This is a genomic window from Pseudomonas sp. CG7 (genome assembly GCF_023701885.1).
Lineage (GTDB): Bacteria > Pseudomonadota > Gammaproteobacteria > Pseudomonadales > Pseudomonadaceae > Aquipseudomonas > Aquipseudomonas zanjanensis.
Genome location: NZ_JABAEE010000001.1, coordinates 1 through 113,870 on the forward strand (window position 1 = coordinate 1; position 113,870 = coordinate 113,870).

The window sequence follows — 113,870 nt, forward strand, 5'->3', positions numbered from 1 at the left end:
GATCTCCGTGGTTCGGGACTCGATCACTTTCTCCGACCCTGAATTCCACAAGCGCGAAGCCACGCTGATGGGCAGCCGCAACGCCACCCAGGAAGACTTCCGGTGCGTCGAGCAATGCCTGCGCGACGGCTTGATTCCGGATGCAGCCCTGAACACCCACCGATTGACGCTGGGTGACGTGCCCCAATCGTTCGCTACCTTGCTCGACCCCAAGCAAGGTGTCGTCAAGGCAATCATCGAGTGCTAGGAATCGGAGGACGCCCCATGAACCCGCCTTCTGCTTTGCTTGTTTTGACACCCGGTGATGATGTCGCGGTGGCCCGAGGCGATATCCTCGAGGGCCAGCCGGTGAGTGCCGACGGCCTCACCCTGATCGCCCGGCAAACGATTCCGTCCGGCCACAAGATCGCCTTGCGCAGGGTGCTGGTCGGCCAGCGGGTGCTCAAGTACGGGCAGACCATCGGCCAGGCCACCCAGACCATCGAGCCCGGCGATCACGTCCACGTGCACAACCTGGACATGCCCGCCGCCACTGCCGAACACAGCGTACGGAACGTTTATGTCCCCACGTCGTTGAGCGACAACCCCGCGACCTTCGAAGGTTACGTCCGCGAGGATGGACGCGTCGGCACGCGCAATTACATCGGGGTCATTTCCAGCGTCAACTGCTCGGCAACCGTCTGCAAGCAGATTGCCAACGCTTTTTCTGCCGAGCGCTTGAAAGACTTCCCCGACGTCGACGGTGTCGTTGCGATCACCCATGGCAGTGGCTGTGGCATGGGTGCCAAGGGCGAAGGCATCGATATTCTCCAGCGAACCTTGCGCGGCTATGCCGATCACGCCAATTTCGCCGGTGTGCTGTTGATCGGCCTGGGTTGCGAGGTCAATCAACTTACCCCGTTGATGAATGAACTGGGGGATCGCCCCGCGGCGCTCAAGGCCAGCCTGGTCATCCAGGACGAAGGCGGTACTCGCGACGCCGTGCGACGTGGCATCGCCCTCATTGAAGCGATGCTGCCCCTCATCGACCAATGCCAGCGGACGACCGATGCCGCCAGCCACTTTTGCGTCGGCTTGCAATGCGGGGGTTCGGACGGCTACTCCGGCATCACGGCCAATCCGGCACTCGGCGCGGCGGTGGACTTGCTGGTGCAACAGGGCGGCACGGCGATCCTTTCGGAGACACCGGAAATCTATGGGGCCGAACACTTGCTGCCGGCCCGCGCCGCGGCGACCGACATCGCCGAAAAATTGATGGCGCGAATCCATTGGTGGGAAGCCTACGTCCGCCACAACGACGGTGACATGAACAACAATCCTTCGCCGGGCAACAAGGCCGGGGGCATCACCACCATCCTGGAGAAATCCCTGGGCGCCGTGGCGAAAGCCGGTGCGAGCGGGCTGATGGGCGTCTACCCATACGCTGACACGATCGATGCCCGTGGCCTGGTGTTCATGGATACACCCGGCTACGACCCGGTGTCGGCGACCGGCCAGGTGGCGGGCGGCGCGAACCTGATCTGCTTCACCACGGGCCGCGGCTCGACCTATGGGTGCAAGCCCACGCCCTCCTTGAAAATCGCCACCAACACCCAGCTGTTCCAGCGCATGGAGCTGGACATGGACTTCAACGCCGGCGGCATCGTCGATGGCCTGGAATCGGTCGCACAGGCGGGCGAGCGGTTGTTCCGACTGATGCTGGCGACCGCGTCCGGGCACCGCACCTGCAGCGAGGAAAATGGCGTGGGCGATAACGAGTTCCTTCCCTGGCAGATCGGTGCGGTGATGTGACTGACGGAGTCATAGCCACCCTTTCCCTGTGAGAGCGCGCATGCTCGCGAAAGCGGCAATACATTCAGCATTGATGCAAACAGGCCCACCGCCTTCGCGAGCAAGCTCGCTCCCACCATAAAGCGCCTATGGTAGCCTTTGCCGACTCTCCGATGGACGCTCACCCCATGGTCTCGCCGATCAACGCCGCCGAACGCAAGCCGTATCAGAAAATCGCCGATCAACTGCGCAGCTACATCGCCCAGGGGGATTTCAAACCAGGCGCTCGGCTTCCTCCCGAGCGTGATTTGACCCAACTGTTGGGAGTCTCCAGGCCGTCGCTTCGCGAGGCCCTGATCGCCCTGGAAATAGATGGCGACATTGAGATCAAGATGGGCTCCGGCGTCTACGTGCGCGCCATCTCCAAGGAGGCAAAGCACCCGAGCATGACCTTGGGCGAGAGCCCTTCGGAACTGATGCAGGCGCGGGCGTTGATCGAAGGTGAGTCAGTGATCCTGGCGTGTCTGCATGGCAAGAAAAGTGACTACCGCTATCTGCAGGACTGCATCGACGCCATGCGCGCAAGCATCGCCAACGGCCTGCCACCGTTGGAGGATGACCGTAAATTCCATCAGCGCCTGGCCAAGATGAGCGGCAACTCTGCCCTGGTGCGGATCATCACGGCCCTGTTCGATGAACGACACAACCCGATTTCGGCGCACCTGAGCAAGCATGCGGAAAATGCCCTGACGTGGGAAGCTGCGGTCGTCGAGCATGAGGCGATCCTGCACGCCGTGGCCCACAAGGATGTACTCGGTGCCCAAACCTCGATGCGCCAGCATCTGAGCCGTTCGGAGAACCGCTGGCTGAAAGCGCTGGAACCGGAAGACTCGGGCGACTAGTCCGGCGGTTTTGGGATCGTGGTTGACGGGTCAAATGCCATCGCGAGCAAGCTCGCTCCCACAGTTGATCGGTGGTGTACTTCGATGTTGCGGCCACCCAAGCCACTTGTGGGAGCGAGCTTGCTCGCGATGGCGGCGGCACAGTCGCCACCGCTTTCACAAGCAAGTTCACACCCCCGCTTGCCAAACCCAACGGCGTGCCGATATTGTCAGCACCATGAATCTCCCAAAGATCACCTCGACTACCACGACCACGACCGCCCAGGCGGGTCGTGAGGTGTCGTGAGCGAATAACACACGTATCTCAAAGGCCCGCCAGTCGATGGTAAGGGCCTTTTCTTTGCCCTTGCGTCGCTGGCCCAAACGCAAGGAAAGCACGATGCACGCACTGTTGATTCTCGATATGCAAGTTGGGTTGTTTCACGGCCCGGATAAACCTTGGGCAGGTGAAGCGCTGCTGGATACGTTAAATGCCCTGTTGACCAAGGCTCGCACCGCCGGCGCCCCTGTCTTCCTGGCTCGCCATGTCGGTCCGCCTGGCTCGCCTATCGAGCCGGGAAGTCCACTGACGCAACTGCTGCCGCAATTGCGGCTGGCAGGCCACGAGGTGATCTTCGAAAAAACCCGTCCCAATGCCTTTGCCATGACCGGTCTGGCCGAGCAGTTGACGGCCTGTGGCGCAGAAGGCGTGGTGATTGCAGGCATGAAAACCCAGTATTGTGTCGACAGCACGTGCCGTGCCGCCCGGGACCTGGGCTTCGATGCCGTGCTGATCGCCAATGGTCACACGTGTACCGACACGCTGGACGTGAAGGCGCCAGTGATCATCGCCCATCACAACACAACGCTGGCCGGGCCCTTTTGCCGGGTCATCAGCGCCGAGGACTGGGATTTTTAACCCCACGTCAGAACATCGGCCCAGGCTGGGACGATCCTGCTCAAACCAAAGGAGTGATCCACATGGAAGTCTGCAATCGGCTACAGCCCTCGGAATGCGTCAACATGGAGGAAATCCGAGGCGAAATCGATGCCCTCGATCAGGCCGTCATCAAACTGCTGGGCAAACGTGTTCAATACGTACTCGCGGCCTCGAAGTTCAAGACGTCGGCGACATCGGTACGGGCGCCGGAGCGTTTCAAGGCGATGCTGGCGACACGGCGGGAATGGGCCGAGGCCGAGGGCCTGAGTCCGGACGCCATCGAGAAGATGTACAGCGATCTGGTGAGCCTCTTCATTGCCGAAGAAATGAAACACTGGGCGGCCCAGCAACCCGACACCTGATCGTCACTTCCCGGCGGGGTCGCGAAGCGGCCCCAAACCAATCCCCCGCTTCGCCAGACACACCCCATGCTTTTTACAGCTTTACCGCATAGGCCGTATCTATGCCTACAGTGTCTTGGACACTTTCTTGAACACCTCCTCAGGCACCCAACCCTTCCAATCAGCCGTATGGTTACGCAAGTAGTAACGCGCCGTTTGCTCGGGGGTTTCCTTGTGGGTGACCATTCGTGTTGCCAGCGTCCGGATGGTATCGGTTCCAACGAACATCGACTTCAAGAAAGGGATAACTGCCTGATGTTCTTTGGCGAATTGAGCCGACGTATATTTATTGAGGGAAATATCTGCGTATGCGCACGCTTGTCGACTCCCGACGCCCTCCTTGAACTGGGCGAGGCTAGCTTTGATGGCGTCCCAGCAGGCTTCGCTGTAGGGCGGTTCCTCAAGGCGTGTAAGGGCCAGTTCACCCATCAGCGGGCTAGGGTCCCAGTAATAGGTCATGAAGGGCTGGCCCTTCTCGTAAGCTGAAATAATCGCGGCGTTGAGCGCTGACTCAGACTTGAGTTCCACTGGCGTAAAAGAGCGATCCACCCCGTAAGTGGCCATTTTAATCAGGTTGATTTCCCGGCACGCCCAACTACTGATGCAGTTTAACCAAGTGGCCTTGCCCGATCCCGATGCGCGCTTGAATACCTCGGCATACTTGGGAAGGTCTTCGACACGTTTCAGATCAGGGGTCACAGGTTTGATTCCACGCTTGGCATCGCCCTTGATCATGTAGGTGGGCACGTAGAACGCCTGCGTGAGACGCTCATAAGTGGGACCGAAATCGAGGATGGCTTTCTTTGCCCGCTGATCCTCGACCCACTGAGGCATCAGCGACGTAAACATCTCCATATTGATATCGATGTCGCCCGTTTCCATCGCTTTTTGCATTTGCGCGATATCAAGACTGACCGACTCTACGTTCATACCGTATCCATGCTTGAGGATGTACATGGCGATATGATTGTCAATCTGGATATTTTCCCAGCCACCATCGTAGAACCGGATCGAGCGAGCGTCGGATGACGCGAAAGCCAAGTGAGGGGTCAGGCTTAGAACGAAGCACAGCGCAGTACGCAGGAAAAATGAAGGCATTGGAACTCTCCTATTGCTGGACGGTTTCTGCTGAGCGGCTGATGGTTGAAGGGGCGGAACTGGCGAGGGTTTCCACCACGAGACTGGCGATCAGGTCGCGCTGCCCTTCCACGAAGTAATGGTCTCCTGCACAGAACACCGATTTGAACGCATGAGTCGTATGCTCACGCCAGCCGGTGATGTGCACGCCCGTTGCGTACGGGTCGATACGCCCTCCAATCGAGGTAATGGGGACCTCGAGACGGGGGCTGGGCTCGTACAGATAGGTGTTATTGATTTCATAGTCAGCCTTGATGATGGGAAGCATCAAGTCACGCATTTCAGCGTCATCGAACAGCGCTTGATTATTGGCAAAATTCATTTCCTTGAGCATTGCAATGAGCTCGCCATCATCGCTCGCCGCCGGCTCACGATCCGACTCGTAATTGAACTGCAATACATCGGAAGCAAATTGATGCTCGTTGTAAAAGTGCGGTGCCCGACTCCCTGCGAAAATCAAATGCGTCGGGTGCAGGTTATGGACATTGACCAGGCGTTGAGCCACCTCGAATGCCTGTACACCGCCCAAGCACAGGCCAAAGAATGCGAACGGCCGATCCAGATAGGGAATCAGGTCAGGGGTCAGTTTTTTCACCAACTCTTCCATGCGGGTGTACGACTTTTCCCTCAGTCGTGCATTACGACCAGGCAGTTGCAGTAAGCAAAGCTCGATATGATCGGGCAACCGGTCCGCCCAACCCTTGAATACCGCAGGTCCGCCGCCTGCATAGGGAAAGCAGAACAAGCGCAGCGTTGCTTCTGGTCTAGGGAGTGGAATAACCACGCAGTCCGGCGTCTGCACCTCTTGCGACTCAGCAGGGTGACTGTCTGCTTGCTCGGCTGGGCTGCCTTGACGGACCGCCTCAAGGTGTTCAAGGACGAAGTCGTTGATATCGCTGAGGGTGGCACCGACGATAAGCCTGTCCAGGGGAAAGTTAATACCGAGCTTTTTCAGACTGTTGCGAAATTCGACAGTCATCAACGAATCAAACCCCATCATTGTGAGCGACTTGTCCACTGGACTTGCGTCGGCATCGAGATTGCCTGCCACCCGGGCCGCAACGGACATCAACTTGCTCCGGATGAATGCCTGACGTTGCTCGTCATCCAGCAACGACACCGCCTCGAGAAAGGGGACGGTGTCGCGCTCCACGATTGTGTGGTCCGCTGAGTGTTGCGCATCAATAAGCGATAGGTATGGCCAGTCGCTGGATTGTAGATGCGCCTTGTAAGGCGCCCAGTCGATCGGTGCGATACCGACGACACCTTGCGCACTCAGGTTGTCCCACAACTTTTGCAGGCCGACTTTCGCAGGAATGTAATTGATGCCTAACGTTGACAGGCGCTTCTGGAACACCCTATCGACCCGACTGGCCATGCCCTCGGATGACCATGGTCCCCATGCGATGCTTAAACCAGGCAACCCCGAACTGGCGCGGTTTTCCATGATGGCGTCCATTGCACTGTTGGCCGCAACATAGTTCGCCTGGCCCTTGAACCCCAGCGACGCGCTAATGGACGAGAAGCCTACGAAAAAATCCAGCGACTGGGCGCGGGTGACATGGTCCAGCACCTGAGTGCCCTGCAGCTTCGGCGCCAAGACATGCCGCAGAGAGGATGTGTTCAATGTCGAGAGGACCGCATCTTGCACAGTCCCCGCCAACTGCAGCACGCCGCGTAACGGCCATTGCAGGGCATCTATGTACGCCACCAACGGCTCAACAGCCTCAGGGGATGCGATATCCAGAGTGAGGTAGTCGATATCCACACCCTGGCGTCTAAACGCATCCAACATGGTCGAGCCAGTCGCTTCCAGCGGTTTGCGTCCGACCACCGCCAAATGACGGGCACCCTTTTCCACTAACCCTGCAAGGACCTCGCGCCCTAGCCCACCCAGCCCACCGGCGACCAGATAGGTCGCCTCTGGACTGATCGCCACAGGCCTCGAGGGTGCGGGCGACACCGCTACGAGTCGGGGCACATGAACGCGGGAATGACGAATAGCAAATTGATCTTCCTGCCCGTTTGCAAGCATCAATTGCGCTGCCAGGAGCAGATCGGCCTCGGCACTCTCGATGCTCGCAGGCAAGTCGATGAAACCGCCCCAGACAGCCGGCTCCTCCTGCGCGATCACTTTGGACAGCCCCCAGAGCGTGGCTTGCGAAACGTTGATCGACGAAGCAGCGGAACGCACGTTGACCGCTGCGCGCGTCACGACCCAAAGCCTGGCGGTCTCTGTCCCGGAGCTGGTCGTCAGCGCTTGCAACGTGGCCAACACGCTGTAGAGACCGGCATTCAGGGCACCCAGATCTGCGTTGCCTGAAGGATGGTTATCTGCAGACAATGGCTCGGTCCCACCGAGGTGAACAACGCCCCTGAGCGGGTTCCGCGCTGAAATGGGCAGTGTTCGAAACACCTCGTCGATATCTGAGGGGAAGTCCGACCTGATGTGCCAGGCAGTGGCGCTGACCCGACGGCAATCGGTGGCAAATATCGCGCGAACCCAGTGCTCGTCACAAATTGACAGGCCGTTGCGGATACCCTCGACGAGTTCGCTCGTCCCTCCAATGAACAGCCAGACCCCTGGGACGTTCTGATCGTCATGGGTGACTTGCGCTTGGGTGGGTTGCTGCACCCAGTCCACGGCCGTCATCCACTGAGGCTGTGGCGCAATGCGAGGGCCTATCCAATGAGGCACCCGCTGGAATGGGTAGCTGGGTGTGTCTATGCGTGTCGCCGTCGAGCCCTCTAAAAGGACCTCCCAGTCAAGTTCAATCCCGGCCTCGAACAAGCGCCCCGCGCTTTCCAGTATTTGTTCGCGATCAACGACCTTGCTGCTCAGACTCGTTATCCAGGTGGTCTGGTCGGCGTCATCAGGTTGCAGGCAGGCCGCTCCAATCGTCGACAACACCGCCTTCGGCCCGATCTCCAGGAACGTCCGGCCACCTTTTTTGAATGCTTCCCGGATGCAGTCCATGAAGCGTACTGGCTGGCGAACATGGTCAAGCCAATGCTCTGACGTCATCAGACGCTCTTTGGCTATTTCCCCGCTGACGTTGCTGATCAGTGGATAGCGCGGTGCCGACATGTCGATGCGCCCCAGAACGCGGGCAAAGGGCTTGAGCATCGGTTCCATCAGTTCGGAATGAAACGCATGGGAGACATTCAGGCGCGTGTACTTGATCTCCAGGGAGTCGAGCATGGGGTAGAGCCTGCTCAACTCGCTCAGGGCCCCGGAACCCACCACGCTGCCAGGGGCGTTGACGGCTGCGATGCTCAGATCAATGGCCTGCCGGGCCAGCAACTTGCGCACCTCGTCGTAGTTCAGCGAGACGGCTGACATGCCGCCATCCAGCGGGAGCGCCTGCATGAGGCGCCCCCGCTCGGCGACCAGGGTCATGCCATCTTCAAGACTGAACACGCCCGCCACACAAGCTGCCGAAAACTCACCGAGACTGTGCCCAAGCAAAATATCGGGGACAACACCAACGCTCAGCCAAACCTGAGCAAGGGAATACTCCAGCGCAAACAAGGCAGGTTGCGCATAGCGCGTCTGATCTATAAGCCCGGCGTCATCGCCTGGCGCAGGAAAAAGGATCGTGCGCAGGGACATTCCTATGCAGGTTCGCGCAATAGCATCACAACGATCAATAGACGCTCGAAACACCTCGTTATGCTGGTAGAGGTCTTTGCCCATGTCTGGAAACTGGGCACCCTGACCTGTGAACACGAAAACCAGCCCGGTCTCCTTGGCAGGGTCGACCCAATGAATATCTTTGTCTTCTTGTTGGAGTTTTGTCAGAAGGGTTTCTGGGTGGAGGGCCGACACGGTGTACCGAAAAGGGAACTCAGTCCGGCCGGCACGGGCGCTGTAACAGATATCGCGCAGCGACGGCACAGCCGGGCGTTCGAGCAATTCGCGATACTGGTTGATGAGGTCCGCCAGGGCGCCTCGTTCCTTGGCGCAAAGAGCCAGCAGGTAGGGACCATCGGACTCATTCTGCGAAGAAACCGATGTCAGGGGAGCCTCCTCGAGAATGACATGGGCATTCGTACCGCCCACGCCAAAGGAGCTCACGCCTGCGCGGCGGGGTGAATCGGTGGTCGGCCAGGGCAGCGTTTTGGCGCTGATGAAGAACGGACTGCCGTCCAGATGGATGTCCTTATTGGCGCTCTTGAAGTGCAGTGTGGCGGGAATTGTCCGGTGCTTGAGTGCCAACACCGTCTTGATAAAACCCGCCACGCCAGCCGCCGCGATGAGATGGCCGATGTTGGTTTTCACCGAACCCAATGCACAGGTATTTTCCTGGGCGCCGTGCTGTGCAAACACATCCATCAGCGCTTTGAACTCTATCGGATCGCCTAATGGGGTACCTGTACCATGGGCCTCAACAAAGCCGAGAGTCGCGGCGCTCACCTCCGCATTCTCAAGTGCCCGTTCAATGACTTGGGCTTGCCCTTGGGAACTGGGGGCGGCAAAGCTGACTTTATTGGAACCGTCATTATTGATGGCCGATCCCTTGATAACAGCCTGAATGGGATCACCCGCCTCCAGTGCATCGCTAAGCCTCTTGAGGGTGACCAGTGCCGCGCCACTTCCAAAGACCGTGCCCCGCGCGGCGGAATCGAATGCCCGACAGTGCCCATCTGGCGACTGGATCATCCCCTCTTGGTAGACATAACCCTGGGCATGGGGCACCAGGACGGTCACGCCCCCGGCCAATGCAACGTCGCACTCGCCCAGGAGCAGGCTCTGGCACGCCATATGAATCGAGACCAACGAGGTCGAGCACGCCGTCTGGATGTTCAGGCCGGGGCCCCGCAACCCCAATTTATAAGCGATCCGCGTCGACAGATAATCCTTATCGTTCCCCAGCAGATTCATGAAACCGGCGCTGCTGTCCAGAAAGCCGGTTTCGCTGATGTCCTCCTCCCCCATGACATTGGTGTGAAGGTAATCGTTGTTGCCTGCACCTGCGAACACGCCAATGTTCAAGGCCTCACGGTCCTTGCTGAATCCCGCAGCATCCAACGCCTCCCAGGCACACTCGAGTAACAGTCGATGCTGGGGGTCGGTAATCGCTGCCTCGCGTGCTGACATGTCGAAAAATCCAGCGTCGAACCGGTCGACATTGTTCAGACGGGCCGCCATGGCAACGTAGTCTTCCCGGTTAACCCGTTCAGCCGGCACCCCCGCTTCCAGCAAGGCGCCCAGAGAAATAGCCTCGATGGACTCGTGGCCCGATGTCAGGTTTTCCCAGAATTGCTCGATAGAGTCGGCACCCGGGAAGCGGCAAGCCATGGAAATAACGGCAATCTCATTTCCGTGATATCTGATGTCGCTCATCCTGTTCTCTCCGAAATTGAGGGTGACTTAGCCATGCGGCGCCTATAGCTGCTTCTGGCGTTTACGAGCTGCTGATTTAATGGCAGCGCTCCTGCGGCTATTACTGGAAGGAGTCACCAATTTCACGGGCGAGGCGTCATCCAATCCCAGCTTTCTGCTGATCAAGCGCGTTTGCGCGTCGATGCTGTTTTCTTCAAAAAGCTCGGTGACTTGAAGGTTCAAGCCAAAGGCATCGTTCAATGTCCTGGTCAGGTTTACGATGAGCAGAGAGGAGCCTCCCTGGGCAAAAAAACTCCGCCTGGGATGTACCGCAGGGGTCATCAGGATGTCGGTCCATATGCGCGTCAGGCGCTGTTTTACCGACAACGGTTGATCGTCTGCTGGCGGTGGCCCGGGTTGGACGTGAGGCGCCAGCCGCTCAAGCGCCGCGACATCCAGCTTTCCGTTGAACGTGAGGGGGAAACGTTCCAGGAAAACAAAATGGGCGGGGATCATGTATGAGGGAACATGGGTTCGCAGGGAATCCTTGAGTTTCTCGATAACGTCTTGCCGGATGGCGAGATCGTCGCCCCCCTTTGCAAAGACTGGCTCGACCGGCGCACTGCCCACCGTGGGGCGAGGCTCAAAAAGGGGATCCCGGCTGTCAGGTGGCCCCACGAATACGTCCATCGTCCCCGCGGGAAGACTATCGCTCCAACGTACCCTGGCTTGACGATGCCGGTTAAAGGCCCAGCGGCGAATGTATTCGGGGTCGCAAGCTTCGTCTGGGATGATTGAGGGCGCGTTTCTGGAAAGCTGGACGTCCAAGCTGATCCTGGCGTTTGGAACACCTGTGAGCACAAACGCCGAAGGGGCGGATGCCAACCATTGACTCAGGTCCTGCTCGTATAGACGCTCCTGTTGATACGCATAGCGTGGGACCGGTTCCAGGGTCGTTCGGTCATCGGAGTCGAGCCTTATGATGACGTCGTAACGATAACGCGTCATTTCATCGCTGCCTTGCCCTGCTCGCAACTCGGTCTCTACGTTGACGATTCGCTCAAGCGTGTAGGCCACTTGCTTGATCTGCAAAGGATCGAGCCACAACTCCCCTTCTCCGATCACGGGAAGCGCACGCTGCAACTTTTTGCGGGTACGACTCGCGGCAGCGGACAAGATATGTTTCAACGATGCGTAGGGAACATCGCCGATCACAATCACGCCGCCTGCTTTGCACAACGCGGATGCTTTCTGAAGCACATCGACGAGGTAATCAATGCCTGGGAAGTACTGGATGACGGAATTCAGAAGCACGACGTCGAAAGGTGCCTCACCCAGCGTATCAAGTTCATGGGCCGCCATTCTTACCAGCGCAAATGAGGCTGTACTGTTATCGGCTGCCTCCAGCCGTCGTCGCGCTGACTCAATCGCCGCTTCAGAAGCATCGCAACCCACATAACGCCGGACACCTCTTTCCAACAGCACGGCGCCAGTCATCCCGATACCACAACCTACATCCAGTACTGAATGGTCTGAGAAAGCCAGGACACGAGAAGCTGTCGCCTGCACCCATTCACGCAAATCGCTGTCCGGGATCGGCTCGCCGGAGAAACTTGAGGTGTAGCCACTTTCGGCGCTGGCGATCTCATTTTTCTGCGCCGTCAGATAAGCCGCCTCCCACACGTCGAGCCACACCCCGGCATCCGCATCGCGCTGCTGCCCCAACGCTTTGTTATCCAGCACGACATAGGCGGCCAGCCTGTGGTCATCCTGAGTGTGTTCCACAAGCGTGACGACCGCCTGGCTGACGAGGTCGCACCTATGGAGGGCGGATTCGACCTCGCCCGGCTCGATGCGGTAACCGTTCAACTTCAGTTGTCGGTCTTTACGTCCAATGAAAACCAAGGAGTTATCGGGCTGCCGTCGAACCCGATCGCCGGTGTAGTAAGCCACTGAGGTACTGCTCGTTGCTTCAGTTGTCTTGAATTTCTCCAGCGTCAGATCGTCCCGATTGAAATAACCGGCACTGACCCCAGGCCCCTCGATCACCAGTTCGAACTCCAAAGGGTCATCTGAGGGACACAACTGAAAATGAGTACCCGGCAATGGCTGGCCTATGGGGACACTTGTGGAAGAACCGGTAAAGTCGTTGGCCTGTAATCTGTGACAGAAAGACCAAATCGTCGTTTCTGTCGGCCCATAAAGGGTCCATGCCGCCCGTGCCCACTGAAAAATTTTCTTGCCCAGCTCGACGGGCAATGTTTCACCGCCACACACCGCTCCGACGGCGCAGGTGCGGGGCCACCCCGCTGCTATCAGCAGTCTCCAGGTAGCTGGGGTGGCTTGAAGCAGCGCACGGTCACATTGGTCGAGTAATTTCGCGATCGCCTGTCCGTCCCTGGCCTGTTGCTCGCTGGCCAGGTACAGCGTTCCGCCTTGAGCCAAGGGCAGGAAAAATTCCAGGATGGAAATATCAAAGCCGTAGGTCGTCGTGGAAACCAGCGCGCCCCATGCCGAAAAATTGATCACCTCATTAATCGCAGATAAAAAATAGGCAAGATTTTCCCGACGGACCATCACCCCCTTGGGAAGACCCGTCGAGCCTGAAGTGAACAACATGTAGGCAAGCGAAACATCGTCGATAGCGGGTTCAAGGGGGAATATCGAATCGCTCCAATCGACGTCCTCGATATCTAAAAAAGCGCCCACCGGCCATCGTGAAAGATCAACGGGTTGGGATTTGATTACGGCATCGAGGTTGGCGAGCGTGGCGATAAGCTCATTACGCTGTAATGGCGAGTCAGGAGGGAGAGGAACAAAGATGGCCCCTATCGACAGGACCGCGGTCAGCGCGACGATCAGGTCAGGTTCCCGGGGCAGGTAGATCCCAATCTTGCTCCCCAATCCAAAGCCTTCGCGGACAAGGTGCTTGGCGAGCGCCTTTCTTCGGCTTGACAGTTCAGCGTAGGTCATCGGCTGCCCACGAGACATGATCGCGATTTTCTCGGGGTACTGATTCGCCCATGTATCGATTCTAGCGACAAGGTCCAGTGAAACGGATGAGTATTTGACGGGGTTTATTGGCGGCTGCATCATTCCAAGAACTCCTTCTACCGTGATCGGTACATAGAACTTAAATGGGTCATGCGCGCAGTACTAAATGACCAGTTGATGCATTTAGCACAACAGTAATAGTCACCCCTTAAAGCGAAGAGTGCCAACTGGACAAATATCGATTACTTGTAACTTAATAAAAACACGCCAACAAGAACAGTGCCAATCCCAACCTTCTGCACCACCGTTGTTATCTCCCTGTAAATCGCGATAGCTAACAACACAGTCACACCGGAGTACACCGAACTGATGGGCGTCACCAGCGATAGATCCCCCATCTTGGAAGCGAATATATAAAACACCCAGCCCGCATTGACCAACAATGAGTGCGCAAAGAAAATCCATCCGCGCCGCTGAGTCACGTCCCCTTTTTCCAGCTTGCCATTCCTGATCAATGCCAACGAAGTAAAAAGAACAGCCTGGGTTAATGCCGAGTAAAAGAAGGCATTCGTGACATCAAGTGTTTTTGCGGAAAAACCAAGTATAAAAAAGGCCACGCCAAAACCGGCCATGGCCAAGATAGCCTGAAGGAAGCCTTGCGAGCCGCCACGCAGTGATCGGAAGATATTGCCGGAGGTCATGACAATACCAACGAAAATAATAGATACGGCAATCCAGGCAGCCGGGGCCAACCTTTCTTGTAGGAAAACGATAGAAAAAAGGATAGTGACCAAGCTATAGGTAGAAGCAATCGGAGAAACCAAGGACAGGTTTCCGACTTCACACCCTCGCATGTAGAAATAATACCCTGATACGTAGGCGGCAGAGCTGCAGGTGATGATCAACACGGCATGGGTGTCGAACCTGAGCTGGCCTGAAATGATCAAATAGCCCCCCAGGAGAGAGGCCACCACAAAGGTAAATAGATTGCGAACCAGCATTGTTTTTGCGGTACCTAACTGGCGAATCATCAGGCTTTGAATAAAGTCTGAAATCCCCCAGCACAACATGACCATCAGCCCGCCAAAAACTCCGCTATCCATGCCGAATAAACTCCATCTCCATCAGACTTGCTGTGTTAACCAAGCCTTGTATTCATCGATTGCTGTTTCATCTCTCGAGTAAAATGCCCATTTGCCAATTTTGTTCACGCGCAAAAAGCCTGCTTGCTTCAATAGATCCAAGTGCCTGCTCACCGTTGGCTGACTCATGCCGAGCTTTTCAGTTATCAGTGTTACGCACACACCGATCAACGCGGGATCACCCGTCACTTGATGAGAGAAGTGCGCGCGGGGCTCCTTAAGCCATTGAAGGATTAGGATTCGAGGTTCACCCGCAAACGCTTTGGATTGTTCTATGTATTTATCGTGTGGATTCATCCTATCCTCATATAGCTAAATGTCAATGCGTTTTTTGGGATTGATTTGAATCATTCGCAATCACCTTATAACTTTAATTCGAGAATTTTCGTTATCACCTGCGGCCGCTGTTATATCGTCCAGCTTATGACGACTTGTCTCACATTCTGCACACCGGGACAGTGTGTCGCTTTTTCGAGTGTTACAAAAGGCATACAGAGATGAATGAGGAAGATCGTGGTGATTCATCAGCAAAGTGCCATCATGCCCTGCAGGCGCTTTAACGCCAAGGAGTGATGAGGTTGTGACGCTTGGATAGTCTGCATGAGCGGTGGGTTATGAACACTTCCCTTGCCACTGCCCTGTTCGTCGGTGAGATCGGAAGCAATCGCCAACAACATCCGTGCGCCTTTGGCTACTGATTCCCCCAGTGAACCGCTCAAAACCTAATGAGTGATCGACCACGCCAGAGGTAAATCAATGCCTTGGTTGTGTTGCGCTTCGTTCTGCTTCGCCAGCGCCAAGAATTCGAAATTTGACACTACAAAGCCATCACCTATCGTTCCTCTCGAGACCGCACCCAAGGACCGGGTGGCCCGGACGCCTTTGCAGGCGCGGTCGTCACTGTCATTACCTCAAGGAGCAACAACATGTCTGGAGCGACCCAAACCATTGATGTGCTCGTCAACGTCGATGCCGATTACCTGCTAGCCCACCCCAACGACGTAGGCGGTGCGATTGCCATGCTGGTAACCCGCAGCGCCGTCGACAGCCATGCCAACATCACCAGTGGCGAAGGCGAAGGCGGTAACGAGTTGTGGTTCGACGTAAAACCCGGCGACATCATTCGCTGGCGCGCAACCACGCTGTCGCGCAACTTCGACCGCATCGCATTGATCAAAAACGTCGTGATCGGCGACCCTCATCAGGGCGGTGATTACAAGGGCACCATCTCGACCCCGCAAACTTTCAATATCCCCGGCATTCCAGTGCCCTATCTGGACAATGGCGCCCCCGGAGGCATCGCCAAGACCGATGTGACCTATACCGTCTGGCAGTCCACTGCACTGAGCCCGGGAAAGCTCTGGTACCAGATCGTCTTCGTTCTGCTGGACCGTAACCTGAACCAGATCGGCCCGAACAACACCTGGGATCCCTACATCACCGTCAATAATCAATAACTGAAATGCACACAGCCCCGGTCGGTTCCCTTCGTCGTTAACGATGGCGCCGGCCGGGGCTGTGTGCAGGTTCTACAGCATTTCCTTTCTAGGCCGCTTCTGCAAACTCCATCAATGCCGCCAATACCAACGGGTGCAGGACAGCGTCGGGATGTTTCGTTTGCCAGGCCATCAAGTCGCGACACATGGTCGGCGTCCAGAAGCTCTTGATGTGCTGGTATACACCCCGCACCGCCACCGCGTGGTCCGGCTCACTGGCAAAATACTGACCGATCTGGTTGGCCATCTTGATCAGGCTTTCAGAGCTCATCGACGCACCTCCGCTTTCTCGGCATGACGACGGTCCCTCAGCAGGCGCCCTTGTTCATCACTGAACGCCTGGTAACGCTTCTGCCATTCCGAAGGCTGGCTGACCCGCACGATCTCCCCCGCCGTGACCTTGTATTCCGGGCAGTTGGTGGCCCAGTCGGAGTTGTCGGTGGTGATCACGTGGGCGCCCGATTCCGGGAAGTGGAACGTGGTGTAGACCACGCCCGGTGCCACGCGCTCGGTCACCCTCGCGCGCAGTACCGTTTGCCCGGCACGGCTGCCGATGCCGACCCAGTCTTCGTCGACGATCCCGCGGTTCTCGGCATCGGTTGGATGGATTTCCAGACGGTCCTCCTCGTGCCAGGCGACGTTTTCGGTGCGCCGGGTCTGGGCGCCGACGTTGTATTGGCTGAGGATGCGGCCGGTGGTCAGCAGCAGCGGATAACGGTTGTTGACCTTCTCCTCGGTGGGCACGTAGCCGGTGAGCATGAAGCGGCCCTTGCCACGCACGAACTGCTCGATGTGCATGGTCGGCGTGCCGTCCGGCGCGGCATCGTTGCACGGCCATTGCAGGCTGCCGTGGCGCTCCAGTTCGGCGTAGCTGACGCGGGTGAACGTCGGCGTCAGGCGGGCGATTTCATCCATGATTTCCGAAGGATGGTTGTAGTGCATCTTGTAGCCCAGGGCGTCGGCCAGGGCGATGGTGGCTTCCCAGTCGGCCTTGCCGGCCAACGGGTCCATCACCTTGCGAACGCGGGAGATGCGGCGTTCGGCGTTGGTAAAGGTGCCGTCCTTCTCGAGGAACGAGCTGCCCGGCAGGAACACGTGGGCGAACTTGGCCGTCTCGTTGAGGAAGATGTCCTGGACGATCACGCATTCCAACGCGGACAGCGCGGCCGTCACATGCTGGGTGTTGGGGTCGCTCTGGGCGATGTCTTCACCTTGGCAATAAAGCGCCTTGAAGGTGCCGTCCAGCGCCGCCTCGAACATGTTCGGGATACGCAGGCCCGGGTCGGGTTGCAAGGTCACGTTCCAGGCTTGCTCGAACTCGGCGCGCACCGCGTCGTTGGAGATGTGCCGATAGCCGGGCAGTTCGTGAGGGAACGAACCCATGTCGCAGGAGCCCTGGACGTTGTTCTGCCCACGCAGCGGGTTCACCCCGACACCTTCGCGACCGATGTTGCCGGTGGCCATGGCCAGGTTGGCAATGCCCATGACCGAGGTACTGCCCTGGCTATGCTCGGTAACGCCGAGGCCGTAATAGATGGCCGCGTTGCCGCCAGTGGCGTAGAGCCGTGCGGCGGCGCGGATCTGCTCGGCAGGCACGCCACACACCGGGCCCAGGACCTCGGGCGAGTTTTCCGGCAGGCTGACGAAATCGCGCCAGCGGGCGAAGTCCGTCGCCTCGCAGCGAGCCTCGACAAAAGGCTGGTCTATCAAGCCTTCAGTGGCAATCACATGGGCCAGCGCGTTGAGCATCGCCACGTTGGTACCCGGACGCAGTTGCAAGTGCAGCTCGGCGCGGGCGTGGGGCGAATCCACCAGGTCGATGCGCCGTGGGTCGATGACGATCAGTCGTGCGCCCGGGCGCAAGCGGCGCTTGAGCTGGGAGCCGAACACCGGGTGCGCATCGGTGGGGTTGGCGCCCATCACCATGATCACGTCGGCCTTCATCACCGAGTCGAAGTTCTGCGTGCCGGCGGACTCGCCCAGGGTCTGCTTGAGGCCGTAACCGGTAGGCGAATGGCAGACACGGGCACAGGTGTCGACGTTGTTGTTGCCGAACGCAGTGCGCACCAGTTTCTGCACCAGGTAGGTTTCTTCGTTGGTGCAGCGGCTGGAGGTGATGCCGCCGATGGAATCGCGCCCGTACTTGAGCTGGATCCGGCGCAGTTCGCTGGCGGCGTAAGTGACCGCCTCGTCCCAGCTGACTTCCTGCCATGGGTCGTTGATGTGCTTGCGGATCATCGGGTTGGTGATGCGATCCGGGTGCGTGGCGTAGCCCCACGCGAAGCGGCCCTTGACGCAGGAATGGCCGTGGTTGGCCTGGCCGTTCTTGTCCGGGACCATGCGCACCAGTTGTTCGCCTTTCATCTCGGCGCGGAACGAACAGCCTACGCCGCAATAGGCGCAGGTGGTAATGACGCTGCGCTCCGGCTGGCCAATCTCCACGACGCTCTTGTCGATCAGGGTCGCCGTCGGACACGCCTGCACGCAGGCGCCACAGGACACGCATTCGGAATCGAGGAAATTGTCACCGCCGGCCGCTTCCACCCGGGAGTCGAAACCGCGCCCGGTGATCGTCAGGGCGAAGGTGCCCTGGATTTCCTCACAGGCGCGTACGCAGCGGCTGCAGACGATGCACTTGCTCGGGTCGTAGTCGAAATACGGGTTGGAAACATCCTTGGCCTCGGCCAAGTGGTTGGCGCCTTCGTAGCCGTAGCGCACTTCGCGCAGGCCCACCTGCCCCGCCACGGTCTGCAACTCGCAGTTGCCATTGGCCGAACAGGTCAGGCAATCCAGCGGGTGGTCGGAAATGTACAACTCCATCACGTTGCGCCGCAGTGTGGCGAGCTTGGAGGTTTGCGTGCGCACCACCATGCCCTCCGTTACCGGCGTGGTGCAGGACGCGGGATAGCCGCGCATGCCGTCGATTTCCACCAGGCACATGCGGCAGGAGCCGAAGGCTTCCAGGCTGTCGGTGGCGCAGAGCTTGGGAATGGTGGTGCCGAGCATGGCTGCGGCGCGCATGACCGAGGTGCCGGCGGCGACGCTGATTTCGCGTCCGTCGATGGTCAGGCTGACCTGCACGTCGCTGTCACGCGCCGGGGTGCCCAGGTCGATATCGGTGCTGGGATCGAAAATGGTGATCATTGGTCAGCCTCCGTGGTCGCCAGACCGAAGTCGGCGGGGAAATGCTTGAGGGCGCTGGCGACAGGGTAGGACGTCATCCCACCGAGGGCACAGAGCGAACCGTATTGCAGGGTGTCGCACAGGTCATGCAACAGCAGGGCCTGTTCCTGGCGGTCACCGACTTCGGTGCTGGCGATCAAGCGGTCCACCACTTCCACCCCACGGGTGGAGCCGATCCGGCACGGCGTGCACTTGCCGCAGGATTCCTCGGCGCAGAACTGCAAGGCGAACCGGGCCATCTGGGCCATGTCCAGGCTGTCGTCGGCGACCACCACACCACCGTGGCCGAGCATCGCGCCCATGGCGGCGAAGGCTTCGTAGTCCAGCGGCGTATCGAATTGCGAAGGCGGCACCCAGGCGCCCAACGGCCCGCCCACTTGCGCGGCCTTCAGCGGACGACCGCTGGCGGTACCGCCGCCATAACCTTCCACCAACTCCCGCAGGCTCAGGCCGAAAGCCCGCTCCACCAAGCCGCCATGACGGACGTTGCCGGCCAGTTGGAACGGCATCGTGCCCAGGGAACGGCCCATGCCGAAGTCGCGATAGAACTGCGCGCCTTTCTCCAGGATGATCGGCACCGAGGTCAGGGTCAGTACGTTATGCACCAGCGTCGGCAAACCGAACAGACCTTGCAGCGCCGGCAGCGGCGGCTTGGCGCGCACCGTGCCGCGCTTGCCTTCGAGGGATTCCAGCAGCGCGGTTTCCTCGCCACAGATATAGGCGCCGGCGCCGACCCGCACTTCCAGCTCAAAGGCGCGACCGCTGCCGCTCACGTTCGCGCCCAGGTAACCGGCCTCGCGAGCGATGTGCAGCGCGTCGTTCAGCGTACTGACGGCGTCCGGGTATTCCGAACGCACGTAGATGTAGCCCATGGTCGCGCCCACGGCGATGCCGGCGATGATCATGCCTTCGATCAGCAGGAAGGGGTCGCCTTCCATCAGCATGCGGTCGGCAAACGTGCCGGAGTCGCCTTCGTCGGCATTGCAGACCACGTACTTCTGCGGCCCCTGCGCGTCACGCACGGTGCGCCACTTGATGCCCGCCGGGAACGCCGCGCCGCCGCGACCGCGCAGGCCGGAATCCAGCACGCTGGCGACCACCTCGGCGCCATCCATCTGGATCGCCCGGGCCAGGCCGAGAAATCCGCCTTGGGCACGATAGTCATCGAGGGACAAGGGCTGGGTGATGCCAGCACGGGCAAACAACAGGCGCTGCTGGCTTTTCAGATAAGGAATGTTCTCCACCAGTCCCAGGGCAGCGGGATGGCTGCCCGGATCATGGGCCAGCGCATCGAGCAGGGCCGGCACGTCTTGGGCCGTGACCGGGCCAAACCCCAAGCGCCCTTCAGGCGTCTCCAACTCAACCAGCGGCTCCAACCAATAGAGGCCACGGGAACTGGTCCGCAACACCTGCAACGGCAACTGCCGACGGTCAGCCTCAAAGGTCAACGCAGCCGCGACCTTGTCCGCGCCCACCGCACGGGCCACCGAATCGCGGGGGATACAGAGCGTCAGCATGCGCCCTCCTCCCTGCAGTCATTCACCAACTGACGCAGGCGCTCGGGCGTGATCCGCGCATGCAACTCCCCGTCCAGTTCCAGGGCCGGCGAGCAGACGCAGGCGCCCAGGCAGTAGACCGGCCGCAGGCTGATACTGCCGTCGGCGCTGGTGCCGTGATCGTCCAGCGCCAGTTGCTCGCGCAACTGCGCAGCCAGGGCTTCGGCGCCCATGCTCTTGCAGGACTCGGCCCGGCACAGGCGCAGGGTATGGCGCGCCGGCGGCGTGGTGCGGAAATCGTGGTAGAAACTGATGACCCCGCGCACTTCAGCCAGGCTGAGGTTCAGGGCGTGGGCGATCTCCGGGACGGCGCTGTCGGGGACATACCCGCAGCCTGCCTGGATGGCATGGAGAATGGGCAGCAAGGCACCGGGGGTGTCCTTTTCGCGCGCAAGCACGCTGTGGATCAAAGGCAGGTGAAGCGTCTCATCGGGCATAAACGTACCTCGGCATCTCGAACGACACCGCCGCATAGCGGCAGCCGTCCGGAGTCTTGGCTGGGGCGTGCGGCCCACGTCACGGTAGCGTGGCACATCCGATCGCCATTCTCGCTCTCCGGCCAGGTGTCTTTGGCGCACCTGGTCCGGGGCATCCTCACAGCTTGCCACTCCCGGGGGTTGGCGATTGCACATGGACGACGAAACGTGTTCTGAAAGCGACTAGACGTGAAAGTTGTCCTACGCCAGCGGGAGGTCAAATACACGAGTGATTGTAGGCGACGCGCAGCGATCGGTGGCTATTGGCCGTTTTCCTGACTGCCAGCGTGGCGAGTGCTTTGCTGGATCACAACACAAGGTTACAAACACAATATATATGTATCGTTTTACAGCGTTCCATCTCGCCATCATCCAGGAGGACAACAACCTGACACCAGAAGGAACTCTGGAATGCTATGCAAACAGCTTTTTACGTACTCATTACTGCTTTTATCACTTGCAGCAAACCTCCAAGCGTTGGCAGAAGAATACTATTGGACGATTCAGCAATTCCCGGCACATCTTCAAAAACGACAGCCCTCACCCGAATTGGCTTGTAGATGGCTATATGAAGAGTACGAAGAAATCTGGAATTACACACCAGCGGTGGCAACGGAGGAGGATCACATCTGGCATTGCCACATGATATATGGCAAGGACCCCTTAAACGACTCTTATGGCGCTGTATCCATTCTCCGCAGCGGCAACACATGCACCGAAAACCAACAATTCAATAAGTCCTCAGGCCAATGCGAGACTCAAGGCCTCGACAGTGGCTGCCCCTTGAGCCTGGCGGGAAACCCAATAAATTTCGCGACAGGCTACAAAATACAAACGGAAAACGATTACTCAACTGCGCATTCACACCCAAGTGCAAATCCACTTGACTTCTCAAGATTCTACAGAAGCGTTGATGGAGCATGGCGGCACAGTTATTCATCCAGGCTCAGCTTCGAAGAAAACTTGATCACGCTTATTCACCTTGATGGAAGTCGATCGTTTTTTGAAAAGAATGGAACGTCTTATGAGGCGAGGCCACCCGAAACAGGAACACTCGTTTATCAGTCGGACCGTTGGAGCTATCACGCCCGCAATAATCGCTCACTTGAATTTGATAGCAACGGAAGGTTAACTGCGCTTATTAAAGCAGGTAGCGCGCTAAGCATTACCTATCTAGACAATATTGCGACCGTCACTGATGGCTTTGGCAACACTTTAAAGTTTACCGAGGACACGTCAAAACAACCTCTTACCGTTATTGCGGGTGACGTAAGCATTAGCTACACCTATAACAATTACAAACAGCTAACCTCCATGACCAAAACCTATCCGACCCATACGGAGAATAAACAATACATCTACGAAGACCCGAAAGACAGCAGACTGCTGACCGGCATTATTGATGAGCGCGGGGTACGTTATGCCACATGGACTTATGATGATCAAGGGCGTGCCATTACGAGTGAACACGCGGCCGGTATGGAAAAAATCTCAGTCAACTACAACCCTGATGGATCATCAACGGTAATCAACGCACTGGGTAAGAAAATCCGATATCAATTTGAATTGATTCAAGGCGTCAAACGCATCAAGTCCATTGCGGGTCTTCCATCGGCCAACTGCCCCGATAGCAACTCAAGTTTCACCTACGACACCCGCGGTCTGCTGACAACAAAGACCGACAACAACGGCAATATAACCACCTATTTCTACAACGACCGTGGCCTGGAAACCTCTCGCACGGAAGCGAGCGGTACTTCTCAAACGAGAACAATCACCACCGAATGGCACCCGACGCTGTATTCCCCAGTGCGAATCAACGAACCGGATCGTTCCATTCACTACACCTACGACACTCAAGGGCGCCAGCTCAGTAAAACAATCATTTCACGTTAATTCAGAAGGATCTGAATATGAACACATTGACATGCAAGGTTGCTCTGCTCGCCCTCGCTTTGGGCGGAGCCATTACCACCCTTACTCTTTGCCAAGCTGCCGAACGTGGCTGGTCGTTCACCTACAATACCCAGGGGCAGCTGGAGTCGTCAGATGGGCCGCGAACAGATGTCAGTGACATTACCCGCTACGCTTACGATGCCAAAGGACACCTGGCACGCATTATCAACGCGCTCGGACACACCACCACATTTTCCAACTTTGACGCCGCCGGCAGCCCTAAGACAGTGGTCGATTCCAATGGTGTTATTACAAACCTGACCTATGCACCACAAGGCTGGGTGAGGTCGTTGAGTACCGCTACCGGCACTGTTCGCCTTGAGCATAATGCCGTGGGCGACATCATCAAGATCATTCGTGCAGACAATAGCTGGTCGACTTACACATGGGACGACGCAAGGCGGCTCATCCGAGTGACCAATAACGCAGGGGAACAGATCGAATTTGATCTCGACCCGATGGGGAACCGGACCGCGGTACGGATCAAGGACAAGACCGGTAAGCTGACCAAACAACATCAATGGGTGTACGACGAACTGGGTCGTTTGCTGCGCTCAGTGGGTGCGGCCGGCCAGACAAGCCAGACACAGTACGACCTCAACGATAATCCGATCGCGCTGACCAATCCCCGCAATCACAGTCACCAACGGGCCTTTGATTCACTGAACCGATGGGTGACGCATACTGACCCGCTTAATGGCATCACTCAACTTGAGTACGACGTTCAAGATAACCTCACCCACGTCCGCGACCCACGGGGTGTAACCACCCAATATCAATACGACGGCCTGGGGAACCTGACGCGGTTGAACAGCCCTGACAGCGGCGCCACTGACTATCAGTACGATGCCGCAGGCAACGTAACGCAACAGGTGGACGCGCGTGGTGTGGTCACGACTTTTACCTACGACGCGCTCAATCGCCTGACCGCCCGCCGCTATCCGACGAACCCGGCACTGGACGTTCAGTTCCACTACGATTCGATTGCCGCCGGTAACAAAGGCATCGGCCGACTGACAGCCGTGGAGGACGTCAACGGGGTGCTGAATTACACCTACGACGCCCAAGGCAACGTTACAACCCAGCGGCAAACAGCGCCCGCAAACACAGCGACTCAGCCAGAACAGATCGGCTATGGATACGATGTCGCCAATCGGTTGAGCAGGATCGATTATCCAACAGGTTTCAGCATCGTCTACTCGCGCAACACCACAGGACAAATCAGCCATGTGCAGGTCCGGCGCGGCACGGGGCAGCCGACCGCGTTCGCCAGCAATATCACGTATCAACCTTTCGGTCCGCTTAAAAGCCTGACCTGGGCCAACGGGACTACGCTTCAACGTACCTACGATCTGGACTACCGGCTGACCGCTCAAACCGTTGCAGGCCAGAGCAAGACCTACACCTATGATGCCCATGGAAATATCACCCAAATGCAGCGCAGTTCACTTGGCAACCTTGATTACAGCTATGACGCGCTGGATCGCCTGACAGAAGAAACCACCCCTTCCCAACGGCAGACCTATGTTTATGACGCGGCAGGCAACCGCACCCACAAAGCGCTCGATTTCCTGGTGGATGGCGAGGTGTATGCCACCGCAAATACATTTTATCAGTATGGCGCCAGCAGCAATCGGTCGATGCAAATAGGCCTTCATTCGGTGGACACCGATGCGGCGGGCAACCTGATCGAAGAGCGCACCAATGGTGCCAGCCGGCAGTTTTCGTATGACGAACACAACCGCTTGAGCAACGTGAAAATCGATGGGGTCATCAAGGCTCAGTTCCGCTACAACGCTTTCGGCCAGCGCACGCAGAAAATTACACCGCAACGCACCACGACGTTCGTGTATGGGCTGAGTGGAGAGCTAATAGGCGAAACGCTGTTTGATAACCAAGGCAAGAAACTGACGAGTCAGTTTTACATCTGGCTCGAAGGGATGCCCTTGGGTGGAATCAGTGTGACCTACAGCGCAAACGGCGCACCTGCAAATAGTACCGTGTTCTATCTCCATAGCGATCACCTCAATACACCGCGCAGCGCAACGAACGCGGCACGGGAAAAGATATGGGGGTGGGATTCCCCCGCGTTCGGTACGAGTGAAGCAAGCGGCCCGTTGACAATCAACCTGCGCTTTCCCGGGCAGTACTACGATGTTGAGACTGGATTTCACTACAACTATTTTCGGGATTACGACCCGGAGACTGGTCGCTATGTGCAGAGTGATCCGATTGGGCTCAATGGTGGCCTTAATACCTATGGGTACGTAGGGGGAAACCCAATTTCTAAGTTTGACTTCTGGGGGTTAGCCGCTACCTTTCCTGGAGTTGGCGGCATGAATGGAGTTCAGCTTGGTCAATACGCCCAAGCACAAGCAGCAATAAATTCTCCAGCAGTCTTGGCAGCTCTTCTTAGGCCAACTTCGGATCCTATTATATACGTCTGGGGGGCAGCAGGAGCAGTTGGTGACTTTGGTCGAAACTACAACGACATGAGGGATGCGAACACTATAGGTGCAGATAAATACTTCCACTGCAAAGCAAACTGCGAAGCAGGCCAGCGAGGTCAAGGGGGATCGAACATGGCATGCTTTATAAGTAATGCACGGGAGTGGACAGATCAGAACATAAAAGGCGATCCTGCAACTGCATCCGCAGCCGATCAAATTGCCAACAAACACGGAAGAACAAGAGGACTCTATAATCCCGCACAAAGCTGCGGTGCTTTATGCTCCCTTTTCAGACCCGGCGGACTTGAGGATAGATATTAAACAGATGAAAAAACTCATATTACTTCTCCTACTTATTACTCAAACAGGTTGCGAGCAGATTGAAATAGACAGATGTTTGGATGGAGGCGGCCGTTGGAACCATGAAAAAAGCCGCTGCGAGCACAAGTAACAATTAAAACTAGTGATCGAGCTCAACAGCGCTTACAACCCCATGTGTTACGGTTTAAACAATCCGTAACACACCCTCACAACCAATATGAAATACCTTATCTGCCAGAACAAATTGCGGACCTGATTGAAAAAAATCATCTTCCGGATAGTAAAGCCGTATGTCCCATACGCGCTCAAGAGCAACAACCCCCTGAAAACCGTCCCTAAAACTGCATGACCTTTCTTAACAATAGAATTTTAAGGACAGAGGCAAGCTCTGACGATGCATACTATTAACGCCATTCTCAAACTGCCGAAAACATCAGCAACACTAATTGCTCTGATGTCTGTGGCTTCTGCTGCCATCGTGCTCAGATACCAAGAACCTGTGAGTATTGAACGTATTTGCGAGGAGTCGCCACCCCTGCTAATAAATAATTTCAACAGCTGCGGCCATATTGATCAGACCTTGAGCTCCCTTGAGGCGCAAGGCTACAAGCCTACAACTTTAGAAAGCTTAGAAAAAAACAGTGGTCTTCTGCGGAAAAAATTCTCCTTAAACATATTTGAAGTACCCTACTACAAAATAGACAGCAACACCGACACTGCGCAATTCGGCTTTATAAATGGACGATTATTTTCCATATCCTACTTTCCGAAAGCATCAGACACCGTATTCGAAAAACACCCAGCAAATAAATCCGGGACACTGACTGTAAAACACCTGAGCAGTCACCAAGGTTTGAAATACATATCATGGTCAAATAATTACCTTGAAACCTATATCACTTGGTGGATATCGAGATTCTCATAAGGGCTAGCATATGAGTTACTAAACGTTACGACTATGACTACTTGAAAGTCGTATCCGCGAATCAACGTTTGCCTGAACTAGTAGACATGCGTTGGATCCGCTTATTTGAACCGTCGCTCGCCCTTAATCGGCTTGGTGCAACGCATTGGCAACCAATGTAAACGCAGGCGAAGGTTGCCGCCGGCTGGGGTAGTACAAATAGTAGCCTGAAAACGGCGGACACCAGTCTTCCAGCACGCGCGCCAACCGCCCCTCTTGAAGGTGGGGTTCAAACTCCTCTTCTGGCAGATAGGCTATGCCCAGTCCAGCGACTGCCGCCTGCACGATATGAGTCGACGTGTTGAAAATGAGTTGGCCATCTACTCGCACGTTCACCTGCTTGCCGCGTCGCTCGAAATCCCAGACATAGAGCCCGCCCGATGTAGGCATGCGCTGATTGACGCAACGATGATTCAGCAGGTCGCGCGCATGCCCGGGAACGGCACGATTGGCAAAGTCCGCTGGCGAAGCCACGGCAGCCATCCGCAACGCAGGGCCGATCGGGACCGCGATCATGTCCTTGTCGATGGTATCGCCCAGGCGCACGCCCGCATCAAAACGATCCGCCACGATGTCCCGAAATCCGTAGCAGACGTCGCACTCGACATTGATATCCGGGTAATCGTGCAGCAGCCCGGTCAGTTTGGGCAGCAAGGGCGTGCGCAGGACATGATCGCCGCAGGTAATGCGCACAGTGCCTGCGGGCTTGTCGCGCATTTCCGTGAGCCTATCCAGCTCGGCTTCTATTTCATCGAAGCGATTACCGATGGCGTGCAACAGCCGTTCGCCCGCAAGGGTCGGCGAAACGCTGCGGGTGGTCCGCGTCAGCAAGCGGATCTGCAAGCGTGCTTCCAGCCCACTGATCGCCTGGCTCAGCGCCGATTGGGTGACGCCCAGCGCCCCGGCAGCTCGTGTGAAGCTGCCTTCGCGCGCCACCGTGACGAAAGACAGCAAATCGTTGAGATTTCTTTTGACCATGGCAGCAGCACTTCAAGCAGATTGATTAGCCATGCTTATAGCCTTGTTAAGCATTCATTAGCTAGTCGCATCACTGCTCTCAAGTCACCATGAACCCATGAACAGACACCCATGCACAACTGCGATGCGATCGGCCCGGCGTGGTTTGCTGGCGGTAATGCTCGTGTTTGGCAGCTACGCAACGATGAGTGGTGCCGCGTCGGCGCCCTCGAAAACGGAGAACAGGGTGATGTGGATGACCGTCGGCGAACACCGCTTCGCCATCACCTTGGCCGACAACGCGGCCACCCGCGCGTTTGTCACGTTGTTGCCGCTGACGGTGGCGATGAGCGATCTCAACCGTAACGAGAAATACGCCACCCTTCCCCAAGCGCTACCTGCCGAAGCCAGCAAGCCGGGAACGATCCGCAACGGCGACTTGATGCTGTATGGCACAGACCCCCTGGTCGTCTTTTATACGAACTTCGACTCGGCCTACGCCTACACCCGCCTTGGGCAAGTGGACGACACCGCGAAGTTGGCTCAAGCGCTGGGCCGACGAGATGTGCAAGTGACCTTTTCCCAACACTGATGTCTCCCCATCGACAGGATCCCCAATGAAAAAGATCATCGTTTTACTCACCCTTCTTGTCACTTCGCTCACAGCCATAGGAGCCGATATGTCCAACGGCGCAGATAACTTTTATACCAGCGACGATGTGACCGTACAGAAGGTCAACTTCAAGAACCAATATCAAATGACCGTGGCAGGTAACCTGTTCATGCCGAAAAAACTCAATGGCAAGACCCGAAGTCCGGCGATTGTCGTCGGCCACCCGATGGGCGCGGTCAAGGAGCAGAGCGCCAACCTCTATGCCACGAAAATGGCGGAAAAAGGCTTCGTGACCCTTTCCCTGGACTTGTCGTTCTGGGGCGAAAGCGAGGGGCGGCCGCGTAATGCCGTCTCGCCAGATATCTATGCCGAGGACTTCAGCGCCGCGGTGGACTTTCTCAGCGCCCAGCCTTTCGTCGACAAGGAGCGGATTGGCGCGATCGGCATCTGTGGCAGTGGCAGCTTCGTGATCAGCGCAGCCAAGATCGACCCGCGCATGAAAGCCATCGCTACGGTGAGCATGTACGACATGGGTGGCGTCAATCGCAACGGGTTGAAGCATTCCCAAACGCTCGAACAGCGCCGGGCGATCATCGCCCAAGCCACCCAGCAGCGTAACGTCGAGTTTGCCGGCGGTGAAACGCTCTACACCCGCGGTACGGTGCACCAGTTGGACGCCAACACTCATCCCATCCAACGTGAATTCTATGACTTCTACCGCACCCCCCGCGGCGAGGGCACGCCATCCGGCTCGTCGAAAGACCTGACCACGCACCCGACGCTGACCAGCAATATCAAGTTCATGAACTTCTACCCGCTCAATGACATCGAGACCATTTCACCGCATCCGATGTTGTTCATCGCAGGGGCCGATGCGCACTCCCGGGAATTCAGCGAGCAAGCGTATAAGCTCGCCGGTCAGCCCAAGGAACTGGTCCTCATTCCCGGAGCTGGCCATGTCGATCTTTATGATCGGGTCGACCTCATTCCGTTCGATAAGCTGACAACCTTCTTCCAGAGCAATCTGAAGTAATATCTGGCCCAGTCGAGAGACCTATCGATCTACCCCCGCTTAAGCTTCCTGAACGCCTGCGGCTCCCAAACTCGCATCGCCAGCAACAGCGCAGTCCCACGTTTCTCTGACAGCGGCGCGGCCAACGATTCGTTGTGAAGCGCCGCCAGTTTGCTGCGCAACTTGTGGATGTCGACTTGCAACTGGGCGTAAGCGGGCTTCGTCAACATGCCATGGGCAAAGTGCAGGGTTTCATCGGGGACGTCGAATCGGCTCGCCATGAAATCCGGCAAACCCTGCCGCAGGAAAAACCCTCGGATAGGACCGTCCGGCAGCCAATCGAAATCCCGCGCGACCAGCAACCTGATGCGATTTCCCGGTTTCAGATCCGCCAGGCCCATCCGTTCCAACACCAACAAATGCTTGATGCACTCGGCTTTTGACACGCAGTAGGCGGACACGATGTCTTCCAGCGACCAGTGATTCAGCGCACACACCGCCACCAGCAACAACTTTTCGTCTGAGACCAGTTGCGTTTCCTGTTCAAGCGTCAACATGTGCAGGCGTGGGGTCGTTCGCTCTGCCTCCTGAAGCAATTCCGCCATCGTCAGGCCCAGCAACTCACAAAACTGTGCAAGGCGTTCGATCGTCAGGCGACCGCTGGCCAGCAGGCGCTTTACGCTGGGCTCCGACAGGTCGAGCGCTTGAGCAACATCGCGATAGGTCATGCCAGCGGCCTTGAGATGCTGTTTCAGGGTGGCGATGAGTTGGGCAATCTGGGTCATAAGTATTGATATCCGATACTGTTGGTATCAGCTTAGCGAATTATCCACGAATAAGTTGCGAGTTCCGCCACCCTCTCCCCATGCTTGAAACTCAAAAAAGCCGAGAGGTCAGCATGTTCAGCAAAAACGCAGCGCACGTTTCTCCAACATCAGGCGCGCCCTCCATGGGCGACCTGCAGATTGGCGATATGGTGTTCATCCGGGTCACCGCGCGGCCCTTCCTGGAAGTCGCCAACGCGACGAATGCGTGGACGAATCATGTGGGCGTGGTGGTCGACAACCGCGGCGATGAGCCGGTGATCGCGGAAAGCACGTTTCCGTTTTCACGCACCACCTCGCTCAGCCGATTTCTCAAGCGCTCCGAGCATGAATGCTGCACAGTGGCGAGGCTCACGCGACCTCTCACCGACACGCAACGCGCGGCACTTCAGAACGCCGCGGATCATCGGCTGGGTACGCTCTATGACACGGGCTTCAATATAAGCTCGCGGCGCCAGTTCTGCTCTCGTTTCGTTCGTGAGGTCATCGATGAAGCAACTAATGTTCAGCTCGGTGAAGTGGAGACGTTCGCGACCTTGCTGCAAGATAATGCCAATCCGAACCTGGCGTTCTGGCGGCTGTGGTATTTCGGCCGAATTCCTTGGCAACGTCGTACCGTCACACCGGCCAGTCTGCTTCGAAGTCCGGACGTGCGGGTCATTTTCGATTCCCAACTGAGTGACACCGCATGACCAACGATGTGCAAGCGCTTCCCCCTTCAAGATCGTTGCCCTGCCTCACCCGGCGCAGCGTGCTTCAGGCTGGCACGGCCGGGATTGCCTTCGGCGTGCTGTCCCCCTGGTCGTGCTGGGCAGCCTCTTCGGGCGTCCTGGTTAACGACGTGACACTGCTCAACCCAGTCTGGGTGAATCGTCTGCTGGCGCCGCGCACCACCGATGAGATCCGCCAGGCGCTTGCCCAGTGGACAGGCCCTGTAAGCATCGGGGGTGGCCGCTATAGCATGGGCGGACAGATTGCCAGCGAAGACAGCCTGCACCTCGATATGCGTCAGTTCAATCAGGTCATCCACTATTCGCCTGAGAACAAGGTCATACGCGTGCAATCAGGGATGCGCTGGCGCGACCTCCAGACCGTCATCGACCCGGACGATCTGTCGGTGAAGATCATGCAGAGCTATGCCAACTTCACCGTCGGCGGTGCGCTGTCAGTCAATGCTCATGGGCGTTACGTCGGCGCCGGGCCGATGAGCAACTCGGTACGCGCCCTGCAACTGGTGCTCGCCGACGGTTCCGTCATGGAAGCGTCCCGCACCGTGAATACCGATCTGTTTCACGCGGCCATCGGTGGTTATGGCGCGCTGGGGGTCATTACCGAGATCGAACTGGACCTGGCAACAAACGTCACGATGGAACGCCAGGTCCACCACATGCCGATTGCCGATTACCCCCAGTTCTTCAATGACCAGATCCGCGGAAACGACCAGGCGATCCTGCACAATGCCGATCTGGCGCCGCCCCACTTTGACCAAGCCACCGCCATCACCTGGAGCACCACGAAAAAAGCACTGACCGTCGAGGAACGGCTGGTCGCACCGGGGCAATCGTACACGCTCGATCAGACCATCATGTGGGGCGTGGCCAGACTCCCCGGCGGCCCGTTGATTCGCAAGGATGTGGTCGATCCATTGCGCTACCTCAGCCACCCGGTGGTACGCCGCAACTACGAGGCCAGCAGGGACGTCGCCGCCCTCGGACCGATTGCTACCCGAAACAGCACCTACGCCTTGCAGGAATATTTCGTACCGGTAGCTCACCTCAACGCGTTTGTAATGAAGATGGCCGATCTACTGAAGGCCCATGACGTCGATGCCGTGAACATCTCCATCCGCCACGCGCCACCCGCACCTGACTCGTGTCTGCCCTGGGCCCGGAAGGAAGTCTTTTCATTCGTGCTTTATTACTGGCAATACGTTGGCGTGGCCGACCGCGAAAAGGTCGGCGTATGGACGCGCGAACTGATCGAACTTGCGCTGGCGTTTGGGGGCACCTATTACCTGCCTTATCAGCTGCATGCGACGCGACAACAGTTCGCAAGTGCCTATCCCGGCGCGCAACGGCTGTTCGCACTCAAGGCGCGGTTCGATCCGCAGAAGCGATTCCGGAACAAGCTTTGGGATAAGTATTACGTGGGATAGCGCGGACGACGGGGCCAGTCCACTGAAAATACGCACCGCGAAAACGGCAATCCGCTTGGAGATCCCGGATGACTCGATCATTGTCGAGCGTCGCGTAAAGCCCGTTGCCAACGTCAGGAAAAATCCTGAGAAAACGCAAAGCTGATACCATCCAAACATCGACACGCCGAGCAGAACAACATGAATCGCCGCAAGAAAATAAACCAGTTGTTAAAGGCTAACGCCAAGAAAGCCAGTGCCAAGTTGGCGCCCAAAAACAAAAATCAATACATCAGCAAAGCCGACCGATTGAAATTGGAGGCTGAAGCCAGTGACGCCCCCATTATTTCCTCGGAAGGCTGAGCCACGTCATTGCCCCCTGAAGCCCTGCGCCCGAACCGCCGCGCCTCGCGGCTTATCTCTGGCATCCTGTAGGGCAACGATGGCCAACGACGCAACCCAGACCACCGAAACCCCGTAGTTGAGCCGCTGGTACAGGCCAAACAAGTGCCCGTCGGCCATTGCCGTCGCCATCAGCATCACCGTTACGATGGCGAGGATTACGCAGATCGCAGAGAACATGGCGAACCTGGACGACAAAAGCAACGACTTGCCAAGGAACGCCCACAGCGCCCCTGCCAGGGTAAGCGAGATGAACATCACCAGCCCCGCAAGGTTGTGGCTCTGTTGCGAGATCGACGGTTCAATCGGCGCACAACCTTGGTCACAGGAAAAATAGCCGGCCGCGAAACTTGCCAAGCCATGGACGAATATCAGTGCCGCACTCAGCAAGGCCATCCGCGATGCCTTGAACCGTCTCGCCACGCCTGTTGCGAAAAGCACGAACATCACACCCAGCGGAAAGTTGTTCACCCAGGCAGAGAAGCCGTGGGTTGGTGCTCCAACAGCGCCTAGTTGGCTCATGGCTTGATCCAGATGGCTGTAGCCTGGATAGCTTTGCGCAGTCAGTGCGACACCCAAAAGCAGCCAGAACGGAATCAGTATTCCGAAGCCTAGCAAAGCACGATCGATGGTTTTCATGAGATGACATTCCTTGTCGTTGTGATGTGATGTGATGTGATGATCAATATTGCATTGATCCAAGCGTCCAACCGCTCAATCAAGAACCGGGTGCAGGAAACTGCGAAGGGTCAATAACGTACCGGACATGGCAAGTGATTGCAGGCTCAATCCTTTGAATTCTGGAGAAAACGGATTCTACACAGAATACGCAGTCAATCATTAATCGGGATCGAAACACCATGGATGAACGCCAAACAATCATCAAGAACAAGATCCGCACCATGGTGATCGGTGGCGAATCTGACGAGATCACCTATCGATCAGAGTGGCTCGGTTACCTGCCCTTCCCGGTTTCTCATTGGATTGAACACCAGGGCGAAAGCTTTTCCAGCGACTTACCGTTTGATTGGACCCTCGAAGATCTGGTGAGCCTTGAGCGAATGGGCTTCTTGGAAACACTAGAAGCCTACGAAAACCCGGAGGACCCTTTTGATCGGGATATCCGGTATCGCGTTCATGTGGGATACGTATAACAGTAGACTGGAGAAGATCGACAACCCAAGGAACGGAAAGAAAATGGGCATTCTTGATCGCTTGTTCGGCGGCCGCTTTACCCTGCCGCCACCAGAGGAAACGACTCTCAGCGACGCGGCGATCATGCGGGAGCTGCATCCTTATCGCGCCGAACTGAAGGCGTTTACCCAAGCCCTACTGGCCCGTATACCAGACGCCGAAGGTGCCAGGCTGGTCAGGCGCGTGCTGCGCATTTACGGTTCGGGCCAGGAACCGGCCACCGCGCTGGTGGAAGGCTTGCTGGATGCAGACAGAGGCCAGAAGCTCGAACTCTTGGCGTTGCTAGGCGTCGACTGGAAAGGCTTTGATGGTTTCGAGTATCTGGTGCCCTATCTGGTCAGCGCCAGCGGGGTAAAAGAAACTTACCCCTACCGCTATGAGGGCACGCTGCCGATGTCGGAGACGCTGGCCAATTTCGACCGATGGCTCGTGGCATTCGACAAACGCTACCTGCACCTTGACGCTGGTGGCGACGAATATGTCGGGTTCATTGCCGATGTCGACCAGGTCGAAGCCATGATCGAACTCGCACGGCAAGCAGGTGTTGCAGTGCGCCTCGAAAGCTTTTGAACCGGAATGGGTATTCGCTGAATCTCGTTATCCCGCTGAACGAAGCAAGCCGCATCACAGTCGGAGCAACAAGACCCTCGGCAAAGAAGCCTGGCCCCATGCTCCTACGATCCATTGCTCTCGCTGCACTGTTCACCTTGGCTACCGGCACGGCGAGCGCTGCGCCGGAACCGCTGCGCCTGGAAAGCCTGAAACGCTGCGGCGACCTGCTGCAAAGCCAGCATCAGGAGTGGTGCCTGACAGCACGCGGGCTGGGTGATGCAACGCCGCAACTGAAGTTGGGAGCAAAGGCGATACCCGCAGACGCGGTCCAGCGCGAAGGGAACAACCTGCGCGTGCGCCTGGATGCCGCCGATTACCAAAGCGGCCCGCTCTGGCTGGAAGACGGCTCACGCACCAGTAATGCCGCCTGGCTGACCTTGCGCAACAGTCACGTGCTGGCCGCCGGGCCGGACGCAGTGGCGAAGAACATGGACGGCCTGACCACTTATGTCGACCTGGTCAGCGTGCTGATCGAGGAAGACCGCGATGGCCGCCAGGAAGCCGAGCGCCTGGCCCACAAGTACGGCGCGAAGGTGGTCGGCAGCATCGCGCCGCTGAACCTGTATCAACTTCGCTTGCCCGCCAAGGACCTGGTGCAGCGCGATGCACTGGTGCTGCGCCTGGGCAGCGAGACCAGCGTGGATGCCGTGGTGATCGAGGAGTCCTCCGCCGAAGAAACCGAGCAGGCCCCAGCCCATCCTGAAGAACCGAAGAAACCCGCCCTGGACTCCGACGAATGGGCCGCGAATCGCTTTCTCGACGCGGTGAACTATTACCAACGGCGAATCCCCGGGCGTCAGCCACCCATCCAGCCGCAACCGGTGCGCATTGGCCTGAGCGAGCGGGATGTGGACTTCGACACGACGGATTTCGCGGACGACCTCGGCGCCTGCTCGCCGCCGCGCACTTGCGTCTACGCCCGCGATGCAGACAAACCGGACAACCACGGCACGACCGTCGCCGGCATCCTCGCCGCACGTTGGGATGACAGCGGCAACACCGGTTTTCTCCGTGGGCTGGACAAGGCCAGCGGTGGCTTCGAGGTCATTGTCGAACGTAACTCCGATGCCGGCATCACCGCCAACATCGCCGCCTCGGTCAACCTCGTGGAAGACGGCGTGCGTGTGCTCAATTGGAGCTGGGGCATCCACCGCGTCGGCGCCAAAGACATCAAGGGCGATGACGTCGACTCGCTGCTGCGCTCGGGCCTCGCCATGGGCGGCTACGAAGAACTGCTGGAAGAGTTTTTCCTTTGGCTGCGCAAGGCGCATCCTGACGTGATCGTGGTGAACTCCGCTGGCAATGGTTCTTCCTTCTCGGGCAGCGACGAATATCGCCTGCCCTCCTCCTTCATCACCGAGCAATTGCTGGTGGTCGGCGGTCACCAGCGCAGCGAGCACGCTGGCGTTGCCGTCGACGACCCGGCCTATGCGGTCAAGCGCAGCTCCTCGAACATCGACATGCGCGTCGACATCACCGCCGCCGCTTGCGCCCACGCCTCGACGACCCGCGCCGGCCAGGACAGCGCCGTGCATTGCGGCACGTCCTACGCCACGCCGATGGTCGCGGGCTTGCTGGCGGCGATGCTGTCCATCAACCCGCAACTGCAACCCGAGCAATTGCGCATGCTATTACGCCGCAGCGCCATGACCATCGGCGAAAACCACGACTTCGAACAGATGGACGGCGAAGACCTCACCGCGCCCATCCTGCCGTCGGAACGCCGCTACCAACTCAACGACAAGGACGTCGGCCGCTCGGCACGGCTGGACATGCAAAAGGCCCTGGATTTGGCGGCGCAAAGCCGTGATCGTGTGCGTTGAACCGACGAGTCATGGGGCCAATCGGTAAGTGGATTGCACCAAGCCCGACGCAAAGCTGCGGCTGGATACGAGTTTCAAATCCACATCCTGCCCAAGCCCGCCAAACAACGGCCGCCCCGAGCCAATCAACACCGGAACGGTGGTAATCACCATATCGGTCACCAAGCCCTCGCGCAGGAACGACTGCACCACCCGCCCGCCATCCACATAGACGCGCTGCACGCCTTGGCTTGCCAGCTCCGTCATCAACGTCTTGGGTGCCAGGTTGGAGAAACGCAGCTTATTCTTCAACGCCTCGGGCACCGGCGAATCGGCCAACTGTTTGGACAGCACCACCACGGGCCGGTCGTAGAACCAGGTGTCGAAGGTCCGGACCTTTTCATAGCTCCCGCGCCCCATCACGATGACATCCTTGTCGGTGATGAAGTCTTGATAGCCGTGGTCCTCGGATGGGTCGTCGCGTTGCAAGAGCCAGTCGATGTCACCGTCGGGCCGAGAAATGAAACCATCCAGGCTGGTGGCGATGAAGACGTGAGCGGTAGGCATTTGAGGCTCCTTTGTTGTGGTGTGTGTCTGATACGCCGCACTTGGCAGGTTTTGGGGCCGCTTCGCGGCCCAGCGGGAGCAAGCTCCCTCGCCACGGGTTTGTCGATTGGCTTAAGTGAACAGCATTGGGCTTACACGCCTGCCTACCAGTTGTAACTGACTTTGGCGGTAATCTCGCGCCCCGGGTTGTAGAAGTTCGCTGTGCCGGAACCGACCACGTGCTGCTCATCCAGCAGGTTGCTGACGTTCACCGCAAGGTCGGTGCCCTTGGCGATCTCGTAGTTGAAGGCGGCGTCGAACAGCGTGGTGCCATCGCTTTTGCCGGAGTTGGCTGCATCGAAGTAATAAGAGCCGACGTAGCGCGCCCCCAAGCCAACGCTGACATCCGTGCCGGGCACGTCGTAATAACTCCAGAGCGAAGCGGAATGCTTGGGTGCCGTGGAGAACTCATTACCCTTCAGGGAGCTGCCGTCGTACAACGAACCGCGCAGTACCTCGGACTCCATATAGGAGTAGCCACCAATCAGGCTGAGGTTCTGCGTCACCTGCGCCTTGGCCTCCAGGTCGAGGCCACGGGCCCGCGATTCGCCCACCGTCTGTTGCTCAATGATGCCGCTCGGCAGCACCACGGCGATGGTGACGTTTTCCTGGGTCAGGTCATAAACGGCTGCGGAGAACAGTGCGTCCATCCCCATCGGCGCATACTTCACGCCCACTTCGTACTGCGTGCCCGTCTGCGGTGTTACGCCAACCTGAGGCGGCGAGACGGATTCCACCATGCTCACATAGGTGGACACCTCATCGTTGACGATATAGGTCAACGCACCTCGGTAGGAGGTTTCGGAGAAGTTGTCTTTCTCCGTGGATATCAAGCCTTTGCTGGTAAGGTCCATCGAGTCGTTGCGCATACCCGCGGTGACGATGAAACGCTCATAGAACGATAGGTTCTGCTGAAGAAACACAGCCTTGGTGGTCGCGTCTCGCTTGTTGACGGCATACGGCGTGATTGAGCGTGGAACGCCAGTAAACACGGGATTTGCAATGTCAATCGGGGTGGTCAGGGCGTAGACCGAGCTTTCCTTGGTGGTCGAATCGAGATACTCCACGCCCACCAGGCTGCTGCTGTCGATGTTCTCGAAGCGGGCATCGTATTGCAGCATCAGATTGCCGTTGAACTGGTCGGCCTCACTGTCCGTTCCAAACAGATACCGGTCAACGGTAGTACCGACACGTGCGGCGCTGTCGCTGAGGTAAACGTAGCCAAAATCATCGGTCAATTTGCTGTAGCGCAGATTGCTGCGCAGTACAAAGCCGTTGTCGAAGTCATGGGTGACGTTACCGCTGAGGCTGGTGCGCTCGACATCGTGGAAGTTGTAGCTGGGCTCACCATAGAACTTGCTGCGGTCGTATTCCTTGTCCAGCGGATAGCCGCCACTGTTGGGCGAACTTTCAGTTTTCAGATAGTCCAGAATCACGGTGGCTGACGTGTAATCCGTGGGTGCCCAGGTGAGGCCACCCATCACCAACCGGTTGTCGTCCTGTGAGTGATCGTACTCGCGGTCGCTGTTCTGGCCTTTGGCAGTAAAGCGGCCAGCCAAGGTTTTCTCGTCGTTCAGCGCATCCCCCACATCGATGCCTGTCTCGACATGGTCAAACGACCCGTAGGTCACATAGCCTTGGCCAAACTGCTCGAAGCGCGGTTGTTTGGTCACGAAGTTCACCGAGCCACCCGGGTCCGCGGGGCCAAACAGCGTGGAGTTGGCGCCACGCAAAATCTCGATGCGCTCATAGGCGAATGGATCTTCGCGTACGCCGCGCATCGAACTCAGGGTCAAGCCGTCACGGTAGGTGGTGGCCTGGAAGCCCCGGATCTGGAAATAGTCGTTGCGGTCATCCGTACCATAGAAGTCACTGACCACGCCCGGCGTGTATTGCAGCGCCTCTTCCGTGGTGCTGACGCTGCGTTGCTCCATTTCCTTGTTGGTCACCACCGACACCGATGCCGGTGTATTGAGAATGCTGGTTGCCACCTTGCCGCCAACCCAGAGCTCCTGGGCGACCACCGAGTTGGCGTCGTCGTCGGCACTGACCCTGACCTTGGCGTTGATGATGAGGGGTGCAAGGCGGTAGTCCTCGACGTCCGTTGCGCCGAGCTCCAGCGGGCCGGCGGGCTTTGGTCGAGGGGACAGTAGATAGGCATTCGGGCCTTGCTGTTCGATTTGCAATTCGCTCCCCTGCAGCAACGATGACAGCGCTGTCGATGTATCGAGCGTGCCATTCACGCCAGCAGTGGTGCGGTTCACGACACTCGACGCGTCGAAGGAAAGACTGATGCCAGCCTCCCGCGCAAAACGGTCAAGCGCCGGCGCCAGTGGGCCGGCAGCGATGTTCCACTGCTTGACTTGATTGCTGTGGTCAGCGTTCGAGGTTTGCGCCAGCGATGGCAATGCGTAGCTGCTCACGATCAAACCCAAAATCGCACCGTGCAAGGCACGATTTAATGGATGGCGCTGTGAAACCGGGGACGAACTCATTTTCTCGCTCCAAGAAAGGACATTGGCAGACTGGCCTGTATTCCGGCCTTCCTTAGAGGTCGAACGAGAATGAGAAAGCACCTCATTCTTTTTCAGGTAGCGCAAAGTTCCGATGGGCTCAGGTGGCAGCGGTCACGGTCACCCAATAGCGGGTCCGATAATCAATGTGCAAGCGCAGTGATTGCGCGATCAATGCCAGGACCTGATCGTTGTCGGCGAGCTGGAAGGTGCCGGAAACGCGACGATCCGCGATCTCTTCGGCGCAGCGCAGTACCCCGGGGCGATAACGCGACAGCTCCACGATGAAATCATTGAGGCGCATATTGCTTGCACTGATCACCCCGTCACCCCAGCTCCATAGATCAAGGCCATTGCCTTTGAACGTTCGGGCGCCACTTGATGTGAACAGCAACTGATTGCCTGCCTGGACGCTACGGCTCGCAGGCGTTTGACTGGAGCCAGGGAAAACCGTGACTGATCCTTCCTGAGCCGCGACCAGAGTGCCATCGCCAAGCTCGCGTGCCAGAAAGCGGGAACTCTGGGCGCGCATGATTCCGTCACGGGATTGCACCCAGAACGGTCTCGCTCGAGGCGAGTGTCGATCCGCACCGACATTCACGATGATTTCACCCCGTCGCAGGATGATCAGGCGTCGCTGGGCGTCGAAATCGCTGTCGACGGCACTATCACTATTGAGCTGGATAAGGCTGCCATCATCGAGTTGGAAGCGTCGTTGCTCGCCGGTGTTGCTGTGTTGCTGCGCAAGCATCGCGGGTACGGGTGTGTAGTCCCGACCGAGCCAGGCTGCCGTGCTGACAGTCGCCAACAGGCCCAGTAGCTTCAGGCTTTCGCGCCGCCGCATTCCATGATGGGTGCCATTAAGGGTTTGTCGCGCCAGTTGAGCGGGCACGCCGGCGAATTCATCCCCAAGCGTTTCCACACGCTGCCACGCCAACACATGCTCCGGGCGCTGCCGGAGCCAGTGCTCAAAAGTGCGCTGTGTCTGTTCATCGGCTTGATTGAAGCGAAGGCGCACCAGCCATTGGATCGCCTGCTCGACAATGGCCGGATCCAGCGCCTGCGGCTCACGACTCGACATAACGCAAGCGATAGCAGTGTTGCAGGGCCGTGGCCAGGTCGCGTTCCACCGTCGCGCGGGAAACACCCTGCTTTTCGGCTATTTGCGCGCACGTCAGACCGTCGAGTCGGGCCAATAAAAATGCCTGGCGAACTCTCGGTTTGAGCATACCGAGCATGCGGTCTATGCGCTCGAGCGCATCAAGAATCATCAGCCGGCTTTCTTCCGAGGGCACCTCGTGTTGAGGTAGCAACGCGATGCTTTCCAAGTAGGCACGTTCGAGTTCGCGACGACGATACTGATCAATCATCAGTCCGCGGGCGATACTACTCAAATAGGCGCGGGGTTCGCGCAAGGGGCTGGACTGACGGGACTTGAGCAGGCGTACGAAGGTGTCCTGCGCCAAATCTGCTGCGTTATCGCGACATCCAATGCGTCGGATTAGCCAGCCGTATAACCACGAGTGATGGGTTCGATAGAGCAGCCCTAGATCTGCAGTACCTAGTGTTTCATCGCTGCGCATCGGAATCCCGGCAAGTACATGATTGATAATTAATCGCATTCTACTCAGGCGATAGGCCTTAGGCAAATACGTGGCGCTCAGTGTCCGCTTCTGGGCGAACGCTTCTCCACCCAACCTCGATACTGGCGGGTGCGAAATGCCAGGGCGAGCTGTTGCAGGATCAGCGCGCGCAACGGCGACACGCTCGGGTCGGGCTTTTTAGCCCGACTCAGTTTGTGCAATTGAAACTTCACGACCGCCACGGCGCCCCAATCAACTGTGGGAGCGAGCTTGCTCGCGATGGCGTCGGTACATTCAACATTGATGCACGCGGCCCCACCGCGATCGCGACCCAGCATGCCCCTCTACCGGTTTGCGGGCAAATGGGCGGACTGCCTGGAAACCCGATTCATCGCACAACCCGGTTCATTGCATCAATGAGGTCTGCCTTGCCGCCAGCAAGCGAAGGCGCTGAAGCAGCCACCTTATCGTGTGGGAACCCAAGGGGCATGGCGCTGGCAGCGTCCAGCTGTGCCAGTTGATCCGCCGTCAGCTGAACTTCGACTGACGCCAGGTTATCGGCCATCTGCTCCGGCGTGCGTGGACCGATGATCGGGAGTGTTCCCTTGGCCAGCACCCAGGCGATTGCGATCTGGCCCGGCGTGTGGCCGGTCTCTTCGGCGATCGCTAACACCGCATCCACCGTCGAGGTCTTGCGCTCGCTGTCCTCATCGTGGATCACCGCCCCCAAACCCTGCGCACGACCGGTTTCCCCTTTGCGGTATTTACCGGTCAGCAAACCACCGCCGAGCGGTGACCATCCGACGGCTCCCAGATTGAAGGCAGCGGCCATCGGCAGGAGTTCGCCTTCGGCCGAGCGCTCCACCAGGCTGTGCTCCAATTGCACCGCCGATATCGCCGACCACCCACGAAGCTCCGCCAGGGTGGCGGCCGTTGCCACGCGCCAAGCCGGGAAGTTCGACAGTCCGCTATAGAGCACTTTGCCAGAGCGGATCAGGTCATCCAGCCCCCGCACAATTTCGTCGATAGGCGTTACGCCATCAGGCATGTGCACCCACAAAAGATCAATGTGATCCGTCTTGAGGCGCTTGAGGCTGGCCTCCACCGAGCTGCGCATGGCTTTGCGGCTGTTGCCGGAGCGCAGGACGCCGGCACCGGGTGAATCACCCAGCGAGAACTTGGTCGCCAGAACCACTTCATCACGCTCGGTCGCCATGAAATCGCCGAGCATGGATTCCGATTGGCCAAATTGATATTGATCGGCCGTATCGATGAAATTGCCCCCTGCTTCCCGGTAACCGTCGTAGATTCTACGGGCCTCGTCCAAGTCGGCCCCGTAGCCCCAGCCTTTACCAAAGTTGCCAGTGCCCAGCGCGAGGGAAGAGACCCGCAAGCCGGTATTGCCGAAAATGCGATAGCGCATGACGGACTCCTTCAGGGCAAGAGGCTACGGCGACCTGCGCTGGGTTGAGAGTGAATGAGTGCGCATGGAGTCTAGACGGGTTATTGCGGGCTTGCTGCGATGGGTTGGCTCGCCTATTGAACCTGACTCAAGAGATTGATAGGGTTGCCTCTCTTTCAAAACGCCCTCCCGGTTCGCCGGGAGGGCGTTTTCGTTTTGGTTCCCCCAACCACAAAGGAACCATGAAATGAAAGCCCCCGTTGAAATCAGTTTCGGAGCTGATACCACCTTAGGGTATGTGCGGTACGGCAATGGCCCCATTCACGTACTGGTCATGCATGACTGGCTGGGCGACCACTCCAGCTACGATGCCGTCATGCCCTGTCTTGACGGTCGCGCGTTTACCTATGTTTTCGTTGATGTGCGTGGCTACGGACAATCCATTGAATTGGCTGGCGAATTTACGGTAGAGGAGATTTCCTCCGATTGCCTCATGCTCGCCGACCAGCTCGGTTGGACGCGCTTCCACGTAGTCGGCCATTCAATGACCGGGATGATCACGCAACGTATCGCTGCGGATGCCCCGTCTCGCGTCGCAAGCGCGATAGCGGTGTGCCCCGTTTCTGCCGCTGGCAATCGGTTGAGCCCAGAAGCGCTGGCGTTCTTTGCCAGCACGGCAGAAGACGACGAGGCCCTTCGGCGGCTGTTCAAATTCGTGACTGGAGGTCTCTCCGATGGGTGGGTTGATCTCAAGGTCCAACAAAGCCGCGACACAGTCTCACCTGCCTGCCGGGCGAGGTACCTCGAAATGATGGTCACGGCAAATTTCGTCGATGACATTCGAGGCCTTGAACCACCGTATTTGATTATTGTCGGTGACAAGGACCCCGGACTTGATGCCGCGGCTATGGCCAGAACCTTTCTGGCGTGGCATCCGAACGCAGAACTGCATGTTATCCCGAACTGCGGTCATTACCCGATGCAGGAGTGCCCGCCTTATTTCGCAACTGTTATCGAGGGTTTCCTGAAACGCCACACCGGTTGACCTGAATGGCGTAAATCAGGCTGCGTGCGGACATCATCGGGCCCCTGGCCTGGATTGTCCGCAACGGCTCAAGACATAGTTTTTTGGATGTCCTTAACGACAACACAAACAACCGCTGATCACCGGCTGATCAGGATCATTCTCAAGAAATGCAACCACGACTTCCATGCCCGTCCGGGGCGGCCCCATCTCACAACGCCAATCGGACGCCCTCTTCAGCCAACAACGACTTTTGTCGTCAAATCGATCTTCACGATCCCAGGGGAACTCGACCTTGATCCTTGGGAAGCGCCGATCACCCTGGATTTCTTCGTCCTCCAGGGCAATGACTACAGCGGTCTGGTTGCGTAGTACCTGCGGTTTCTTGTGAGCCAACGGCGGACGATAGGACACATTCCATGGAAGCACGATAAAGCGGTTGCGGTAACCCTGATGGAAGTCATCTTCGGTTCCCGTGTTGCCACTGGCGACGTGCTCACTCATTACCCGTGGTTGCCGGCCTTCGTGGACGACCTGGGTCAGTAGCCATGGGGTGTTCCACTCCTGGCGCGGATGGCCTGAGATGTCCAGTACTTGGCCGCTGACTAACCGAGTCTGGTCACTCTGCCCTTCGGCTTGTCGATAAGCCGCGTGGCGGCGTTCCATGGTCCGAAGACGTATCTGCTTGCCGTGCTCATGACCGGTGAAACGCTCCAGCCTGTCATCTGTTTCAATGTCCAACGGTTGTTGCGAGATACGACGGGTGAGCTGTCCCAGACGCAGGTTGATGCGCTTGATCAGTGGCTCGTTGGCCACCCTGTCGCGCGCTTGTCCATAAGCAGTGGGCTGTCCAATCCTGGGGAAAACCGCCTGATCGTCACCAAAAACCAGCACATGGCCTTGAGCACTGTGTTGGAAGTGAAAGTGAATACCCTCTTCTTCACACAAGCGCTGAACAAAGTGCAAGTCCGTTTCGTTGTACTGAGTACAGTATTCACGCTCTGGGTAGGTCGCCCCCAGATGAAACCGATAAGCGTCGCCCACAACACCGTGTTCTTCCAATATCAAGGCCACGATTTTCGGTACCGAGAACTGTTGATAGATCCGCCGGTTGATGCGGTGACGCAAGTAGGACAACTGCGGGACGAGTGCCAGGCTGTAGCGCATCAAGTGCTGACTATGAGCGCTTTGAACAATGTGATAGACCCGTCCATGAATGCCGTTGCCCTTCGCGTCCAAGGCCAGGAAAGCCTCTCGATCGAAGAGGCTTTCAAGCGCCAGGTCAGACCGTTCGCTGACAAAATCCACGCTGAACAGGTAAGGCCTGCTGAGCGCCTCTTCTCCCGTGAAGGCGAGCACTTGAAAGTCGTGGGCAAAACCGTCGATGGTCAAACTGAAGCGCGTTTGATTGGCTGGGTTGAACATCCGCTGTTCTCTTTTTAAACCTGCTGCTCGTCCGACGCCCGTCTATAACCGAGGCACGCAACGAGCAACAGGCGACAATCAAGTCAGGTCACACACCACTCTTCACTTTGGTCCATATCCGCGTGCGGATTCGCTCCAGTTTCAATGGCAGTGGCTCAAGGGGAATAAGTGTCGCGACCGTCTTTTTGTCTGGATAGATCCAAGGGTTGTCTCGCAACTTCTGCTCGACAAACTCAGCGGCATCTTTGTTTGCGTTAGGGTACAGCGTGTGATTTGAGGTCTTGGCGATAATTTCTGGTCGCAACATGTAATTGATGAACGCCATGCCTTCCTTGGGATGGGGCGCATCTTTCAGCAGCACCAGATTCTCCGACCAGGACAACGCGCCTTCGCGAGGAAGACTGTAGGAAATCTTGCGTCCGGTGTTAGCCTTTTCGTTGATGGCCTGTGCAGCCAGGGCACCATTGGCCCACCCCACAACAGCACAGATATTGCCGTCTGCCAGGTCGGCGTCGATTCTGGACGAATCGAAATAAAGGACGTAGGGGCGGATTTTCAACAGCAAGGCTTGGGCTTTCTGGTAATCATCCGGGTTCTTGCTGTTGCTAGGGAGTCCAAGGTAATTCAAGGCAATCGAGATGATCTCACTGGGAGAGTCGAGCATTGCCACTCCACACGACTGGAGCTTGCTGATGTTTTCTTCTTTGAAGATCAGATCCCAGCTATTGACCGGCGCATCATTGCCCAATGCCGCTTTGACTTTGTCCACGTCATAACCAATGCCAGTGGTGCCCCACAAATAAGGCACGGCGTAGCGGTTACCTGGATCATTGACTGCGAGCTGAGCGAGGATGTCAGGGTCAATATGTGAAAAGTTACTCAACTGATCACGATCCAGAGGCTGAAGGACGCCCGCTTGGATCAGGCCTGGCAACACGTTGGAGGTCGCCACCACCACGTCATACCCGGTGCGCCCGGCCATGACCTTGCTCTGCATGATCTCAGCGCTGTCGAACGCATCCATGTGCATTCGCGTGCCAGTTTCCTGCTCAAACTCCTTTGGCGTCTCCGGCGCCAGCAACCCGAACCAGTTATAGAGATACATTCCGGGCTCTGCAGCCGCCACGGATGTGCTTATCCCGACACAGAGAAGCGAGGCCGAAAAAAGGTTTCGCAAATGTGACTTTCTCATGCAACATCCTTGTCAAGACGACATGCCCTCATGGCTATCGTAAACCTGGCAGCGAATATACCGGCTGCCACCGAATAGTAAATACCTACGAATACTTACCTTAGACCTGCAACGCCCTAACCCTAAAGGGGTAGAAAATGCCGTTTGACCTTCATAGCCTGGCCTGGCATCGATCGATTGGGAAGCTGATCATGCAGCTGAACCGTCCAGAGTTCTGGAGTTCACTGGTTCGCACATTAAATGAATACGTGCAGATCGATAATTGGGTGGTATTGATTTTCAGCAACCAACAGGTACAGGTCGTCAGTCTTCCCGAAGTGGCCGATGCGGAAGAAGTTGACGCATTCATTCATCGCTACGTGAAAGGTCTTTATTTGCTGGATCCGTTTTATATAGCTAATCGGGAAAACCCACAGAGCGGTTTCTTCCACTTACTGGATATTGCACCGGAATACTTTCTTGAAACCGAGTATTACCACAAGTATTTCGCCCAATACATTTCCATGGACGAAGCACAATACAATGTCCAGCTCGACCCCGACAGAACGTTGTGCCTATCTATTGGCAGCAAAGCCCGTTTCAGCCAAGAACAAATAACCTTGCTCGACATTATCAAACCGTGGGTGACCGCATTGATGCATCAGCGCATGGGGTTTGAAATTGACGTGGAGAAAACGCTGGCTGAGCCACCTCTATGGCCAGAAACGGTCAACCAGCTGGGCACGCAGATAACAGCACGTGAAAGTGATGTCCTCCGTTTACTACTCAGCGGCTTCTCCAACAAAGAAATAGCCGGAAAGCTATCCCTCTCGGCGGAAACCATAAAAGTGCACCGCCGCAATATTTACGCAAAACTGAATATCAAGTCCCAATCCGAGCTGTTTGCTCGATTTTTCATGCCAAGACAGAACGTTCCCGCCACGCATTGAAGTCAGGCATCACACCGATCATGTGCCTGCAAGCATCAAATCCAGATTCTGCACCGCCGCGCCAGCGGCGCCCTTCCCCAGATTGTCAAATACCGCAGCCAGCAAAACCTGCCCGGTCTCATCGTTCTCGAACACCGACAATCGCACATCATCGGTCCCGTTAAGCGCCTGAGGATCAAGGGTGGTCAGTGCTTTGGCTTCCTGCATCGACATCACATGCACATGGCGCGCATCGGCGTAGTGCTGCATCAGACACGTATGCAACTGCACCCCACTCACCCCTGGCGCCAACAATCGGGGCTGCACAGGTAGGGTCAGCACGATCCCCTGCCGAAAGGCGCCGTAGGCCGGCACAAACATCGGCCGTTCCGTCAGACCGCTTTGCTGCTGAATTTCCGGAATATGCTTGTGTGCCAACCCCAGCCCATAGACCTGAAACGCAGACGCCTGGGCTGCGCCCGCGCCCTCATGCTCCTCCACACCGGCTCGTCCTTTTCCGGAATAACCCGACACCGCATGAATGCTCATCGGGGAATCCCTGGGCACCAATCCAGCCTCCAGCAATGGCCGCAGCAGCCCGATCGCCCCCGTTGGATAGCAACCGGGATTGCTGACCCGCCGGGCGGCGGCGATGCGCTGGGTCTGCGGCTTGCTCATTTCCGCGAAACCATAGGTCCAGTCTGGATGGGTACGGTGCGCCGAACTCGCATCGATCACCCGAACAGCAGGGTTGTCGATGGACGCTACAGCGTCGCGCGCGGCCTGGTCGGGCAAGCAGAGAATCGCGATGTCGCAGTGGTTGATGGCCTCGGCGCGACGTTGCGGATCCTTGCGATGTTCGGCGCTCAGCGTGAGCAGCCGCAGATCGCTCCGGTCGCGCAGACGTTGATGGATCTGCAACCCGGTGGTGCCTTGGTCGCCATCGATGAATACAAGGGGACTTGCCATGGCATGCTCTCGAACATTGGAATCAGGGGGTGCAATGTTCAGCCAGGCGCTAAGATAGGAAAAGTTGAATTTATAAACGATGGAATTCAGTTTTCCTGAACAAGGTGCATTTTATGCGGGAAATCAGCCTGGACCGCCTGCGCACGCTGGTGGCGATTGCCGACATGGGGTCGTTCGCCGAAGCGGCCCGTGCGCTGCACTTGGCGCCCCCCACTGTCAGCCTGCATATCGCCGACCTTGAGGCGCGGGTGGGCGGCAAGCTGTTGTCGCGCACCCGGGGGCGCGTTCAGCCATCGGCGATAGGGAACACCCTGGTGAAACGCGCGCGGCGCCTGTTGGCGGATGCGGAACAAGCGATCGAGGACGTGGAGCGCCAGGTACAGGGGTTGGCCGGGCGTGTGCGGCTCGGCGCCTCCACCGGGGCCATCGCACAGTTGCTGCCGAACGCTTTGGAGATATTGAACCAACGCCACCCCGCGATCGATGTGCAGGTGGCGGTGCTCACTTCCCAGGAAACCTTGAAGAGGCTTGCCGGGGGCTCCTTGGAGATCGGCCTGGTCGCGCTGCCGCAGCCGCCGGTGAAGGGCTTGCGGATCGAGCCGTGGCGACGGGATCCGGTCATGGCCTTCTTGCCGGCTCGCTGGGAATGCCCGGAGGTTGTGACCCCCGACTGGCTGTCCGCGCAACCGTTGATTTTGAATGACACCACTACTCGCCTTTCGCGCTTGACGTCGGAGTGGTTCGCCAGTGATGGACGGCAGCCTGCGCCGCGCATTCAACTGAACTACAACGATGCGATCAAGAGCCTGGTGGCGGCAGGATATGGTGCGACCCTGTTGCCCCATGAAGCCTCCACGCCATTGCCCGACCCGCGGATCGTCATGCGGCCATTGAAGCCCTTGTTGTGGCGTCAACTGGGGATTGCCCACCGCAGTCGAGATATCGAACGGCCTACGCAACATGTGCTCGATGTGTTGTGGGAGTTGAGTGCGGAGTGATTATGTCTGGGCATGAGGTATTCTGCGCGGTGTTAAACACGATCCAGGCCTGCGGCGTGCCAATGCTTGTCACGACCCTTTGATCGATCTGAAGGCGACGCACCAGGAGTTCTGCATGTTGATTGGACATCGATTCGAGCGCACCGCGCAGGATGATCTGCACATCCACTCGCGTAACCTCGTACAAAGCGCATTCGTGCTGCTGGCAGGCGCGCTTGCCTTCATTGCGCCGGTAGTGTTCGCCGTGTTTGTGGTCGCTGACGGAGGCCCCCCTCAGACCGACGTCGATCCACTGTTCTCATTGCTGATTGTGCTGGGACTGCTGCTGATCCCTGCCCTCGGCCTCCTCTTGATGGTGTACACCGGCGTCCGCGAGACCTTGCTGTTATCGCGACGCGAGGGTGAAGGCAAGCGCCGCACCCGAAACTTTTTTGGACGCCGCGAGCGTGTGCATTCGGTCTTCAGAATCGACACGCCCAAATGCCTCGAACTTCGCCGCCGCCAAGAGGCCGAGCCCGCCTACACCCAATTGTGGCTGGTGATGCGCGATGGCACCGAGCACCGCCTGACCACCGACAACGTTCCGGTGGTGCCGGGGAGTAAACCCACCGACGTGTGGCTGCGTGAGCTGGCCGACTATCTGAACGTGGCAGTGCCTACTGAAGTCGTCGTGGGTTCGACGACGGCTGTGAAGCCAGCCTACAAACCCGCTCCAGCCCCAACCAGTGGCAAGGCGGTGAGGGAAGCCAGGCAGCGCAGAACCCAGGAACTCACGCCTGGCCATGAGCCCACTGAAAAACTCGGCACGCCCGCACGCGCCCTGCTCGCTCTATTGGGTGTTTTCCTGGCCGTCCTGGAGCTGAGTCACGTCATCACTTTGGTCCCTGCGCTATTTAGCGGGCGGCTGCGCGTCGGCGGCGGTCGAACCGGCATGACAACTTTCTACTGGGCCGAACAACCGCTGACGTTTTCATTCCACATGCTGGTGGGCATGGCCGAGGTGTTGATCCTCGGATTCATCGCCTGGGGTTGTCTGCGCACGGCGATCCAGGGCCGGATGGGCTCCAATCCCTGAGGGTGGTCAATTCGGTCACTGCTCGGTCAAAAACGGTGAACAGGAAGCGGCCCCCTCGATGTGATAGACCCTCGGCTCCTCCGAAAAATATTCCTCTAGGCCCATCATGAATATCCGATGGTCTTCACTCGCTTCGAAACCCGGCGTGTGATCCTCAAGTGATTGCCATCGCACGATCAGGTTGAATTGCTCGGGGGTCTCGATCCCTTGCGCCAGCAAGTGACCGCCGTACCCCTTTGCCCGGGTGAGCAAAGGAGCGACCTCGGCAAACGCGCGCCTGAACGTTTCAATGCGTTCTTTGTGAACGGGGAGCAGAGCGATCTCATAAATCATGGTATTCCTCGAAAATGGCTTGAACGGTTAAACGTACGCAATTACGGGATCAGCGAAGGCTCGACCGCTATCGCGATTTTTCCTTGAACACCGTTGTTGGGGCTCTCCAGCCGGGCATGGGCCAGCCCAATGTCGGCAAGCGAATAGACGGCGCCAACGTGTGGCCGCAGCTGACCTCGCGCGACCAATGCGCTCAAGTCATCGAGCTTGCCGCGGTTCTGCCTGGTGAAAACGAAGTGGTAACTCGCATTCTTGCCCCAGGCCTGGACAAGGTTTTGTGGCTGCGCAATGTCCACGATCGAGACAACGCGGCCAAGCTGTGCCAGCGCGTCGGGGCTGCGCGACAAGGTATTGCCGCCGATGGTGTCGAACACCACATCCACTCCGCGACCACCCGTTTCCCCCATGATGGCGTCGACGTAGTCCTCCTTTTCATAGTCGATGACCACATCGGCTCCCAGGCTTCGCACGAACCCGGCGTTTGCCTCACGCACGGTCGTGAACACCCTTGCCCCCATGGCTTTTGCCACCTGGATCGCCACTTGCCCGACGCCCCCCGCGCCGCCGTGGATCAGAATGCTTTCCCCCACTCTGAGCGCCGCACGCACGATCAATGCTTCCCACACCGTCCCGCCAACCAGGCTCAGGCTTGCCGCCTCGAGATGGCTCAGCGAGGCTGGCTTCTTCCCGATGATGCTTTCGGCGGCAACGTGGTACTCGGCATAGCTGCCTGGCCCGTCAAATATTTGCGGGGTGTACCAGACTTCGTCCCCTGGAGCGAAGGTGGTCACTCCCGGCCCTACCTCTTCGACAACGCCCGATACATCGTGTCCGGTAATGGCCGGCAGTTGCACCAAGTCGGGATAGTCGCCGCGACGAACCTGGTAATCCAACGGATTGATGGAGGTTGCGTGCACTCGGACCAAGACTTGTCCGGCGTGCGGTACGGGCTTGGCCACCTCGCGCAGCTCGAACGATCCCGAGCCGCCGAATGATTTAAGTACCATTGCTTTCATCGTAATTCCTCACATCTATAAAAAGGAATATCGAGATATCTCGATATATTACGGTAAAAAAACTACAATTCTTTCCCTATGACCTCGGCAAGCGCGCTGATGGTTGCTTCATTGCGCTTGTAGTAGGTCCACTGACCGATACGCCGGACTTCGACCAAGCCCACTCGTTGCAGCGTTGCAAGGTAACCAGACACCGTTGACTGCGACAGTCCGATACCTTCTTGAATACTGCTGACGCAGACGCCCACCGTGAGAACGTCACCTTCATCCTGCGGAGGGAAGTTCTTTGCGGGATCCTTCAAGCCTTTCAAGATTTGCAGGCGTGTAGGGTTCGAGAGCGCTTTGAATATTTCGATCAATTCCATGCCCCCGAGAATATCGAGATTTTTCGATATGTCAATACGCTGTTTAGCCCCCTCCCTGCCCCCAACATCCTGGGCGACCTGCCAAGAGAGCCATACCCACCACTTCACATAACCCTCAAAGCAGTCTTTAAATGGCAGAATCTCCGTCATTGATCGTTTCGGAGACCACCATGCTTCGCGTATTTGAACAAAGACTCGACCCCTTCCCACCCGACGAAGTCCCCCCGCCACCCCACGGCCTGGCTCGGTTCCTATGGGCCTGCACCCGGGGCGCCCGCGGTTACATCCTGGCGTTTGCGCTGCTCAGCGCCGGCGTGTCGATCTACGAAGCCTGGCTGTTTTCGTTCCTCGGCCAAGTGGTGGATCTGCTCTCGACCTGGCAAGCCGGGGGTGACGCGGCAGCGCAGGAAAGTCGCGTGCTGTGGGGCATGGGTATCGTCATGGTGGCGAGCGTCGGGCTGGTGGCGCTGCGTACGATGGTGCAGCACCAGATATTGGCGATCAATCTGCCGTTGCGGCTGCGTTGGGACTTCCACCGCCTGATGCTGCGGCAAAGCCTTTCGTTTTTTTCCGATGAGTTTTCCGGCCGGGTCACCACCAAGGTGATGCAGACGGCCCTGGCCGTGCGCGACGTGCTGTTCACCCTGATCGAAATCGCCCCGGGAATCGGCGTGTATTTCATCGCGATCATCGCCTTGGCCGGCGGCTTCGCCCTGAAACTGATGCTGCCGTTCGTGGCCTGGATCGTGCTGTTCGGGCTGGCCATGCTCTACTTCGTGCCCCGCTTGGGCAAAGTCGGACAGGAACAGGCCAATGCCCGCTCCTCGATGACCGGACGGATCTCGGACGCCTACACCAACATCACCACCGTGAAACTGTTCTCCCATTCCAACCGTGAAGCGCACTTCGCGCGCGCGGCCATGGAGGATTTCAAGCAGACCGGCTTTCGCCAGATGCGCCTGGTCAGCCAGTTCGAGATCGTCAACCAAGCGCTGGTGGTGGGGCTGATCATGGCCGCAGGCGGCTATGCGCTTTGGTTGTGGCACCAGGGCGACGTCGGCGCCGGCGCGGTGGCGGCGATCACCGCCATGGCGTTGCGCATCAATGGCATGTCGCACTGGATCATGTGGCAAATGACCTCGCTGTTCGAGAGCATCGGCACCGTGCAGGATGGCATGGCAACCCTGACCCGCGGCCCCAAGGTGCAGGACGCGCCGGACGCGGGGGTGCTGGTGACCTCCGGCGGCGCGGTCACCTTCGACAACGTGAGCTTCAACTACAACGGTGAACGCCAGGTGCTTGATGGCCTGAGCCTGGACATCCGCCCGGGCGAGAAAATTGGCCTGGTGGGCCGCTCCGGCGCCGGCAAATCCACGCTCATCAACTTGCTGCTGCGCTTTTATGATGTCGACAGCGGGCAGATCCGCATCGACGGGCAAGACATATCCCGCGTGACGCAAGACAGCCTGCGCAGCGCCATCGGCATGGTCACCCAGGATACGTCCCTGCTGCACCGTTCCATTCGTGACAACATCGCCTACGGCCGACCCGATGCAACTGACGCACAAATCCGCCGCGCGGCGGCCAATGCCCAGGCCGATGAGTTCATCAGCCAACTGAGCGACCGCCAAGGTCACTCCGGCTACGACACCTTGGTGGGCGAGCGCGGCATCAAGCTGTCGGGCGGCCAGCGCCAGCGCATCGCGATTGCCCGAGTGATGCTCAAGAACGCGCCAATCCTGCTCCTTGACGAGGCGACCAGTGCGCTGGATTCGGAAGTCGAAGTGGCCATCCAGGAAAGCCTCGATGAAATGATGCAGGGGAAAACGGTCATCGCCATTGCTCATCGGCTGTCGACGATTGCGGCGATGGATCGGCTGATTGTCATGGATGACGGGCGGATCATTGAACAGGGTACCCACGCACAATTGCTCGCCAAGAACGGCATCTATGCGCGGCTGTGGCACCACCAGAGTGGCGGGTTTCTGGGTGAGGATCGGTGGGTGAGCGAGGCGATGGATCAGGTCTAAGCGTGAAGGGCCTGGGGGGATCTGCAGGTGAGTGCTTTAGGTCGTCAGTTGTCCTTTACAACGGGCAGCTTTCGGCCCAGGAGCCGTCATTCAGAGTAGGGACATGACCCGCCTTTTTACTAGCGGCTTCATAAGGTGCACTGCGCGCACCCTGCGACAGACCCACACATGCCGTGGGCCACACAGCCCCCCTTACGCGATAGCGTCTTTTCTCTTGAGTTAGATGCCGGCCTTCGATTAGATATGAGGCGTAAACGTTGTGACGTGAATAGCACCATCAAACATAAGGGAATAGCACTAAATGGCCCGGATAGAACCCGTTTTCGGCAGCATCAGCAGCGAAATCGAAAACCCATACCAGCCGGGCGACGCCCAACTGATTGACGACGAGGTTGTCACGTTTTCAAACCCCAAGATTTTGGATTTTTCCGGGCGTATTTCTCTGGCGCGCTTCTGGCTGATTCATGTGCCCTTGGTGCTGGTTCTTCCGTGCATTTTGCTAACGTTCTTTATGGTGGGGTTGCGCCATCAACTGGTGGTTTTGCTGATAGTCGGTGTCACCGTTGTCGTTCCTGCCATCCTGCTCAACGTGTCTCTACTGGTACGCAGGGCACGTGATCTAGGCTGGAGTCCGATGATATGGGGAATTCTCAGCGTAGTCCCTGTTATCGGCTTTGTGATAACGCTTCCGCTCTTCATGCTTCCGGGGCGTAAAGCGATTAATAAATACGGCCCGCCCAACCCACCTCTTTCGACGTCGGTAAAGCTACTTACCGCGTTGTTGGTGGTGCTGGTGCTTGTAACTTCAGTCGTGCTAGTTGCGTATTTTCCCCAATACCACCCACAGGCACTCTACGAGTGGTTCTTTAATTCATTGGTTCAGGCATAACGTTAGCGTACGCGAAGTCCATGCTTCGCCTCATTGCGCGGCGCCAAGTGCTCAGGTGCCTTTGTAGAGAGCGCTGCGCGCACCACGCGATAGCCCTGCGTACGTCGCGGTGATGTCCATTGGGAAAAGAGAACAGATTTATTTCTCTGCTCTAAACGTCCGTTCTTGGCCGATTGCAGCCCCTCACGATAGGCAGCAATCGGCCAAAAGCAGTCACAAAGGCACTTGATCAGTCACTGCATCAATTTCCGGCCACGGCTTTTAGGGATGTCTCAAAGTATTGGGTGCCCGCATACCCGAGGATCGCCCCTACCACAAACGCACCGTAAAAATCTTCAAGAGTCACAAAACCTTTTGACGACTCTTGACGAGATAACACAATGGCAAGAATCATGGCCATCACAATTATTCCCAATGCGCTCACAATAGAAGCTGCGATCGAAAAATCCGGTGAAAGAATACCATTATTCAATTGCCGTGCAAGCCATCCTAGTATGCCGCCCGATACTGCGCCAAGAACAATTGATTTAACTGGCGGCTGGACGGATACCGTCACGGGGACAACTTGGCTTCGGGGCTCATCACCGACCCGAAACTTTATCAGCGCATATAGATCAAGCACCTTTGGCTTTACAAATAGCCAGTGAGCTGTCTGAAGCTCGAACGAGGCCAAATCCTCTTGGTAGGGCGGAATTTCTCTGTCCGCACCAATACTGGCCCCCTTCTCTACAACGGGGTTGTCGAACACGACTTCCGCGCCTTCTGCATGATTGATATGAACGTTGTCGTTAGGCTTAAACGGGGTCTTTACAGTTAGCTTTGATTTTGGCTCCATATTTATATGGAAATTACTTCCTCTTGGAGCAGGAAACTCAGCGGTAAGCGATCCGAAACTAATTTCTGTTACGCGGAAGTTTGAAAACCCAGTAAGCAAGCGATGAATCCAACCCCGCTCTGCATTGCCTTCCCCAGCCGAACTCTCCACCCGCACTGATTTAGAAGGTAGTAATGGCGCTGACGAAGGTGCTTGAATAGACTCAATTATGACCTTTTCAGAGAAAGGATTTCTGACAATCAAACTCACTGTTGCAATAGTGCCTGCCACTATTGGAGGCGCTTTTACTTCAACAGAAAGCAGCCCTTTAATTTTACTATTTTCCATCAATAGACCTTATAGCCGTTAGCTAAATGATTCTGAATCTATCCAGATTGTAAGTATACAACAAGTCACAGAGTGCAAAAAAATTATTATAGTAACATGTAGCTTGCAACATATCGCTGGATAGTTATGATTAGGAAGCTGCTATTGTGTCATTGGCTTGTCTAGTGCCCACTCCTAGCCGACTTTTTCAGGTGCTAACCTGGTGTAAGGGGGGCGAGTGGCGCCGGGCGTGACAGGCAGGGCTAGACCAAAACCGGTCACTCTCGTGCGATGGCTTATGCCCCTAATCAACTTCTCCTATAGGCTTGGGCAATTCAGGAGCATCTGTGCCACCAAAAGACGAGATTTCTTTCATGGATGGTGTCAAAATGATACCTTTCGATCTCATATGAAATTCTGCACGCTGAGCATCGAGAAGTGGATCAAAATTCCGAAGCTACGGTAGCGTGCCAGTCTGATTTTAGGAAAATAAACAATGGTTGCTGGGTCTGGGAAATAATGTCCTCTAAAAATATAGCAAAATTAGCTGCCAATAAAATAGCGAATGACGTAGCAATAGTTGATGCCTTTGCGCTTCGCTTTATCATCGCTTGCTCATTTATAGCGCCAGTAATTGCGATTTTTGTTTGGGCAGAAAAGAAAGACTGGACAGCTTGGATTCAGGCAATTGGGAGTGTGGAGGCTATCATTGCTGCCGCACTCATTGCGGTCGGTACTCATCGTATGAGCATCAAAGCTCAACGCGCTAGACAGGTGGAAGAGCATGTGCGCGCGCGCTCTAACCTGAAAAGTTTGATTGAGGAAACGTACTCCTACCTAGTTTATGTTCGTGACCACGCCAAGGGTGGACTTGACAAATATGATTCAGCGGTATTATTTCCGCCTAGATTTGGAAGTAACAAGAGCAATTGGTCTGATTATAGCTGGAAAGCTTCAGACATACGAAGAAGTATGTCATTGTTTGAAAAAAATATTGAACAGTTGTCGACAATTGATTTCGCCAATCTGGATGATCCGTTTCTTGCTAGGAATATGCTGACCTTCATTTCCTATAGCAGAACCCTACTTGAAGAGATAAATACAGGCTGGGATTTGTTGGATGTAAAACAAGAAACTCAGGCCGAAAATTCCGATCCTGACAATCTCGACTCATTCAAATATCGTCCGGGAACACCAAATTTGTCACCGACTCAAAAGAAAATTGGCTTGTCTCACACCATCGCGCGAGGCTTTATGGGTTATTATTTTGAGAATGATCTGCCAGTATTAATTCATAGCGTCTATGAACAACTGATAATTCGACTTGATACGGAGTGTGGTGCGTAAAGCCTTCCATAAGCTGTTTTGAAAATAGGTATTTGCGACCGTCTGCAATGGGTCGACCGCAGCCGGTCATAACTGACCGCTTCCGACTCGAAGCGGCCTTTGATCTGAAGTTCACTGACGAGCATTCACCAACAAGCAGGTAAAGACTCCGACTTGACTAGAGCCTCGTAGATTGAGAGCTTGCGAGCTAACAAACAATGGATCGAATGCCATGTCGCTTAAAGACCTTGAAGCCAAGAAGCGGCACCATTACATCTGGGCGAAATATCTTACACGCTGGGGTAACGGGACGAAGAATGTTTTCTACGCCACGAAGACAGGGAAGATTGCTCTCGACAGCGTACGAGCCGTAGCTGCTGACGACTACTTTTACAAGGCTACAACGCTTACCAACAAACATGTCGAAGTGATCAAAGGCTTTTCCAAACAAAGCCCCAAACGTCTTCAACAACAGCACATGTCATACCTAAATGACTTCCTGATGATGCAACACGCTGAAACGATCTACCGTAGGTCTGGCTCCGAGAAACCGGAAGTCGAGCGTCATCTCCATGCAATTAAGTGTAATTTGCTCGAAAATCTACACGCGTCCCACGAAAAAGCGGCGCTCCCAGTGTTGGCTGCGCTGGCCGATGAGCAGCTCGATGTATTGCAGAATCAACAAAATATGGTGGAGTTCATGGCGTTTTTCGGACACCAGATATCCCGCACCAAAACCTTCCGAGATGGTGCGATTCAAATTCTACCTCGGCGCACCGAACTTGAGATTGAAGTGGCTGACGCGATGGCGCATGCATGGTGGTTTCTAAGTTACATGTTCGGGATGAATCTTGGGTTAAGCCTGTACGCAGATCGCAATAACGCTACACACGCATTGTTGATAAATGACACCAAATCGCGATTCATCACGTCAGACCATCCTGTTGTCAATGTGCACTCATGTGTATCAGAAACTGTATTCGCCGCGCCTAAGCATGCCGACTTCTACTACCCGATCTCTCCACGGATAGCCTACGTCATCTGCGATTCTAATCGGTTCACTCCAGGCAAGAATAAGGTTGATGAGGATACTGTCTTGGAGCTCAATTTCAAAGTTGCTGCCCAAGCCATGGTGCATATCATCGGAGATACCGAGAGCGCGATTCGTCCCTTCAAAGCGCAGATCGGGCGGCGACCCCATAAAAGAACTGGCGATCGAGGGACTGATTGACTAAGCCGAATTACTATAGTGTGCTGCCGCGTCATCGTTTTGATGGTTTGTTTTTGGTTGATCTAGATAAGTCTGGTAATAAACGAAATATTTCCCGTCAACGTACGACGTACGCTACCTTGCAAAAAAAATAGCGAACCAGATGCCCAAGAGCTATGCTTCTTAAAGTATTTCCGCGCTCCGGCGCGTTTACTCCAAACGATATTGCATCAGGGAAGCTCATGGATATCATTACGACCATAAGCACATCAATAACGTTAGCAAAACGGCTACGTGAGATCTCCAAGAACATCGACGACGCCGAGTTCAAAAATTTACTTGCAGACCTATCCGGTGAGCTTGCCGAACTCAAACTAGAGGCCGCTACTCTTAAGGAGCGTATCGCAGCGCTACAGGAAGAGAATGCTCTGTTAAAGAAGACGTCCCAGCCCTCTGACGAAAAGCCTGTAGGAAGAAAATGGGGGTGCTATCAATTTGAGGGAGACAACATCCTCTACTGTCCAGCATGTTGGGACTCGAAGCGTAAGAAATCATCAACCACCCGAGTAAACACCCGGTTTCGCCACTGCCCTGTTTGCAACGCACCCATCGGTGCAGGCTGAATACTCATCCACAGGTTAGTTTCTATGCAAGTCACCTGCACTAAATTCGAAGCAGCTTCTCGGCAGTTAAATGAAGCAATTAGCTTATTTTTTGCCGACCATGATCCATTGGCAGTGCGAACACTAGTGGCTGCCTCTCATGGCTTGCTCGCAGACCTTGTTGAACATAAGCAGCCAGATGGATCTTGGCGATCACATTTGGTTGAGAGCTCCGGCCTGTCAAGGAAGGAAGCCTTGGCGGCAATAAACAGTGTTCAGAATTTTCTGAAACACGCCGACCGTGATCCAAATGCGCATCTCAACTTTGACGAGGAAGAGAACGATCACATAATTTTCATCGCCACGCTGGAATGCGGTGAACTGGGTGGTCCGTTAACCACAGCTATGCAGGCTTTCCAGGTATGGTATCTGGCAAGCTATCCGGACAAGATCGGCGCTGAAACTGTCCTGGTCAAAAAATCGCGCTCAGCGTTTCCTGGTATGGATAAGCTCGCACGAGAGGAGCGCCTCGATGCCGGCCTGAATTTCTTGGCGTCAGCCTTCACTAAATACGGCGACAGTTCTATCAGAAAGAAAAAGCCTCTGGCCTAGAAACTCATCCCTCTTGGTAAGAATGCCAAGCCTAATCGGTAGGGCAATCTGAAGCCCCAGCTTCGCTGCGGGGTATTTCGCCACGCTGCACCAGTGTTGGTGTAGCCACCCACTGATTTTCGATGCTCACTTGAATGCCTGCTCTTGGCTGATCGCAGCCTGTCGCGAAGGGCCGAAATCGGCTAGGAGCTGCCATTTCGTGAGCGACAGCAATCGGGGAGTAGTGACTGTCAGCCTAGACCAGCTTAAGGGGATTGAGCTATGAACTGAGCTGGTCATCTGCGACTATTGAAAGTGGCTTCCAAGCATCGACGGCCAAGCTGAATCCTATCTAGACTTAATGCGTTCATCCTGCTAGCTTCTTTAGGATGGACATTTATATTTGCAGTCGATTTTTTGTTGGAGCGCCATCTGACGTTCCGTATCCGCATTTATTACTCGCAAGGGACAGCTGGAATGATTATTCCTATTATACGTTGTTTGACGCTGAGTTAAGAGTAAGCGAAGACTATAAAGTTCATCTTGATGAACTGAAAATAATGAAGGATGGCCAGCCTGAAGGTATTGAAAATAGGCCGTTTCAAGATTTGTCGCCCGGCGCATTAATTTCCAAGATTCATTTGGATTCTATATGTTCACTTAGCTCCAAAAAAAAATACTACGATACTCTCGCAACACTCAGCATGGAATTGGCGCATGATGTATTAAAGACGCTTAATGATGCGTCATTTCTTCTTGATATAAAACTTCGATTTCAAGAACAACCATGTTTTCAGATATCCCTACTTAGAGACTTTACGGCGCGCGAGTTGCTCGACGAGGCCGGCATTGTCTTCGGTGCGGAACAGCAGCTAATAAGCGCATTTACCGCCAAGATATTGCTGGAGGGAGCGAGCGCCCCTCATGAATTTTACTTTGACTTCTACTCTAAGCTGGGTGCCCCTAGACGAATTCAGTCTATTGTTGGACTGAATGGTGTAGGAAAAACCCAAGTAATGGCAAGGCTTGCTATGTTGATGAGTCGTTTTTCAAAGCAAGCCATAAAAGAAAAGCGGTCTGCGCTTCAAGGTGATGACATTCTTAATCCAGTGCCCTCAATATACGGCGTGGTAGCTGTATCATTTAGTGCATTTGATGAGTTCGAACGCCCTACGCAGTTGCAAGGAGAGAAATTTAAGTATAGTTACTGTGGCCTACAAAGTACAAGAGGGCGGCTCAAAAACAAAGAGGATCTCTTAGAGGAAATTAAGGCAACCCTGGCCAGTCTATCCATTGAAAAAAGAGAGTTACTTAAAAAGGTTCTAGGAAATCTCGTCCGGGTTGATGACTTGGAGACTTTCATTGACGAACCGGAAAACAATGAAAGCATGTACGAGCGATTGAGCGCGGGTCAGCGTCTAGCTCTAAACTGCGTATTTCATATTCTTTCCAAAATCGATCGCCGGACATTGATCTTGTTTGATGAGCCCGAGTTGCATTTGCACCCTCAATTATTAACAGGCCTACTCAATACGCTCAGCGAAATTTTGGAAAGCCAAGATTCATTTGCAATTATTGCAACGCACTCTCCCTTGGTGATTCAACAGCTGCCTATGGAGTGTGTTCATGTACTCCGTCGGGATCGGATGACACCCATGGTTCTGAAGCCGACTTTTCAGACTTTCGGAGAAAGCTTGTCCGAACTCACCAAATTTGTCTTCTCCTCCACGGAGGCAGATCGCGACTATAGGTCGATTTTAGATCGTATGTATGCCGAGGCGAATCATGATATTGAAGCAGTTCGCGCGATCTTCAGTAATCAATTGAGTTTGAGCGCAGACATTTACTTGGAATCGCTACAGGAAGTAAGGACGGCGCCGGAATGAGATATCAGATGGCAGCAAATGGTCTCGATGTCGAAAATTATTTTCCGACAATAATTGCCAATAAGCATTTGAAAACAAGAGCAGAACTGAAAGCGGTGCAAGCTGGCGTTCTTGCTTTGTGCAAGAATTACTCAAAAACTTTAAAAGCCTTCAAGCCCCCCACTGAACAAGTCTGGACTATCGAAGCGAAGGAGGTACTTAAGTCCTGTTATTCGGTCGGCACTACTGCTCTATCCGCTCACAAGGATAGAATTCTGAAGTCTCTAATATCACAATCTGAAATTAACGTACAGCGTTGTGCATATTGCATGTTGAACGACCCCAAAACATGGGATCACTACATGCCAAAAGATTACTTTCCAGAATATTCAATTTATCACGAAAACTTAGTATATATTTGCTATGGCTGCAACCAGAGAAAGTCAAATTACTTCAACAAGACTAAGCTCATTTACTGCCACCCTTATTTCACCTTAGATAATGAGGACGCCTTGCTGCATTGCAAGGTCACTGTCATCAATGGGAAGCTTTCTATCCAATATTACGGTGGAGGTGAGGGCAAGCTAAGCCTAGCAGGTGCAATTGCTCATCAACATCTTGAGCGGCTTGGGCTAATTGACAGGTTTAAAGGCGAGGCATCCAGCACAGTAAGCGGGCTTATTGGTGAACTACGTCAATATTATCCTAGAGGGGTTTCGCAGCGGGCGCTGGACATTGTTTTGGAGCGACGGTACGCAGACGCCAGAGGAAAGCTTGGCTGCAACGCATGGGATAGCCGCCTTTGGCACGGCTTAGCGGCCTGTCCAGAATTCATTGTGTATGCTAACGACAAAATTAAACAGGCAGGCGGTCCCAGTATTAATGGCTTTCGCCAGTCCTCGCCTCCACCTCCTTAAATCGTGTCGGAGTATAGCGTTTTGCAATCAGATATCGTAGGCGTATGAGCGTATTCATTTTTTAAAAAAAGTAGCTGGAGAGCATATACCCGTAGTTCGTTTTTATGTCGATAGCGGACTGCATACGATAGTGGCGGTAAGTGACCGCAATTGGTCGGATGTGGCCGCTTGCGAACGTCCGTTTATGGCCGTTAGCTGCCGGATACCAAAGGCAGTAGTCGGCCACTAACCCCGGCACAACTCCTGCCTGGAACTTAGCTTGCTCCGATACCATGCCTAGAACGCTCCACCAAGCATGGTACCGAGATACATCTTATGACTTAGCTTTTTCGAGCCATGCGAAAGACCATTAACAATGCAGAGCACATCAGCCTAGAATCAGATTTTATCTTTAAAAATCAAAGCATTAAGAAAAAATCTTACTCTCACTCAATTATTTTAATCTATAGAAAACCGATAAAAATCAAAACCTTATGGATGCGAGACCATAAAGCACCATGACCGAAACCATGTTCGACTTTGGCTAAGCTGAGATCAAGCAGAGTTCGCCCCTCCCCCCTTAGCCGCATCAGAGTTGTGAATATCATCCGCGAAAACGCTTGTTAGGGGCATATCCAAGTCAAATCCTTTTGCCCGAATGTCTAATACCGCCTTTATATCCTCTGGTGAGCTGATTTCAGAAACGCAGTAATACGCATCTACAGATATCCGTTTGAGTTGACTCTTATATTTTTCCAACCAAGCAAGCTTGCTAGCGAAAAACACCACCTTCTCAGAAAGATACATTCTCGCAAAAACAGAAGGCATAAATTCTTTCTTATCGAAGGCAACTACTGGATTACCTATCGAGAGAAGATTAGGCTTTTCTTTTCGCGTTGATGACGATACTTTTTTTATGGACTCGTAGATTCCGGATGGGAGAACACAGCCGCAAATTAGACCTTGGGTCGATAGTTCAAGCGCGAGTTTTTTTTCAAAGGCTGTCCCCCCCAACAAAATACTGCACTTCTCGAGAACGCAAAAATCAACAAACTTTCGTATAGCATTTATCTCGCTTAAGTCAGGTTTGCTGCTGCACACAACTGAAAAATCGTATCTAAATTTGTTTTGCTGTTTTGGATAGTAATACACATCCTTCTTGGTGTAGATGCGCAACTTTTCCGGGTATGCGTCCGACGCATATTTAACAACCCCAGCCCCAACCGAACCAAGCAGTTGCTCATAGTCTGGCTCCGAAGCTTTGACATTTCCCGCTTTCACTGAATCGAAAGGCTCAAAAACATATATATGCGCAGGAGAGTTTTTTAGCTTCTCAGCAATCATGGATCGGACCCTGTCCCAGTCCAAACCACCATGACCACAGCCTAGGGCCGGAAGAGTTACTACTTTTCCACTCTTATCTTCAAGATACTTAGAAAGCCATTCCAACCCATCATCAATATAATGATACTCAGATGGATTCTTCCAATGATTTTTAGTCGGAAAATTTATGATCTCGATGTCTTTCGAGATCATATCCTTTTGCAACCAAACGGAAGGCAGGCCGGGGCGAATAATGCCCGAACGACACTTCTCAGCATAGTCATCAAACATTTCAGGAAATCTTTTCTTAAATGCGAGCGCCACACCTGCCCCCATCACACCAACACAGTTAACTGTATTGATCATGATATCCGCATCAAAATCGAAAAAATCTCCGAAAACAAACTTTATCATTAAATATTACCTTGCAATTTTTTAAGAGCCTCAGCTCTGAGGGCATCGATTCCAGCAGAGACCTGTATCAACCAAATTTGACTTAACGCACCAATATCAGCCTTACTCAAAGCCACCAACATAGTGATATCTTCAGAACAAGTAATTATATCGAACAACTGACTTTTGTCCCGACCTTTAGCAACGATCTCACCCAGTAGGTCATCATAAGTCACCAGCATTATAATTTTTCGGACTATATCTGGTGGCAGAATAGGCAAATCCTCAGTCAAAATTCTTTTCAACATAGGCAGGGATTTTTTGGGATGTTCACCATCAGCTTTATTCATAAAGCTATTGGGCCAGCGTGTTTTGGGCCCTTTGCCTATATCGTGGAGATAAGCTGCAAGCTCCAAGACTTCACGATGGATAGGGTCCAACTGAATATATTCGGGTGAGTTCAGCACCAGACCCGCAACACGTCGAGAATGAGCGCCAACATCTTCGCGATGTGGCCCGTAGTTCGCGCCGAGACCATCGATATCTTCTAGCTCTCTGATGGCCGCGAAGTTAGCGCGAATAGCACGCAAGGCGTCACTTAAGGTCTGGAATTTCGGCATCACCTGACGCTGAAATGAGGCCACATGAGAAACAGCCTCATCTACAAAACGCTTAAGGAAAAAAGGCCCTGTAACCAAAGAAGCATTCCAATTACCAGGCTCTAGATAATAATGCTCCCCTCCCGCCTCAACAATGCTCGGCGGAACAATCCCTTTGTTCTGAAAAATTTGCCTAACGCAGTCAGATACGCTGCGATTAAATGTAACTATCTGATTAATTTCAGACAATGGGACATGATCTGGTAACAAAAGCTCCGCCATTTTGCGGTGCTTCTGAGCATCGTCATCATATCCCCACCGACCGTTATCGATAGTTTGCCAATCTAGTTGGTCGAGCTGATCAGACTGATGATTTCCAGAAAAGAAAGCTGGGGGAACGTCCGTATTTGCAGACGCGCTTGTGTAATAGGCCCCAGCTCGTGTCTCCATCAGCAAAACCGAAACGGAAAGATAAATGATGAACTGCTGATCTACGTTCTTCTTATAGAGCACCGCCTGCTGCATAGGCGTTTTCTTTGCGAAATAGAACGGTACATAATCATGAACACACCGCCCGTTGGCTCCAGGTACTTGCATAACAGCCCGACGCCTCTGTATTCCTTCCTCAGCGACGTTAACGTGCAGAATGCCGCGAGCAATTTTCTGATTGGTCGAAAAAATACCGTGATCAATTATTGATTCGAGATTCTGTATCGATGTGAAATGATATGCGTTGCGACCCCTATGGTGCACAGAAACTGCCATGTTTCCCCCTTGAATAAACTATTGATAAAGCGATACTAGAATCATTGCTCTTGATATTTTTCTGGAATTATTGGAGTCTGCCGACGCAGAATTTCAATCTCTCCTTGTTCGCCATCACGCAAAACGTCCTCAGCAAGTTTGATCGCGTATTCTGGATCAGAGCCAAACGCCTCCGCCATAACTTCATCGTGGCCTCGATCTTTCCTATGTTGTTTTTTCATTTAAGCCTCGACAATGCTTACCGATTCGCATTTTGGATCGTGCAATCCAGTCTATACCAAATCACATGATTTGCTTCTCGACCTCCATCACCAAGCGGTACAAGGCAACCATTCGTGCGCGCCTCCCGTGCTGGGGCTTCAACCACCACAAATCTTGCCCTGAAAGCCTCACGACTCACCTTAACCACAGCCGTCACCCGCCTCATCAGTTCCATCGCCGATGAATCGAGGTCGCAGCACTGCGTGCCTCGACATAGGGCGTGCTGCCAACCAATGCTTCCGTCGATGCATGCAACATGCTGCAGAACGAGCCTTCGATGCGTTGGCTAGCCACCTATCAATCTAACATCAGGCGCTCGATTGGCCGCATCGATACGGCATGACTGTGCGAAGATGAACTTTGCTTTGTGTCAGACGACACGTTCAGCAGTCATCTTACGACGCGTGACATGATGGAAAGCACCTCGCTCTGCAATTTACGAAAGTCATTCATCATCGCTTCCACATCCATTGGACTTGCGCCTTGTCCGCGCTTCTCCGCGAGCCAAAGTTTCAGTAGTCCGGCTACCCGGCCAAGGTCGCCATTGACCTTGGCCAAGTCAGCAACTGCTAGCAGGTCAACCACGGATCGAATAGGGCTGTTACGACCGCAAGCTGCCTTCCACGATTGGCAGCCGATGGCCGGAAGGCGCCCTGGTGAGAGCTTGCTTTTCTGGCCGATCTGGGAGCGTGCGATTCGGGTTGTTCATCCGGCTCGGAACCAGATATAAAGCGAATGCGCTTTGTATTCAGGGGAATACGAGCATTCATAAGGTGATCACGGATGTACATCTACAAAATGGTTCAAGTGCCGCCAAACATTGAAGTTCGTGCGAAGGAGCACCGGGGTAACGAGGCCGCTGTTTATCTACAAAATGTGGTCAACACTCATGCTGAGGATGGGTGGGAGTTCTATCGGATTGACACGATTGGCGTTTCAGTCAAACCGGGATGCTTCGACGCGTTAATGGGGAAGAAAAACGTGCTGAACCACTATTACGTGATTTCTTTGCGCAAGCCCCGATGATCAAGCTTTGCGCCGTCTCAGCAATTCGCTGCTATCAGCGAGTTGCTCCCTCTCCATTGCGAGATGCCTGCCGATTTGAGCCTTCCTGTTCAAACTATGCGATACAAGCCATCGAAAAGTATGGTGTTCTATACGGCTGCCGCATGGCTGTGAGCCGCATCTGCAGGTGTCGGTACCCGAACGGCGGGAAAGATTTTCCCTGAATAAGTCGGACAGTGAGCCCCGACGCCTTAACTGTTCAGCAGTGCTTGCCATGATCCTGACGGGCTGCTTTTGGCCGAAAGCTGTCGTTCCCAACGGGTCGCGTTTTGCTCGAAGATGGCCCTGTAAACCATCTCTCATTCAATCGGGATCCATTCACATGCCTGTCTTGAAGGCGCGAATGGCCGCCATGTAAGCGCTGGTTCCGATGCCGACTTGACCCCAGACTTCACGGCTTTCTCCTCCTTGGCGGTCATATTGTTCATCCGCATCCCATAGCGTCAGGATTTGGTTTGGAAACAGGTATTCATAGGATGAGAATTCGTGCTGGCCGGAATTGTCCGAAGCAGCCATCACTGAAAACACATGTGTGGCAGAGTGCGCAAAGACATCGACTCCCTTGAACATGAACGTGACGTTCGGGTTTCCGCAGACACCAATGAAGCTGACTTCATCGTTCGGCCCGTGGGAAACCTGCACGCAGGATTCGCAAAAATAATCGATGCGGTCCTGGGAATGCTCGAGCGGGAATCCGATGGCAGCCATCTTTTGCCTCGCTGTAGCGCGTGCTGCGCCAAGACGAACAGGACCAATAGCCTCGAGCGGTAAAATTTCAAAAACCTGCATTTCCTGGGCTCCATGGGTGAAAGGCTAGCCAACCGCTCCGCTGTGTAGGGCGCGGAAGTTGTGCTGTAGATTGTCCGAGAGCGGGCACCTCGGTACGCTGTCGACCTTATCCGATATGGAAAATGCTTAACATGGATCCGCACGCTGTGATCTCAAGAAATTTCGTTGGGGGCGAAGCATACGAAGACGCCTCGTTCATCGGACGATTACACGAAGCGGGACTCTGGGATCGTGAAGAATACTGGCTGCTGGAGTGGGCACTCTATCAAATCGCAACAGAGGCAAGCTTCAGTCAGGCACTCTCACATAGGGTGTTCGAGATATTCAGCTACAGTTCTCTGCTATTCGGATGCCACTTTGATCGGAAGGATCGCTTCAAGATCCGAAACCTGAAAAGAAAGCAGATCTACGATTTCCGCGAGAGATTCCACATGGTGTTTGAGGGTTTCTACGCTGGAAAAATGCCGACACCGGCTCGCTTTGACGAACCCAATCCGTGGCTCGTAGGTGGCCGGTAATCTGACCGGACGGGGTTAATGATCGCTGATGTCAATCCACCGTTCCTCGGCCAGCCTTGCGCGTGCCGAGAAAGCAGGCAGGACCGACTAGCCCTTAGGGTTCTGCCTTCGGGGGTCGTGACGGTCGAGCGAATCGCGCCATTGCTGGATTGCTTTGGCTTATTCGAACTCAATCCTCGCGAAGGTTAGGCCACGGCAGCTGTCGGCCAAGACCGTACATTTGGAAAGTGGGATTATGACGAACAGCAATAAGCCGGAATACTGCACGATCTGCAGACGCTTACTGGACAATCCAGCAGATCCGCTATCAGGCAATTGCGGCGAAGATTGCTGGGGATGCATAGGCGCTATCGAGGCGGAAATGGGATGCGCAGAGTCGCTCGCCTACGTACGCAAAGAATATGAGGCAGGACTTCGGCCTGGCTGGATCGACCCATTCAAGCCCTGATTTGGAGCTGCGTTACGACCGCTTCGGGTCGGAAGCAGCCCTTCGCTTCCGACCCGATCCATCTTGGGAAAAATGAAATCTATTCCACCGGACGCTTACCTAGGGTCGATGACATCCAGCGCCCGGTTTGCCAATAGCTGACCTAGTTCAATCAACTGTTGCAGCCCTAGTGCAACATGCCGTCGAGAATCCTTCAGGTCAAACGCCAAATCGTTGGCCATGGCATTGGCGGAGGCTAACGTTTCGCTGAGGTTGGCCAACAGGCTTTCAGCATCGACGCCCTCCACGACGGTGAATAGCTGGTCCGGAGGTGGCTTCTTGTCAGGCTGGGCGGGTTTGGGGTTCAGATAGGAATCGATGACACGTTCGGCGTTGGCGTCGGCCGCGATGTCCAGGTGCAGCGGTGGAACGGGTGGGTCTGGGATGAGTTTGTCCATATGGACCTCCTAACGTCAGTCGGATCCGCCACTGTTCGCGACTAAACGAAGTGGGGTGGCGGCTGTGCGCAGGTTAGTCGACCGGGACGTTAGGAAACCGGCGCACCCGAAAGTGCCCTGCGCACAGCCACCATAAAATCAGCGAGAAAAACGTAGCCTGACTTCAAGGAGACCTTGCGCCTAACGAGATACCGAGCGACTAAACCCGACCGCTGAATTGGCAGCGGTGGACAAAGACTAGGCACCGAATTCAGCAGGCGCAAGGGACTGGAATTTTCTAGGAAATGTCCTGCAAGTCAATGGGCAATATTCGCTCCGTCGATTCCTACAAACTCGTTTTACCGTTCTACCACCGAAACAGGTTGCAACGTTTGTCCAGCTCTAACGCCCCTTCCAGAGAGGTCACAACGCCTATCGCAATCGCATAAATCCGATCAGGCGTACCGCTTTACTTGATCTCAACCAATCGCACGGCCTGTGACCCGTCCAGGGACAGGTGACTCACGGCGGCTCGGCTTGGGAAATTCGGCGCATCCTCGTCGGTATTCTCCATCACGGGGATGTCGATCAGGGTCTGTTCACCCGTCGGGTCGCTGACCAACTTGGCAGCGAGGTTGTCGATGGCCCGCCAGCTGTCGCCACCGATGCGCATCACGTCCAACAGGCTGTAGTGCGGCACGCCCTCTTCGTTCTCTTCGGGCGTGAAGGCGGCCAGGTATTGGCTGTAGTTGTTGCCCATGCCGAAACCCTCGATGGTGAAAACCGCAAGGGTGACCTGGCTGTCCTCGCCGGTGTCCAGGGTCTGCACCAGCGTCGCTTCGGGATAGCCGGTGGCGTAGCTGTCCTTGATGAGCGCGACCAGGCGGCCAATCTGTTCTTCCAGGGCTTTGGGAACGGGTTTCGATTCAGCGGCGTGAGTCAGAGTGCAGGTGAACAACAAGGCAACGGCCAGCAGGCGCAATTTCATGAAAGTGAATGTCCGGGGGTGTCGGGAGGTCAGCGTGCAATGGTAGCGGTTGGCAAGGGATTGGGTAGGAATTGTTGATGGGGTTTGTGCTGGGGTGCACAACCTTGTTCGTGAAAGCGGTGGGTCTGTGTGCACTGTTATTGGATGTACTGTCGCCATCGCGAGCAAGCTCGCTCCCACACTTGGACCCGGGACAGCCGCCATTTTCCATCAACCCGACATCCCCTGTGGGAGCGAGCCTGCTCGCGATGGCGGTGGGCCTGCGTGCATCGATGCTGAATGTATCGCTGCGCGCCTGCCCGAACGGCCATTGATTAACGCGGCGTGCCGTAGCCCTTGATCAACCCTCCAACTCTGCAGCGTCCAGCCCTACCCGTGCGAGGTAGTCTTCCAGCGCCTCCCCCGCTCCGGCTGATACGAAGGCACTGATGTACCCGTCGGGACGGACGAGAACCCAATCGCCCATCGCAGGTTGGTAAGCGTCACGAAAATGTCCTTGGTCATCCTGGATATCACCGCCTGGGCCGATGACATGGATGTGCAGCCCGGGGCGAGGTGCTACGGCATCGCGTTCCGCGCCATAACCGAGCAGTGTCCAGTGCGCCCCCCGGAACAGGTCGAACAGCCGTTGCAGTTTACCGGCCGCCCCGCGCATCGGTGCATCCGGCGCACGATCGCCTGCCAATGGGCCGCTGGTACGGTTGGATCGTTCAAGGGCGAGCGTGGATTCGCGATAGCCGATGTCGAGTTGGTGCACTTCGCGCCCACGGCGCATGTCGCCGCGCTGGTGCGCGTCCAGCAGCTTGGTGGCAAGGCCCAGCATCGTCGCAGCGACCGGGCGGCGTTCTTGCTCGTAGCTGTCGAGCAGTGCCGCCGGCGCGCCGTTGATGACCGCCTCCAGTTTCCAACCCAGGTTGTAGGCATCCTGCACGCTGGTATTGAGACCCTGGCCACCCGTGGGTGGGTGGATGTGTGCGGCATCGCCGATGAGAAACGTTCGACCGACGCGGTAATGATCGGCCAACCGCGCGTTCATAGTGTAGGCCGATGCCCAGGACACCGAATGGATATGGATATCATCGCGCCCCGTGCGCTGTGCTACCAGGTCCATCAATGTTTGCGCATCCAGGTCAATGTCCGCGTCGGGGGCTATCGGCGCCTGGATCTGGAAGAGCTGGGTCCCGGCCAACGGGCACAGGAATATCTGGTGCTGCATGTCGCCGTCGCCAAAACGATGCCAGCGGTCCCGCGACAGGCCCGTAGCCGAGACATCGGCCACAATGGCGCGAATGCCCAGCGTCTTGCCTGGGAAGCCGATACCCAGCGCATGCCGGATAATACTGCGGCCGCCATCGGCCCCGACATGCCAGCGCACCCGGAGCGTTTCTTCGCCGGCCTTACCGACCAACTGAACGCTGACGCCCTCGGCATCCTGCTCGAACCCCACCAGTTCGCAACCAAACTCCGGCCGATGGCCCAGTTCAAGCAGGCGTTCGCGCATGACCTGTTCCGTCAGCCATTGCGGCACCATCAACGGCGATTGATGAGGTTCCGCTGGCGTGGGCTCGTTTTGCTCGATGCTGACAGCGTCGGTGAAACTGCCATCGTCGCGATATCGACGTTCAGTCGGGTAGACTCCACCCACTGCGACGATTCGGTCGAGGATCCCCATGTCCTCGAATATTTCCTGGGTCCTGGGCTGTATGCCCTTGCCGCGCGAGCCGTTGAACGGCTGGCCTGCCTTTTCGATCAGGCGAAAGGGAACTCCCCTTCTCGCCAACTCGATAGCCATCGCCAGACCGGCCGCGCCCGCGCCGCAAATCAATACCTGGATTTCGAATTGCTCTTTCATGACGACCCCACATATGTGCAGAACGCACATATTTAGACGGAGCCGGAACCGTGTCAATCGAAAATGTGCAGAACGCACATATTAATGCCCAATTGCGCGAGCTTCACGGCGCCCTGATGGAGATCGTCGGGGTGATGAACCGACCTCAGCGGGACGAAGCCATGGTGCAGGCGGCCGGAATATCCCTGGATCGCGCGCTGTTTCCGTTGCTGGTCTCCGTGGAGCGGCTTGGTCCTATCGGCGTTGGTGAACTGGCCGATCGCGTCGGGCGCGACTACTCCCCGGTCAGTCGGCAGGTGACGAAACTCGAAAGCCTGGAGTTGATCGCTCGGCAAAATCCCGCCGACCGTCGGGTACGCAAGTCGGTCATTACCGCAAAAGGCAAGGCGATGACCGATCGCATCGACGAGGCTCGTGCGCGGATCGGGCGAGCCATTTTCGCCACGTGGGACGAAGCGGATGTAGAGAACCTGGTACGGCTCATGTGCAAGTTTGCCAACGACATCAAGGATGACACGCTGACCGGTGCGCAGGAGCAGGCGTGACGCAGGGTGATCGCCCGTTCTGATGCGTGGGGCACGCCCTGTGCCCCGAGAGGATTTTTCTCAGCGTCAGGCCTCTGAGCCAATGCGCGCGACCAGGCGAGCCTGGAGTTTTTCCAGTTCCTCGGGATCGGCCTTGCCCCGGCCATGCACACCCGCGTCTTCACCTTCCCAGCGAGGGATGATGTGCATGTGAATGTGGTAGACCGTCTGCCCGGCCACCGCGCCGTTGAACTGCGCGATCTGGACGCCGTCCGGCTGCAACTCGTCCACGATGATCCGCGTCAGGCGCTGCACGGCCGACATCATTGCGCCGAGGACTGTGGGCTCGACTTCGAGGATGTTGCGCGCCTGGGAATTCTTGGGAATGACCAGGACATGGCCGCGCGATTGCGGAAAGAGATCCAGGAAGGCCAGCACATCGGCGTCTTCGTAAATCTTGTAGCACGGCGCATCGCCGCGAAGGATCAGCGCAAAGATGTTCTTTGGATCGTAATGACCGTGGAGACTCATGTTCACTCCTTGAATGGTTAGGGCGGTGGGTTGCCGGTAAGAGATTTAGCACAGTCCGAAGACAACGTCTCCCTTGTAGAGGCCTGTTTGAAAGCCAAGGGTTGGGCTTGCTGGCGATGGCGGTGTGAGTCAGTTGGTGATGATTTTGCCTGTGCCATCGCCATCGCGAGCAAGCTCGCTCCCACAGGGGATTTCTGGTTTGATTCAGATCGTGGGCACACCCTAAATCCATTGTGGGAGCGAGCTTGCTCGCGATAGCGGTGGATCAGTTGGCATCAGTGCTGGATGTTACGCCGCCTGCGCGGGCCTCCTTCAACGTTACGGCCATTTTCTGCTGCAATTCATTTTGCGAAAACGGCTTGTGCAACACCGGGCATCCGGCGTATTCGGCCGGCAGCCCGCTCGCGCCGTAGCCGGTGCTGAACAGGAAGGGAATGTGCCGACCGCGAAGAATCTCGGCCACCGGGAACACGCGCTCGCCAGCCAGATTGACGTCCAGGATCGCCAGGTCAACCTGCACCGAGCGGGCGATTTCACAGGCCTTGGCGAGCCGGGCGACGGACGCCACGACCTCGCATTCGAATTCCTCAAGCATCTCTTCGATCAATAGGGCAATGGCGCCTTCGTCCTCGACGACCAGCACCCTGTTTCCAGCCAATGGGGTCATGCCCCAGCCACCCCAATCAGGAACGAAAAGCGACAGCAAACGCCCTGTGGAGCAAAGGTGAGCTCAAAGGTGCCACCCAAGTCGCGCTCAATGCAACGCTTCATCAGGCGCGAACCCAGCCCTTCCCGTTCCGGCGGGGCGACCGCTGGCCCTCCTCGCTCTTGCCAGTCAAGGGTCAACAGCGTTCCGTCCCCTTGGGCTTGCAGCTGCCAGGTGACGGCGAGCGTGCCCGTCTCGACCGACATGGCCCCGTATTTAAGCGCGTTGATCGCCAATTCATTGAGGGTCATCGTCAGGTTGAGCGCCACGCGGGTGCCGACGTCCACGGCAGCCCCCTTGATCACCACACGGCCAGGCTCATGCCCGAAGACCGGCAGCAGCACTTCATGGGCCAGGGTGTCGAGCGGCGTCTGGCCCCAATGCCGTTTGGTCAAGAGATCGTGTGCTCGCGACAAGGCCAACAGCCTCGCCTCGAAACGCCGGTAGCCGTCCTTCGCATCCTCGGCATTGCGCGCGGTCTGGGCCGCCAGGGATTGCACCGTGGCCAGGGTGTTCTTGACCCGGTGATTGAGCTCATCGATCAATGTCTTCTGCCGGTTTTCCGCCTGCTTTCGCTCGGAAATGTCCACCATCATGTTGATGGCGCCCACCAGGTTTCCATCGGCATCATGCAGAGGCGTGGGAAACGGTGTGAACGGTACACGGCTGCCATCGGGCCGCTCCGCAATCGCCTCGACGCCGCGTATCGGCCGGTTTTCCTTCAGCGCCACCGCCATCGGGCATTGATCGTGGGGCAGCGCGGTTCCGTCGGTATTGCACAGCTTCCAAGTCACGCACCACATCTCGCCCAACTGCGGCGTGCGCCCCGACAACTCGATAGCGGCGCGGTTGAAGAACGTGATCCGCCCTTCGGCGTCGGTGGTGTACACCGCGGCCGGCAACGCTTCGAGGAGATTGCGCATGTGCCGTTCGCTTTCGCGGACCTGGTTTTCCATGCGCCGCGCCAGCGTGACGTCCTGCAGCACCCGCACGCCATACCGAAACGTCCCGTTGGCGTCCCTCACCGACGAGCTGTGGATGTCGAGGTAAACCACCTCGCCATCGGGCTTCACCGCGCGCTTGCGCAGCACGTAGTTATCCAGTTCACCGGCCACCTGGCGGGCGTACAACCCGGCATCCTGCGCGATGCAGTCCGGGTGGGTGTAATCCAGGAAGGTCATTGACAAGAGCTCGTCCCGTGACCGGCCCAGCATGTTGCACAAGGCATCGTTCACCCGGAGCAAGCGGCCGTCGATGCCGGCCTCGGCAATGCCGATGGTCGCCGCTTCGTAGGTCGCCGAAAGCCGGTCATCGCTGTCCTGGCGCGCCGCCTCGGCCGCATGGACGCTGCTCCTGTCGATGGTGAAGCAGCGAGTATTGAAGAGTTTTCCGTTCTCGAACCGGCCGTTCGAGGTGATCGTGACATGCTTGATCGAGCCGTCCTTGGCCCTCAGGCGCGCCGGATAGCTCTCCAGGCGATCGCCACTGCCCAGCTTGGTGAGAATGTCGCCAATAACCGGCTCGTCGACATGAAATTCGGTGATGTGGCGACCGATGTATTCTTGCGCCGGATAGCCCAGCAGCGCCAGCTCCGCCTTGTTGGCGCGCAGGATGATGCCCTCGCCACTGACGATATGCAGGCCTACCGCGCTGTTCTCGAAAAAGTCTTCCAGGTCGGCACTCTTGCGCCGAAGCTCTTCGGCCATGGCGTGGTGCGCCGAAACGTCCTGGAAGCAATTGATCACCCCTTGAATGACGCCCCGCCGGTCCCTGAGGGCGCGGATGTTCATAAGCGCCACGAACCGCGAGCCATCCGGACGTTGGATGATCACTTCCTGATTGCGCGGCGCAATGCCGGTCTCGAGCGCCGAGGCCGTCGGACTGTGCTCGAATGCCAGCGGCGTTCCGTCGGCCAGGAACAATCGATGGGCGCCGCAGAAGCGGTCGCCGTTCTCTCCAAGCGCCGGCGCCCTGCCCCACAGTTCGACCGCCTCGCTGTTATATCGCACGAGCCACCCCTGGCGATCGCAGAGACACACCGCACCGGGAATGGCATCCAGCGCATTCGTCCCCATCGCGATCAGGCTTTCATATTCGCTTGGCGTACAGGCTTCCAAGGGGAGCTCTTCAATGTTCGACATCAGTCATCCTCAAACCCCCTGGCTGCAACGCTCAGGGTCTCAATGGATTCTAGATCGCTATTGAGCGCGCGAGTTCAGGAAACTCTTCAAGGACATCGGCGCCTGTGCCGTACGTCAGCCATGGCATTAATCGACAAGCTCCCGCAGCGGTTATGAACGAGGCCTGCTCCAGGCCCTGTCCAATAGCGCGACCACTGTTTCGTCCGGGGTCTGGCTGAAGTCTTCATACCAATCGCCGACCGAGCGCATCCACTCGGGCATCAACGGACACACAAACTCATCGACCTCACTGCGCAAGGCTTCGGCGGTTTCGACCGGTGCCACTGGAACGGCAACCACGATGGCAAGAGGGTCTTGCAGGCGTACCGCATGGACCGCCGCCATCATTGACGCACCGGTGGCCAAGCCATCATCCACCAGCAGGACCACCTGCTGTTTCAGGTCGACAGGTGGACGGCTGCCGCGATAAAGCGCTTCACGACGCGCCAGTTCCTGCCTTTCCCGCTGCAGCACCGCATCGAAGGCAGCCTGGTCGACGTGATGGGCACACAACGCATCGTCGTTGCGAATCTGGATGGCGCCGCTGGCAATCGCGCCCATCGCCACTTCCGGATGAGACGGCACACCCAGCTTGCGCACCAGCATCAGGTCGAGGGGCAACCCCAGGGCGTCGGCCACCGCCCAGGCGACGGGCACGCCACCCCGGGGCAACGCCAGGACGATCGCATTGCTCCGTCCACGGTACTGGGCCAAGGGTTCTATCAAGCGATGGCCGGCCGCGGCTCGATCGGCATAAGGCGGCGATGCAAAAGACAGGGGATTCATGGTCGGGTCTCCTTGCAAAAACAGACACGTCGTCCGCACAGTCACCCTGTCAGGATACCCGGCACAGGGTGTCCAGCAACGGCTGAGTGATCCAAACTGCCTGCGTCGTCACGCCAATCGACGGACGTGACCGCATCGTCGGCGCCAGCGACTTGGGAATCGCGAGTCATCACGCCTGCCGAAGCCGTTTCTTAACGAGGTCTGACGGAGGAGAAATTTTGGCACGACCGAGAAGAATCCCGTCAAACATGGGCTGCCCTTGTTCGATCTTCCGTAGTACAGTAATCAAAACCCGATAAATATCCACCTTGAGATGACCTGAAGTGCCAGGCCCCAACGTCAATGGACCGCACACCCCGTCATCCTTCTGCCGCGGCGGTAACTGCATGATCGACATCACCGAAGTTTCCATTGCCCAACTGCGCGCCGCGCTGGAATCGGGCCAGACCACGGCGGTAGCGCTTGTCCAGGCCTACCTCGCCAGGATCGATGCCTACGACGGCCCCGACACGCCCACCGCCCTCAACGCGGTGGTGGTGCGCAACCCGGATGCGCTGAAGGAAGCGCAGGCCTCCGATGCCCGCCGGGCCAACGGCCAGACCCTCGGTCCACTCGACGGCATTCCCTATACGGCCAAGGACAGTTATCTGGTCAAGGGCCTCACCGCCGCGTCCGGCAGCCCGGCGTTCAAGGACCTGGTGGCTTATCGCGATGCGTTCACCATCGAACGGCTGCGCGCCGCCGGGGCTATCTGCCTGGGCAAGACCAACATGCCGCCCATGGCCAACGGCGGGATGCAGCGCGGGGTGTATGGCCGGGCGGAAAGCCCGTACAACGGCGACTACCTCACCGCGCCTTTTGCCTCCGGCTCCTCGAACGGTGCGGGCACCGCAACTGCCGCCAGTTTCGCGGCATTCGGCCTGGCTGAAGAAACCTGGTCGAGCGGGCGCGGCCCGGCGTCGAACAACGGCCTGTGCGCCTACACGCCGTCCCGTGGGGTGATTTCGGTGCGGGGCAACTGGCCGTTGACACCGACCATGGACGTCGTCGTGCCCTTCGCCAGGACCATGGCCGACCTGCTCGAAGTGCTGGACGTGGTGGTCGCCGAGGACCCGGACACCCGTGGCGACCTGTGGCGCCTGCAACCCTGGGTGCCGATTCCGAGCGTCGACTCGGTTCGTCCCGCCTCGTATCCGAGCCTTGCCAGCAAACCCGGGGCGCTGGCCGGCGTTCGGTTCGGCGTGCCACGGATGTACATCAACGCCGACCCAGAAGCCGGCACGGCCGAGGCCCCCGGCATCGGCGGCCCGACGGGGCAGCGCATCGTCACCCGCGCCTCGGTGATCGACCTTTGGGAGCAAGCCCGCAAGGCCCTGGAGGCCTGTGGCGCCGAAGTGGTCGAGGTGGATTTCCCACTGGTGTCCAATTGCGAGGGCGATCGTCCCGGCGCGCCGACGGTGTTCACCCGTGGCCTGGTTTCCAAGGAATTCCTGCACCATGAATTGTGGGACTTGTCGGCCTGGGCATTCGATGATTTCCTGCGGGCCAACGGTGATCCACAGTTGAATCGCCTGGCCGACGTCGACGGACCGAAGATCTTCCCCCACGACCCGGGCACCCTGCCCAACCGCGAGGACGACCTGGCCGCCGGCATGGATGAGTACGTGAAGATGGCCCAACGCGGCATCACGCCTTGGGACCAGATCCCGACACTGCCCGCCGGGTTGCGGGGGCTCGAAGAAACACGCCGGATCGACCTGGAAGACTGGATGGAACGGCTGGGCCTGGACGCGGTGATCTTCCCGACCGTCGCCGATGTCGGGCCGGCGGACGCAGATATCAATCCGGCCTCTGCCGATATCGCCTGGAGCAATGGGGTCTGGGTCGCCAACGGCAACCTCGCCATCCGTCACCTGGGCGTGCCCACGGTCACCGTGCCGATGGGCGTCATGGCCGACATCGGCATGCCCGTCGGGCTGACATTTGCCGGGCGCGCCTATGATGATTCGAAACTGTTGCGACTGGCATCGGCGTTCGAGTCGATCGGCTCCAAGCGCCTGGTCCCGCCTCGGACCCCGCCGCTGTCGGCTTGAGCCGGTCATTGGGGTTGCTGCGCAACTCAGCGGGAGCAAGCTCCCTCGCCACAAAAGCAGCGCTCGACTTCATTTTTGAGTACGGGCGCAACACCGTGGCGAGGGAGCTTGCTCCCGCTGGACTGCGCAGCAGTCCCCGGACCGGTTCTACAGCCGGAAATACTGCTGCATGGCACGGGCAAGCAGGTTCACGGCTTCATCATCCTGTGAGGCCTGGCCTCGCATGAACACCACCTCATGCTCCTCGATCACCGGCAGGCCTTCAAGGATCCGCATCGCATCCGTCACCCGCCCACGGTCGATCAGGCTGATCGCCAACCCGGCCTCCACGCAGGCCTTGACGGCCTGGTTGGAGGGGCTTTCCAGGACGATGCGCGTCCTGCGCCCGCTTTGCCTGAGGGTTTCCACCATCGCTTGCCGATAAGGGCATTGCGCCGCATGCACCGCCAGCGGCAACGGCTCCAGCGAGGCCGCCGTCCCGTGGACTGGCCCGACCCAGACCGGCGTGGTGGACACTAGCACTTGCGTTTCTGCGTTCGCTTGGCCCTTCGGCTGGGTAACCACCGCTGCCTGGAGCTTGCCACGCTGCACCTGGTCACGCAGCGCGTAACTTGGCGCGGTCTTGAGTTCCAGCACGACGTTGGGCCACGCGGTGGCGAAGGTCGGGAGGATGTCGCGGATGACATGGTCGGCATATTCATCCGGCACCCCCAAGGTGATGCGTCCCGCCAAACGGGTGCCGTGCAGGTCGGCCAGTACCCGGTTGTGGGTATTGAGCAGCTCCGTCGTCGCCACGAGCAAACGCTTGCCCAACGCGGTGAGGGATACCGATCGATTGTCCCGGTTGAGCAACCGCCCGCCCGCCACCGCTTCCAGCCGCTGAATATGCACGCTGACCGCCGCCGGGCTTTTGTGCAGTTGTTCCGCCGCCCCACTGAATTTCCCGATCCGCGCCACCGCATGAAAAGTACGTATCAAATCGATATCGAGTACGGCCGTCATGATTCAATCTTCGTGAATAACTGATGCATTTCATTTTGATTTATTAGATTAGCCGGGTTCCGTAGCCTGTGGTCATGAACCCGAATAAATCGATGACCTGCACGTCCCGGCCTCGGCCCGCCTGGCATTGGCTGATCCCACTGCCCTTGCTCGAAGCGGCTTTGCTGGTGTCGTGGAGCTCCGGCTTTATTGGCGCGCGCTTTTCCATCGACTACGCGCCGGCACTGCTGGTGGTGTTCTGGCGATGCGTCGTGGTCACGCTCGTCCTGCTGCCCTTCGTCGCCGGGCAACTACGCCGAACCTCACCCGTCGCGCTGTTGAAAAACGCCGGCATCGGCCTCTTGGCGATGGCGGGCTACCTGGGTGGTATCACCCAAGGCATTGCCCTGGGTGTACCGGCGGGCTTGGCCGCGCTGGTCGCCGACCTGCTGCCACTGGGCCTGGCGCTGCTGGCCGCCGGCGTACTCCGGCAACGGCTGGCGTGGCAGGTCTGGGCGGGGTTATTGATCGGCCTGGTTGGCGTCATGCTGGTGACCCAGGGCGCATTGGCGTGGGGCAACGCACCCTTGTGGGCCTATGGCCTGCCGCTGCTTGGCATGCTCTCGCTCGCCGTCGCGACCCTGTGGCAGAAATACCTGCCCGCCGAACAATCGCTGGGCCTGCTGCCCAACCTGTGGCTGCAGTGTTGCGTGTCGGGCCTGGCCTTCGCCCTGGTAGAGGGCGTCCATGGCAGCCTGGCCCCGCTACCCAGCACCGGCTGTGCACTGAGCGTCTTGTGGACAGCGGGCATTTCGACAATGGGCGGCTACGGGCTCTACTGGCTGTGCCTGCGCCGCACGACCGCCACCCGCGTCGCCAGTGTCCTGTACCTCAGCCCGCCCATTACCATGCTCTGGGCCTGGGCGATGTTCAACGAACCACTTTCCTGGCAGATGGCGGTGGGGATGGCCGTGTCCGGGGTCGGCATCTGGCTGGTCGTGGGTACCGAAGCGCGGCAGGCGGTTTCGAGCTCAAGATAGCAAGATCGGTCGAGCGCATCGGGCTGGTTGGCCTCATGCTGGTGTCCTCTACAGGGAAAGCCCATGACCGACACACAAAAGCGCTACCGATCCCGGATGCAGAAAGTGCTCGATTACATCGATCTGCATCTGGATGACTGCCTGGACCTGGATACGTTGAGCGGCGTCGCGGCCTTTTCGACATACCATTTCCACCGGCAGTTCATGGCGCCGTTCAATCTGCCGCTGAATCGCTATGTCCAGCTCGCTCGCCTCAAACGTGCCTCCTACAAACTGGCGTTTCGCGATCATGAAACGATTACAGAGATTGCCATGGGTGCCGGTTACGGTGCGCCTGATGCCTTTGCCCGTGCCTTTCGACAGCGCGTGGGGCAACAACCCTCGAATTTCCGCAAATCGCCCGACTGGCAGCACTGGGGCATTACTTTCACGCCATTGCACAACGCGAGGAACCGTTTCATGCCCACGACTTATCAGCCCAGCGATGTACAGATCCGTAGCGTTCCCGCGACCCCCGTCGCCATCATGGAACACCGAGGCGATCCCGCGATGATCGGCACGACGATCCAACGCTTCATTGCCTGGCGACGCAGTGTCGGCCTGATCCCGCCGACCAGTCCGACGTTCAATGTCTTCCACACCGACCCGCGCGCGACTGCGCCGCAAAACTATCGATTGGATCTATGCGCTGGGACGGACCAACCCATCACGCCAACCGGCGAAGCGATCAAGGCCGGCAGTATCCCTGCCGGGCGTTGTGCCGTGCTGCGGGTCGAAGGTGGCGCCGATAACCTCGAGCCTGCCGCGCTGTACCTGTACAGGAATTGGCTGCCGCCCAGCGGTGAGGAGCCGGGGGATTTCCCGCTCTATTGCCAGCGCATTACGTTCTTTCCGGACGTTGCCGAGAACGAAGCCGTAACCGAGCTCTTTCTGCCGCTCAGGTGATCATAGTCCCACGTCTACAACGAGACGAGCCTGGTGGTCATTCGCCAGTCCCACCTTGATGTCGACAACCCAAAGCCCCCCTTACTGAATACATCTGTGGCGAGGGAGCTTGCTCCCGCTGGGGTGCGAAGCGCCCCCCGGCGCCTGTTGGCCCAAGCAATCTGGCACCCTCGATGGCCGCATGGGGCTGCTACGCAGCCCAGCGGGAGCAAGCTCCCTCGCCACAATGACTCATCCACAATGGCTCGTACCTTAAGCCTCAAGCCTCAAGTCCCAAGCCTCAAGCGAACAGCATTGCCTCCGCCGCCGAACATAGACCTTCACCCGGCCAAACCAATACCTTGCCCATCGGCCAACGCAGCGCCGTTGAGGTAATGGTCGCCAAGCAGCCGACGCTGGGTCAGCAGGGCCGGTTCGGGACTGTCCGGCAAGGGCCGCGGCAGGCTGCGACCGGCCAGTTCGAAGTAGGCATGGCCGGCCAGGCGCGCGGCCTCGGCGGCGGCCAGGCGAAAGGCGCTGGCGGCCGCCTGGGACTCGTCGGCGTATTCCAGCAAGGCATCGGCAGCGTCGATGCGGATACGCAAATCGCCGACCGCGGCAATCACCAGGGCTTCATGCCGAGCGCTCTGGGCACGCAGAAAGTCGAGCAGCGCCGCCTCGACATGACGGGCATGGGCCAGGTCGCTACGGCCTTGGGAATGTAAGTTGGACATGGGCAATACCTCAGTTCCAGGAATGACGTTGCGGCTTGATGCCGTTGAGCAGTTGATTGCCGACCAAGTGATATTTCCAGCGCACCGGATCGTGCAGGGTGTGGGTCCGCGCATTGCGCCAGAACCGGTCCAGCCCCTGGCTGGCCGAGACGCTGCGGGTGCCGCCCAACTCCAACAGACGGCTGGATGCCTCCAGGGCAATCTCGGTGGACAGCACCTTGGCCTGGCCGACGATCACCGAGGCTTCTGCCACTCGTTCCTCGCTGGGTTCGGCGACAGCCCGGTCGACCGCGTGCGCCGCGCGCCGCAGAATCGCCTCGGCCGCTTGCAGGCGCCAGGCCAACTCACCGATCAGCGCCTGGCCAAGCGGGTCCTGCCAACCGTGTTGCAGCCCGCTGTCCACCCATGGACGCGCCTGGCGCGCGACGCGCAGAGTTTCGGCGAAGGCGCCACGGGCAATGCCGGTGTCCACCGCAGCCTGGATGATTTGCGAAATCGGGCCGTCGGAGGTGGGTTGCTCATAGGCTTTCCAGGCCGGCACCACGGCGTTGGCCGGCACCCGCACGCCGTCGATGCGCACCTGGCCACTGGCGGTGATGCGCTGGCCGAAACCGTCCCAACTGTCGATCACCGTCAGGCCCGCCGCATCCCGTGGGACGAGGGCGATATGGACGTGCCCTTCCTCATTCACGCCGGCCACCGGCACGATGTGGGCGCACAACGCACCGGTGCAGTAGGCCTTCTCGCCGTCGAGTACCGCCGTGTCGCCGTCGAAGCGGAGCTGCGTCTGGAAAGTGGTGACGTACTGGCTGCGCGCTTCGGAAAAGGCATTGCCGAAACGATAGCCCTGCAACACCTTGGCGTAGTAACGGCGCTTCTGCTCCTCGCTGCCGGTCAGGCTGAGGTTGCTGAGCACGCCGAAATGGTTCTGCGGCAGCTGGCCGAGAGACGGATCGGCCGCGGAAATGATCGCGATCACTTCGCTGAGGGTGGCATAGGACACTTCGGCGCCACCGTATGCCTTTGGCACGCGGATCGCCCACAGCCCACTGGCGCCAAAGCGCTCCAGCTCCTCCCAAGGCAGCCGCCGCTCGCGGTCGCGCAAGGCCGCCTCCCGGGCGAAATCCAGGGCCAGGCGATGCGCCACTTCAATGGCCTCGGCATCGCTGCGGATGATGTGGGCCGGACTGCGCGGCGCCGGATGGGCCTGCCCAGGCAGATCGAAAGACGGTGAGTCGGTCATGTGCTACTCCATGCATAACGGGTTCATCCAGCGCTAAAGCACAGCCCGTACCAACCTTAAAAACTCTTTACATTCAATGAGTTGATAAATAACCCGGATACACCTGAAAGCCCCGGGAACGACAAACTGTCGAGGGACTGTTGCCCCGCGAACAGTTGCGTCGCATCGTCCTCAGCGAGCCTTGCCACCCAGGTAGAAATGCTGGAGGTCTTCCCGGGCCGCCAGCTCCGTAGCATCGCCCTCGCCCACCACCCGGCCGTTCTCCAGGATGTAGGCGTAGTTGGCATGGCGCAGGGCGACATTGATGTTCTGCTCGGCCACCAGAAAGCTCATGCCCTCTTGGGCATTGAGCTGCGCGACGATGGCGAAAATCTCTTCGACTAGGATCGGCGCCAACCCCATCGAGGGCTCGTCGAGCAGCACCAGTCGAGGCTGGGTCATCAATGCGCGGCCGATGGCAAGCATCTGCTGCTCGCCGCCCGAGGTCAGCCCGGCCTGGGTCTTGCGCTTGGTCTTCAGCCGCGGGAACCAGGCGTAGATGCGCTCCAGATCCTGTTCCAATTCACGGCGCGTCGGCTTGCGCAGGAAGCCGCCGCTGCGCAAGTTGTCCTCGACCGTCAAATGGGCGAACACATGCCGCCCTTCCAGCACATGGACGATGCCCTGGCGCGCCAGCAGATTGGCCGCAACGCCGGCGGTGTCCTGTCCCTGAAAGACAATTCGTCCACGGCTGACCTGCGCCCGATCAGCCTGGACCAGCCCGGAAATGGCCTTGAGCGTGGTGCTCTTGCCCGCCCCGTTGGCGCCGAGCAGGGCGACGATATCGCCTTGGCCGACCCGCAGGGAAACCCCGGCCACGGCGAGGATCGCGCCGTCGTAGATTACTTCGATGTCTTGCACCGCCAGCAACTCGCTGTTTTCGGTGCCGGCAAGGGCCGCAAAGGTCATGGTTTCTTCTCCCTCGGGCGCAGTCGCGCCCGGTTGTGTGTCGCTGTAAATGGCTACTGCGCCGCGCAATCGCGGGCGGTCACGCCTTTCTCTTTTGCGTACTCGGCGGCCTTGGCATCGATCAATGGGCGCAACGTGGCGCGGTCGGCCTGGACCCAGTCGGTGATCAGGTTCCACTGCTGGCCGTCCCATTGCTGCACCTTGGCCGCCCCACCGCCTTCGTGGTCGCTGCAGGACAGGCGCAGCGGCTGCATCAATCCAAGAAAACCGATTTCCTTGAGGCGCGCATCGTTGAGGTCGAGGTGCTCCAGGCCCCAGCGACCTTCCTCACCGTTGAGCGGACGATTGCCGAAATGCTGCTGCGCGGTGCGGATCGCTTCGACGGCGATGGCGGCATTCACCAGGCCGGAGTTGTAGTAGACGCTGCCAAAACTCTTCGGATCCTTGAGGTCGCTCTTGCCGGTGTCGAGGATGTGCTGGCGAATGCGCTGGTGGATCTCGAAGTCGGCGCCGCCCGGATAGGGGGTCAACGCCAGGTACCCCTTGCCCGCCTCGCCGGCCGGCAACACGTCTTCGTTGGACCTGGCCCAGAAGTCGCCGACGATGCGCTCCACCGGGTAGCCAAAACGCGCCGCGGTCTTGATCGCCACCGGCGTGGACACGCCCCAGGTCCGCAGGAACACCCAGTCCGGCTGGAGTTGCCGCACCTGGCGCCACTGCCCGGCCTGTTCGTTACCCGGGTCGGCCACCGCGATCTGGATATTCTCGAAGCCGTACTTCTGCGCCAGCAACGCCAGCGGCCCCTGGGTCTCCCGGCCATAGGCGGAGTCGTGGTAGACGGTGGCGATTTTCTTGCCCTTGAGCTTGTCCAGCCCGCCCTCGCGCTCGGCCACGTAGTTGATGAACGCCGAGGCCTCGCTGTAGAAGGTCAGCATGGCCGGGAAGTTGTAGGGAAACACCCGGCCATCGGTGGCTTCGGTACGGCCATAACCGAGGGTGATCAAGGGAATCTTGTCGGCTTCGGCCTTGTCCGCGAGGGCATAGGCGGCCGGCGCGCCATTGGGTTGATAGACCGCCACCGGCGCGCCATCGAGACCATTCTTGAAGCGCTCGTAGCATTCGATGCCCTTCTCCGCCGTCCATTCGGTCTCGCATTCCTGCCAGACCAGCTTGACGCCATTGATCCCACCTTCCACGTCATTGATGTAGCGCAGGTAGTCGATCATTCCGGCCCACACCGGAATACCGCTGGAGGCATAGGCGCCGACCCGATAGGTAGCCAAGGGGAAGAACTGCTCGTTGGTCGCCGCTTGGGCACCCGGTATCAGCGCCGCACAGGCGCCAAGCACCAGGCCGATGGCGGCGAGACGACGTTTGAAGGTTGCATGCATGATGGTTTTCTCGGTTTGAATGCCTGGCCGCGTCATGACGGCCGGCGGTTGGAAACCTCCTTTCCCTGGGTCGGGTCAAGGTTCATTGGGGGGGGGTCGGCGCGCAGACCCGCAGCGGCCAGACCCTGATGCGCTCGCGCAGGTCGTCGAACAGGCGTGCCAGCCCTTCCGGCTCCTTGATCAGGAACCAGATGATCAAGCCACCGAAGAGCACCTTCTGCAGGTTCTGCAGTTGCCCGGCGTCGACGTTGCCGTTGAACAGCCATTGCCCGGCATGGCTGAGCAGGATCGGCACAAGGCTGATGAAGGCCGCACCGATGAAACTGCCGGCGATGCTGCCCATGCCGCCGATAATGATGATGAACAAAATCTGGAACGAGCGATTGATATCGAAGCTCCCGGCGCTGGCCGTCCCCAGGTAGGCGAACGCCCAGAGCGCGCCGGCGATGCCCAGGTAGAAAGAACTGACGGCGAAGGCCATGCGCTTGTCGCGCTCGACGGCAATCCCAATCACCGCCGCCGCGGTGTCCATGTCGCGGATCGCCATCCAGTTGCGGCCGACCTGGCTACGCACCAGGTTGACCGCCACCCAGGTCAACAACACCACGCAACTGAGGGTCAGCAGGTAGCGACCGACCGGGGTGCCCAAGTGATGGCCGAACAGCTCCAGGCGTGGCGCGCTGATGGTGCCGGACGAGGCGTAGTTGTAGAACCAGGGGAACTTGGCGAACACCCACTCCAGGAAGAACTGCGCGGCCAGCGTGGTAACCATCAGGTAGAAACCCTTGATCCGCGAACTGGGGATGCCGAACAGCAGCCCGACCAACCCGGCGATCACCCCGCCGCCGAGCAGCGCCAGTGGCAACGGCAGGCCCGGCACGCGCAGCAACAGGCCGTAGGTGGCGAACGCGCCCACCGCCATGAAGCCGGCGGCGCCGACCGATGTCTGGCCGGTGTAGCCGGTCAGCAGGTTCAGCCCCAGGCCGGCCAACGCCAACACCAGGAAAGGAATCAGGATCGCGTTGAGCCAGTAGTCGTTGCCCAGCCACGGCAGCCCGACAAAAGCCACCAGCAGCAACAGCAGCAGCCCCGGTCGCCAGCGGCGGCGCACCAGGGTCAGGGGCGCTTCGTCGAAGCTGGCCGTCAGGCGCGGAACAGTAGCAGTCATGGCGTCATACCCGTTCAATGATCCGGTCGCCGAACAGGCCGGACGGACGGATGTAGAGGAAGATCAAGGCAAGGAAATAGGCGAACCAGGGCGTGATGCCGCCACCAATCAGCGGGCCGATGTACGCCTCGGCGAGGTTCTCGGCGGCGCCGACGATCAGGCCGCCGACGATGGCCCCGCCAATCGAGGTGAAACCTCCGATGATCAGCACCGGCAGTGCCTTGAGCACCACCAGCGAGAGGGAGAACTGCACGCCCTGGCGCGCGCCCCAGAGCAGCCCGGCGACCAGCCCGACCACCCCGGCCACGGCCCAGACGATCTGCCAGATGCGGTTGAGGTTGATGCCCAGCGACAGCGCCGCCCGGGTATCGTCGGCCACGGCGCGCAGGGCCACACCGATGCGAGTCTTGTTGAACAGCAAGGCCAGCACCGCCACCGTCAGCGCCGCCACCCCGGCGGCGATCAGGTCGAACTGGCTGATCATGATCTCGCCGACGAACAGCGGGACGTCCTCGATGCCCAGGTCCAGCGCCCGCACCTGGGCGCCCATCAGTCCTTGGGCCAGGCCCTCGATGATGAACGACAGGCCGAGGGTGGCCATGAACAGGGTAATCTGCGAGCGGTTGACCAACGGCCGCAACACCAGGCGCTCGATCAGCAGCGCGCCAACGATCATCACCAACACCGTCAGGAGCAGCGCCAGGGCAAAGGACAGGCCCTGCTCGCGCAAGCTGACGAAGGTCAGCGCGGCGAACAACAGCATGGCGCCCTGGGCAAAATTGAACACGCCGCTGGCCTTGTAGATCAGCACGAAACCGATGGCCACCAGCGAATACAAGGTGCCGGCCAGCAACCCGCCGCCCAGGGTTTCCAAAAAGAAATTCATGGGCGAGGCGTCCCCAGGTAGGCAGCGATCACATCGGGATTGGCCTGGACCTCGGCCGGCGAGCCGTCGCCGCCCTTGCGGCCGTAGTCCAGCACCACCACATGGCTGGACAAGCCCATGACCACTTGGATGTCGTGCTCGATGAGAATCACCGTGGTGCCAAGATCACGATTGATATCGGCGATGAAGCGGCTCATGTCCTGCTTCTCCTCGGCGTTCATGCCGGCCATCGGCTCGTCGAGCAACAGCAGGGTCGGCTGCGCGATCAATGCCCGGCCCAGCTCCACGCGTTTCTGCAGGCCGTAGGCCAGGCTGCCCACGGCGACGTCGCGCCAGGCCTGTAACTCAAGGAACTCCAGCACCTGTTCGGCACGCTCGGCGAACGCCCGGGCCTCGCGCCGGGCACGTGGCAAACCCAGGGCCTGTTCGAGAAAAAACGTCCGCTGGAAACGCGACAGACCGGTGAGCAGGGTGTCCACCACACTCATTTTCTTGAACAGCGCATTGTTCTGGAACGTCCGGCCAATACCGAGCCGCGCCGCCTTCAGCGGATGCGGCCGGCGCAACGGTTCGGCGGCAAAGAACAACTGGCCGGCGTCGGTCCGGTAGACCCCGTTGAGGATGTTCAGCAGCGAACTCTTGCCCGCGCCGTTCGGCCCGATCAGCGCGCAGATCTCGCCAAGCTTGACGCTGAACGAAAGGTCGGAAATCGCTTTCACACCCCGGAACGACAGCGACACGTTACGCACCTCCAGCAGCGCACTCATGCCGCTCGCTCCAGGTACTGCAGCAACCGCGCCGAACCTTGCCGCACGGGGTCCGCGTGTGCGCTCGGCACCTCGATCCGACGCAGCCGCTGGAAGCCGAGCAGGTGCCGTACCCGCGCCTTGAGCCAGCGGCGCAGGCCACGTCGCGGATCATCCAGGGTCCATTCGCACAGGCGTCGTCGCCAACTGCCTGCCAGCGGCAGGCGCGCTTCGATTTCCGCCGCCAGCGATTCGACTCGCGTAGCGGACAACAGCAAGGCGGTTGGGGCGATCTCGCGGCGATCGCGGCTGGCTGACTCGCGGGTTTCCGGAAACGCCAAGCCTTCGCCGCCCTCCAGCCAGCGGCTGAACACGTGGGCCAGGCCATCGCGCCATTCGGTGCCTTCATCGACCCACACCACCGGGTCTCCGGCGACCTGGCCCCAGCCCTGGCGCTGAGCTGTGGGTGCCTCGGTGACAAACAGCACCGACAGCGACCGCACCTGCCACAGGCCGCGACTGGCCGCATTGGCCTGGGCCGAATACAGCTGCAGTGGCCACGCCTCGTCCAAGCCGCACTGCAACCAGTGCGACACGTTTTCGCGGCGCTGGACAAAGGCGAACGCGGGACGGGCCAGGCGCAGCTGACGCTGTAGATCCTCACCACGGCTGTCGCGGTCGATCACCACGCTGTGCCCACCCAATTGGCGCGCGGCCAATGCCAGGATCAGCAGGCTGGGCTCGAACTCACCGCTCAGCGCCAGTCGCGCGCCCGGCGCAAAGCCCTGCTGGCGCAAGCCATCGCAGACACGCTCGACCTCGCGCTGCACATCGATCCAACGCCAGGCCTTCCAGATGCCGAGGCGTCGATGGCGCAGGGCGATCTGCGTCGGTCGTTCCCTGGCCCAGCGGTGCAAGGCTGCCAGAGCACTGTCGGTCACGCTGTCGGGCAGCGACGAATTGAGCTCGTAGACACTCATCGGCTTACTCCTCGCCAACCAAGGCCGGCTCAGGGAGGCGGGAGCGCCGGGCCAGGCGATTCAAGTCCCGATAGCCTGCGCCCGGGTGGTTGGCGGGCAGCCGCGGGCCATCGCCGAACAGCTTGTCCCGCAGGGTGCCCGGGCGGTATTGGGTCTTGTACGCACCGCGCCGTTGCAACTCGGGCACCAGCAGCTCAACCACATCGCTGAAGGTTTCATGGGCCAGGGCGTAGGCCAGGTTGAAGCCGTCCACATCGGTGTCCTCGACCCACGCCTGCAACTCGTCGGCCACGGATTGCGCACTGCCAACAATCAACGGGCCGAAGCCGCCGATGCCGACCCAATCGGCCAACTCCTGGACGGTCCACTGCTTGTCCGGGTCGGCGGTGGAAAAGGTTTCCACGGCCGATTGGATAGCGTTGGTATGGATGTGCTTGAGCACCTGGTCGGGTCGGTACTGACCGAAGTCGATGCCGGTCCAGCCGGAGATCAGCGCCAGCGCGCCCTCGTAGCTGCTGTAGGATTTCAGTTCGCGCCATTTGGCCTGCGCCTTGGTGTCGGTCTCATCGACGATCACCGTCTGCAGGTTGAAGATCAGCACCTTGCGCGGATCGCGCCCGCCCTCGGCAGCGCGTTGGCGTATATCGGCCACGGTCTTCTTCAGGATCACCTTGGACGGCGCCGCAACTAACACACATTCGGCATGCCCGGCGGCGAAGTCCTTGCCACGACTCGACGCCCCCGCTTGATAGAGCACCGGCGTGCGCTGCGGCGACGGTTCGCAGAGGTGGATGCCCGGCACCTGGAAGTGCTTGCCCTGGTGACGGATCTCGTGGACCTTGCTCGGGTCGCTGAAAACGCCGCGCTCACGGTCGCGTAGCACCGCACCCTCCTCCCACCTGCCTTCGAACAACTTGTAGAGCACCTCCAGGTATTCGTCGGCGTAGTCATAGCGCGCAGCGTGATCGCTGAGTGCCGCCTGCCCGAGGTTCCGCGCCCCGCTGTCGAGATAAGAGGTGACGATGTTCCAACCGATGCGCCCCTTGGTCAGGTGATCCAGCGTGGACAGGCGGCGGGCGAAGGGGTAAGGGTGCTCGAAGGTCAGCGAGGCCGTGAGGCCGAAGCCCAAGTGTTCGGTCACCAGGGCCATCGGCGTGATCAATGCCAGCGGATCGTTGACCGGCACCTGGGTCGCTTGACGGATGGCAGCATCGCCATTGCCACCGAGCACATCGTAGATGCCGATCACATCGGCAATGAAAATACCGTCGAACTTGCCACGCTCCAGCAGCTTGGCCAGGTCGGTCCAATAATCCAGGTCCTTGTACTGCCAGGCGCGGTCCTTGGGATGCCTCCAGAGACCGGGCGACTGGTGACCGACACAGTTCATCTCGAAAGCATTGAAACGAATTTCACGGGGCATGGGGACTCCTGCTCGATAGGCTCGGCACCCTTTCCCGGTGCCTCTCACTGCTCTATCAACACGATTCGTGCCAAGTGATAATTCGTTTATTTACAGTTAGTTAGACTCTCATTCATTCGATGGAAATGCCTGTACGGGGACAGCGTTGTTGATCAACTGTCCGCTGGCGGACAGTGATAGGCGGGAGAACACGTCCACCAAGGTCCGATCAACGCACTAAGCGATCCGGAGACTGGACACCGTGAGCCCGAACTCTGACTGGACCGCCTGGGCAATACCGCTGGTGACGTCGGTCACCAATAGCTTTCCCTTGTCGGCACTGGAACCCAGCGCAGAGGACAGAACACCACTCGCAGGCACCCATTCGATTCGCGTGGGGTACATATCGTAGACCGGGAATTCGGCCGGTCCATGGTCAGGAATCTTGTCCAGGGCAACCATCTCTGGGTAGTAATGCAGCATCATCGAGGTTTCGATGACCGCCGCATGTTCCAAGGCGATTCCCGGAAATCCATTCACAAAGATCTTGTCGAGTGTCTGCGGGTTGACGAACTCCCAGTGCTCCAGGCGCATGACTTCCAGCCCGCTGTCCGGACCGATGTCGCGCATTGCCAGCTCTATGCCCTCGGTCACGAACCACTGGATTTCATAGTGACCGATCACCAGCACCAGCCGCTTCACACCGTGGCGATGAAACTCACGGATGGCATCCCGAACCATGGCGACCAGGGTTGCACCGTCCACGCTGGTTGTGCCGCAGAAGTGCTGCCCGCCGCCACACTTGGGCTGGGATTTGTAGCCATAGGACAACGTCGGCGCAACGATGCCGCCGATTGCCTTGGCCACGTCTTCGCTGATGGCGCTGGCCAGCAGGGCATCGGTTCCCAGCGGCAAGTGAGGCCCATGCTGCTCCGTTGCGCCGATGGGCAGGAACACCACGGCACCTGATTGCACCCGATGCTCATAATCGACCCAACTGATGTTATCCATCCGAACATTGTTCATGAAGTTGTCCTCCTGAGGTCATTTCAAAGTGGCGAGCACCTCGGCGCATGACAGCCATCAACGCCGAGGTGATGCCCCATGGGCTTATGCGCGCGGCGGGTACCACGACTCTGGCTCCGGATAATCCCAATCGGAAGGAAATGCATAGGTTTCAAACACGGTGGTGGTGTCGGCCTCGGTGCCAAAGAACGCGAAATGATTCACGCCCATCCAGGAACCTGACTGCACGCATTTGAAGCCACGTCGCTCCAGTTCAGCGATGCGGTCTTCAAACGGGATGTTGTTGCAGTCATACGCGACGTGTTGGATGCCTTCGCCATGCTTGTCCAGGAAATCAGCGAAGATCGTCGGCCCGGAAACAGGCTCCATCAATTCCCAGACCATGTTTCCGGATTGCGCAAAGCAGACTTTCAGTACAAAATCGGCCGGCTCACCGCGGTAAGTCTGGTTCTGGGTGTTTTCCGGGCTGAAGGTATAGACGCGCCACGGGCCGATCCCCAGCTTGAGCAAGCCATCCATGGTGCGCTTATGGTCACGCGTCACGATCGCGATTTCCACGACATTGCCCAGGAACGCATCGATCTCGGCACCGCCGCTCAACGCCGCCAATATATTGGTTTGTTCAAGATGAGACATTTGCACAACCTCGCTTAATGAATAACAACATGGGTTTTTTACTTAGCCATGGCCGACGAGTGAATAACCTCGACCTGCCGGGATCGGTGCAACACATAATAAATACCGCCACCGACGGCAAACCCCGCCAACCAAGACAGATCAATACCGCCCAATGCCATTGCAAGAGGACCTTGTAGTGATTTAATGGTGCCGACTTGGAATAACCAGGCCGCCAGTACGCCAGCGGCAAGTGCAAACAAGCCTTTCCAGTTCACGTCCGTGCAGGCACTTTCCAAGTGATGACAATAAAGCGATTGAAGATCGAGCTGACCACGGCGAATCAGGAAAAAATCAACCAGCGTGATACCCGCCCACGGACTGATCCATACCACGAAGAAGACCATCAGGTTCTCGAAGGTATGCACGAACTCACCTGATTGCAGGAACAGATAGAGGATGCACAGCGCGACCACGCCCGAGACGGTTGAAACAACCCAGCGTGGCACTCGCAGATCCAACGATAACGTTGCCAGTGCCGCCGAATAGATGACCACGATGTTAGTGGCCACCGGACCATGTAGCAGCACCAGAAGTACCGGCAACGCCATGGTGCCGAACACCGCGATGATCAGTTGGGCCGGGTCCGAGCCTGCGCCCGCGGAAGCAATGGCAGCGCCAAGAAAGGCCAACCATACGGTAGGCAGGAACATGCCGAGGAATGTCGAGCGAAATACCTGGCCATCGGAGAGTTTGCGCTGGGTGAAGCGGGTGTAATCCGAGGCGTACACCAGCCAGGAGATGCCCCAGCCGATCCCGATCGCCGTCATCAGGCTGCTCATGGCCGACAGTTTGCCAATGCCCTCGACGGTCGAGGCCTGCCACTGGATATCCACCTCAGTGAAGGCGAGCCCGGTCATCACCACCATGATCAGCAGGATCACCGGCATGGTGTAGCGCTCGAAGCATTTGATGGCATTGAAGCCCCAGGCTGCGATACCCACCTGGATGACCATGACGCCCAAGGCGATACCGTACTTGAGCTCCATGCCCCCGCTGATGCCGATCTTTTCCAAGGCCGCCATCGCCAAGTCCAAGACTATCCATGTGTTGGTAGCGACCCAGCCCATCGGCATCAATATCTGCATGAAGGTTGGCAAGTAGGCACCGCGTCGGCCGAAGGCCAGCCGGGAAAGCACCATTTGCGGCACTCCCGTGCGGTGGCCCATGATGCAGATGGCACCGAACAGGGCGGCACCCAACAGGTTGCCGACGATAATCACCAGCAGGGTTTCAATCAGGCTCAAGCCCAGTTGGATACCGATTGCCCCCAGCACCCAATTGATCGGCGCCACATTCGCCCCGGCCCAGATCCAGAACTGGTCCAGCGGTGTGGAAGTACGATGGCTATCGGGCACCGGCTCAATACCCAGCGCATCGTAGTTGGCCTCGTTCGTTAAGTTTCTTTCAGATTCGCGACGCATTGACATTATTATTTTCCTCGCTGACCGGCGACCACGTGAATCGCCCCGAGCCATTAAAGCGAGGTCTGTATTTTTATGTAATTGACGATAACTAAACGACCCTTTAGAAAAATTGCCGGATTAAATTTTTTTCAAGCGTGTCATTCATCCGGGCATGAAATACCCGTTCAATGTCAAAAAAATGGAAACATTTCAATTCACCCGACAAATAATAATCGCTCGTTGAGTTTTATTTGATCCCCTTCAAAGAAATATCAATAGCCGAAGCAGCGAGGGTCATGGCCAACTTGTTGCAGTCGCTGAAGTCATCCCACTTCAGGATTAACAGGAATCACGAAATGACCACCCTTCTTCATATTGATGCCAGTGCACGCTCCGACCGCTCCCTAAGCCGTAAACTGTCCCAGGCGTTTGTCGAAGCCTGGATCGAACATGATGGCAAGGCGCAAATCATCGCCCGTGACGTTGGGCACAACCCTCCTCCCTTCGTGACCGAAGCCTGGATCGCCGCAGTTTTTACGCCCGAAGAACACATGACGCCAGAAAAGCGCGAGGAAATTCGCCTCTCGGATGAACTGATCGACGAAATCGACCGGGCCGACATCATCGTGATCGGTACGCCGATGTACAACTACGGGATGCCGGCCGCTCTCAAGTCCTGGTTCGACAAAGTGATTCGTATCGGCAAGACTTTCACATTCGACCTCGACCGGGGCGACTACCCGTTGGAACCCATCATGAGCGGCAAGAAGCTGGTCATTTTGTCTTCCCGGGGTGAGTTTGGATTTGGTCCTGGTGGCGTTCGTGAGGCCATGAACCATCTGGACACGCACATTCAAACCTGTGCGCATTACTTGGGCGTGGATGAAACCCATGTCATCTCTATCGATTACCAGGAATTTGGCGACGCTCGCCATGAAGCCTCCATCGCGAACGCGTTCGATGCCGTTCCGGTCCTGGCCAGGCAAATGGTCGAGGCACGGCAAAGCCAGCTGTCTCCGGCTTGATGCCACGTATCGCCGCCAACACCAACGATGGGACAATCATGATCACGATGCTGCAAATTGCCGAGCGCTTGAGACTGGGCCATGCCACGCCGGATGAATTGATCGAGTCTGCATTGACCTCGGCCAATAACTCGAAGCACATATTCATTTCCACACTGGAACAACGCGCCATCAATGACGCTGGTGCATCAACCCAACGGTGGCAGAACGGGACTCAGTTGAGCGCCTTTGACGGTATCCCTTATGCGGTCAAGGACCTGCTGGACGTCGCGGGCAGTCGGACGACCGCCGGCTCCTTTACTCGTGTCAACGCGCCCATGGCGACCAAGGATGCAGCCGTCATCGCAGCCCTCACGGCGCAGGGGATGATCCCGATGGGTAAAACCAATCTCTCCGAGTTCGCCTATTCCGGCCTGGGCCTGAATCCTCATTTTGGAACGCCGGTTTCCGATCCCGCGACCGACGACAGCCGAGTTCCTGGTGGGTCTTCGTCCGGCTCGGCGATTGCGGTTCAACAGGGCATCGTCAGCTGCGCCATCGGCACTGACACCGCAGGCTCGATTCGCATTCCAGCGGCGTTCAATGGCTTGGTTGGCTACAAGGCTTCCACGGGCCGCTACTGCATGGAGGGTGTGCACCCGCTTGCCGTCACGCTGGATAGCTTGGGTTCTTTTGCCCATACCGTGGCCGATTGTGCGACGTTCGATGCGCTGATGCGAGGTTGCGCAAGCGTGGCCCTCCGGGCTGCCAACCTTGCAGATCTGCGCTTTGTGGTCGATGACGGCGTGATGATTGATCCAGCGCTGCAGCCTGCGGTACAGCACAACCTTGTCTCAATGATGGAACGGCTTCGTGAGGCCGGTGCGCGGGTGGAGTATCGAACGATAGCCGCAGTCGCCCATACCCGTGAACTGATTACCCGCTCGGGCTGGTTGGGGGCGATAGAAGCCTGGCGCCTTCTCGGCCCGATCGTGGAAGGTCCACAAGGTGTGCGAATGGACAGGCGCGTGCAGGCTCGCTTGCGCTCGGCCAAGGACATCGACTCTGCCACCGAAGCCAGGATCCGACATCTGCGCATGGAGTTGATGGCTGCAATCGAAAACGAACTCGACGGTGCCATCCTGGTGATGCCGACGGTCAAGCATGTCGCACCGCCGAGGGCGCCATTGGAGGATGACGATGTGCTTTTTGCCGCCGTGAACCTTGAGACCCTGTCACTCACCATGATTGGAAGTCTGCTGGATATGCCGGGCGTGGCAATCCCATCTGGGAGGGACAGTTCCGGGTTTGCCACCTCGACCCTGTTTTCGACAACCCGGGATCACGACGATCACCTACTCAGCGTAGCCCTGGCGGTGGAATCGAGCTTATCCGCCTCAGGTTTCAGGACGTCAGCGCCATTTGACGCCCCGCCATCTCATCAAGCGTATGTTCCCTGAACGATGTTGCCTCGCCCAAAAGCCATTCCCTGAATAACGAAAGGCTATGGCGAGGATTGCAATGACTATCTTCTACCAAGTGGTACGTAAACCCGGCCAAGGCCGGGCCCGCCACCTGTCGAATCCGACCAGAGCGAAGCTCATCGCCAATCAATACATTGCTGCACAGCAAGGGGCCTAATCCGCACTCCATTGCATGCAGCGCAAGCGTTTCCTCGCTGTACCAGGAGGTGCGCAGGTCCCGGGAGGCACCGTGTTCGGCCCGGGCCAGCCAGGCTGACCAAGAGGGAGCTTCGAGAGCCTGGTTCTTCCATTTGAACGCCAGCAGCGGTCGATTATGAAAGTCGTCGATCGTTGCCGTGCGCTCGACTGGGCAGATGCTTTTATCCGCGACGGCGATGTACCGATCCTCGAACAGCACTGGGCCTCGCACACCGGCCTCGACTGGACCATATCGAATCGCCAGGTCAATAGTCTCGGAACGCAAATCCACCAGTTTCTCCGAGGCGTGGATCGACACCAGGATGTTCGGATAGATCTCGTTGAACTTCGCCAGGCGCGGCATGAGCCATCGTTCCGCGAATGCGCGCGTGGTGGACACCTGGATCGCATCGCCCTCCTTTGCCCCATTTATCAGGGCAAAGGCCTGGGCAATCTGGTCGAAGCCGTCCCGCAACAGCGGATAGATGGCTTTGCCCACGGGCGTGAGGGTCACCGTCCGCCCCCGCTCAAGGAGCTTTTGCCCCAACCCGTCCTCCAATTGCCGGACTTGATGACTGACCGCGGCGACTGTCACGGAGAGCTCGTTCGCTGCCACGGAAAAACTCTGGTGGCGTGCAACCGCTTCGAACGCTCGCACCGAATTCAGAGGGGGTATCTTGCGCATGATGGTCTCCTGGCAACCTGGACGGGTATTGCGTGCAGCGGATTCAGAGGATGCAATAGTGAACGTCCCGGGGCTCCATTCCATTTACGACAGTAATGTCCTGGGGACAAGCAGAGAGCACCACAATTGCATCCATTTCCGCCGTAAGGCACACATACTGCCCAGGCTCACTGACCGGCGCGGCGAACTCGATGCGCCCGTCCCGATGAACCGGCACGTTCATGAACAGGTTCAAGGGACTCGGGGTTTCGGTCGCCACCAGGCCAAGGGCATCCAGGGCCAGGAAGAGGTTTTCATTGCAGCTGTCGTGATGACCAACGACACCCAACTGTACGTAACGCGTCGGATCGCAGGCGGCCACCAGCGTGTCATGCACGCCGGGTGTGGTGTCTTGCGCAAGCGTGAGGATTTTCCGGCGTTTGTTGGTCACGAGACTGTCACCCTTGCACGGGTTCAGCTTCAACCAAAAAGGCCGACTGTGCTCCATCGACATGACTTCGCAGAGATCATCCGGGTTGAACGCCCAGGTGTCGACGACCTGCTTGCCATGGGTGTTGATGAGCTTGAGGGTTTGCCCCCGTTGCAACCGGAGCGCAACACCCCGCCGGGCAGGCAAGCGGACCAGCTCTGTGCTGGGAAGGGTATCTACTGCATTCATGTTCTTGTTTTCCTCGCAAGACAAAGGCCGACGGCCGAGTACCTGCCATCAAGGAAAACACAGCGCAAAACCGCAAACCAATAATATAAAGTGGCCTCGGTATAAGTTGAATTTATAGGGTAGGCCCATGCGAATCCGGCAGCTAGAGTGCTTCAGGACCTTGATGATCCACGGCACGATGACCCGTGCCGCAGAGCTTTTGAACATTTCCCAGCCGGCCATCAGCAGCACCATCGCCAATCTGGAGCATGAGACCGGCCTGAAACTGTTCGTGCGCAAAGGCGGTCGCTTGCAACCCACACCTGAAGCCCGATTATTTTTCGTCGAGGCTGAGCGTGCGCTGGAAGCGGTGGAAAAAACCCATCGCATCGCCAAGGAAATCAGAACAGGAAACCGCGGCCACCTGGCAGTCGCGGCCTATGCCAGCATCTCGATCCATCTGCTGCCACGATTGATGGCCGAGTTCGCGAAAGAGCGCCCAGGGCTGGAACTCAAGATCATCAACCGCAACTCCCAGTCGGTCCGGGACCTGATGACAACGCAGCAATTCGACCTGGCCATCGCCGAATTGCCGCTCGATTACCCGACTTCCAACATGGAGGTAATTTCGTATGAATGCCAATGCATGATGCCGATGGGTCACCCTCTCGCAGCGTTGGACGTGATTACCCCGGCAGACCTGGATGGCGTACCGATCGTGTCGCTGTTCAAGGGCGATCCTACCTATCAGCAGTTGGCCATGGCTTTTTCGGCTTATGGATCATCTTGGAACGTGGTGGCCGAGACAGAGTTTTTCTCGACAGCCTGCGAACTGGTCGGCGCCGGCCTGGGGGTGGGGATCGTCGATCCGGTGGTCAGCCGGTCCTTCACTCGCCATCTTGTCCTGAAGCCCTTCTCACCAGCGATCAGATACGAAATTGCGCTATTGCTTCCCACACAGGAGGAGCCATCACAGTTGGCGCGAGCATTCATCCACTACCTTAAAGAACACCTTTAAGAGTGCGTCGTACTCATCCCCGAAGGGTCAAGCAGGTACTCAGTGAGTGTCGCCGCACAGGCAACGATGCCTTCATGGAGCACCATTTCAAAGCCATGGGTATTTTCCGTTGGAATGGCGATGCACCCCGCTCGCGCGGCCACTCCCGCACTCATGATCGCACTCGCATCGGAGGCGAAATCGACCAGGAGCGCAACTTGTGGGTGATAGCCCGAGCGCTGTGCAGCCTTGACCAGGGCATCCACGACAGAGCGGGTGTAATAACCCTTTTGATCCCCCGTGTTGATAATCGGGTCTGCCGATAACACCGTTCCATACTCCTCCAATACCGGGCCCACCTCGACCGCGATGGTGGTGTCACCCGGCACGCGGGCCGCGGCGTAGAGCGCACCGGCGTTGGACTCTTCCTCAAGCGTCGTGCAGACAAACCAGACATCTTGCTTGAGCGCGTGCCTTTTGTTTTTCAGCTGCTGCGCGGTGGTGATTACGGCCGCCAGGGGCGCCCGGTCATCGAGGAAGTGGGCGGCGACCGTGTCTTTCACCTGGAACGGCTGGCGCCAGTGCCGGCTGAGCACCACGCGCACGCCGGGCCGGACTCCGGCGGCGGTCAGCTCCTCCTGGGAACAGCGGGTGATGACATGGACATCGCTCCACTGCACCGCCCCTGACAGCACATCCCGCCCCTGGGCGGAGCCGCCGGTGTTGTGCATGGAACCATAAGACAGTACGCCGGGCAGGCATTGGTTATCGCCGAGTATGTCGACCGGACAAACGCCAAAACAGATGGGCTGGGCACCGCCCAGCGCCACGACTTCCAAGTTACCGTCGGGCCTTGTTTTCTTCACGATCATGGCAATTTCATCGAGGTGCGCCATGACCCTGATGGGCTGTGCTTGCGAAGACTCATCCGACGCCTTGATCAGTCCCCGGATGTTGCCGGCCTCGTCGACAACGACCTCATCGCAGTGCTTGCCCAGTTCCCTGAGACATATTTCCCGGACTTCATCTTCCTGCCCGCCGGGGCCGCGGGCCAGAAGCAATTCTTCGAGCAAAGACTGAATACTCATTGGAGGCATCAGACAGGTTCCCGTCACGACCGTTGAACAGCGTAGACCCCACCCGCTTCCCGTCCGTTCAAATCGGTATTCCCTCGGTCATGACAGGTCAATCCAGCCCCGAACGGAACGTTTCGATCTTGAGTCCGAATCGATTCATCTTGTTGTACACACCACCGCGCGACACGTTCAACCGTTGGGCAGCCAGGCGGATGTTTCCGCGCGTCTCCTTGAGGGCGGCAATGATCGCGTTCATTTCATGGGTGCCCAGGTCCGGCGCCGTCCGCGGTTCTGGCACACTTGCCCAGATCGAGGGTCGCCCGCGCTGCCTGATTTCCACCGCAAGGTCACTCGGCTGGATCAGTTCGGTCATTGCCAGGTTCGTCGCCCGTTCAATGACGTTTTCCAGCTCACGGACATTGCCCGGCCAGTGATAGGCACCCAGCAAATCCAGCGCCGCTGGCGAAACGTCCTGCATCGTCTTGCGCAGCGACCGGGCACAACGCGCGAGAAAATGCCGCGCCAGCAACGGCACATCCTCGCGACGCATCCGCAATGGCGGCACCGTCAGGTTCAGCACGTTGAGCCGGTAGTAAAGGTCCTCGCGAAAAGCCCCCTCGGCCACCGCCTGGCTCAGGTTGCGGTGGGTGGCAGCGATGATGCGCACGTTGACCCGCAGCGATTTTTTCGCACCCACCCGTGTCACCTCACCCTCCTGCAGGACACGCAGCAAGCTGACCTGCGCATCGAAGGACATGTCACCGATTTCGTCGAGGAAGATCGTCCCACCGTCGGCCAGTTCGAACTTGCCGGCCGACCCACCGCGAGCCGACCCGGTGAAAGCGCCTTCGACATGACCGAACAGCTCGCTTTGCACCAGGTCTCGCGGAATCGCGCCGCAATTGACCGCCACGAAAGGCCCGCCACGACGATCGCTGGCGTTATGGATGGCCTGGGCGAACAGCTCCTTGCCCGTGCCGCTCTCGCCGAGGATCAGCGTGGTCGAATCACTGCGACTGGCAATCCGCGCCAAGTGCATTGCATCCTGGATCGCCTGCGAGCGGCCCAGGATGGTTTCAAAGGTGTAGCTGGCCTGGGTGCCGATGATCCGCCGGGTGATTTCCCGGATGCGTCGGTTCTCGCGCAACGAAACGATCCGCCCGCCTTGCGCCAGCGGGCAGACCGACACCAGGCAAGCCAGATGGCTGCGATCATGCAGTTCAAAGGTACAGTCCAAGTCACGCACCCCGTCACCGCTCCCGAGCAGGACCGCATCGGTCAATTCGCTCTGCCCCAGGCTCTGGAATGGACTGCCGAGCAGGTCATGGCCGACGCGAAACAACTGCCGGGCGTAATGGTTGAGGGCCTTGATGCAGCCGCGCTCATCCAATACCACCAAACCCTCGTTGAGCACCTCAAGCACGGTCTGTTGTTCTTCCAGCAAGGCCTGCAGGGTCATCTGCCTGGAGACAGCCTCGGCCGCGGCCTGGACGGTGCCCAGCGTATGGAAATGAAACCAGCCTGGCTCGGCCGTCAAGGTCAACATGCCCAGGGTCCGGCCCTGGGCATCGCGGATGGGCGCGGCGGCGCAATGCATGCGGCGCTGGCGCAGGCCAAGGCCGAAATTCTCCTCGGCCAGCACATACACCACGCGATCTTCGACGATTGCCAGCCCGGTGCAATTGGTGCCCTGCACCGACTCCAGCAGTCGACTGCCAATGGGGGTGAGGTCCAGGCCGCAGAAGTACAACGTGGTGCCTTCGGCATCGGTCAGGTTGATATGGCCCCTGGGGTTATAGGCGAGCAAACCGCGCATGACTTGCGCCGCCGCAGCGCTCAGCACCCGGTTGGCCGCCAGCGTCGCGGTCAGGTCGGCGGGCGCGACAAAACGGTACGCGCCGTCTTCCGGATCGCGGCCGGCACTGACGCTGCGCAACCAGGACTCCCAGAGCCCCCGGCGGATCCCGACGGGGCGCTCGGCCTGCCCTTGCCAGCACGCTCGCCAGGCCTCCTCCAGCGCCGTGCCCGGCCCGTCGTTCAACGACGCTGGGCCAAGCGTGGTGAGGTAATCGCGGTCTTCGTCGCTCAATGCTAGGGGTTGCTGATCCATGGTTCGGCCACATGTTCATATTTTCGACATGTCAGTATAGACATGTCATCGACATGAACATTGATTCAAATAAAAACCATTAAATATCAATAAGTTAACTATTGGCACAGCACTTGCTCCCTGCATGAACAGACGAGGACATTCTTGCCGCCGAGTCGTAAAAACAATAAAGGGAGTCATATTCATGAGCACATCCAAGACCCTCCGCCTGGGCCTCATCGGTGCCGGCCGCATGGGCAGTTTCCACGGTCTGACCGCCGCCCGGCACATCCCTGGCGCGTGCCTCGCCGCCATCGCCGCCCCTACCCCCGGCCAAGCCGCACGCCTGGCGGCAGAACTGGACGTGCAGAAGGTCTATACCGATCCACAGCAGTTGCTGGATGACCCGGACATCGACGCCGTGCTGATTGCCGCGCCGGCGCGCAGCCATGCCGAGCTGGTGATCAGCGCGGCCCGGGCCGGCAAAAGCGTGTTCTGTGAAAAACCGATGGCCATCACCCTGGACGAAGCGGATCGCGCCATCGCCGCCGCTGCCGATGCACAAGTGACGCTACAAGTCGGCTTCAACCGACGCTTTGCCAAAAGCTTTCGCACCGCTCATCTGGATGTGATGGCCGGCCGGATCGGCACGCCGCAACTGCTGCGCTCACTGACCCGGGACCCGGCGCTGAACAACCCGGCCGCGTCGCCGCAATGGGTGATATTCCTCGAAACCCTGATCCATGATTTCGACACCCTGCGCTACCTGAACCCGGGCGCCGAGGCGGTTGAAGTCTTTGTGATGGCCGATGCCCTGATCGCCCCTGCCTACAAGGACAAAGGTTTTCTCGACACCGCAGTGGTCACGATCCGCTTCGACAATGGCGCCATCGCCACCGCCGAGGCCAATTTCCAGGCCGTGTATGGCTACGATGTCCGCGGCGAAGTGTTCGGCAGCGCCGGCATGCTGACCATGGGCAACGTCAACGATTCCGACTTGCTGCGGTACCTGGCCAATGGTGTGCAGGCCGACACCCAGCGCATGGACACCGACTTGCTGCGAGATGCCTACGTGGCCGAACTCAAACACTTCGCCAGATGTGTGCGCAGCTGCGAAAAACCCCTGGCCAGCGGTGAAGATGCCCGGGCAGCACTGGCCATTGCCCGCGCCTGTATCGAGTCCTTCCAACAGGGCAAGACGGTGCGCGTGCAAGGAGCGCTGTCATGAGTTTCATCCCATTCAAACTGGCGATCAGCGCCGAGATGGTCTTCCTCGACCTGCCTTTTACCGAACGGGTCAGACGCATCCACGCGCTGGGCTTCAGCGTCGAGATATGGAACTGGGCGACCAAGGACATCCAGGCCCTCGTGGCGACGGGCGCGGACTTCACCTCTATGACCGGCTACCTGTCGGGCAACCTGACTGACCCCGACGATATCCGACAGTTGCTCGACAGCGCCCAGGAATCCCTGGCCGTCGCCGCTCAATTGGGTTGCCCAAGCCTGAACCTGCACGGCACCGGCCTGGGCGATCAGGGCTTGCCGGTCAAACCCGTGGCCCAGACCACCGGCCGCATGTGGTTGAGCGCCTGCAAGACGCTGGAAAAAATCGCTCGCCTGGGGGAAGACGCGGGCCGGGTGTTCCTGCTGGAAAACCTCAACACCGAGGTCGACCACCCGGGCACGCCTTTCGCCCGCGCAGACGACACCCTGGCGCTGATCGAGGCCGTGGGCAGCCCGCACTTGAAAATGAACCTGGACCTCTATCATGCCCAGATCGGCGAAGGAAACCTGATCGAACTGATCCAGCGCGCCGGCAGCGCCATCGGCGAAATCCAAGTGGCCGACGTCCCGGGGCGCAGGGAGCCCGGCACCGGTGAAATCCACTACCCCGCGATTGCCAGGGCCTTGTTCGGCATGGGATACAGCGGTGTCGTCGGCCTGGAAGGCTGGGCCAGCAGTGACAGCGAGGTCGCGCTCGAGCGTTTCAGGCAGGCCTTCACGCTTGATGGATAAAGCCCCGACGCACTCAACATGTGCGGCAGATTTTCAGTTCTTGGTGACGTTTCAACCCATAACAACAAAAGGATAACCATCATGCGTCGTTGCACACTGCTTTTCGCCACCCTGCTGTTGCTGTTCAGCCAATGGGCCGCCGCCGACTATCGCATCGGCGTCAGCATCGCCAGGGTCGACGACAACTTCATGACCTACGTACGTAACGGCCTGGACGAGGCCGCGAAAAAGGAAAACGTGCAAATCCAGTTCGAAGACGCCCAGGGCGATGTGGTGCGCCAACTCAACCAGGTCCAGGGGTTCATCAACCAGCAAGTGGACGCGGTCATTGTCCTGCCGGTGGACACCTCCGCCACCGCCAACATCACCCGTGCCGCGGTCGATGCGAAAACGCCGCTGGTCTACGTCAACCGCCATCCGGACGAGCGCACCTTGCCCAAAGGCGTCGTCACCGTGGCCTCCAATGACATCGAGGCCGGACAACTGCAAATGCGCTACCTGGCCGAAAAACTCGGCGGCAAGGGCAACCTGGCGATCATCATGGGCGACCTGGCGCAAAACGCTACCCACGACCGCACCGAAGGCGTCAAACAGGTGCTCAAGGATTATCCCGGGATCAAGATCGTCGAGCAGCAAAGTGCCGAGTGGCAGCGCAACAAAGGGATGGACCTGACCAGCAACTGGTTAATGGCCGGGAGTCGTTTCGATGCCATCGTCGCCAACATCGACGAGATGGCCAGCGGTGCAGCGATGGCCTTGCAGCAGGCCGGCAAAACCAAGGGCGAGGTTGCGATTGTCGGCATCGACGGCTTGCCGGACGGCCTGGCGGCGATCAAGCGCGGGATGTTGGTCGCCTCGGTATTCCAGGACCCCAAGGCCCAGGCGACCAGCGCGGTGCAGGCAGCCCTCAAGATGATCAAGGGCGAGCCGGTGGAAACGGACGTCTGGGTGCCCTTCCAGTTGATCAAGCCTGAGCAGTTGGCAGTGTTCGAGCAACATTACAAATAACCGGCGACTTGATACATCGCCATGACGCTGGCAAGGGGGGCAATACACTGCCCCTCATCAGCCCCACCTGCGCATTCCCGATATTTAGCTTGACGATTGAGATGACGATCATCATATTTGAAGAATATTACGATCATCATGTGGATATCAACTCGACGGCGGCTTCGCGAATTGAAGTCGGCGCGTTGGGCATCAGCGTTTTGTCCACGTCAATCACATGCGCAGGAAATGACGTATGCAAGCCCGAACTTCATTGGCGATTGCCGGTACGCAACACACCTCCAGCCAACCGTTGACCGGCAGAATCGTCGCGCTGCTCGCCGGCCAGGCGGCGATCAGCATGCTCTCCACCCACATCATCCTTCCGGCGTTCGCGGCGATCGGTGAAGACCTGGGCGTGACCGCTCGCGAGCTCGGCCTGACGCTGTCCAGCTTCTTCATCACCTTCGCCTTGGGCCAACTGGTGGTCGGGCCACTGGCCGACCGCTACGGACGCCAGAAGCTGGTCCTGGGCGGGCTGTCGGTGTTCGTTGTCGGCACCGTCATCGCCGGCTTTGCCAGCACCCTCGACGTCCTGATCGCCGGACGCGTCGTGCAAGCACTGGGCGTGTGCGCAGCCTCGGTATTGTCGCGGGCCATTGCCCGGGATCTGTTCGAAGGCGAGACGCTCGCCCGCGCCCTGTCGCTGACAATGATCGCCACGGCCGCGGCACCGGGCTTTTCGCCGCTGGCCGGCAGTGTCCTGGCCGTCACGCTCGGCTGGCGTGCCATCTTCATCCTGGTGGGACTGGCCGCTGTTGCACTGGCGTTTTTCTACGTGCGCGACCTGGGGGAAACCCATCCCGCCGATCGCCGCGCACCCCACTCGGCCAGGAGCGTGGTACTCGCCTATTGCCGACTGGCAGTGGATAAGCGCTTCATCCTCCCGGCCCTGTCCATGGGCCTGCTGCTGAGCGGCCTGTTCGCCTCGTTCGCGGCGGCGCCCGCCATCCTGATGCAAGGCCTCGGCCTGACGTCGGTGCAGACCGGTTTGTACTTCGCCTCGACGGTCTTTGTGGTGTTCGCCGCCGGCATGGCGGCGCCGCGCCTGGCCCATCGTCTTGGCGCCCGGATCGTCACGCTGCTGGGCATAACCTGCGCCATGATGGGAGGCGGCCTGCTTCTGGTCGGTCCGACCGAGCCCGGGCTGTGGTGGTATGCCCTTTCGATGGTCACGTTCCTTTGGGGCATGGGCCTGGCCAATCCACTGGGCACGGCCATTGCCATGGGCCCTTTCGGCAAGGAAGCCGGGATGGCCTCCGCCCTGCTGGGGTTTCTTTCCATGGGGGCGGCTGCGCTGGCCACCTGGCTGGCCTCGGTCTTGAGCTTCGCGCCGATGACCACGCTGGGTGGGATTCAGGCGACGGCCTGCCTGGTCGCACTGGTGTTGTTTCTGCTGCGAGGCAAGATTTGATCATGGCCAAACACGTCGCAGGCAACAATCAATACACGGGCCAGGTTTCGACAATCTTCCCCCCGCGCACGGCCAGCAAATCGCCAAATTGCAGCAGCACGGATTCGGTCTGGGTTGGCCTTAAAAATACCTGGTCTTCGACATTCAGCCCTACCGTCGGCGAGCCGTTGACCATTTCCTGGTTGGAACTGCGACCGTAGAGCTCGTTACTTTGCAGCCCCGAGGGAGACTCGAACTCGGCCATCCAGTTGCCGCCGTAGATGAAGAATGTCCCGCGCTGATTCGGGTCCCACCAGGAGAACAATCGGGACTTGCCATCCAGGGCGGGGAAATTCACCGGGCCGGTGCTCTTCAACACGGGCGTTGCGATAAAGGCCGCCGGCACATGCTCGGCCAGGGATGGCAGGTCGTAATGAGTCGGCTTGAGGAATGCCGTCCCCACCGAGACTTCGCCGCTCAAGCGTTCCTGTTCATGCATGCGGTAGCTGGGGCTGCCGGCGGTATTGAGCGTGAGCCCATCATGCCAAAGCGCCGGGAAGTGTTCCCGCACGTACTTCACATGACCGTTGTAAATGACCATCACCTGGTCGAACAAGGCCTGGGACGAACCGAGCACCCGGGGCACGCCCATGCCGACAAACGGGTCGTACCCCATGAAGCCTGCAAATTCGAGATGCTGCCCATGGGCGCTGATCAGCGTCAGCATCTCGCCGAGCACTGCTTGATCAGACACGCCGCCGCGGTGCAGGCCGACATCCAACTCGATATTGACCCGCATCCGAATGCCCAGGCCCTGGGCCAATGCCCGATAATCCATCAGCCGCTGCGGAGTGTCGAGCAGCCATTGCAGTTGCCTGGCAGGGTCGAAGGCGCCTTTGTGGGTTTGATAGAACAACTCGGCCGAGCGTACCGGCAGGGGTTTGCCAAGCAAGATGTCAGACTCGGGAAAGGTCAGCGCATCGTGGTTGAGGAACGGCTGGTGAAACGACATCAGCCGCCGGGTATCGGTGCGTTTGGCGATATACGCCAGCAACCCCGGTGACGGCAGGGATTTTTCCACCAGGCGCAAGTGTTTACCGGCACGTTTGACCGATTGCATGACCACATTGATGTTGTGAGCGAGCAGGTCGAGGTCGATCAGCATCACGGGCCGCATCGGCCCATGGGTCTTCAACTCCTGATTCAACGCGCGGAAGTAATCGTTGTAGGGACCGCCCCGGTCGCTCGGCCGCAACAGCGCCCCCGCCCCTGCCATCAAGGCCCCCACTCCCGCGGTACCGAGCATAAAGGTTCTACGGTTCATCAGGACGCCCCTCCACGTGCGCAATCAGGTGCACGTTACGGCAGCGCTGCGCCATCGTTGAGGTTATGCGGGGCCAGAAAGGGGGCTTTAGCGGCCATGCTTTGCCGATGCCCAAAAGCGGTGCCCTCCTTGGAGAGCGGCAACGACTGGCGCGACGCGTTTATGAGCCCCCGAGCTTTTTCCAAAGATACCCTGATGGCATATTCACCTGCGCAATGGCAAGCTTGCGACCGCAGCCCAGCCGCCAATGCCGCCGTTCATGGCTGATGCCCGTTGCCACTCACCTCGGGTACCCATCGACTTTTATTCAACTGAGCAAGGATGTCCTCATGAAAATTTCTCTTGGTCTCGTCGCCCTGGCCGGGTGCCTGTCCACCGCCCCTGCCTTGGCTGCCACCCCGAGCCACAGCGACCTGTTCAAGGCCCTGGCACAGTGCCAGGCCAGTGCGCAGCAGATCAGCGAATTCAACGGCCTGGTGGACGCCGAGCAAGTGTCACTCGCCAAGGATGAAGCCCATACCCCGTGGGGCGGTGGCGCCTGGCAGGCCACTGCGGCGCTGTCAGTGCACGGCGTGTCGTCGACCACCTTGGTGATGACCGACCGTTTCAGCTTCTTCCTCCAGGCCAAGAGCAGCAGCCCGAAGGCCGATGCAGAAAAACTCGCCAGCGCCCTGAAACTGGAAAAGACCCTGGATACCGACGGCTACGTGGACTACCAGCGCAACCTCGACAACGGCGCGACCCTGCTGGTGGTCTCCACCGAAAACAAGGACAGCGACCTTTATGTGGGTTGCACCTATCAGCAGGACGCTTCCTGAGACCAAGCGGCCTCGACAAAGCCTTCCCTGTCGTAACCCGGATCTAATGTGGGAGCGAGCCTGCTCGCGATGAGGCCTTCCCCGCTGGCTTCATTGCCTGACCCAACGCCATCGCGAGCAGGCTCGCTCCCACAGGGGGATCTCAGTCGTCGTTAAACGACGCTGCTGCATCCCTTTCACCCGGCGGACCGGGCCTTTGCAGTGTGGAACAGTTCGAGCCATGGCCCGGTCCGTCGAGTTGGGCCTCGACGAAGGCAAATGCATCGTCCAATGAACCATGCAGCACCCCGTCATGCCCCAGGCCTTCATACGTCCGCCAGGTGACCGGGTTGCCAGCGGCACACAACGCCGCGGCGACCGCATACTGGCGCACGGGCGTGATCGTTTGATCAGCCAGGCCGGTGGCGATGAATAACGGGAACCCAATCGATGCCTGTGGCATGTCGGTCGAGGGGATGCGCACCGCCTTCAACGCCTCGGGGGAAATGGTCAGAAGCTCGGCAAACGAATCGATCTGCAACGCTTTGGATTTGCGGGCAATGTCGCGGCTGCAGCCCTCCCGGGCAACACTTAGCAGTTCAAGGCCTTTGGTCGTCAGGATGTCCTCTACCCGTGGCCCGTCCTCGCGCAAGCCGCCGGACGCCAATGCCAGGAACAGCGTATTGGACTGGCGCGGCGGCAACGCAATGGGACCATGGGGAAATGTGCTGTTCGGGGCCGTGACTACTGCGCCGCGGATAGCCAACTCCGGCGCATAACCACCGGCCAGGATCGCCGCGCCCAACGCCGCCCCTCCTCCCTGGGATTGCCCGGCCAGAACCATGCGATTGGCAATCAGGCCAGGCCTGATGGAACGCGCAGCGCGAATCGCATCCAGGACAGAGCGTCCCTCGGCCTGCCAGAACGTATAGGGATGCGGCCCTGGCCCTCCCAGGCCTTGGTAATCGGTGGCGACCACCGCGAACCCGCGCGCCAGCCAACGATTGATATACGCCCCATCACGCTCGCGCCATCCAGCCCAGGACGGTGCGCAGGCGTCGGCAATCCCCAGCGTTCCGTGGGCCCAGGCCAGCAACGGCCAGCCTTGCGGCGGTGGCTGCCCAGCCGGCAAGTACAACGCCCCGCTGACCGGAACGAGTCCGGAGTGCCAGCGCTCGTCGGTGGAGCTGTAGAGCAGGCGCAACACCTGCCCGGCGGCGGGCATCTGCGGCGGCACCGCCAGCGTCTCGCTTCGCAGCAGCACACCGGGCAGCGCGGGCATTGCTTCAGGCCAGCGATAAAACGCCGACAGCTCCCTGTCTCCCGCGTCAGGACCGACGGGGAGCGTGCCTGCCGCCAAGGCGTTGGCCGTCATGACGCTGAATATCCCGAGGCAGATCCGCGCAAAATTCGCGATACGGAACAGGTTCATGGGAAGTTCGCCTGAGCGCAAAGTGCCCTGCGCAAAGCGCTGCCCTGCGCACCGATCACATTGCGCACGACCGGCGCCACCTCATTGAATCGGACAAACCCGTGGGTCATGTTCGCAAGCACTTGCAGGTGTGTCGCCACGCCTGCGCGTTCCAACCGATCCGCCAGCTCCCGGTTTTCATCCAGCAACGGGTCCAGTTCGCCCACCAGCAATCGCACGGGTGGCAGGCCGGCCAAGTCAGCGATGATCGGCTGTACCCGCCAGTCATCCTCATCTTCGACCAGGTAACTCGCCCAGTAGGCGCTCATGGTCTCGACCGACAGATTCTGCCCCCCATACCCACCCAGCCTTCGCCAGGAATCGGAGCCCAGGTCGCGCGAGTAACTGCCATAGAACAGCAGCAACTGCCGCAGCCCATCAAACCCTGCATCCCGTAGCGCAACTGCAGCGCCCAAGGCCAGGTTGGCACCTGCCGAATCCCCGCCCAAGGCATAACCGCGCACGGGGGAATCGGTGATTGCCCCGAGCCTGATCACCCGGCTGACGATCGACACCACTTCGTTGAACGCCACCGGAAAACGATATTCCGGCGACAACGCATAGTCGATGGACAGCACCGCCAGGCCACTGTCACGCACCAGTTGGCGCAGCGGTGCATCCCAGCCGGCAAGCGAACCGTGACGGAATCCTCCGCCATGGCAGTAGAACATCAAGCAAGGCGTCTCATCGCCCTCCGGCCAATAGAGCTTGCAGGGCACCGTTCGGCCATCGACAGCAAAACCCAAGGTGCGCTCATAGGACAGCGGCACGCTGCGGCGCGCCGCCCAGGCATCAATCCGTTCCAGTTGCGCCCGGACACGTTGCACGTCCCCCTGGACAACCGGTAGCAGCCCTTGTTCGCGCAGCGTCGTGGCCACGGCCACCAGGTCAGGGTGAACCGGCGGCGGTGAACCCGCCGCCCCGCTTGCAACGCAACTCATGGCCGGGGGTCCTCACCGGTTCCAAGTGCGTCCAGCAGGATGAACGCCCATTGAGCCCCGTGCATGTCTCGGTCCTGCAAGGCGCCCTGAACCACTGGACGCGGCAGGCTGATCTTGATCACGTTCAACGCCTCGATGGGAAAAACGCTGATCGACTGCGCAGGCCTGCGGAAGAGCTTGGCAATCGCGGGGGCTTGCAACTTTGGCTCCGCGGCCATCTGCGCGAAGGTGTCCGTGTCCTTGCAGAACACATCGATGGTCAGGGAAAACGGTCCGGCATTCTTGGAGCGGATCTCATAACCCAATGTTTGAAGTGTGTTCATCTCACGCGCCCTCGACTGTCTTGATAGCAAACCGGAAAGGTGCCAACGGATCCGCCACGACCATCACATGACTGAGCACGAACTCATGCACCACGCCCCGGTCCATCGAGGCCGGCGAGAAAGGAAACGCGTGGGTGGGCAGGTCTTTGTCGCCGGGCAACGGAAAGTGCAGCAGGTAAGGATTGAGCAGCGCGACCATGTCCTGGGTGCGCTCGGCGGTCGCCGACGTCGCGATGGCCATGACGCCGATTTCCACGGGCGTGCCCACCCGTGACTCAAGCGATCCCAACGCTGAATCCTTGCCGATGGCGCGGAACTGCAAGTCATAGTCATCGGCGCCGATGCCCAGGTGCTTTTCGATCCGCTGACGCATGACCGAATCCAGATAGGCCAGCCACTCATCGAAGCGCTCGACGTATTCCGGATCCCGGACAATGCTCATGACCACCGATTGGAAGCCGCACGGCGCCGCCCCCTCCAACTTGACGGTGTAGTCTTCGCTTGGCGTCCAGACCGAACCTTCGACTCGCACGGTCTGTTCGTCCAACGCGGTGTAGACCGCCCTCTCCACGTGCAGTACGCCGCCGGGCTCGACGAGTACGTGGGGGTTGCTGTTTTCATACAGCATGTGCGCCATGACCGAACGCGGGGTGAGCCGGGCGCCCTCACCAATGGCCTTGATGGTGAATCCCGTGTCGTCGATCGCGGCCATTACCACCGCGTTGGCGGGCGTGGTCGTGCAGGACGCGCCGCACTCCAGGATCTTTCCGGCATGCCAGGCGGCGCCCTGATGGGCCCCGCGCAGGATGGGCAGCGAAGCCATCACCGCCGTGTCGGTGGAACGCCCTGCCAGGATGATGTCCGCGCCGTCTTCAAGCGCATGAATGAAGGGCTCTACGCCCATCAGCGCGACAATGCGCGAGCAGCGTTCGACCAAGGCATCGTCGATGTGATCGAGTTGCAAGGGTCTGATGCGTCCCTGCGCCAACGCTTGTTTCACCACGCTTGCCGGTTGCTCGCTGTAGACGCTCGCGATGCGCACGGCCTGACCGAGTTCGGCGGCGATTTCCTCGCACAGACCGCGCATCAGGTCGACCCCTGCGTCGGAACCACAGGTGCCGCAACTGCCGATAATCAGCGGGATGCCCAGTTCCGCCCGCGCCTGCATGAACACACGCAACTCGGCCCGCAGTATCGAGGCCGAAGCCTTGGTCGTGCCGGTGCCGAGGTAATGGGGACCAGAGTCGGTAGACCCCGCGTCCATTGCAATCACGTCCGGTCGTTCCAGCAGCGCCTGGTCAAACGCCGCCCGTGGGAAACCGGTGCCAATGGCGCCCGTTGGCGTCAGCACTTTAATCGGGGTATTCATGGATTCTCCTTCAAGTCTGTAGAGCGACGTCCGTCAGCGATGACGCAATGGCCAGGCGGGCTACGCCCCTCCAGTACAGCCACCGCACATTGAGCGGCAATCAGATTGGTACGATTGAGTCCCTCGACCGTGGAGGCGCCGACATGGGGCGTCACGATCACGTTGGGGAGTTGGATGAGTTGTTCAGTCACCGCCGAAAGCACCGGCTCCGACTCGCTTTCGAATACGTCGAGCCCTGCCCCGGCCAACCGGTTTTCCCGCAGGGCCCACAGCAGATCCGCATCCCGCACCAGCCCACCCCTCGCGGTATTGATCAGCACCGCGGAAGGCTTCATCCGCTTCAGCGCACGGCTATCGATCAGCCCATGGGTGTGGCGGTTGAGCGGTGCATGGAGGGTGATGAAATCGCTTTCCTCGAGCAGCGTTTCCAGGTCGACAAAACAACTTCGGGGGATACCCTCGACCTCTGCGTTGTCTGGATGAGGGGTGTAGATCAGCGGCTTGACTTCGAACCCGGACAAGCGCTGCAGTACACCCCGGCCAATCCGGCCCAAGCCGACAACGCCAACGGTCTTGCGGTACAAATCGCCTCCCAAGGGAATCGACCAGTCATTGGCCGACAACCCCAACTGGCAGCGTTTGAGCTGACGGCACACGGCGAGCATCAACGCCACGGTGTGGTCTGCGACGCTGGCGTCGTTACCGCCGATGGCGATGGTCGCCACCTTCCCTGCCGCCGCCACCGCCGCCG

The 113,870-nt window shown here is 58.2% G+C and carries 102 protein-coding genes and 2 pseudogenes (1 of these 104 running past the window's edge); 44 read left to right on the forward strand and 60 right to left on the reverse strand.

The window, feature by feature from the left end:
• The 5 genes and pseudogenes from HGO40_RS00005 to HGO40_RS00025 all read left to right on the forward strand — a co-directional run.
• Positions 1 to 247, forward strand: a pseudogene (locus HGO40_RS00005) (dehydrogenase); the annotation flags it as partial.
• Between the two features lie 17 nt (positions 248 to 264).
• On the forward strand, positions 265 to 1,791 hold the full coding sequence (locus HGO40_RS00010) for a UxaA family hydrolase (RefSeq protein WP_250961344.1): 1,527 nt from the start codon (positions 265 to 267) through the stop codon (positions 1,789 to 1,791).
• 167 nt (positions 1,792 to 1,958) lie between these two features.
• Positions 1,959 to 2,672 (forward strand): FadR/GntR family transcriptional regulator, encoded by a 714-nt coding sequence (locus HGO40_RS00015; protein ID WP_250961508.1) that lies wholly within the window; start codon positions 1,959 to 1,961, stop codon positions 2,670 to 2,672.
• Between the two features lie 379 nt (positions 2,673 to 3,051).
• Positions 3,052 to 3,570 carry a cysteine hydrolase family protein gene (locus HGO40_RS00020; RefSeq protein ID WP_250961345.1) on the forward strand — a complete coding sequence of 173 codons (519 nt, stop codon included), beginning with the start codon at positions 3,052 to 3,054 and terminating at the stop codon, positions 3,568 to 3,570.
• Positions 3,571 to 3,632: 62 nt separating this feature from the next.
• Positions 3,633 to 3,953, forward strand: coding sequence for an isochorismate lyase (locus HGO40_RS00025; RefSeq protein ID WP_250961346.1), 321 nt, complete (start codon positions 3,633 to 3,635; stop codon positions 3,951 to 3,953).
• Between the two features lie 105 nt (positions 3,954 to 4,058).
• Here the strand turns inward: HGO40_RS00025 and HGO40_RS00030 are convergent, their stop codons facing one another.
• The 5 genes from HGO40_RS00030 to HGO40_RS00050 all read right to left on the reverse strand — a co-directional run bounded on the left by HGO40_RS00030 (position 4,059) and on the right by HGO40_RS00050 (position 14,888).
• Positions 4,059 to 5,090 carry a glycine betaine ABC transporter substrate-binding protein gene (locus HGO40_RS00030; protein ID WP_250961347.1) on the reverse strand — a complete coding sequence of 344 codons (1,032 nt, stop codon included), beginning with the start codon at positions 5,088 to 5,090 and terminating at the stop codon, positions 4,059 to 4,061.
• Between the two features lie 10 nt (positions 5,091 to 5,100).
• Positions 5,101 to 10,476 (reverse strand): type I polyketide synthase, encoded by a 5,376-nt coding sequence (locus tag HGO40_RS00035; protein ID WP_250961348.1) that lies wholly within the window; start codon positions 10,474 to 10,476, stop codon positions 5,101 to 5,103.
• 42 nt (positions 10,477 to 10,518) lie between these two features.
• Positions 10,519 to 13,551 carry an AMP-binding protein gene (locus tag HGO40_RS00040; RefSeq protein WP_250961349.1) on the reverse strand — a complete coding sequence of 1,011 codons (3,033 nt, stop codon included), beginning with the start codon at positions 13,549 to 13,551 and terminating at the stop codon, positions 10,519 to 10,521.
• A gap of 140 nt (positions 13,552 to 13,691) precedes the next feature.
• Positions 13,692 to 14,552 (reverse strand): DMT family transporter, encoded by an 861-nt coding sequence (locus tag HGO40_RS00045; protein ID WP_250961350.1) that lies wholly within the window; start codon positions 14,550 to 14,552, stop codon positions 13,692 to 13,694.
• Positions 14,553 to 14,573: 21 nt separating this feature from the next.
• Positions 14,574 to 14,888: an ArsR/SmtB family transcription factor gene (locus tag HGO40_RS00050; RefSeq protein WP_250961351.1), complete on the reverse strand. Its 315-nt coding sequence runs from the start codon at positions 14,886 to 14,888 to the stop codon at positions 14,574 to 14,576.
• Between the two features lie 629 nt (positions 14,889 to 15,517).
• Between HGO40_RS00050 and HGO40_RS00055 the strand changes: the two genes are divergently transcribed.
• On the forward strand, positions 15,518 to 16,048 hold the full coding sequence (locus HGO40_RS00055) for an AidA/PixA family protein (protein WP_250961352.1): 531 nt from the start codon (positions 15,518 to 15,520) through the stop codon (positions 16,046 to 16,048).
• An 88-nt stretch (positions 16,049 to 16,136) separates the two neighbouring features.
• Here the strand turns inward: HGO40_RS00055 and HGO40_RS00060 are convergent, their stop codons facing one another.
• Genes HGO40_RS00060 through HGO40_RS00075 form a run of 4 tightly spaced genes read right to left on the reverse strand, consistent with a single transcriptional unit; the run spans position 16,137 to position 21,263 of the window.
• Positions 16,137 to 16,358 carry a formate dehydrogenase subunit delta gene (locus HGO40_RS00060; protein WP_186704808.1) on the reverse strand — a complete coding sequence of 74 codons (222 nt, stop codon included), beginning with the start codon at positions 16,356 to 16,358 and terminating at the stop codon, positions 16,137 to 16,139.
• The gene (fdhF, locus tag HGO40_RS00065; protein ID WP_250961353.1) at positions 16,355 to 19,231 is read right to left on the reverse strand and encodes a formate dehydrogenase subunit alpha; all 2,877 of its coding nucleotides are present in this window, start codon (positions 19,229 to 19,231) and stop codon (positions 16,355 to 16,357) included. The genes HGO40_RS00060 and fdhF overlap by 4 nt, the downstream gene beginning before the upstream one ends.
• On the reverse strand, positions 19,228 to 20,787 hold the full coding sequence (locus tag HGO40_RS00070; RefSeq protein ID WP_250961354.1) for a formate dehydrogenase beta subunit: 1,560 nt from the start codon (positions 20,785 to 20,787) through the stop codon (positions 19,228 to 19,230). Before HGO40_RS00070 ends, fdhF begins: the two co-directional genes overlap by 4 nt.
• On the reverse strand, positions 20,781 to 21,263 hold the full coding sequence (locus HGO40_RS00075; protein WP_092441683.1) for a formate dehydrogenase subunit gamma: 483 nt from the start codon (positions 21,261 to 21,263) through the stop codon (positions 20,781 to 20,783). The genes HGO40_RS00070 and HGO40_RS00075 overlap by 7 nt, the downstream gene beginning before the upstream one ends.
• A gap of 450 nt (positions 21,264 to 21,713) precedes the next feature.
• Between HGO40_RS00075 and HGO40_RS00080 the strand changes: the two genes are divergently transcribed.
• From HGO40_RS00080 to HGO40_RS00090, 3 genes are all read left to right on the forward strand, one after another.
• Positions 21,714 to 23,198: an RHS repeat domain-containing protein gene (locus HGO40_RS00080; RefSeq protein WP_250961355.1), complete on the forward strand. Its 1,485-nt coding sequence runs from the start codon at positions 21,714 to 21,716 to the stop codon at positions 23,196 to 23,198.
• A gap of 17 nt (positions 23,199 to 23,215) precedes the next feature.
• The gene (locus HGO40_RS00085) at positions 23,216 to 26,029 is read left to right on the forward strand and encodes an RHS repeat-associated core domain-containing protein (protein WP_250961356.1); all 2,814 of its coding nucleotides are present in this window, start codon (positions 23,216 to 23,218) and stop codon (positions 26,027 to 26,029) included.
• Positions 26,030 to 26,423: 394 nt separating this feature from the next.
• Positions 26,424 to 26,954 (forward strand): hypothetical protein, encoded by a 531-nt coding sequence (locus HGO40_RS00090; RefSeq protein WP_250961357.1) that lies wholly within the window; start codon positions 26,424 to 26,426, stop codon positions 26,952 to 26,954.
• Between the two features lie 123 nt (positions 26,955 to 27,077).
• Here the strand turns inward: HGO40_RS00090 and HGO40_RS00095 are convergent, their stop codons facing one another.
• A complete protein-coding gene (locus HGO40_RS00095; RefSeq protein ID WP_250961358.1) occupies positions 27,078 to 27,971 on the reverse strand; it encodes a LysR family transcriptional regulator in 894 nt (297 codons plus the stop codon).
• Between the two features lie 124 nt (positions 27,972 to 28,095).
• Here HGO40_RS00095 and HGO40_RS00100 point away from each other — a divergent pair, with 124 nt between their 5' ends.
• Both HGO40_RS00100 and HGO40_RS00105 read left to right on the forward strand, forming a co-directional pair.
• Positions 28,096 to 28,542, forward strand: a complete 447-nt coding sequence (locus tag HGO40_RS00100; RefSeq protein ID WP_250961359.1) for a cyclophilin-like fold protein — start codon at positions 28,096 to 28,098, stop codon at positions 28,540 to 28,542.
• A gap of 25 nt (positions 28,543 to 28,567) precedes the next feature.
• Entirely contained in the window at positions 28,568 to 29,596 is a 1,029-nt protein-coding gene (locus HGO40_RS00105) for an alpha/beta hydrolase (protein WP_250961360.1), read from the forward strand.
• Positions 29,597 to 29,625: 29 nt separating this feature from the next.
• Here HGO40_RS00105 and HGO40_RS00110 read toward each other — a convergent pair whose 3' ends face one another.
• A complete protein-coding gene (locus HGO40_RS00110; RefSeq protein ID WP_284738958.1) occupies positions 29,626 to 30,360 on the reverse strand; it encodes a helix-turn-helix domain-containing protein in 735 nt (244 codons plus the stop codon).
• A 113-nt stretch (positions 30,361 to 30,473) separates the two neighbouring features.
• Here HGO40_RS00110 and HGO40_RS00115 point away from each other — a divergent pair, with 113 nt between their 5' ends.
• From HGO40_RS00115 to HGO40_RS00125, 3 genes are all read left to right on the forward strand, one after another.
• Positions 30,474 to 31,091 (forward strand): YebB family permuted papain-like enzyme, encoded by a 618-nt coding sequence (locus HGO40_RS00115; protein WP_250961362.1) that lies wholly within the window; start codon positions 30,474 to 30,476, stop codon positions 31,089 to 31,091.
• Entirely contained in the window at positions 31,088 to 32,554 is a 1,467-nt protein-coding gene (locus tag HGO40_RS00120) for an FAD-binding oxidoreductase (protein ID WP_250961363.1), read from the forward strand. The genes HGO40_RS00115 and HGO40_RS00120 overlap by 4 nt, the downstream gene beginning before the upstream one ends.
• A gap of 180 nt (positions 32,555 to 32,734) precedes the next feature.
• Positions 32,735 to 32,896: a DUF2986 domain-containing protein gene (locus tag HGO40_RS00125; protein ID WP_250961364.1), complete on the forward strand. Its 162-nt coding sequence runs from the start codon at positions 32,735 to 32,737 to the stop codon at positions 32,894 to 32,896.
• A gap of 6 nt (positions 32,897 to 32,902) precedes the next feature.
• Here the strand turns inward: HGO40_RS00125 and HGO40_RS00130 are convergent, their stop codons facing one another.
• Positions 32,903 to 33,574: a DUF998 domain-containing protein gene (locus HGO40_RS00130; RefSeq protein ID WP_250961365.1), complete on the reverse strand. Its 672-nt coding sequence runs from the start codon at positions 33,572 to 33,574 to the stop codon at positions 32,903 to 32,905.
• A 221-nt stretch (positions 33,575 to 33,795) separates the two neighbouring features.
• Here HGO40_RS00130 and HGO40_RS00135 point away from each other — a divergent pair, with 221 nt between their 5' ends.
• The 3 genes from HGO40_RS00135 to HGO40_RS00145 all read left to right on the forward strand — a co-directional run bounded on the left by HGO40_RS00135 (position 33,796) and on the right by HGO40_RS00145 (position 36,564).
• The gene (locus HGO40_RS00135; protein WP_250961366.1) at positions 33,796 to 34,089 is read left to right on the forward strand and encodes a hypothetical protein; all 294 of its coding nucleotides are present in this window, start codon (positions 33,796 to 33,798) and stop codon (positions 34,087 to 34,089) included.
• Positions 34,090 to 34,132: 43 nt separating this feature from the next.
• On the forward strand, positions 34,133 to 34,699 hold the full coding sequence (locus tag HGO40_RS00140; RefSeq protein ID WP_250961367.1) for a DUF6630 family protein: 567 nt from the start codon (positions 34,133 to 34,135) through the stop codon (positions 34,697 to 34,699).
• Between the two features lie 98 nt (positions 34,700 to 34,797).
• Complete coding sequence (locus HGO40_RS00145) at positions 34,798 to 36,564, forward strand: S8/S53 family peptidase (protein WP_250961368.1); 1,767 nt, start codon at positions 34,798 to 34,800, stop codon at positions 36,562 to 36,564.
• Positions 36,565 to 36,573: 9 nt separating this feature from the next.
• Here the strand turns inward: HGO40_RS00145 and HGO40_RS00150 are convergent, their stop codons facing one another.
• The 6 genes and pseudogenes from HGO40_RS00150 to HGO40_RS00175 all read right to left on the reverse strand — a co-directional run bounded on the left by HGO40_RS00150 (position 36,574) and on the right by HGO40_RS00175 (position 42,668).
• A complete protein-coding gene (locus HGO40_RS00150; protein WP_250961369.1) occupies positions 36,574 to 37,110 on the reverse strand; it encodes a dihydrofolate reductase family protein in 537 nt (178 codons plus the stop codon).
• A gap of 143 nt (positions 37,111 to 37,253) precedes the next feature.
• Positions 37,254 to 39,644, reverse strand: coding sequence for a TonB-dependent siderophore receptor (locus tag HGO40_RS00155; protein WP_250961370.1), 2,391 nt, complete (start codon positions 39,642 to 39,644; stop codon positions 37,254 to 37,256).
• A gap of 118 nt (positions 39,645 to 39,762) precedes the next feature.
• Positions 39,763 to 40,743 carry a DUF4880 domain-containing protein gene (locus HGO40_RS00160; protein ID WP_250961371.1) on the reverse strand — a complete coding sequence of 327 codons (981 nt, stop codon included), beginning with the start codon at positions 40,741 to 40,743 and terminating at the stop codon, positions 39,763 to 39,765.
• Positions 40,730 to 41,245, reverse strand: coding sequence for a sigma-70 family RNA polymerase sigma factor (locus tag HGO40_RS00165; protein ID WP_250961509.1), 516 nt, complete (start codon positions 41,243 to 41,245; stop codon positions 40,730 to 40,732). The genes HGO40_RS00160 and HGO40_RS00165 overlap by 14 nt, the downstream gene beginning before the upstream one ends.
• 77 nt (positions 41,246 to 41,322) lie before the next feature.
• Positions 41,323 to 41,487 (reverse strand): annotated as a pseudogene (locus HGO40_RS00170) (2,4-dienoyl-CoA reductase); the annotation flags it as partial.
• Between the two features lie 146 nt (positions 41,488 to 41,633).
• On the reverse strand, positions 41,634 to 42,668 hold the full coding sequence (locus HGO40_RS00175) for an aldo/keto reductase (RefSeq protein ID WP_250961372.1): 1,035 nt from the start codon (positions 42,666 to 42,668) through the stop codon (positions 41,634 to 41,636).
• A 226-nt stretch (positions 42,669 to 42,894) separates the two neighbouring features.
• On the opposite strand from HGO40_RS00175, the gene HGO40_RS00180 reads away from it, so the two are divergent.
• Positions 42,895 to 43,692: an alpha/beta fold hydrolase gene (locus HGO40_RS00180; RefSeq protein WP_250961373.1), complete on the forward strand. Its 798-nt coding sequence runs from the start codon at positions 42,895 to 42,897 to the stop codon at positions 43,690 to 43,692.
• A gap of 93 nt (positions 43,693 to 43,785) precedes the next feature.
• Here the strand turns inward: HGO40_RS00180 and tssI are convergent, their stop codons facing one another.
• Together tssI and HGO40_RS00190 are read right to left on the reverse strand one after the other, a co-directional pair.
• On the reverse strand, positions 43,786 to 45,096 hold the full coding sequence (gene tssI / locus HGO40_RS00185; protein WP_250961374.1) for a type VI secretion system tip protein TssI/VgrG: 1,311 nt from the start codon (positions 45,094 to 45,096) through the stop codon (positions 43,786 to 43,788).
• An 88-nt stretch (positions 45,097 to 45,184) separates the two neighbouring features.
• Positions 45,185 to 46,288: a polyamine ABC transporter substrate-binding protein gene (locus HGO40_RS00190; RefSeq protein ID WP_250961375.1), complete on the reverse strand. Its 1,104-nt coding sequence runs from the start codon at positions 46,286 to 46,288 to the stop codon at positions 45,185 to 45,187.
• A gap of 137 nt (positions 46,289 to 46,425) precedes the next feature.
• Here HGO40_RS00190 and HGO40_RS00195 point away from each other — a divergent pair, with 137 nt between their 5' ends.
• Positions 46,426 to 47,217: a helix-turn-helix transcriptional regulator gene (locus HGO40_RS00195; RefSeq protein WP_186728678.1), complete on the forward strand. Its 792-nt coding sequence runs from the start codon at positions 46,426 to 46,428 to the stop codon at positions 47,215 to 47,217.
• Between the two features lie 18 nt (positions 47,218 to 47,235).
• Here the strand turns inward: HGO40_RS00195 and argC are convergent, their stop codons facing one another.
• On the reverse strand, positions 47,236 to 48,165 hold the full coding sequence (gene argC, locus HGO40_RS00200) for an N-acetyl-gamma-glutamyl-phosphate reductase (protein WP_250961376.1): 930 nt from the start codon (positions 48,163 to 48,165) through the stop codon (positions 47,236 to 47,238).
• Positions 48,166 to 48,278: 113 nt separating this feature from the next.
• Here argC and HGO40_RS00205 point away from each other — a divergent pair, with 113 nt between their 5' ends.
• Both HGO40_RS00205 and HGO40_RS00210 read left to right on the forward strand, forming a co-directional pair.
• Positions 48,279 to 49,163, forward strand: coding sequence for a LysR family transcriptional regulator (locus tag HGO40_RS00205; RefSeq protein WP_250961377.1), 885 nt, complete (start codon positions 48,279 to 48,281; stop codon positions 49,161 to 49,163).
• A gap of 115 nt (positions 49,164 to 49,278) precedes the next feature.
• Positions 49,279 to 50,238: a hypothetical protein gene (locus tag HGO40_RS00210; RefSeq protein ID WP_250961378.1), complete on the forward strand. Its 960-nt coding sequence runs from the start codon at positions 49,279 to 49,281 to the stop codon at positions 50,236 to 50,238.
• Between the two features lie 15 nt (positions 50,239 to 50,253).
• Here HGO40_RS00210 and HGO40_RS00215 read toward each other — a convergent pair whose 3' ends face one another.
• From HGO40_RS00215 to HGO40_RS00225, 3 genes are all read right to left on the reverse strand, one after another.
• Positions 50,254 to 50,571: an antibiotic biosynthesis monooxygenase family protein gene (locus tag HGO40_RS00215; protein WP_250961379.1), complete on the reverse strand. Its 318-nt coding sequence runs from the start codon at positions 50,569 to 50,571 to the stop codon at positions 50,254 to 50,256.
• A 41-nt stretch (positions 50,572 to 50,612) separates the two neighbouring features.
• A complete protein-coding gene (locus tag HGO40_RS00220; RefSeq protein ID WP_250961380.1) occupies positions 50,613 to 51,587 on the reverse strand; it encodes a zinc-dependent alcohol dehydrogenase family protein in 975 nt (324 codons plus the stop codon).
• A gap of 62 nt (positions 51,588 to 51,649) precedes the next feature.
• Positions 51,650 to 51,952 (reverse strand): ArsR/SmtB family transcription factor, encoded by a 303-nt coding sequence (locus HGO40_RS00225; RefSeq protein ID WP_186704782.1) that lies wholly within the window; start codon positions 51,950 to 51,952, stop codon positions 51,650 to 51,652.
• A gap of 170 nt (positions 51,953 to 52,122) precedes the next feature.
• Between HGO40_RS00225 and HGO40_RS00230 the strand changes: the two genes are divergently transcribed.
• Positions 52,123 to 53,982, forward strand: coding sequence for an ABC transporter ATP-binding protein (locus HGO40_RS00230; protein WP_250961381.1), 1,860 nt, complete (start codon positions 52,123 to 52,125; stop codon positions 53,980 to 53,982).
• 301 nt (positions 53,983 to 54,283) lie between these two features.
• Positions 54,284 to 54,871, forward strand: a complete 588-nt coding sequence (locus tag HGO40_RS00235) for a DUF805 domain-containing protein (protein ID WP_250961382.1) — start codon at positions 54,284 to 54,286, stop codon at positions 54,869 to 54,871.
• A gap of 241 nt (positions 54,872 to 55,112) precedes the next feature.
• On the opposite strand, the gene HGO40_RS00240 is transcribed toward HGO40_RS00235, so the two are convergent.
• Positions 55,113 to 56,033: a hypothetical protein gene (locus HGO40_RS00240; RefSeq protein WP_250961383.1), complete on the reverse strand. Its 921-nt coding sequence runs from the start codon at positions 56,031 to 56,033 to the stop codon at positions 55,113 to 55,115.
• A 417-nt stretch (positions 56,034 to 56,450) separates the two neighbouring features.
• Here HGO40_RS00240 and HGO40_RS00245 point away from each other — a divergent pair, with 417 nt between their 5' ends.
• The 6 genes from HGO40_RS00245 (at position 56,451) to HGO40_RS00270 (ending at position 62,523) form a co-directional block, all read left to right on the forward strand.
• Positions 56,451 to 57,359 (forward strand): hypothetical protein, encoded by a 909-nt coding sequence (locus tag HGO40_RS00245; RefSeq protein WP_250961384.1) that lies wholly within the window; start codon positions 56,451 to 56,453, stop codon positions 57,357 to 57,359.
• A 211-nt stretch (positions 57,360 to 57,570) separates the two neighbouring features.
• A complete protein-coding gene (locus HGO40_RS00250; protein ID WP_250961385.1) occupies positions 57,571 to 58,569 on the forward strand; it encodes a DUF4238 domain-containing protein in 999 nt (332 codons plus the stop codon).
• Positions 58,570 to 58,790: 221 nt separating this feature from the next.
• Positions 58,791 to 59,171 (forward strand): hypothetical protein, encoded by a 381-nt coding sequence (locus HGO40_RS00255; protein ID WP_250961386.1) that lies wholly within the window; start codon positions 58,791 to 58,793, stop codon positions 59,169 to 59,171.
• A 24-nt stretch (positions 59,172 to 59,195) separates the two neighbouring features.
• Complete coding sequence (locus HGO40_RS00260) at positions 59,196 to 59,762, forward strand: hypothetical protein (RefSeq protein ID WP_250961387.1); 567 nt, start codon at positions 59,196 to 59,198, stop codon at positions 59,760 to 59,762.
• 368 nt (positions 59,763 to 60,130) lie between these two features.
• Positions 60,131 to 61,627, forward strand: a complete 1,497-nt coding sequence (locus HGO40_RS00265) for an AAA family ATPase (RefSeq protein ID WP_250961388.1) — start codon at positions 60,131 to 60,133, stop codon at positions 61,625 to 61,627.
• Positions 61,624 to 62,523 (forward strand): HNH endonuclease, encoded by a 900-nt coding sequence (locus HGO40_RS00270; RefSeq protein WP_186728690.1) that lies wholly within the window; start codon positions 61,624 to 61,626, stop codon positions 62,521 to 62,523. The genes HGO40_RS00265 and HGO40_RS00270 overlap by 4 nt, the downstream gene beginning before the upstream one ends.
• Before the next feature lie 534 nt (positions 62,524 to 63,057).
• Here the strand turns inward: HGO40_RS00270 and HGO40_RS00275 are convergent.
• From HGO40_RS00275 to HGO40_RS00285, 3 genes are read right to left on the reverse strand one after another with little or no spacing between them, the layout of a single operon-like run.
• Positions 63,058 to 64,239, reverse strand: coding sequence for a macro domain-containing protein (locus tag HGO40_RS00275; RefSeq protein ID WP_250961389.1), 1,182 nt, complete (start codon positions 64,237 to 64,239; stop codon positions 63,058 to 63,060).
• Complete coding sequence (locus HGO40_RS00280; protein ID WP_250961390.1) at positions 64,239 to 65,582, reverse strand: DarT ssDNA thymidine ADP-ribosyltransferase family protein; 1,344 nt, start codon at positions 65,580 to 65,582, stop codon at positions 64,239 to 64,241. Before HGO40_RS00280 ends, HGO40_RS00275 begins: the two co-directional genes overlap by 1 nt.
• A 41-nt stretch (positions 65,583 to 65,623) precedes the next feature.
• A complete protein-coding gene (locus HGO40_RS00285) occupies positions 65,624 to 65,803 on the reverse strand; it encodes a hypothetical protein (RefSeq protein WP_250961391.1) in 180 nt (59 codons plus the stop codon).
• Positions 65,804 to 66,626: 823 nt separating this feature from the next.
• On the opposite strand from HGO40_RS00285, the gene HGO40_RS00295 reads away from it, so the two are divergent.
• Entirely contained in the window at positions 66,627 to 66,869 is a 243-nt protein-coding gene (locus HGO40_RS00295) for a hypothetical protein (protein WP_010457973.1), read from the forward strand.
• Positions 66,866 to 67,072, forward strand: coding sequence for a membrane protein insertion efficiency factor YidD (yidD, locus tag HGO40_RS00300; protein ID WP_250961392.1), 207 nt, complete (start codon positions 66,866 to 66,868; stop codon positions 67,070 to 67,072). The genes HGO40_RS00295 and yidD overlap by 4 nt, the downstream gene beginning before the upstream one ends.
• Positions 67,073 to 67,226: 154 nt before the next feature.
• Here the strand turns inward: yidD and HGO40_RS00305 are convergent, their stop codons facing one another.
• A complete protein-coding gene (locus HGO40_RS00305; protein WP_250961393.1) occupies positions 67,227 to 67,697 on the reverse strand; it encodes a hypothetical protein in 471 nt (156 codons plus the stop codon).
• Between the two features lie 131 nt (positions 67,698 to 67,828).
• Here HGO40_RS00305 and HGO40_RS00310 point away from each other — a divergent pair, with 131 nt between their 5' ends.
• Complete coding sequence (locus HGO40_RS00310) at positions 67,829 to 68,215, forward strand: Imm41 family immunity protein (protein WP_250961394.1); 387 nt, start codon at positions 67,829 to 67,831, stop codon at positions 68,213 to 68,215.
• A 543-nt stretch (positions 68,216 to 68,758) separates the two neighbouring features.
• Here the strand turns inward: HGO40_RS00310 and HGO40_RS00315 are convergent.
• From HGO40_RS00315 to HGO40_RS00325, 3 genes are all read right to left on the reverse strand, one after another.
• Positions 68,759 to 69,100, reverse strand: coding sequence for a DUF6124 family protein (locus tag HGO40_RS00315; protein ID WP_250961395.1), 342 nt, complete (start codon positions 69,098 to 69,100; stop codon positions 68,759 to 68,761).
• A 448-nt stretch (positions 69,101 to 69,548) separates the two neighbouring features.
• Positions 69,549 to 70,067, reverse strand: coding sequence for a hypothetical protein (locus tag HGO40_RS00320; protein ID WP_250961396.1), 519 nt, complete (start codon positions 70,065 to 70,067; stop codon positions 69,549 to 69,551).
• A 340-nt stretch (positions 70,068 to 70,407) separates the two neighbouring features.
• Positions 70,408 to 71,919 (reverse strand): FAD-dependent oxidoreductase, encoded by a 1,512-nt coding sequence (locus HGO40_RS00325; RefSeq protein ID WP_250961397.1) that lies wholly within the window; start codon positions 71,917 to 71,919, stop codon positions 70,408 to 70,410.
• Between the two features lie 50 nt (positions 71,920 to 71,969).
• On the opposite strand from HGO40_RS00325, the gene HGO40_RS00330 reads away from it, so the two are divergent.
• Positions 71,970 to 72,464 (forward strand): MarR family winged helix-turn-helix transcriptional regulator, encoded by a 495-nt coding sequence (locus HGO40_RS00330; protein ID WP_250961398.1) that lies wholly within the window; start codon positions 71,970 to 71,972, stop codon positions 72,462 to 72,464.
• Between the two features lie 66 nt (positions 72,465 to 72,530).
• Here the strand turns inward: HGO40_RS00330 and HGO40_RS00335 are convergent, their stop codons facing one another.
• From HGO40_RS00335 to HGO40_RS00355, 5 genes are all read right to left on the reverse strand, one after another.
• Positions 72,531 to 72,974, reverse strand: a complete 444-nt coding sequence (locus tag HGO40_RS00335) for an HIT family protein (RefSeq protein WP_250961399.1) — start codon at positions 72,972 to 72,974, stop codon at positions 72,531 to 72,533.
• Between the two features lie 265 nt (positions 72,975 to 73,239).
• Positions 73,240 to 73,641, reverse strand: coding sequence for a response regulator (locus HGO40_RS00340; protein WP_250961400.1), 402 nt, complete (start codon positions 73,639 to 73,641; stop codon positions 73,240 to 73,242).
• Entirely contained in the window at positions 73,638 to 75,821 is a 2,184-nt protein-coding gene (locus HGO40_RS00345) for a PAS domain-containing sensor histidine kinase (RefSeq protein ID WP_250961401.1), read from the reverse strand. Before HGO40_RS00345 ends, HGO40_RS00340 begins: the two co-directional genes overlap by 4 nt.
• A gap of 150 nt (positions 75,822 to 75,971) precedes the next feature.
• Complete coding sequence (locus tag HGO40_RS00350) at positions 75,972 to 76,646, reverse strand: phosphoribosyltransferase (RefSeq protein WP_250961402.1); 675 nt, start codon at positions 76,644 to 76,646, stop codon at positions 75,972 to 75,974.
• 169 nt (positions 76,647 to 76,815) lie between these two features.
• Positions 76,816 to 77,043, reverse strand: coding sequence for a hypothetical protein (locus tag HGO40_RS00355; protein ID WP_250961403.1), 228 nt, complete (start codon positions 77,041 to 77,043; stop codon positions 76,816 to 76,818).
• Between HGO40_RS00355 and HGO40_RS00360 the strand changes: the two genes are divergently transcribed.
• On the forward strand, positions 77,033 to 78,739 hold the full coding sequence (locus HGO40_RS00360) for an amidase (RefSeq protein WP_250961404.1): 1,707 nt from the start codon (positions 77,033 to 77,035) through the stop codon (positions 78,737 to 78,739). The two genes, HGO40_RS00355 and HGO40_RS00360, sit on opposite strands and share 11 nt — an antisense overlap.
• Positions 78,740 to 78,886: 147 nt before the next feature.
• Here HGO40_RS00360 and HGO40_RS00365 read toward each other — a convergent pair whose 3' ends face one another.
• Complete coding sequence (locus HGO40_RS00365; protein WP_250961405.1) at positions 78,887 to 79,741, reverse strand: LysR family transcriptional regulator; 855 nt, start codon at positions 79,739 to 79,741, stop codon at positions 78,887 to 78,889.
• Between the two features lie 74 nt (positions 79,742 to 79,815).
• Here HGO40_RS00365 and HGO40_RS00370 point away from each other — a divergent pair, with 74 nt between their 5' ends.
• Together HGO40_RS00370 and HGO40_RS00375 are read left to right on the forward strand one after the other, a co-directional pair.
• Positions 79,816 to 80,760 carry a DMT family transporter gene (locus HGO40_RS00370; protein ID WP_250961406.1) on the forward strand — a complete coding sequence of 315 codons (945 nt, stop codon included), beginning with the start codon at positions 79,816 to 79,818 and terminating at the stop codon, positions 80,758 to 80,760.
• A gap of 63 nt (positions 80,761 to 80,823) precedes the next feature.
• Positions 80,824 to 81,705 carry an AraC family transcriptional regulator gene (locus HGO40_RS00375; protein WP_250961407.1) on the forward strand — a complete coding sequence of 294 codons (882 nt, stop codon included), beginning with the start codon at positions 80,824 to 80,826 and terminating at the stop codon, positions 81,703 to 81,705.
• Positions 81,706 to 82,025: 320 nt separating this feature from the next.
• Here HGO40_RS00375 and HGO40_RS00380 read toward each other — a convergent pair whose 3' ends face one another.
• The 12 genes from HGO40_RS00380 to HGO40_RS00435 all read right to left on the reverse strand — a co-directional run bounded on the left by HGO40_RS00380 (position 82,026) and on the right by HGO40_RS00435 (position 94,313).
• Entirely contained in the window at positions 82,026 to 82,418 is a 393-nt protein-coding gene (locus HGO40_RS00380) for a hypothetical protein (RefSeq protein ID WP_250961408.1), read from the reverse strand.
• Positions 82,419 to 82,428: 10 nt separating this feature from the next.
• Positions 82,429 to 83,661, reverse strand: a complete 1,233-nt coding sequence (locus HGO40_RS00385) for an SfnB family sulfur acquisition oxidoreductase (RefSeq protein ID WP_250961409.1) — start codon at positions 83,659 to 83,661, stop codon at positions 82,429 to 82,431.
• Between the two features lie 171 nt (positions 83,662 to 83,832).
• Positions 83,833 to 84,609, reverse strand: a complete 777-nt coding sequence (locus HGO40_RS00390) for an ABC transporter ATP-binding protein (RefSeq protein WP_250961410.1) — start codon at positions 84,607 to 84,609, stop codon at positions 83,833 to 83,835.
• A gap of 53 nt (positions 84,610 to 84,662) precedes the next feature.
• A complete protein-coding gene (locus HGO40_RS00395) occupies positions 84,663 to 86,000 on the reverse strand; it encodes an ABC transporter substrate-binding protein (protein ID WP_250961411.1) in 1,338 nt (445 codons plus the stop codon).
• Between the two features lie 82 nt (positions 86,001 to 86,082).
• On the reverse strand, positions 86,083 to 87,168 hold the full coding sequence (locus HGO40_RS00400; protein ID WP_250961412.1) for a branched-chain amino acid ABC transporter permease: 1,086 nt from the start codon (positions 87,166 to 87,168) through the stop codon (positions 86,083 to 86,085).
• A 4-nt stretch (positions 87,169 to 87,172) separates the two neighbouring features.
• Positions 87,173 to 88,054, reverse strand: a complete 882-nt coding sequence (locus tag HGO40_RS00405; RefSeq protein WP_250961413.1) for a branched-chain amino acid ABC transporter permease — start codon at positions 88,052 to 88,054, stop codon at positions 87,173 to 87,175.
• Entirely contained in the window at positions 88,051 to 88,821 is a 771-nt protein-coding gene (locus tag HGO40_RS00410; RefSeq protein WP_250961414.1) for an ABC transporter ATP-binding protein, read from the reverse strand. Before HGO40_RS00410 ends, HGO40_RS00405 begins: the two co-directional genes overlap by 4 nt.
• Positions 88,818 to 89,780: an AMP-binding protein gene (locus HGO40_RS00415; protein ID WP_250961415.1), complete on the reverse strand. Its 963-nt coding sequence runs from the start codon at positions 89,778 to 89,780 to the stop codon at positions 88,818 to 88,820. The genes HGO40_RS00410 and HGO40_RS00415 overlap by 4 nt, the downstream gene beginning before the upstream one ends.
• Before the next feature lie 4 nt (positions 89,781 to 89,784).
• Positions 89,785 to 91,203, reverse strand: a complete 1,419-nt coding sequence (locus tag HGO40_RS00420; protein ID WP_250961416.1) for an LLM class flavin-dependent oxidoreductase — start codon at positions 91,201 to 91,203, stop codon at positions 89,785 to 89,787.
• A gap of 216 nt (positions 91,204 to 91,419) precedes the next feature.
• Positions 91,420 to 92,208 (reverse strand): creatininase, encoded by a 789-nt coding sequence (locus HGO40_RS00425; RefSeq protein ID WP_250961417.1) that lies wholly within the window; start codon positions 92,206 to 92,208, stop codon positions 91,420 to 91,422.
• 84 nt (positions 92,209 to 92,292) lie between these two features.
• Positions 92,293 to 92,844, reverse strand: a complete 552-nt coding sequence (locus tag HGO40_RS00430; protein ID WP_250961418.1) for a VOC family protein — start codon at positions 92,842 to 92,844, stop codon at positions 92,293 to 92,295.
• 38 nt (positions 92,845 to 92,882) lie between these two features.
• On the reverse strand, positions 92,883 to 94,313 hold the full coding sequence (locus HGO40_RS00435; protein WP_250961419.1) for a purine-cytosine permease family protein: 1,431 nt from the start codon (positions 94,311 to 94,313) through the stop codon (positions 92,883 to 92,885).
• A 332-nt stretch (positions 94,314 to 94,645) separates the two neighbouring features.
• On the opposite strand from HGO40_RS00435, the gene HGO40_RS00440 reads away from it, so the two are divergent.
• The gene (locus HGO40_RS00440; protein ID WP_250961420.1) at positions 94,646 to 95,314 is read left to right on the forward strand and encodes an FMN-dependent NADH-azoreductase; all 669 of its coding nucleotides are present in this window, start codon (positions 94,646 to 94,648) and stop codon (positions 95,312 to 95,314) included.
• Positions 95,315 to 95,352: 38 nt separating this feature from the next.
• On the forward strand, positions 95,353 to 96,753 hold the full coding sequence (locus HGO40_RS00445) for an amidase family protein (RefSeq protein ID WP_250961421.1): 1,401 nt from the start codon (positions 95,353 to 95,355) through the stop codon (positions 96,751 to 96,753).
• On the opposite strand, the gene HGO40_RS00450 is transcribed toward HGO40_RS00445, so the two are convergent.
• Together HGO40_RS00450 and HGO40_RS00455 are read right to left on the reverse strand one after the other, a co-directional pair.
• Complete coding sequence (locus tag HGO40_RS00450; protein WP_250961422.1) at positions 96,698 to 97,639, reverse strand: LysR substrate-binding domain-containing protein; 942 nt, start codon at positions 97,637 to 97,639, stop codon at positions 96,698 to 96,700. The genes HGO40_RS00445 and HGO40_RS00450 overlap by 56 nt on opposite strands.
• A gap of 43 nt (positions 97,640 to 97,682) precedes the next feature.
• Complete coding sequence (locus HGO40_RS00455) at positions 97,683 to 98,297, reverse strand: DUF1989 domain-containing protein (RefSeq protein ID WP_250961423.1); 615 nt, start codon at positions 98,295 to 98,297, stop codon at positions 97,683 to 97,685.
• A gap of 127 nt (positions 98,298 to 98,424) precedes the next feature.
• Between HGO40_RS00455 and HGO40_RS00460 the strand changes: the two genes are divergently transcribed.
• Entirely contained in the window at positions 98,425 to 99,294 is an 870-nt protein-coding gene (locus tag HGO40_RS00460; RefSeq protein ID WP_284738959.1) for a LysR family transcriptional regulator, read from the forward strand.
• On the opposite strand, the gene HGO40_RS00465 is transcribed toward HGO40_RS00460, so the two are convergent.
• Together HGO40_RS00465 and HGO40_RS00470 are read right to left on the reverse strand one after the other, a co-directional pair.
• Positions 99,291 to 100,361, reverse strand: coding sequence for a M28 family peptidase (locus HGO40_RS00465; protein ID WP_250961425.1), 1,071 nt, complete (start codon positions 100,359 to 100,361; stop codon positions 99,291 to 99,293). The genes HGO40_RS00460 and HGO40_RS00465 overlap by 4 nt on opposite strands.
• A gap of 97 nt (positions 100,362 to 100,458) precedes the next feature.
• On the reverse strand, positions 100,459 to 102,459 hold the full coding sequence (locus tag HGO40_RS00470) for a sigma-54 interaction domain-containing protein (protein WP_250961426.1): 2,001 nt from the start codon (positions 102,457 to 102,459) through the stop codon (positions 100,459 to 100,461).
• Positions 102,460 to 102,643: 184 nt separating this feature from the next.
• Between HGO40_RS00470 and HGO40_RS00475 the strand changes: the two genes are divergently transcribed.
• From HGO40_RS00475 to HGO40_RS00490, 4 genes are all read left to right on the forward strand, one after another.
• Positions 102,644 to 103,666: a Gfo/Idh/MocA family oxidoreductase gene (locus tag HGO40_RS00475; protein ID WP_250961427.1), complete on the forward strand. Its 1,023-nt coding sequence runs from the start codon at positions 102,644 to 102,646 to the stop codon at positions 103,664 to 103,666.
• Positions 103,663 to 104,454, forward strand: a complete 792-nt coding sequence (locus tag HGO40_RS00480; protein WP_250961428.1) for a TIM barrel protein — start codon at positions 103,663 to 103,665, stop codon at positions 104,452 to 104,454. The genes HGO40_RS00475 and HGO40_RS00480 overlap by 4 nt, the downstream gene beginning before the upstream one ends.
• Before the next feature lie 81 nt (positions 104,455 to 104,535).
• Positions 104,536 to 105,462, forward strand: coding sequence for a sugar ABC transporter substrate-binding protein (locus tag HGO40_RS00485; protein ID WP_250961429.1), 927 nt, complete (start codon positions 104,536 to 104,538; stop codon positions 105,460 to 105,462).
• A gap of 235 nt (positions 105,463 to 105,697) precedes the next feature.
• Positions 105,698 to 106,915, forward strand: coding sequence for a multidrug effflux MFS transporter (locus HGO40_RS00490; protein WP_250961430.1), 1,218 nt, complete (start codon positions 105,698 to 105,700; stop codon positions 106,913 to 106,915).
• A 28-nt stretch (positions 106,916 to 106,943) separates the two neighbouring features.
• On the opposite strand, the gene HGO40_RS00495 is transcribed toward HGO40_RS00490, so the two are convergent.
• Positions 106,944 to 108,149, reverse strand: coding sequence for a DSD1 family PLP-dependent enzyme (locus HGO40_RS00495; protein ID WP_250961511.1), 1,206 nt, complete (start codon positions 108,147 to 108,149; stop codon positions 106,944 to 106,946).
• Positions 108,150 to 108,547: 398 nt separating this feature from the next.
• Between HGO40_RS00495 and HGO40_RS00500 the strand changes: the two genes are divergently transcribed.
• Positions 108,548 to 109,036: a hypothetical protein gene (locus tag HGO40_RS00500; RefSeq protein ID WP_250961431.1), complete on the forward strand. Its 489-nt coding sequence runs from the start codon at positions 108,548 to 108,550 to the stop codon at positions 109,034 to 109,036.
• Positions 109,037 to 109,178: 142 nt separating this feature from the next.
• On the opposite strand, the gene HGO40_RS00505 is transcribed toward HGO40_RS00500, so the two are convergent.
• The 5 genes in view from HGO40_RS00505 to HGO40_RS00525 are tightly spaced (at most 1 nt apart) and all read right to left on the reverse strand, a layout consistent with a single transcriptional unit that may run on beyond the window.
• A complete protein-coding gene (locus tag HGO40_RS00505) occupies positions 109,179 to 110,447 on the reverse strand; it encodes a lipase family protein (RefSeq protein ID WP_250961432.1) in 1,269 nt (422 codons plus the stop codon).
• Positions 110,444 to 111,427 carry an alpha/beta hydrolase fold domain-containing protein gene (locus HGO40_RS00510; protein WP_250961433.1) on the reverse strand — a complete coding sequence of 328 codons (984 nt, stop codon included), beginning with the start codon at positions 111,425 to 111,427 and terminating at the stop codon, positions 110,444 to 110,446. Before HGO40_RS00510 ends, HGO40_RS00505 begins: the two co-directional genes overlap by 4 nt.
• Complete coding sequence (locus HGO40_RS00515) at positions 111,424 to 111,750, reverse strand: DUF4387 family protein (protein WP_250961434.1); 327 nt, start codon at positions 111,748 to 111,750, stop codon at positions 111,424 to 111,426. Before HGO40_RS00515 ends, HGO40_RS00510 begins: the two co-directional genes overlap by 4 nt.
• A gap of 1 nt (position 111,751) precedes the next feature.
• Positions 111,752 to 113,119 carry an acyclic terpene utilization AtuA family protein gene (locus tag HGO40_RS00520; protein WP_250961435.1) on the reverse strand — a complete coding sequence of 456 codons (1,368 nt, stop codon included), beginning with the start codon at positions 113,117 to 113,119 and terminating at the stop codon, positions 111,752 to 111,754.
• On the reverse strand, positions 113,116 to 113,870 hold the 3' portion of the coding sequence (locus tag HGO40_RS00525; protein WP_250961436.1) for a phosphoglycerate dehydrogenase. It continues 274 nt past the right edge of the window; the window shows 755 of its 1,029 coding nt (coding positions 275–1,029); the start codon falls outside the window, past its right edge; its stop codon occupies positions 113,116 to 113,118. The genes HGO40_RS00520 and HGO40_RS00525 overlap by 4 nt, the downstream gene beginning before the upstream one ends.

Excerpts from the sequence above, each read along its gene's own strand:
- fdhF (WP_250961353.1), bottom strand. The coding sequence starts at position 19,231 with ATGATCACCATTTTCGATCCCAGCACCGATATCGACCTGGGCACCCCG.
- HGO40_RS00390 (WP_250961410.1), bottom strand. The coding sequence starts at position 84,609 with ATGACCTTTGCGGCCCTTGCCGGCACCGAAAACAGCGAGTTGCTGGCG.
- HGO40_RS00130 (WP_250961365.1), bottom strand. The coding sequence starts at position 33,574 with ATGAAAACCATCGATCGTGCTTTGCTAGGCTTCGGAATACTGATTCCG.
- HGO40_RS00310 (WP_250961394.1), top strand. The coding sequence starts at position 67,829 with ATGGATCCGCACGCTGTGATCTCAAGAAATTTCGTTGGGGGCGAAGCA.
- HGO40_RS00095 (WP_250961358.1), bottom strand. The coding sequence starts at position 27,971 with ATGGTCAAAAGAAATCTCAACGATTTGCTGTCTTTCGTCACGGTGGCG.
- HGO40_RS00460 (WP_284738959.1), top strand. The coding sequence starts at position 98,425 with ATGCGAATCCGGCAGCTAGAGTGCTTCAGGACCTTGATGATCCACGGC.
- HGO40_RS00025 (WP_250961346.1), top strand. The coding sequence starts at position 3,633 with ATGGAAGTCTGCAATCGGCTACAGCCCTCGGAATGCGTCAACATGGAG.
- HGO40_RS00250 (WP_250961385.1), top strand. The coding sequence starts at position 57,571 with ATGTCGCTTAAAGACCTTGAAGCCAAGAAGCGGCACCATTACATCTGG.
- HGO40_RS00490 (WP_250961430.1), top strand. The coding sequence starts at position 105,698 with ATGCAAGCCCGAACTTCATTGGCGATTGCCGGTACGCAACACACCTCC.
- HGO40_RS00405 (WP_250961413.1), bottom strand. The coding sequence starts at position 88,054 with ATGAATTTCTTTTTGGAAACCCTGGGCGGCGGGTTGCTGGCCGGCACC.
- HGO40_RS00465 (WP_250961425.1), bottom strand. The coding sequence starts at position 100,361 with ATGAGTATTCAGTCTTTGCTCGAAGAATTGCTTCTGGCCCGCGGCCCC.
- HGO40_RS00505 (WP_250961432.1), bottom strand. The coding sequence starts at position 110,447 with ATGAACCTGTTCCGTATCGCGAATTTTGCGCGGATCTGCCTCGGGATA.
- HGO40_RS00230 (WP_250961381.1), top strand. The coding sequence starts at position 52,123 with ATGCTTCGCGTATTTGAACAAAGACTCGACCCCTTCCCACCCGACGAA.
- HGO40_RS00275 (WP_250961389.1), bottom strand. The coding sequence starts at position 64,239 with ATGATAAAGTTTGTTTTCGGAGATTTTTTCGATTTTGATGCGGATATC.
- HGO40_RS00265 (WP_250961388.1), top strand. The coding sequence starts at position 60,131 with ATGGACATTTATATTTGCAGTCGATTTTTTGTTGGAGCGCCATCTGAC.
- HGO40_RS00320 (WP_250961396.1), bottom strand. The coding sequence starts at position 70,067 with ATGAAATTGCGCCTGCTGGCCGTTGCCTTGTTGTTCACCTGCACTCTG.
- HGO40_RS00090 (WP_250961357.1), top strand. The coding sequence starts at position 26,424 with ATGCATACTATTAACGCCATTCTCAAACTGCCGAAAACATCAGCAACA.
- HGO40_RS00480 (WP_250961428.1), top strand. The coding sequence starts at position 103,663 with ATGAGTTTCATCCCATTCAAACTGGCGATCAGCGCCGAGATGGTCTTC.
- HGO40_RS00195 (WP_186728678.1), top strand. The coding sequence starts at position 46,426 with ATGCCGTTTGACCTTCATAGCCTGGCCTGGCATCGATCGATTGGGAAG.
- HGO40_RS00485 (WP_250961429.1), top strand. The coding sequence starts at position 104,536 with ATGCGTCGTTGCACACTGCTTTTCGCCACCCTGCTGTTGCTGTTCAGC.
- HGO40_RS00155 (WP_250961370.1), bottom strand. The coding sequence starts at position 39,644 with ATGAGTTCGTCCCCGGTTTCACAGCGCCATCCATTAAATCGTGCCTTG.
- argC (WP_250961376.1), bottom strand. The coding sequence starts at position 48,165 with ATGGCAAGTCCCCTTGTATTCATCGATGGCGACCAAGGCACCACCGGG.
- HGO40_RS00070 (WP_250961354.1), bottom strand. The coding sequence starts at position 20,787 with ATGCTGACGCTCTGTATCCCCCGCGATTCGGTGGCCCGTGCGGTGGGC.
- HGO40_RS00055 (WP_250961352.1), top strand. The coding sequence starts at position 15,518 with ATGTCTGGAGCGACCCAAACCATTGATGTGCTCGTCAACGTCGATGCC.
- HGO40_RS00350 (WP_250961402.1), bottom strand. The coding sequence starts at position 76,646 with ATGAATCCCCTGTCTTTTGCATCGCCGCCTTATGCCGATCGAGCCGCG.
- HGO40_RS00175 (WP_250961372.1), bottom strand. The coding sequence starts at position 42,668 with ATGCGCTATCGCATTTTCGGCAATACCGGCTTGCGGGTCTCTTCCCTC.
- HGO40_RS00260 (WP_250961387.1), top strand. The coding sequence starts at position 59,196 with ATGCAAGTCACCTGCACTAAATTCGAAGCAGCTTCTCGGCAGTTAAAT.
- HGO40_RS00385 (WP_250961409.1), bottom strand. The coding sequence starts at position 83,661 with ATGACCGACTCACCGTCTTTCGATCTGCCTGGGCAGGCCCATCCGGCG.
- HGO40_RS00515 (WP_250961434.1), bottom strand. The coding sequence starts at position 111,750 with ATGAACACACTTCAAACATTGGGTTATGAGATCCGCTCCAAGAATGCC.
- HGO40_RS00160 (WP_250961371.1), bottom strand. The coding sequence starts at position 40,743 with ATGTCGAGTCGTGAGCCGCAGGCGCTGGATCCGGCCATTGTCGAGCAG.
- HGO40_RS00215 (WP_250961379.1), bottom strand. The coding sequence starts at position 50,571 with ATGATTTATGAGATCGCTCTGCTCCCCGTTCACAAAGAACGCATTGAA.
- HGO40_RS00470 (WP_250961426.1), bottom strand. The coding sequence starts at position 102,459 with ATGGATCAGCAACCCCTAGCATTGAGCGACGAAGACCGCGATTACCTC.
- HGO40_RS00020 (WP_250961345.1), top strand. The coding sequence starts at position 3,052 with ATGCACGCACTGTTGATTCTCGATATGCAAGTTGGGTTGTTTCACGGC.
- HGO40_RS00105 (WP_250961360.1), top strand. The coding sequence starts at position 28,568 with ATGAAAAAGATCATCGTTTTACTCACCCTTCTTGTCACTTCGCTCACA.
- HGO40_RS00205 (WP_250961377.1), top strand. The coding sequence starts at position 48,279 with ATGCGGGAAATCAGCCTGGACCGCCTGCGCACGCTGGTGGCGATTGCC.
- HGO40_RS00225 (WP_186704782.1), bottom strand. The coding sequence starts at position 51,952 with ATGGAATTGATCGAAATATTCAAAGCGCTCTCGAACCCTACACGCCTG.
- HGO40_RS00340 (WP_250961400.1), bottom strand. The coding sequence starts at position 73,641 with ATGACCCCATTGGCTGGAAACAGGGTGCTGGTCGTCGAGGACGAAGGC.
- HGO40_RS00430 (WP_250961418.1), bottom strand. The coding sequence starts at position 92,844 with ATGTCTCATCTTGAACAAACCAATATATTGGCGGCGTTGAGCGGCGGT.
- HGO40_RS00500 (WP_250961431.1), top strand. The coding sequence starts at position 108,548 with ATGAAAATTTCTCTTGGTCTCGTCGCCCTGGCCGGGTGCCTGTCCACC.
- HGO40_RS00520 (WP_250961435.1), bottom strand. The coding sequence starts at position 113,119 with ATGAATACCCCGATTAAAGTGCTGACGCCAACGGGCGCCATTGGCACC.
- HGO40_RS00240 (WP_250961383.1), bottom strand. The coding sequence starts at position 56,033 with ATGGAAAATAGTAAAATTAAAGGGCTGCTTTCTGTTGAAGTAAAAGCG.
- HGO40_RS00370 (WP_250961406.1), top strand. The coding sequence starts at position 79,816 with ATGAACCCGAATAAATCGATGACCTGCACGTCCCGGCCTCGGCCCGCC.
- HGO40_RS00420 (WP_250961416.1), bottom strand. The coding sequence starts at position 91,203 with ATGCCCCGTGAAATTCGTTTCAATGCTTTCGAGATGAACTGTGTCGGT.
- HGO40_RS00075 (WP_092441683.1), bottom strand. The coding sequence starts at position 21,263 with ATGCCCGATGAGACGCTTCACCTGCCTTTGATCCACAGCGTGCTTGCG.
- HGO40_RS00440 (WP_250961420.1), top strand. The coding sequence starts at position 94,646 with ATGACCACCCTTCTTCATATTGATGCCAGTGCACGCTCCGACCGCTCC.
- HGO40_RS00285 (WP_250961391.1), bottom strand. The coding sequence starts at position 65,803 with ATGAAAAAACAACATAGGAAAGATCGAGGCCACGATGAAGTTATGGCG.
- HGO40_RS00235 (WP_250961382.1), top strand. The coding sequence starts at position 54,284 with ATGGCCCGGATAGAACCCGTTTTCGGCAGCATCAGCAGCGAAATCGAA.
- HGO40_RS00165 (WP_250961509.1), bottom strand. The coding sequence starts at position 41,245 with ATGCGCAGCGATGAAACACTAGGTACTGCAGATCTAGGGCTGCTCTAT.
- HGO40_RS00255 (WP_250961386.1), top strand. The coding sequence starts at position 58,791 with ATGGATATCATTACGACCATAAGCACATCAATAACGTTAGCAAAACGG.
- HGO40_RS00395 (WP_250961411.1), bottom strand. The coding sequence starts at position 86,000 with ATGCATGCAACCTTCAAACGTCGTCTCGCCGCCATCGGCCTGGTGCTT.
- HGO40_RS00015 (WP_250961508.1), top strand. The coding sequence starts at position 1,959 with ATGGTCTCGCCGATCAACGCCGCCGAACGCAAGCCGTATCAGAAAATC.
- HGO40_RS00210 (WP_250961378.1), top strand. The coding sequence starts at position 49,279 with ATGTTGATTGGACATCGATTCGAGCGCACCGCGCAGGATGATCTGCAC.
- HGO40_RS00100 (WP_250961359.1), top strand. The coding sequence starts at position 28,096 with ATGCGATCGGCCCGGCGTGGTTTGCTGGCGGTAATGCTCGTGTTTGGC.
- HGO40_RS00345 (WP_250961401.1), bottom strand. The coding sequence starts at position 75,821 with ATGTCGAACATTGAAGAGCTCCCCTTGGAAGCCTGTACGCCAAGCGAA.
- tssI (WP_250961374.1), bottom strand. The coding sequence starts at position 45,096 with ATGTTCAACCCAGCCAATCAAACGCGCTTCAGTTTGACCATCGACGGT.
- HGO40_RS00270 (WP_186728690.1), top strand. The coding sequence starts at position 61,624 with ATGAGATATCAGATGGCAGCAAATGGTCTCGATGTCGAAAATTATTTT.
- HGO40_RS00060 (WP_186704808.1), bottom strand. The coding sequence starts at position 16,358 with ATGAGCTCTGAAAGCCTGATCAAGATGGCCAACCAGATCGGTCAGTAT.
- HGO40_RS00135 (WP_250961366.1), top strand. The coding sequence starts at position 33,796 with ATGGATGAACGCCAAACAATCATCAAGAACAAGATCCGCACCATGGTG.
- HGO40_RS00180 (WP_250961373.1), top strand. The coding sequence starts at position 42,895 with ATGAAAGCCCCCGTTGAAATCAGTTTCGGAGCTGATACCACCTTAGGG.
- yidD (WP_250961392.1), top strand. The coding sequence starts at position 66,866 with ATGATCAAGCTTTGCGCCGTCTCAGCAATTCGCTGCTATCAGCGAGTT.
- HGO40_RS00295 (WP_010457973.1), top strand. The coding sequence starts at position 66,627 with ATGTACATCTACAAAATGGTTCAAGTGCCGCCAAACATTGAAGTTCGT.
- HGO40_RS00355 (WP_250961403.1), bottom strand. The coding sequence starts at position 77,043 with ATGTCGATCATGCAGTTACCGCCGCGGCAGAAGGATGACGGGGTGTGC.
- HGO40_RS00450 (WP_250961422.1), bottom strand. The coding sequence starts at position 97,639 with ATGCGCAAGATACCCCCTCTGAATTCGGTGCGAGCGTTCGAAGCGGTT.
- HGO40_RS00040 (WP_250961349.1), bottom strand. The coding sequence starts at position 13,551 with ATGATGCAGCCGCCAATAAACCCCGTCAAATACTCATCCGTTTCACTG.
- HGO40_RS00425 (WP_250961417.1), bottom strand. The coding sequence starts at position 92,208 with ATGAACAATGTTCGGATGGATAACATCAGTTGGGTCGATTATGAGCAT.
- HGO40_RS00050 (WP_250961351.1), bottom strand. The coding sequence starts at position 14,888 with ATGAATCCACACGATAAATACATAGAACAATCCAAAGCGTTTGCGGGT.
- HGO40_RS00435 (WP_250961419.1), bottom strand. The coding sequence starts at position 94,313 with ATGTCAATGCGTCGCGAATCTGAAAGAAACTTAACGAACGAGGCCAAC.
- HGO40_RS00125 (WP_250961364.1), top strand. The coding sequence starts at position 32,735 with ATGAATCGCCGCAAGAAAATAAACCAGTTGTTAAAGGCTAACGCCAAG.
- HGO40_RS00415 (WP_250961415.1), bottom strand. The coding sequence starts at position 89,780 with ATGAGTGTCTACGAGCTCAATTCGTCGCTGCCCGACAGCGTGACCGAC.
- HGO40_RS00410 (WP_250961414.1), bottom strand. The coding sequence starts at position 88,821 with ATGAGTGCGCTGCTGGAGGTGCGTAACGTGTCGCTGTCGTTCCGGGGT.
- HGO40_RS00010 (WP_250961344.1), top strand. The coding sequence starts at position 265 with ATGAACCCGCCTTCTGCTTTGCTTGTTTTGACACCCGGTGATGATGTC.
- HGO40_RS00190 (WP_250961375.1), bottom strand. The coding sequence starts at position 46,288 with ATGAGAAAGTCACATTTGCGAAACCTTTTTTCGGCCTCGCTTCTCTGT.
- HGO40_RS00305 (WP_250961393.1), bottom strand. The coding sequence starts at position 67,697 with ATGCAGGTTTTTGAAATTTTACCGCTCGAGGCTATTGGTCCTGTTCGT.
- HGO40_RS00445 (WP_250961421.1), top strand. The coding sequence starts at position 95,353 with ATGATCACGATGCTGCAAATTGCCGAGCGCTTGAGACTGGGCCATGCC.
- HGO40_RS00220 (WP_250961380.1), bottom strand. The coding sequence starts at position 51,587 with ATGAAAGCAATGGTACTTAAATCATTCGGCGGCTCGGGATCGTTCGAG.
- HGO40_RS00035 (WP_250961348.1), bottom strand. The coding sequence starts at position 10,476 with ATGAGCGACATCAGATATCACGGAAATGAGATTGCCGTTATTTCCATG.
- HGO40_RS00280 (WP_250961390.1), bottom strand. The coding sequence starts at position 65,582 with ATGGCAGTTTCTGTGCACCATAGGGGTCGCAACGCATATCATTTCACA.
- HGO40_RS00045 (WP_250961350.1), bottom strand. The coding sequence starts at position 14,552 with ATGGATAGCGGAGTTTTTGGCGGGCTGATGGTCATGTTGTGCTGGGGG.
- HGO40_RS00475 (WP_250961427.1), top strand. The coding sequence starts at position 102,644 with ATGAGCACATCCAAGACCCTCCGCCTGGGCCTCATCGGTGCCGGCCGC.
- HGO40_RS00120 (WP_250961363.1), top strand. The coding sequence starts at position 31,088 with ATGACCAACGATGTGCAAGCGCTTCCCCCTTCAAGATCGTTGCCCTGC.
- HGO40_RS00315 (WP_250961395.1), bottom strand. The coding sequence starts at position 69,100 with ATGGACAAACTCATCCCAGACCCACCCGTTCCACCGCTGCACCTGGAC.
- HGO40_RS00365 (WP_250961405.1), bottom strand. The coding sequence starts at position 79,741 with ATGACGGCCGTACTCGATATCGATTTGATACGTACTTTTCATGCGGTG.
- HGO40_RS00510 (WP_250961433.1), bottom strand. The coding sequence starts at position 111,427 with ATGAGTTGCGTTGCAAGCGGGGCGGCGGGTTCACCGCCGCCGGTTCAC.
- HGO40_RS00455 (WP_250961423.1), bottom strand. The coding sequence starts at position 98,297 with ATGAATGCAGTAGATACCCTTCCCAGCACAGAGCTGGTCCGCTTGCCT.
- HGO40_RS00380 (WP_250961408.1), bottom strand. The coding sequence starts at position 82,418 with ATGTCCAACTTACATTCCCAAGGCCGTAGCGACCTGGCCCATGCCCGT.
- HGO40_RS00115 (WP_250961362.1), top strand. The coding sequence starts at position 30,474 with ATGTTCAGCAAAAACGCAGCGCACGTTTCTCCAACATCAGGCGCGCCC.
- HGO40_RS00360 (WP_250961404.1), top strand. The coding sequence starts at position 77,033 with ATGATCGACATCACCGAAGTTTCCATTGCCCAACTGCGCGCCGCGCTG.
- HGO40_RS00085 (WP_250961356.1), top strand. The coding sequence starts at position 23,216 with ATGAACACATTGACATGCAAGGTTGCTCTGCTCGCCCTCGCTTTGGGC.
- HGO40_RS00150 (WP_250961369.1), bottom strand. The coding sequence starts at position 37,110 with ATGCCTACCGCTCACGTCTTCATCGCCACCAGCCTGGATGGTTTCATT.
- HGO40_RS00325 (WP_250961397.1), bottom strand. The coding sequence starts at position 71,919 with ATGAAAGAGCAATTCGAAATCCAGGTATTGATTTGCGGCGCGGGCGCG.
- HGO40_RS00030 (WP_250961347.1), bottom strand. The coding sequence starts at position 5,090 with ATGCCTTCATTTTTCCTGCGTACTGCGCTGTGCTTCGTTCTAAGCCTG.
- HGO40_RS00110 (WP_284738958.1), bottom strand. The coding sequence starts at position 30,360 with ATGACCCAGATTGCCCAACTCATCGCCACCCTGAAACAGCATCTCAAG.
- HGO40_RS00375 (WP_250961407.1), top strand. The coding sequence starts at position 80,824 with ATGACCGACACACAAAAGCGCTACCGATCCCGGATGCAGAAAGTGCTC.
- HGO40_RS00080 (WP_250961355.1), top strand. The coding sequence starts at position 21,714 with ATGCTATGCAAACAGCTTTTTACGTACTCATTACTGCTTTTATCACTT.
- HGO40_RS00400 (WP_250961412.1), bottom strand. The coding sequence starts at position 87,168 with ATGACTGCTACTGTTCCGCGCCTGACGGCCAGCTTCGACGAAGCGCCC.
- HGO40_RS00335 (WP_250961399.1), bottom strand. The coding sequence starts at position 72,974 with ATGAGTCTCCACGGTCATTACGATCCAAAGAACATCTTTGCGCTGATC.
- HGO40_RS00140 (WP_250961367.1), top strand. The coding sequence starts at position 34,133 with ATGGGCATTCTTGATCGCTTGTTCGGCGGCCGCTTTACCCTGCCGCCA.
- HGO40_RS00145 (WP_250961368.1), top strand. The coding sequence starts at position 34,798 with ATGCTCCTACGATCCATTGCTCTCGCTGCACTGTTCACCTTGGCTACC.